We start from the raw sequence: 115343 nt of genomic DNA on the forward strand, positions 1-115343 counted from the left end.
GACTCTTTTATGCAGGGGAACTCATGGCTATTAAACTTATCGCAATCGACATGGATGGCACATTACTGCTGCCCGATCACACCATTTCACCCGGCGTGAAAAACGCCATCGCCGCCGCCCGCGAACAGGGCATCAACGTGGTGCTGACGACCGGCCGACCTTTTGCGGGCGTGGAGAGTTATCTGCGCGAGCTGCACATGGATAAACCCGGCGATTATTGCATCACCTATAACGGCGCGCTGGTGCAAAAGGCGAGTGACGGCAGCACCGTGGCGCAAACGCCGCTCAGTTATGACGATTACCGCTATCTGGAGCAGCTTTCACGTGAAGTGGGCTCGCACTTCCACGCGCTCGATCGCACCACGCTCTATACCGCGAACCGCGACATCAGCCGCTATACCGTGCATGAATCGTTTGTCGCCACCATTCCGCTGGTATTCTGCGAGGCGGAAAAAATGGACCCGAACATGACTTTTCTGAAGGTCATGATGATCGACGAGCCGGAAATCCTCGATAAAGCCATTACGCGCATCCCGCAGGAAGTGAAAGAGAAATACACCGTGCTGAAAAGCGCGCCTTACTTCCTGGAAATCCTCGATAAACGCGTTACCAAAGGCACCGGCGTGAAATCCCTGGCGGAAGTTTTAAACATCCAGCCGGAAGAAGTGATGGCGATTGGCGATCAGGAAAATGATATCGCGATGCTGGAATATGCGGGCGTCGGCGTGGCGATGGAGAACGCCATTGATGCGGCGAAAGAGGCCGCCAATTTTGTGACCCGCTCGAACCTCGAAGATGGCGTCGCGTACGCGATTGAGAAATTCGCCCTGCGCTAAAGGAGATGTTGACGCGCCGCCCGTTACTGGCGGCGCGTCAGAAAGGCGCTTTCGGCTGCAAAGCCACCTTCAGCCTCGCCTCACCTGAAAGAGCGGGGTTGCCCCCGCCCGACAGGTTGCTACTTACCGGATTCGTAAGCCAGAAACGCAGCAAACTCCCTTTGCCCGTCCTTCAGCCTCAGTTCGCACAGCGAATGACGCGTCAGAAATGTGAATATTAACAACGTTATACATATCATTAATACACACCAGAACAGGGTGCTTCGCAGCAGTTTCATGGCCTTCTTCTCTGTCAACGCAAAGCAGAAGTGTCACCTTCGGTGCGAAACAGAGATGTCATGCTTTGGTTCAGAGAATGCGTTTGACCGCCTCGCTATATACTTCCGAGCGTTCTCTTTTCCCAACAGAAATCACGAAAACGACAACTTTCTCGTCTATAACCTGGTATACAAGGCGATAGCCTGAAGACCGGAGCTTAATCTTGTAACAATCAGGCATACCACGGAGCTTGTTTGCTTCAATCCGGGGTGACTCAAGTACTTCAACCAGCTTCTTTTTCAACTGTTCACGTACCGTCGAGCCCAGCTTTCGCCATTCCTTTAGTGCCCGCTCGTCAAAATCCAGAAAATACGCCATCAGAGTTCATCCAGCGTCACACGTACTGGCTTAGGATTACGAAGCCGTTCTTTCACTATCTCCACAAGTTCAGCATCTTCATCACTCAGGAGTGTCTGTTTGAACGGCAAGCGTTCATTGTCAGCGATATACTCGAGCATGAGACGAAGCGCTTCAGAAGGAGTTACACCCATTTTTTCAAGCGCGGCGTAAGAACGCGCTTTAAGTTCATCGTCAATACGCAGGTTAATGCTACCCATGTCTTACACCTCTTGTAATTACAAATGTCATTACAAGTATCGCACTACAACATGCTTAGGGCAAGTCACGAAGGAAGTCAGAAAGTAGTCGTAAGAACGGTGATCACTGTCCGCTTTGTGCCAGGAGCAGCCATTGCTAAGTCCATCCTGTATTGTGCAGGTCAGCTCGTTTTTAAAGAGTCCGGCCATCATCTTACTGGTACAGACACCATATACTTTGTGACGGTCAGGCTACATATGCACAACTCAACTTATTCATCTATTTTTTGCTTTAGCATGTCAGTGTTGCTTTCTCGTCGGCGGGTGAGCGGTGACCTGACCTGTCGATAAAGGAACATAGCACGTTTTATGCAACACCCGCATGCGGCAGAAAATTATTGCCGAACGTTTACCCCTGTCAACAAGCTTTACTTTCTGAGGCGCGCCAGCCCGCGAGGAAAACAATCTGAACATCAAACAATTAATGACACAAGAAATACGATTAAAGATTTTTTTGTGCATGCCGATAGTGCTTTTTTAAAAGGAGAAATCTATGTCTGTCACAATTCAGGGAAATACCTCAACCGTTATTTCAAACAACTCCGCCCCGGAAGGAACATCAGAAATAGCCAAAATCACAAGACAAATTCAGGTGCTGACTGAAAAGCTTGGGAAAATCTCATCGGAAGAGGGGATGACGACACAGCAGAAAAAAGAAATGGCTGCATTGGTACAGAAGCAAATTGAAAGCCTCAGTGCTCAACTGGAGCAGTTGTTAAGGCAGCAGGCAGAGAAAAAGAATAAAGACGCGACAGTTCAGCCTGATAAAAAAGAAGAGAAAAAAGACGATACAAATACCGCTGGCACCATTGATATTTACGTCTAAGTGACAGCCGTATTGTGGCCCTCATCGGGCCACTTTTCGCCATCAGCCTTTTCTTTAAAGACATATTATCTTTGTATCATTTCTGATAGTTAACATTACAAGATATAAGTAATGGACGCACTCCCAATTAGTCTATTTAAATCGCCACGAGTTTCACTGACAACCCATGATCAATTATGAATTGCAACTATTTCTGTAGTCACTTTTGTGGGGACAGTCCACAAAACTGCCAACTTCCGCTTCTTGCTCTTAGCGGACATTAGCATAGGCTATTTACCATAACGCCTCATTACGCGCACCGCCCAGACTGACTCAGCGCGTTTCTGGCATATCCCCGGTAAAACAAGTAACAAACCACCCGAAAATGAACACCAGAAACGCGACTTAAGAATCTACCCTATGAATGGATATGCACTCAACCGAATCGATCTTGGTTTCAATCTTTTTTATCGGGATCAGGCTTCTTTTTAGGTAACTTCGGGGGCTTAACTTGCTGATGACTTTGCGTTCGGCGCGTAAGCCAGGGATGGTCAGCTTTAGGTTTAACATAGTATTTTGAGCGTAAATCAATACGGGCATTATCCACTCGTTCATGGACACTCTTTTCATCATCCAGTGGTATAGGCTCCGGGCCATCAACATACTTTTCCCAGCCCAGCGCTTTCCCGTCATACAGAACGTTAATTTCACCGTCAAAGTTCTCGCATACAGTAACAACCGAATGCCTAAGTCGATATCCCCGGCCCTCACTGCGTACCTGAAACGCACTGCTTTTGTACTGGAAAGTGAGATTTTTAGACAGAACGCGCTTCGCCTGTAGGCTGAAGATATAACCCAGTTCCTCTTCAGAATGGTGCACATCAAGATGAGCATTATCAGTAGTACGAGGCGACGTAGCGAACCGGTTGTTATAGGCTTCAATAAAGGTCGGCAACCATGCATTTGCTGTTTCAATATCACTGATATTCTGAAGCCGCATTTCTTTGACCAGCCTGTCCTGTAGTGTCTGATTGGCGCGCTCTACCCGCCCTTTTGCCTGCGGGCTGTTGGCATGGATTGGCTCGATGCCCAGTGTCTTTATCGCACGAGTGAACTGGGTCAGCTCACCTTCCCGCTCTGGGTTATTTACCCTGAATATACTGTGTCTATCAGAGTAGAGAGCGAGCGGTACGCCATGATCATTAAGGTAACCCCGGAGGGTTTCCATGTAAGCCCGGGTTGTTTCAGCAGGCACAAAACGCAACGCCATCAACGCACTGGTGGCATCATCAATGAAAACGATCAGTGTACATCTGGGGCCTCGATTTTCAAACCAGTCATGAGGTGAGCCATCAATCTGGATCAGTTCACCGTAAGATGGTCGTCGCATGCGGCGTTGATATATACGGGCAATTTTACGACGGCGTTCACGCCATAACCCCTCTTCTATCATCCACTTTCTGAGAGTTTCAACGGATAAAGATAAACCGTGTATCTCGCGCAATTTTTCGCACGCAAACGTAGGTCCAAAATCAGCGTAACGGCCTTTGAGGAGTGAAATTACTGTTGCTCTGAATTCAGTAGAAAAGGAATTATTAGGACGCTTTCCACGTCGGTGGGAAACCAGACCAGAAGGCCCTTCATTTCTATACCGTTGCACCAGACGTTTAACCTGCCGAATAGAAATGCCAATGCGTGCCGCAGCTTGTTCCTGAGTAATATGTCGATTAATTGACTCCTGAATAATCTGAAGTCGGTGGAGTTCCTTATGACTCATCGTAACAGTCTCTTTGATCATGAAAAATCCCCCAGAGAATTGTCTGGGGACATTTTAGAATGGTTCAAAGGGGACATTACAGCTTGGTGTTAACACCTTGCCTTTCGGCGGGTAAGAGGCTACGCTGATGGTGTTGATGCATCAGGGGGCCTCGTTGGTTAATTGAATAAATGACCTTCGGGGCTTTCTTCTTTCTGCCTCACCATCACGGCATTTCTGCCGACAGCATGAGGCAAAAAGCCTCAAGCGCCGCCGCCATTATAAATTGTCCATCCTGAGCGAAACCATCAAAAACCTACGGGCATTTTGCTGAATTTTCACGCCTTTTTCGTAACGCTTTCCCGTAAATCACGTCTTTTACATTCCCATCGAACAACCTGATAAATCCCCTTCTGTTATCTCGCCCGATATATTCTTTTGTCGTTTTTGTGATCTAAATTGTAGTACAACCACAATAGATTGTACTACATTGAACCCATCAGCACGGCCACCCGCGTCACGGTTGTACTTCAAAAATGCGGCGAAAATCGGCGGTCAGGGTAAAGTAAGCGAAGAAACCTCGCGTGAAAGGAACCCATAACATGACTAAAACCGACCGCATCATCGTGACGCTGGGCCGCCAGATCGTTGGCGGGAAATATGTACCGGGCGCGTCACTGCCGGCAGAAGCGGAGCTGTGCGAGGAGTTTGAAACCTCGCGCAACATCATTCGCGAAGTGTATCGCTCGCTGATGGCGAAGCGGCTCATTGAGATGAAGCGCTATCGCGGTGCGTTTGTCGCGCCCCGCAACCAGTGGAACTACCTCGATACCGAGGTGCTCCAGTGGGTGCTGGAGCATGACGATGACCCGCGCCTGATTGCCTCAATGAGCGAAGTGCGCAACCTGGTGGAGCCCGCTATCGCCCGTTGGGCGGCAGAGCGCGCGACCTCAAGCGATCTGGCGCGTATTGAAGCGGCGCTGAACGACATGATTGCCAACAACCAGGATCGCGACGCCTTTAACGAGGCGGACATTCGTTATCACGAAGCGGTACTGGAGGCGGTGCATAACCCGGTGCTGCAACAGCTCAGCGTGGCGATAAGTTCCCTGCAACGCGCCGTGTTTGAGCGCACCTGGATGGGCGATGAGGCCAACATGCCGAAAACGCTCCAGGAGCATAAAGCGCTGTTCGATGCTATCCGGCATCAGGACGGCGAGGCGGCGGAGCAGGCGGCATTAACCATGATCGCCAGCTCGACAAAAAGGCTTAAGGAAATCACATGACATCTCGCTACATCGCTATCGACTGGGGTTCCACCAATCTGCGCGCCTGGCTTTACCAGAGCGAGCAGTGCCTGGAAAGCAGGCAATCGGAGGCGGGCGTCACCCGCCTCAACGGCAGAACCCCCGAAGCGGTGTTAGCGCAGGTAACCGAAGGCTGGCGCGATGACGCCACGCCGGTCGTCATGGCGGGCATGGTCGGCAGCAACGCGGGCTGGAAAATCGCCCCTTATCTGCCGTGCCCGGCCCGTTTTGCTGATATCGGCAGCCAGCTCACGACGGTGGCGGAACGCGTTTTTATTATCCCTGGCCTGTGCGTAAGCCGTGACGATAACCGCAACGTCATGCGCGGCGAAGAAACCCAGTTGCTCGGTGCCCGCGAGCTTGCCCCCGCGCCGCTCTACATCATGCCCGGCACGCACTGCAAATGGGTACAGGCGGACGCGCAGCAGGTCAATGATTTCCGCACGGTGATGACCGGCGAGCTGCACCATCTTTTATTAACCCATTCGTTGATTGGCGCGGGCCTGCCGGAACAGCAGCCGAGCGCCGATGCCTTTAACGCCGGGCTTGAACAGGGCGCGGAAACCGACGCGCCGCTGACCCGCCTGTTTGAAGTTCGCGCCGCCCATGTGCTGGGAAGCCTTGCGCGCGAACACGTCGCTGAATTTCTTTCCGGGTTGCTGATTGGCAACGAAGTGGCAAGCCAGCTTCGCCACTGGCAGCCAGACCGTCATTCCCCTCTCACGCTGGTCGCCAGCCCGCCGCTTGCCAGCCGTTACCAGCGCGCGCTGTCGCTACTGGGATATACGGCGCAGGCGCTTGAAGGCGACCGCGCATTTCAGACAGGCATAAGGAGTCTCGCTCATGCAGTGGCACAATAAACTTCCGCTCATCGCCATCCTGCGCGGCATCACGCCCGACGAGGCGCACGATCACGTCGCCGCGGTTATCGACGCCGGGTTCGAGGCGGTGGAAATCCCGCTCAATTCGCCGGACTGGCGCACCAGTATCGCCGCGATGGTCAACGCGTTTGGCGATCGCGCGCTGATTGGCGCAGGCACGGTATTAAAGCCGGAACAGGTGGATGAGCTGGCAGAGATGGGCAGCAAACTTGTCGTCACGCCCAATATTCAGCCGGAGGTGATCAGGCGCGCGGTGAGCTACGGCATGACCGTCTGCCCTGGCTGCGCCACAGCGACCGAGGCGTTCAACGCTATAGATGCGGGCGCGCAGGCGCTGAAAATTTTCCCGTCCTCTGCCTTCGGCCCCGATTACATCAAAGCATTAAAAGCCGTGCTGCCGCCGGAAATTCCGGTGTTCGCCGTGGGCGGCGTTACGCCGGAAAACCTGGCTGTATGGCTGAACGCGGGCTGCATCGGCGCCGGGCTTGGCAGCGATTTGTATCGCGCCGGGCAGCCGGTTGAGCGCACGGCCGCGCAGGCGAAAGCATTTGTTAAGGCGTATCGGGAGGCAGTGCAATGAAAATAACCAAACTAACCACATACCGTTTACCGCCCCGCTGGATGTTTCTGAAGATTGAAACTGACGAAGGCGTGGTGGGCTGGGGCGAACCGGTGATTGAGGGCCGGGCGCGGACGGTCGAGGCGGCGGTCCATGAGCTGGGCGAATATTTGATTGGTCAGGATCCGGCGCGCATCAACGACCTGTGGCAGGTGATGTATCGCGGCGGGTTTTACCGCGGCGGCCCAATCCTGATGAGCGCCATCGCCGGTATCGACCAGGCGCTGTGGGATATTAAAGGCAAAGTGCTTAACGCGCCGGTCTGGCAGTTAATGGGCGGCCTGGTGCGCGATAAAATTAAAGCGTACAGCTGGGTGGGTGGCGACCGTCCGGCAGAAGTCATCGCCGGTATTAAAACGCTGCGCCAGATTGGTTTTGATACCTTTAAATTAAACGGCTGCGAAGAGTTAGGCATTATTGATGATTCACGTAAAGTCGACGCGGCGGTCAATACCGTGGCGCAGATCCGTGAAGAATTTGGCAGCGATATCGAATTTGGTCTCGATTTCCATGGTCGCGTCAGCGCGCCGATGGCGAAAATATTAATTAAAGAGCTGGAGCCGTATCGCCCGTTATTTATTGAAGAGCCGGTATTAGCCGAGCAGGCGGAATATTATCCGCGCCTCGCCGCGCAGACGCATATTCCGATTGCGGCGGGCGAGCGGATGTTCTCGCGCTTTGAATTTAAGCGCGTGCTGGAAGCAGGCGGCCTGGCCATTCTGCAACCCGATTTGTCGCATGCGGGCGGTATTACCGAGTGCGCGAAAATCGCCGCGATGGCGGAGGCGTATGACGTCGGCCTTGCGCCGCACTGCCCGCTCGGGCCCATCGCGCTGGCGGCCTGTCTGCATGTCGATTTCATCTCGCGCAATGCGGTGTTCCAGGAGCAGAGCATGGGCATCCATTATAACCAGGGCGCTGAGCTGCTTGATTTTGTTAAAAATAAAGACGATTTCAAAATGGAAGGCGGTTACTTCCAGCCGTTGATGAAGCCGGGGCTTGGCGTGGAGATCGATGAAGAGCAGGTAGTGGCGCGCAGTCAGGGTTGTGCAGACTGGCGCAATCCGTTGTGGCGGCATGCCGATGGCTCCGTCGCCGAGTGGTAATGTCCGTCCTGTTTCGCGCTGTAACGGCGTTGGCTGCGTTTCCTCACCGCGGTCATTTACTTCAGTAAGCGCGTAGATTTGTTATGCCGCCTTCCCACAACGCGAATTATTTAGCGCGTTGCGCACAGCGGTTTTTCATGCAACGCGAATTATTCAGGAAAAAGTAATTCCGGTTTTTACGAAAATTATTTCGCGTATTGATTAAATGAAAGTAAGCCCGGCTCGCCGGGCAGTACACCCGAATATAAAAAACACACCCTCTGTATTTTACAGGGCATGGTGAGCGGCCTCGCTATGCCTTAATTCTGGAGACAGAACGTTATGGATATTTCTGTAACTGCTGCAAAACCGGGGCGTCGTCGTTATCTGACGCTGGCGATGATCTTTATTACCGTGGTGATTTGTTATGTCGACCGCGCCAATTTAGCCGTGGCGTCGGCGCATATTCAGGAAGAGTTTGGCATCAGCAAAGCGGAAATGGGCTACGTCTTTTCCGCCTTCGCCTGGCTCTATACGCTCTGCCAGATCCCCGGCGGCTGGTTTCTCGACCGCATGGGCTCGCGCCTGACCTACTTCATCGCCATTTTCGGCTGGTCGGTCGCGACGCTATTCCAGGGCTTCGCCACCGGGCTGCTCTCGCTCATCGGCCTGCGCGCCATCACCGGCGTGTTTGAGGCCCCCGCGTTCCCGACCAACAACCGCATGGTGACCAGCTGGTTCCCGGAGCACGAGCGCGCGTCTGCGGTCGGGTTTTATACCTCCGGCCAGTTCGTCGGGCTCGCGTTTCTCACGCCGCTGCTCATCTGGATCCAGGAGCTTTTAAGCTGGCACTGGGTGTTTATCGTCACCGGTGGGATCGGGATTATCTGGTCGCTCGTCTGGTTTAAGGTTTACCAGCCGCCGCGGCTCACCAAAGGCATCAGCCAGGCGGAGCTGGATTACATCCGCGACGGCGGCGGCCTGGTGGACGGCGACGCGCCCGTTGCGAAAGCCGAGCGCCAGCCGCTCTCCCGCGCCGACTGGAAGCTGGTGTTTCATCGCAAACTGATTGGGGTTTATCTCGGCCAGTTTGCGGTCACCTCCACGCTCTGGTTCTTCCTGACCTGGTTCCCGAACTATCTCACCCAGGAGAAAGGCATCACGGCGCTGAAAGCGGGCTTTATGACGACCGTGCCGTTCCTCGCCGCGTTCTTTGGCGTGCTGCTCTCCGGCTGGCTGGCGGACAAACTGGTGAAAAAAGGGTTTTCACTGGGCGCGGCACGTAAAACGCCGATTATCTGCGGCTTGCTGATTTCCACCTGCATTATGGGCGCGAACTACACCAACGATCCGACATGGATTGTGGTGCTGATGGCGCTCGCGTTCTTCGGTAACGGCTTTGCGTCGATCACCTGGTCGCTGGTCTCGTCGCTGGCCCCGATGCGCCTGATTGGCCTTACCGGCGGCATGTTTAACTTTGTCGGCGGGCTGGGCGGCATCACGGTGCCGCTGGTGATTGGTTATCTGGCGCAGGATTACGGCTTCGGCCCGGCGCTGGTGTACATCTCGGTCGTGGCGCTTATTGGCGCGCTCTCTTACATCCTGCTGGTCGGGGAGGTGAAACGCGTCGGCTAAGGCCGTGATGGAAGGCAGGGATGCCTGCGACGGAATGCGCAGATAACGCGCCGCCGGTCACCGGCGCGCGTTACGTATCAACGTATAACAACCATAAAACTGCCGGGGTTGCCACGGCAGGAAAGAGGGTTCTGCTATGCATACCGATCTGTACTCGACCACCCTGCGGCAGCTCAACGCGAAGATAATTCCGTTTATCATCATCTGCTACTTTGTCGCGAACCTCGATAAAACCAACATTTCCATCGCGGCGCTGCAAATGAACGCCGATCTCGGTCTGAGCGCCAGTATGTATGGCCTCGGCGTCGGGATGTTCTACATCTCCTACATCATTTTTGAAATTCCGAGCAATGTCATCATGACGAAGGTGGGTGCCCGCGTCTGGATAGCGCGCATCATGATCACCTGGGGCATCGTCAGCGCCGGGATGTCGCTGGTGCAGACGCCAACGCAGCTCTACGTCATGCGCTTTTTGCTCGGCATGGCGGAGGCGGGCTTTACGCCGGGCATCATCTATTACATCTCCTGCTGGTTCCCGAAGAGTAACCGCGCGCGGGCGATGTCGTTCTTTTACATGGGCTCGGTGATGGCGTCGATTATCGGCCTGCCGATCTCCGGCTCTATTCTGAATATGCACGGCCTCGCGGATATCGCAGGCTGGCGCTGGTTGTTCGCCATCGAGGGCGTGCCGGCGGTGGTGCTCGGCATCATGGTGCTCTGGCGGCTGCCGCAGACGCCGGATCACGCCCCGTGGCTGTCGGCAGAACAAAAAGGCTGGCTGAAGGCGCAGCTGGCGCGCGACAACGCGGGTGTGGAAGTGGGTAAAAACCACAGCTGGCTGAGCGCGCTGAAAAACAAAACCGTGCTGTTGCTGAGCCTGGTCTGGTTCCTCCAGGCGTTTGGCTCTATCGGCATTACGCTGTTTCTGCCGCTCATTATTAAGAGCATGGCGAGCGATCAGAGCAACATCGTGGTGAGTCTGCTCTCCGCCGTGCCGTTTATCGCCGCCTGCCTGTTTATGTATCTCAACGGCCGCCACTCCGACACCACGCATGAGCGCTCCTGGCATCTCGGCCTGCCGCTGATCCTCTCCGGTGTGTCGCTGGCCATCGCTGTCTGGTCCAGCAACCTGCTGGTGGCCTACGGGCTACTGGTGCTGACGGTCGGTTTTAACTTCGCCCTCACGCCGATTTTCTGGGCGGTCACGACCGAAAAACTGGCGGGTGTGGCCGCTGCCGCCTCTATCGCCTTTATTAATACCGTGGCGAATTTCGTCGGGCTTGGCCTGCCGCCGGTGCTCGGCAAAATCAAAGACGCGACGGACAGCTACCACTACGGGCTGCTGATTGTGGCCGTGGCGCTGATCCTGGGCGGCATTATTGGCGTGCTGGTCTCGCGCCCGGCGCGCCCTGGCGTGGCTGAGCCGTCCGCTTCACTTAAACAGGAGTCCCGATGAAACCGATGGTGCTGAAACACGCGTATCTGCCGGATGCGCTCACGGCGGAACTGCGCGAGCGCTACGATCTGCGTGAGTTTTCGCAGATGTCTGACGCTGACTTCGGGGCGATTGCAGGCGACATCACGGCGCTGGTCACCAACGGCGAAGCGGTGGTCACTGGTGAGTTTATCGCGCGGCTGCCGGCGCTTTCGTTGATTGCGGTTTTCGGCGTCGGTTATGACGGCGTGGACGTGGCGGCGGCGCGCGAGCGCGGCATCGCCGTCACCCATACGCCGGGTGTGCTGACGGATGACGTGGCCGATCTCGCCATCGGTCTGATGCTCGCCACGTCGCGCCGTATCGTCGCCGCGCAGAAGTTTATCGAACAGGGCGGCTGGCAGCAGGGCGGTTTTACGTGGTCGCGGAAAGTCTCCGGCGCGCGGCTCGGTATTTTCGGCATGGGGCGCATCGGGCAGGCCATCGCCCGCCGCGCGCAGGCGTTTGATATGGAGATCCGTTACACCGGCCGCCAGCCGCACAGCGCGCTGCCGTACCGCTTTGTGCCGGGTTTAGCGCAGCTCGCGCGGGAGAGCGATTTCCTGATGCTCTGCGCGCCGGGTGGCGATGCGACGCGCGGCGTGGTCAATGCGGCCGTGCTGGAGGCGCTCGGCCCGCAGGGGATTCTGATTAACGTCGCGCGCGGCAGCGTGGTGGACGAAACGGCGCTGATTGCGGCGCTGGAGAGCGGCAAGATTGCCGGTGCCGGGCTGGATGTTTTCACGGATGAGCCGAACGTGCCCGCGCCGCTACAGCAGCGCGACAACGTCGTCATCACGCCGCATATGGCGAGCGCCACGTGGGAGACGCGGCGCGAAATGTCGCGGCTGGTGCTGGAGAATATCAACGCCTGGTGTGCGGGCGAGCCGCTGATTACGCCGGTTCCCTGATAGGCTTTTTCCACGGAATCTTTTACCCTGAGGCCCTCTTTGGCTTCAGGGTTTTCTCTTGATGAAACAGCTCACCTTCGCCCCGCGTCACCATCAGCTCACCAATATTAACGTCTGGACGCCTGACAGCCAGTGGCTGGCGTTTGATGTGCGCCCGTCCGGCGCGTCGTTTACCGGCAAAACCATTGAGCGCGTCAATGTCGGGACCGGCGAGGTGGAGGTTATCTATCGCGCCCCGGAAGGCGCGCACGTCGGCGTGGTGACGGTGAGCCCGGTGGCGGAGCAGTATGTTTTTATTCACGGCCCGGAGAACCCGGACGACACCTGGCGCTACGATTTTCATCACCGCCGCGGCCTGGTGGTGGAAAACGGCGCGGCAGAGAATCTCGACGCGATGGATATCACGCCGCCGTTCACGCCCGGCGCGCTGCGCGGCGGCAGCCATGTGCATGTGTTCAGCCCGGACGGCGCGTGGCTGAGCTTTACCTATAACGACCACGTCCTGCATGAGCGCGATCCAGCGCTTGATTTGCGTAACGTCGGCGTGGCGCTGCCGTTCGGCCCTGTCACGCCGCCCTGCACGCACCCGCGCGAATACGCAGGCAGCCGCTGGTGCGCGTTGGTGAGCCGCACCACACCTGCGCCGCGCCCCGGCAGCGATGAGATCAACCGTGCGTATGAAGAGGGCTGGGTCGGGCTTGACGGTTTTCAGAAAGCGGACGGCACGCGGCAGCGGCGCGCGCTGGCGTTTATCGGCGATACGCTGACGCAGGCAGGCGTGAAAGCGCCTGAGCTGTTTATCGTGAATTTACCGGAAGAGGAAGCCGCGTGGAAAACGCCTGGCGACGCGCCGCTCGAAGGCACGCCAGACGCCATGCCTGCGCCGCCTGCAGGCGTTATGCAGCGCCGCCTGACGTTCACGCACGATCGCCGCTATCCGGGGCTTGCCACCACGCCGCGCCACTGGGTGCGCAGCAATCCGCAGGGTACGGAAATCGCGTTTTTGATGAACGATGATAACGGCGTGGCGCAGTTGTGGCTCATTGCGCCTGCGGGCGGCGAGCCGCGTCAGGTGACGCGGGGCGCACAGGGCGTGGCGTCGGCGTTTAGCTGGCATCCGTCGGGCGAGGCTATCGGGTTTATGCAGGGCAACCGGATTGTGCTTTGCGATATCAACACGGGCAAGATAACGCCGCTCACGCCACCGCAGACGGCGGCAATTTCCGCCGATGCTGTAGTGATCTCGCCGGATGGAAAACGCATCGCCTGGATGCAGGAGACAGACGGTTTCCGCCAAATCTGGATGACGGAAACCGGAAGATAATCAGGGCGCGGGAGGGATCACGGCGTTAATGGCGAAGGACTTCTTTTCGCTCTCTTCCACCCGCGATTTCACCGATTTATCGGTACGGAAGGCGTCCCACGGGATAAGCAGCGTATCCACAACCGCCGTAAAGGGGAGATCGAGCGCCACCAGCGGCTTCAGCCCCCAGCTGGTGTCGTCATCGGCGAGCATCGTCGCGCTGGCGCGCGTGCCGGGATAATATCCCTGCTCGCCGCCGCCGGTATGCGACATCACGCTGGAACAGCCGCCGAGTAGCAACGCGCTACTACAAAAAATCACTTTCCCGAGAGTATTGTTCATTTTCATTCTTCTGTTATGTCGTCGCATCGCAGGCGTCAGTCATGAGATATAACGCCCCTGAATCAGAATGAATAGCGCGCCTTTGCCGTCCTGTGGCAGCGCTCGCAGTTTAGCATTAGATGCTGTTATCCCCAGTCTACGCAAAGAAATGTAAATCGACAAAAAAAGGCCGATTTCAGCCCTTGAAAAGCGTCGGGCCGCACCCATTTTTGGATCGTGGTCGCAGGGAGGATGCCGAACGGGCCTTCCGCCACAGCCGCCTGTCCTTTGAGGAGGGCGATGTTAAACCTCGCTGATTTCAGGAGTATGTATGCGTAACTTCGATTTATCCCCGCTTTATCGTTCCGCCATCGGTTTTGACCGTCTTTTCAACCTGCTTGAGAACAACCAGAGCCAGAGCAACGGCGGCTACCCTCCGTACAACGTCGAGCTGGTAGACGAAAACCACTACCGTATCGCCATTGCCGTGGCAGGCTTTGCAGAAAGCGAGCTGGAGATCACCGCCCAGGACAACCTGCTGGTGGTGAAAGGCTCTCACGCGCCGGATCAGAAAGAGCGTACCTACCTGTATCAGGGTATCGCCGAGCGCAACTTCGAGCGCAAATTCCAGCTGGCCGAGAATATCTTCGTGCGTGGCGCAAATCTGGTGAACGGCCTGCTCTACATTGAGCTTGAGCGCGTGATCCCGGAAGCCAAAAAACCGCGCCGTATCGAAATCGGTAACTAATTTCGCCGGGTCGCCGTGGCGGCCCACCTTTGATGTTCCGTGCTCGCCGAACGGGAGCACAGCCAGTCAACGCACTGGCGTTTTCACTCGCTTCAAAGAAGGAGAGATACTATGCGTAACTATGATTTATCCCCGTTTTTCCGTCAGTGGATCGGTTTTGACAAACTGGCCAACGCGCTGATGAACACCGCTGAAAGCCAGAGCTTCCCGCCCTATAACATCGAAAAAAGCGACGATAACCACTATCGCATTACCCTTGCGTTAGCCGGTTTCCGTCAGGAAGATCTGGAGATTGAGCTGGAAAATACCGTGCTGCGCGTGAAAGGCACGCCGGTGAAACCGGAAAACGAACCGAAATGGCTCCATCAGGGGCTGGTTATTCAGCCCTTCAGCCTGAGCTTCACGCTGGCTGAACATATGGAAGTCTCCGGCGCGACCTTCACCAACGGGCTGCTGCACATCGATCTGGTGCGCAACATCCCTGAAGCGCTGGCCCCGCAGCGTATCGCCATTGGCCAGCCGCGCGCGCAGGATGACGAGCGCGTCATTGAGGGCGAACGCCCGGCGCTGAGCCACAGCGAAACCGAAAACCAGTAACGGCATAGAATAAAAAGGCCCTCGCAGCGGGGCCTTTTTTTACGCATGCCCGTCCGGTCATCATAATACTGGCGGGCGAACGCGATGCAGGTGGTAATCCACCTGATAGTCGCTGGTATTGCGAAACATCACTGAATAATTAAGGAATTCGCCGCTATCGCTGTAAGAGAGTGACGTAATGCGTAGCAGCGGCGTCTGCTCCTGCACGTTCATCACTGCCGCCAGCTGTTTATCCGCCAGCACCGGCGTCAGGCTTTCATAGTTGCCGCTGATGGTAATGCCGCACTCCTTCTCGATGTAATCGAACTTCGAGCCTTCCAGATGCGCCAGCGACAGGGTGCGAAAGAGCTTCACCGGCATATAGCTGTCTTCCAGCATTAGCGGTTTCCCCTCGACATAACGCACCCGGCGCGAAAAGTAGATGCGCTCGTTTATCTGGATGCGCAACTGGCTGGCGATGGCGGGCGGCGCGGGCATCACTTCAAACTGCAGCACCTTGCTGTGCACTTCTTTCCCTTGCTGACGCAGCACTTCCACCAGCCCGGTCAGGTTCGTGGTTTCGTGATGTACATCTTTACGCGCCACATAGGTGCCGCTGCCGTGGCGGCGCACCACCAGCCCCCGGTCCACCAGTAAATCGACCGCTTTGCGAATCGTCATCCGCGCCACGCCAAACTCCTGCGCCAGCGCTTTCTCGCCAGGCAGTGGGCTGCCGATGTGGTAGTCCGAGGAATTCAGGCGCAGACGCAGCCTTTCGGCAATGGATTTGTAGATCACCCGTAGACCTCTTTACGCCTGTTAACCGGGAGATGGGCCCCGGAGATGTCCAGATTTAACAAGGAAAGTAGACCTGAGTGTGCAAATTAAAACCATGAATGCGATCACGGAACGCAGCGGCGCGCCATGTTCACGCCGCGGTTACTTTTTATGCTCGCTTCAGGCCACCAGAAAACAATTAAGGCCTCAAACCCTACAGGTTGTTACATGAGGATTTAAAAATGCTCAGTCAAATACAACGATTTGGCGGTGCCATGTTTACCCCGGTGTTGTTATTTCCTTTCGCCGGGATGGTCGTCGGCATTGCCATCATGCTGCAAAATCCGCTGTTTGTGGGCGAGGCATTCACCGCGCCCGATAATCTCTTCGCGCAGATCGTTCACATTATTGAAGAGGGCGGCTGGGCGGTGTTTCGCAATATGCCGCTGATTTTCGCCGTCGGCTTACCGATTGGCCTCGCCCGTGAGGCGCAGGGCCGCGCCTGCCTGGCTGTACTGATTAGCTTTCTGACCTGGAACTATTTCATTAACGCGATGGGAATGACCTGGGGTCACTTCTTTGGCGTTAATTTCGCCGCCGACCCGGTCGCAGGCAGCGGCTTGACGCTGATTGCCGGCATTAAAACGCTCGATACCAGCATTATCGGCGCGATTGTTATCTCCGGGATCGTCACGGCCATCCATAACCGCTACTACGAAAAATCGTTACCGGTCTTCCTTGGTATTTTTCAGGGCACCTCGTTTGTGGTGATTATCGCGTTCCTGGTGATGATCCCCTGCGCCTGGCTCACGCTGCTGGGCTGGCCGAAAGTGCAGATGGGCATTGAGTCCTTGCAGGCGTTTTTACGCTCCGCCGGCGCGCTCGGCGTCTGGGTTTATACCTTCCTTGAGCGCATTTTGATCCCGACTGGGCTGCACCATTTTGTCTACGGCCCGTTTATCTTCGGCCCGGCGGCGGTGGAAGGCGGCATTCAGGTGTACTGGGCGCAGCATCTTCAGGAATTCAGCCAGAGCACGGCACCGCTCAAATCGCTGTTCCCGGAAGGTGGCTTTGCGCTGCATGGCAACTCGAAAGTGTTCGGCTCAGTGGGCATCGCGCTGGCTATCTGGTACACCGCCGCGCCGGAAAACCGCGTCAAAGTGGCGGGGCTGTTGATCCCGGCGACGTTAACGGCGGTGCTGGTGGGGATCACCGAGCCGCTGGAGTTCACTTTCCTGTTTATCTCTCCGCTGCTGTTCGCGGTACATGCGGTGCTGGCGGCCACCATGGCGACGCTGATGTATATCTTCGGCGTGGTGGGCAACATGGGCGGCGGCCTGCTTGACCAGTTCCTGCCGCAGAACTGGATACCCATGTTCCACAACCATTCCGGCATGATTTTTACCCAGATTGGCATCGGCTGCGGGTTTACCGCGCTCTACTTCATCGTCTTCAGGACGCTTATCCTGCGCTTTGACCTCAAAACGCCAGGCCGCGCCGAGAGCGACATCAAGCTCTACAGCAAAGCCGATTACCGCGCCGCGCGCGGGCAGACCACGGCGGCCGCGCACTCCGCTGCCGGTCAGGCCGCGGGTTTCCTTCAGGCGCTTGGCGGCGCGGAGAATATCGAAAGCATCAATAACTGCGCCACCCGGTTGCGCATCACGCTCATCGATATGGCGAAAACCCAGAGCGATGACGTCTTTAAAGCCCTTGGCGCCCACGGCGTGGTGCGTCGCGGCAACGGCATTCAGGTGATTGTCGGTCTGCACGTTCCACAGGTGCGCGACCAGCTGGAATCGCTGATGAAAACCCCTTCCAAGAACCCACTATCCCCCATGACGGAGGCTGTATCATGAAAAAATTCTCAGTTGTCATCGCAGGCGGCGGCAGCACCTTTACACCCGGCATTGTTCTGATGCTGCTGGCTAACCGCGACCGCTTTCCGCTGCGCGCGCTGAAGTTCTATGACAACGACGGCGCGCGTCAGGAAATCATCGCCGAAGCGTGCAAAATCCTGCTGAAAGAGCAGGCACCGGAGATTGAGTTTACCTACACCACGGACCCGCAAACGGCTTTTACCGACGTGGATTTTGTGATGGCGCATATTCGCGTTGGCAAATATCCGATGCGCGAAAAAGATGAAAAAATCCCGCTGCGCCACGGCGTGCTCGGCCAGGAAACCTGCGGCCCGGGCGGAATAGCCTACGGGATGCGCTCTATCGGCGGCGTGCTGGAGCTGGTGGATTATATGGAGCAATACTCGCCGAACGCGTGGATGCTGAACTACTCCAACCCGGCGGCGATTGTGGCGGAAGCCACCCGCCGCCTGCGCCCGAACGCCAGAATTCTTAACATCTGTGATATGCCGATTGGCATCGAAGGGCGGATGGCGAAAATCGTCGGCCTGAACAGTCGCAAAGAGATGCGCGTGCGCTACTACGGCCTTAACCACTTTGGCTGGTGGACATCAATTGAAGATCTGGAGGGCAACGATCTGATGCCGCGTCTGCGCGAATACGTGGCGAAGCATGGCTATGTGCCGCCCTCAGAAGACGCGCATACCGAAGCGAGCTGGAACGACACCTTCGCGAAAGCGAAAGACGTGCAGGCGCTGGACCCCGACACCATGCCGAACACCTACCTGAAATACTATCTCTTCCCGGATTACGTCGTGGCGCATTCCAACCCGGCGCACACCCGCGCCAACGAAGTGATGGAGCACCGCGAAAAACAGGTCTTTGACGCCTGCCGCGCCATTATCACCGCGGGCCACTCCTCGGCGGGCGAGCTGGAAATCGACGAACACGCCTCCTATATCGTCGATCTGGCGACCGCTATCGCTTTCAACACCCAGGCGCGGATGCTGCTGATTGTGCCGAACAACGGCGCTATCCATAACTTTGATGCCGATGCGATGGTCGAGATCCCGTGTCTGGTGGGTAAAAACGGGCCGGAGCCGCTGACAGTCGGCGATATTCCGCACTTCCAGAAAGGGCTGATGAGCCAGCAGGTGGCGGTGGAAAAACTGGTGGTGGACGCCTGGGAGCAGCGCTCATACCAGAAACTGTGGCAGGCGATTACGCTGTCGAAAACCGTTCCGAGCGCGTCGGTCGCGAAAGCGATTCTCGACGATCTCATTGAGGCCAACAAAGACTACTGGCCGAAGCTGCACTAACGTTACGCCCCGCCTTTTCGACCGGCATCGTCATGGTGCCGGTCGCACCGCCTGCGCTCCTCTGTGACGCCCGTTTTACGTTATGCTGAGGCGAGCACAGGTAAAACAGGGAGCCGTCATGAAAATTTCCCGTCTCGGCGAGGCGCCGGACTATCGCTTTTCACTAGCCAATGAACGCACGTTTCTGGCGTGGGTGCGCACCGCGCTGGGGTTTCTGGCGGCGGGTGTCGGGCTTGATCAGCTCGCGCCGGATTTCGCCACGCCGGTAGTGCGCGAGGCGGTGTCGCTGCTGCTCTGCTTTTTTGCGGGGGCGCTCGCCATTTACGGCTACCTGCGCTGGCTGCGCAACGAAAAGGCGATGCGCCTGAAAGCGGCGCTGCCCTATACCCGCATGCTGGCGTTTATCAGCGGCGTGCTGGTCGTGGTGGCGCTGGCGGTGATGCTGGTGGTGTTTTATGCCGGGTAACCCGCGCGATCCGGGGCTGCAACCAGAGCGCACGTCGCTTGCGTGGGTGCGCACGCTGCTCGGCTACGGCGCGCTGCTGGCGCTGGCGCTGCGCCACGCGTGGACTCACGCCGGCCTGCTTATCTGGCTGGCGCTGGGGGGCGTTGCGGCCGTGGCCGGGCTGATTTACGTCTATGCCCGTCAGCGTCGTCTGATTACGCTGGTACACGAGGATTTTTCCGCACCCGGCCAGGTGCGGGCGAAACTGGCGATTGCGCTGGCCGTCTGCGCGCTGGCACTGCTCTTTGTGGTGACGCATCTCCATGCGCTGATAGCGTTGCTTGCCGAATAACACATCCGCAGACTACCCGGCCTGCGCGGATCCGTGCTACATATTCCAGATTCCTGTTCCCGATACGGTCGCTATGAAAACGCTGCTCCCTCTCGCTTTTCTGCTGCTCTTTACCTCCGCGCATGCCGCGCCGCCCGCAGGCGCCAGCGAGCCGCTCTCGGCCCAGCGCTACAGCGCGCAGCTTGGCGTCGGCATGGACGTTGACTGGGCGCGCACCGAGCGCGGCATCCGTGAGTTCGATCCGCTGGCGGTACGCGATTTTCAACAGCGCGGCATTCGCCATGTGCGGGTGCGGGTGGCGGGCGACGCCACCGAGGAGCGGCTCATCCATTTGCGCAAAATCGTCGAAGCCTGCGAGCGCTACGACATCATCCCGATTATTTCCTACCAGGCCGATGCGTTTAAGGCGGACCCGAGCGCGCAGAACGCGGCGAAAGTCGCGGCCTGGTGGAGCACGGTGGCGAACTATTTCGGCAGCGAGCATCCGCTACTCGGGTTTGATCTGATTTACGAGCCTGCCGACAAGCTCAATCACAACCCGCAGCAGCTCAACCGGCTGTATGGCGACGTGATCAAAACCATTCACCATATTGATGCGCAACGGATGATTTTCATTGCGCCGCGTTTTCGCGCCGTGCCGGAAGATCTCTCCATACTGAAACTGCCGCCCCAGAGCAGCCACTATGTGCTGGCGCAGTGGCACATTTTCCCGTGGGGACCGCTGCGCGCGAACGGCAAATACCCGTGGACTTCCGGCACGTCGGCGGAAAAAGCGGCGATTCGCGAGCGCATTAACAGCGCCCGCCGCTGGCAGCAGAAAACCGGTCATGTCAGTTGGGTTGGCGGCTGGTCGGCAGCGCAGACGGTGAAAACCACGCCGTCGGCGGCGACGCTCGCCTTCGCCAGTTTTATGGCCTGCGAGCTGAAAAAGGCGGGCATTCCGTATGCGCTCAATGCCGCGAATGAGTTTTACGATGGGGAAGAGGGCGCGTGGCGGCCTGTGCAGGCCGCCCTGCTTGACGCAATGATGAACCCGACCTGCGCTGTGGAGCGCGCGTCGGGGCACGAGCACGTTAAATCGTCTGTTCCGGCATCCGCGCACGGTGCGCCAGCGGCAGCCAGCACGCCAGCATCAGCACACCCATCGCCGTCATCAGCATCCCGAGGCTAAACTGCCCGTTCTGCGGCAGCAGCGCGGATGACCACGCGAGCAGCCCGGAACCGCAGTTCTGCAGCCCACCCACCAGCGCGCCGGCGGTGCCCGCCAGGAACGGAAACGGCTCCATCGCGCCGCTGGTGGCAAGCGGAAACAGCATCCCGGCACCGAAGAAAAAGAGCGCGGCGGGGATAAGCAGCGTCCAGACATTCATGATGCCAAGCCACCCCGGCAGCCACATCAGCACGCCTGCCGCGAGGCAGCTCAGCACCGCCTGCCACATCAGCGTGGTGAAGCGCTTATGCGTGCGTCCCGCAAACCAGGCACCGAAGAACGCCGCCGGAATCGGCAGAATAAACAGCACGCTCACCGCGAGACTACTCAGCCCAAGCCCCGCGCCCATCAGCACGCCGGAGCAGGCTTCAAACACCGCGACGCCCGCGAGGGCGGCAACCAGCATAATCAGATAACAGTTAAAGCTGGCGGTGCCGAACAGCAGTTTATAGCTCGCGAGCAGGCGAGGGCGCTGTGCCTGCACCGGACGGGTTTCCGGCATCCAGCGGAACATACAAAATGTCACCACGAGGGCAAGCGTGAGCAGAAACGCGAAGCAGGCGCGCCAGCCCCACAGCGTGTCCAGCAGGCCGCCGAGCAGCGGGGCCACCAGCGGGCTGACCAGAATCCCCATGTTCAGCAGGCTATTGGCGTGACGCAGCGCCGGGCCTTCATAGAGATCGCGCGGCAGGGTTCGCGCCATCACGCCGCCAACACCGGTGCCCATCCCCTGTAAACAGCCCGCGGCGATCAGCACCGGCAGGCTTTGCGCCTCCAGCGCGACGAGTGTTGCCAGGATAAAAATGGCCAGGCCCACGAGGATCACCGGGCGACGCCCAACGCGGTCGGAAATCGGCCCGTAAATCAGTTGTGACACGCCGTAGGTGAGCAGATACGCCGCCATCACGCTCTGTACTGCGCCTTCACGCACGTTCATCTCAAGCGCGATATCGGCGATAGCCGGGATATAAATCGTCTGCGCCATCTGCCCGACGGCGACAAGCAGAATCAACATCATTAACAAATGACGGTTAGCCAACATTCTCATCATGATTATTCGATATGCACAGGTGAACGAAACAGGATATATCTCTGTATGGATATTAAATGCGAGAGAAATATACCGCATACGTGGGGATTATCCAGTCAACTGTCATGTCGTCATGAAACAGGGCAGGCAGCTTTTACGGACACTCAACGGAAAGATTTATTGCCACGGTGAATGATGCCACGGCGCATGGCCGCGGCTTGCCTCAGGCCACAGAGGGCAGCGTCAACCGGTGGGTAATGTGCGGGTGGTTCATTGGCAGAAATCCTGCCTGTAAATAAAAGCTGAAGGCAGATTCCGGCGCGCGGATATTGAGGTAATCAAACGTGTTATGGGCGTGATGAGCAAGCGTCGCCAGCAGTTGATTGCCGACGCCAACGCGGCGTACCGCATGGCTGACGTAAAGATGGCGCACCCGTCCGGCACGCGGATGATTATCGAACGGGCAGCGATTCAGCCCGCCGACACCGACCAGCGCGTCGCCAAGAAACGCGCCGAGCAGTCGTTCGCCGGGGGCGGAGAACGCATTGCTGCCGTCCATCCAGTGGACGGCGAGCCGGTCCAGCATCGCAAAGCCGAGCGCCTGACTCTCTTCACGCAGCCGGTCAAAATCGATGCCGACCGGAGTGAGTGGCCTGATGGTGATGATTCCTGACATCGTTCCCTCCTGGGGATGTACCGTGTTAAAGAGGGGCGGTTGCCCGCCCCTCTTTGGTGCGGCCTGAACCTGAGTTACCGAAGGAACTTCAGGACAGCATCAAGCAGTTGCAGGACTGCAACAATGAGTTTCAGGATAAGGATAAACAAATCCACTCCGCTCATACGCGTCTCCTCTGGTAAAGGAGCACCAACTGGCGTACCTCTCCGCTGCCTGTTGCCAGTTGTTTTGTTGGCGTAACACAGTGTGCTCTCTCGGGGTTAAGGCACTGACGGCACCACCCGTTTCAGCCAGGACTCTTTATTGCGCCCGTTTAAATGCGGCCCCGTATCGCACGCTGTGACAGCAACATCATTATAGATAAACACTGTATAAATGAACAGTGTTTTCTGGACAAGAAAGGGAGAGCTGGACCATACTGATGAAAAGCCACTGCTGCGCCGCGCGCCAATTGCGGGTGCGCGTATTTGATCGTATAGTTACAGGGTTGACGTAACACAGTGTGCTTTGCGGCTACCACCCGCAACAGTAGCTGAAAAAACCTCGCCTCCGGCGGGGTTTTTTGTTTTCGTACCCGCCCTGCGCGTGATAAGCCAAATCTTTTCCTGACCCTGCCGTAATAATCACGGTGAATAATATTCACATCGGTAGCCAACAGGCAGAGTAAAAAAGCGACATGCACGATATATTTTGCACTGTTTGTAAGGAAAATCTTATGACAAAAAAGTGCAATCAACTGCGTTTATGCTTTCCTGGCAAATAGGCTTTTTATGAACCCTAAATGCGTTAGCACTATTTGCTGTCATCATTATTTAAAAAAATTTTACTTAAGATCTTGCAGTGTCTTTTTTAGCATGAAATTACGCACCCACTAAATATGGTAGCTCACTATATTCACGCCTTCTTAATAATGCCTTTTCAGATTAATCTTAATGGATGCCCGCTCCGCATTATCCTGCCCCTTTACTCCGTTAACGCGTTACGTTTTCTCGTTAGTAGTTCTTTTAAATCAAACGCTTAACATTATAAAGGCAAATAGCTATTGCTGATGGTATTTACTCTTTTCCGGATTATTTCTTGCACCAAAGGGCGGAAAATTCCTAAAAATGCGCTATTGAGTTAATCAGGCAGTCGTTTTCACCGAAATGCCCGCCAGACCTGGTGTTGAATTGTCATGAGGGTTATGTAGAATTTTCCCGCTCTGCCTCAGAAATATGCGTAAAACGTCCGGGTTTACTTCAGTAAAGCCCGTGCGGTAGCTATCTCTGAAGAAAATGAAATTCCTTCACCGAAATGGCATAATCTTCCCTGGCAATGACAAACTTTTAGTCATAGCCTGAATCCAGAAGCCGTTATTTCTTTGTATACAGAATATATTTGCAACGGAAACCATCGATGAATATGCGAATCGTATTAGCCCTGCTGTTTGTGTTAGGCGTAGCTGGTTGTAAAGCGCCGCCTCCTGCCGTTACGGATGACACTATCGTGACCAGTGTGGTTAATGGCGTCACGCTCACCCACCGCCACGCGGTGACTCCGCCAAAAGAGTTCGAGCCTGTTAACGAAGAGTACCGCGCGATGTACCCGGCGTCGGTCATGACCCGCCCGGATTTCGGCGGCAAAGTGGTTCGTCAGCTCGAAACCGGCAAAACCTATAATGTACTGGGCCAGGTTGAAGGCCATTGGCTGGCCATCGCCGATCAGGGTGAAGAGCAACTGATTGGTTATGTTCCGCTGCGCGCGGCAGTGAAAAGTGAGCTTTATGAAACTACCGTTCGTAAAGAGATCCCGAAACTGCGCCGTAAAGCCGCCAAAGCCAACTGCGTGACGGTGGATGGCAACAGCAAAGCCTGTAAAAACACCAAAAGCGGAACCTGGGTTATCGATTAATCCTGCTTCAATGAGCCACACCTCATGAAAAACCGTACCGTTTTACGCCAGGGCTTCCTGGCGTTTTTGATTGCCGCTCTCACCTTACTGAGCGGCTGTTTATCGTCTTCACGCAGCGTTCCTTCCCAGTACAGCCTGCATTTTCAGGCTCACCCGCAAATTAATAATTCCGCCCCGCTAAAAGTCCGGGTGCTGCTTTTGAAATCAGACGCCGACTTTATGTCTGCGGATTTCTTTTCGCTGCAAAACAATGCTCAGACCGTGCTGGGAGCCAACCTGCTCAACAGCGACGAGTTCTTCCTGATGCCGGGCCAGCTGAACAAAACCCTCAGCGGCCAGAGCTCGCTTGACGCGCGCTACATCGGCGTGATGGCGGAATATCAGGCGCTCGACGGCAAAAAATGGCGAATCTCGCTCCCGCTGCCCGCCCCCAGTGACTCCAGCATTTATAAATTCTGGAAATGGTCATCCGACGAACTTGAGGCAAAAGTGTTTCTTGACGTCAATGGGATCCGCGTCATCAACGAATAATCAGCGCCCTTACAGGACACCAGTATGAACAAAGCAGAAAAAGTGGTCTGGACCGAAGGGATGTTCCTGCGTCCGCACCACTTCCAGCGCGCGGAAAGTTTTCTGCAACACCACATCCGCGAATGGGGTTCGTTGCAGCGTCCGTATCTCTGGGGATTTCTCGATCTGGAATTTGACGAGGCGATGCTGCGTCAGGGACGCGTGGCGCTGAGCTACGCCAGCGGCCTGCTGCCGGACGGCACGCCGTTCTCTTTCCGCGACGCCCGCCACGGCCCGGCGCCGCTCGCCATTCCCGACAACCTCACGCACGAGCGCGTGGTGCTGGCGCTGCCCGCCCGCCGCGCCGGACGTGAAGAAGTGATTTTCAGCGAGGCGGCCGATTCGCTCGCCCGCTACGCCACCTTTGAAGAAGAAGTGGAAGACGACAACGCGCTGTCGGTCGGCGCGGCGACGGTACAGTTTGGCCGCCTGCGTCTCAAGCTGATGCTGGAGAGCGAACTGACCGCCGAGTGGACGGCCATTGGCGTCGCGCAGGTGATTGAAAAGCGCAACGACAACCAGGTGCGCCTCGATACCAGCTACATTCCGCCGATGCTTAACGCCATCAACAGCGGGCAACTCTACAGCATGCTCAACGATCTGCATGGTCTGCTCGGTCAGCGCAGCCAGCAAATCAGCCAGCGTCTGCGCCAGCCGGGGCGGTTTAACACCTCGGAGATGGTGGAGTTCATGCTGCTGTCGCTGATTAACCATCATCTCGGCCACGTCACGCATTTAAAAACGCTGCCGCTGCTCCACCCGGAAACCCTGTGGCGTGACTGGCTGGCGTTCGCCTGCGAACTCACCACCTGGACGGCGCAGCGCGCGCCGGAGACGACGCTGCCGGTCTATGACCACGACAACCTGGCGGGCTGCTTTGGCAAACTGACGCTGATGCTGCGCCAGGGTCTGTCGCTGGTAATGGAAGAGAGCGCCATTCAGCTGCCGCTCACCGAGCGTTCGCACGGGCTCAACGTCGCCACCGTGCCGGAAAGCAACATGGTGCGCGAGTTCGGTTTCGTGCTGGCGGTCAAAGCCAACGTGCCGGGCGAGGCGCTGCAAACGCACTTCCCGGCGCAGATGAAAGTCGCGCCGGTCACCAAAATTCGCGATCTGGTGCAGCTGCAGTTGCCGGGTATGGTGCTGCGCGCCATGCCGGTTGCGCCGCCGCAGATCCCGTGGCATGCCGGCTACAGCTATTTCGAACTGGAAAAGGGCGGCGAACTCTGGAAAGAGATGGAGAAATCCGGCGCGTTTGCGCTGCATCTCGCTGGTGAATTCCCGGGCCTTGATATGGAGTTTTGGGCCATTCGCAGTACGAATGAATAACACGACGAGCGCTCACTATGGAACCACAAGCCACCGGCAGCGATGCCATTCTTTCCGGCGCCAGCAGTAATAATCCGCTGGTCGCGGCGGCTAACCCGCTGCTTAACGCGATCCCGCAGATTCGTCATTCTGTATCGCATGAAGATCAGGCCGGGCTGCGCCAGCGCCTAATCGACGAGATCCGCCGCTTTGAAGTGCGCTGCCAGCAGGCGGCGCTGCCTTACGAAGTGATCGTCGGCGCGCGCTACTGCCTGTGTACGGCGCTTGATGAAGCGGCTGCGCTCACGCCGTGGGGCAGCCGTGGCGTCTGGTCCGGCAGCGGCCTGCTCGTGACGTTCCACAATGAAACCTGGGGCGGCGAGAAATTCTTCCAGCTTCTGGCGCGGCTGTCGCAAAACCCGCGCGAGCACATCTTTCTGCTGGAGATGATCAACTACTGCCTGCTGCTCGGCTTTGAAGGGCGCTATCGCGTCATGGATAACGGGCGCACGCAGCTTGAAACCATCAAACAGCGCCTGTGGCAGATGATCCGCAGCGTGCGCGGCAGCTACCCGCCGCCGCTCTCGCCGCACCCGGAAGATCAACCGGTGCTGCGTAAACTCTGGCGTCCGGTGGTGCCGCTGTGGGCCTGCGTGGCGCTGGCCGGTTTCCTGGCGTGCCTGTTCTTTATCATTCTCAACTGGCGGCTTGGCGATAACACCAGCCCGGTGCTGGCGAAGATTTACCAGACGCCGCTGCCGGAAGTCACCGTTCAGCAGCCTGCGCGTGAAGTGGCGCCGGTGCTTAACCTGCGCGGTTTCCTGCGTCCGGAAATTGAAGCGGGCCTGGTGGCGGTGCGCGACGAAGCCGACCGCAGCGTAGTGATTCTGAAAGGCGACGGCCTGTTTGCTTCCGCCTCAACGGTCGTACGTGGCCGTTATGAACCGGTTATCGACCGCGTGGCGCAGGCGATGAACAACGTCAGCGGCAAAATCCTCGTGGTGGGCTACAGCGACAACGTGCCTATCCGCAGCGCGCGTTTCGCCTCGAACTACGAGCTGTCGCTCGCGCGCGCCGAATCGGTACAGAAAATGCTCCAGGCGCACCTCGCCGACCCGAACCGCGTTAAAGCGCAGGGCCGCGGCGAGATGGACCCTATCGCTCCGAACAATACGCCGGAAAACCGCGCCCGCAACCGCCGTGTCGAGATAACGCTGCTGGTGTCGCCGGATAACACACTGGCCGAGCTGAACGGATTGCCGCAAGGAAACTAGGATGCTGAATATTCTCCTTTCAATAGTGACCAACCGCATCTTGTGGGGGTTCATGGGCGTTACCGCGCTGTCGGCGGTCGTCTGGATGATCGGGCCATTGCTGTCCATCGTCGACAGCCGCCCGCTGGAGTCGGAAACCAACCGTATCATCAGCATTGCGCTTATCTACCTGATTTGGGTTCATAGCCACATCGTGCCGCGGCTCTACAACGCCTGGCTGAACCGCAAGCTGATGGACAAACTCAACGAAGGCAAGCCTGCGGAAGAGGGCGGGAGCGACGTTAAGCGCCTCGGCAATGACGATAAAGTGCTGGCGGACCGCTTTGACGAAGCCGCGCAGATCCTTAAAAAAGCGCACTTCAACGCGCCGGGCCAGCGCGGCCAGTGGACGCAGCGCTTCAGCACGCAGTATCTCTATCAGCTTCCGTGGTATGTGATTATCGGCGCGCCGGGTTCCGGTAAGACGACGGCGCTGGTCAACTCCGGCCTGCAATTCCCGCTCGCCGATCGCTTTGGTAAAACGGCGCTGCGCGGCATTGGCGGCACCCGCAACTGCGACTGGTGGTTCACCAACGAAGCGGTGCTGCTCGATACCGCAGGCCGTTACACCACGCAGGAGAGCGAACAGGCGCAGGACGCCGGTGAATGGCTAAGCTTTGTCGATCTGCTGCGTAAATACCGCCGCCGCCAGCCGATTAACGGCGTCATTATCACCATCAGCGTTTCTGATCTGCTGACCCAGTCGCCGGAAGCGACGCAACAGCAGGCCGTCAACCTGCGCCAGCGTCTGGCGGAGCTGCATGAGCAGCTCGGTATCCGCTTCCCGGTTTATGTGCTGGTGACCAAAGCGGACCTGCTGAAAGGCTTTCGTTCTTACTTTGGTCGCTTTGATAAAGCGCAGCGCGAACAGATCTGGGGCTTCACCTTCCCATGGGATCGCTCAAAACAGGCCGATTTTGACCTCCTGGGCGCGTTCACCCAGGAGTTCGCGCTGCTTCAGCAGCGTCTCGACGCCGGCCTGCCGGATACGCTGCTTGCCGAAAGCGACCCGAAAGCGCGCGCCGAGTGTTATCTGTTCCCGCAGGAGTTCGCGGCGCTGCGTCCGCTGCTCGCGGATTACCTCAGCACCGTTTTCGCCCGTTCCAACTTTGAAACCGAATTCTCGCCGCGCGGGATTTATCTCGCGAGCGGCACCCAGGAAGGGCTGCCGTTTGACCGCGTGATGGGCGAACTCAACCGCGCGCTGTCGCTGCCGTCCGGCGGCAAAGAGGGCGACAACTGGGATTCGGTGAGCAAAGAAGCGCCGATCCCCGGCGGTAAAGGGCAAAGCTTCTTTATTAAAAACCTGCTGCAAAACGTGATTTTCCAGGAAGCGGGCATCGCCGGGCAGAACCGCTGGTGGGAGCTGCGCAACCGCGCGGTGCTGTGGTCTGGCTATGCGGCGTTGATAGCGCTCTTAGTGGTGCTGGGCGGTCTGTGGCTCACCAGCTATGGCAACAACAAAGACTATCTGGCGGAAGTGAACGATAAAGTGCCGGGCGTCGAGCGCCAGAGTAAAGCGCTGCAAACCACCGCCGGGCGCGATCTCTTCAGCATGCTGCCGTTCTTTAACAGCCTGGTCGATCTGCCGAAGAGTAAAGAATTTGACCTGAACTCGCCGCCGGTGACGTACCGCATGGGGCTTTATCGCGGCGATGACGTCAACGACGCTTCGCAGGCGCTCTACCAGAAAGCGCTGCAGGAGATGCTGATGCCTGCCGTGGCGCAGCTCATCACCGGCTGGGTGCGTAACGACAACGGCAGCGACGTGGAATACAGCTACGAAGCGCTGAAAGCGTACCAGATGCTCTACCAGCCGAAGCACTACGACGGCAAATTCCTGCACTCCTGGGTAATGCTCAACCTTGAGCGCAACCTGCCGCAGAACGTCACCCAGGCACAGCTTAACCAGCTCGAATGGCATCTGACGCAACTGCTGGAGCCGCAGATCCAGACCTCGCCGTACGCCAAAGATGAGTCGCTGATCAGCCGCCAGCAGGCGATGATCAACCAGAAACCGCTGTCGCTGCGCGTCTATGGCCGCCTCAAGCGGTTGCTGGAGCGCGATGAAAACTTAAAAGCGGTGTCGCTCGCCACGCTGGGCGGCCCGCAGAGCGAGCTGGTGTTTTCGCGTAAAAGCGGCAAGCCGGTGAGCGATGGCGTGCCGGGGCTCTACACCCCGAAAGGCTACTGGGAAAGTTTCAACGGCCAGATTGATACGGTCACCGCCTCGCTGCATGACGACGACACCTGGGTGCTGGGCCTGACCACCGCGCAGGAAGATAAAACGCAGACGGACAACGCGGTGCGCCAGCTCTATATGCGCGACTTTATCAGCCAGTGGGACAGCTACCTGGCGGATATTCAGCTTAACAACAGCGCCGACCTGAACCAGCGCATCAACACGGCCCGCGTGCTTTCCAGCAGCAACTCGCCGCTGCGCCGTCTGGTGATGAACTTAAGCCAGGTGCTGACGCTCTCCCGCGCCGAGCCGCAGGCGGGCGAAGGGGAAGCGAAAGAGCAGGGCAACCGCGCGACCCGCACGCTGGAGGCACTCTTCAGCGACCGCGAAAGCGGGGCGACTACCGCCGCCGCCGCGCCGCAAACGCCGGAACAAGTGGTGACCGATCACTACGCGCCCATCATCGAACTGGCGCAGCCGCTGGAGAAAGGCGGCAAAACCATCGTGTTTGATGACTTTATCAAGCAGATCGATGAGCTCTACCGCTACCTGACCGCCGTACAGGACGCCGCCAACAGCGGTATGCCACCGCCGGGCGGCGAAGCCATCAGCCGTTTACAGGCGAGCGCCGGGCGTCTGCCGGGCGGGCTGCAAAATATGTTCAGCCGCATGGCGGTAGGGGCGAGCAGCGACACCCAGCAGCGTGAACTGGAAAACGTCCGCAAGCGTATCAGCGTGGAAGTCGGCAGCTTCTGCCGCCAGGCGATCGCGGGCCGTTACCCGCTGGTGCGCTCCGCCAGCAGCGAAGTGACGCCGGACGATCTGGCGCGCATGTTCGCGCCGGGCACCGGTCTGATGGACAGCTTCTTTCGCGATAACCTGACGAATAAAGTCGATACCACCCAGCAGCGCTGGCGCTTTACGCCAGGCATCGACGGCAAAACGCTGCCGGGCAGCGAAGGGGTGCTGCGTCCGTTCCAGCAGGCGCAATACATTCGCGACGCGTTCTTCGCCAACGGCGCGACCACGCCGTCTTATCGCGTGACGGTGCGCACCGTGCGGATGGATAACGACATTCTGACGCTGTCGCTCGACGTTGACGGCCAGCTTCTGCGTTACAGCCACGGCCCGCAGGCGGTGCAGCTGATGAGCTGGCCGGGCAGCGGCGGCACCAATCAGGTGCGTATGCAGCTCGGGCTTGCCAACGGCACCACCTCGACGCTGGTGACCAACGGCGCGTGGGCGCTGAACCGCTTTTTCGATCGCGCCCGCATTGCGCCGGGTGCAGGAAGCCTGAGCCGCCAGGCGACGTTTTCGGTTGACGGACACAGCGTGACGCTGGAATTCACGCCGAACAGTATCCGCAACCCATTCCAGCTCCCTGGCTTCGCATGCCCTTAACCGCAAGGAACGGATAATGAGTCATTACCCTGCGATTAGCTGGTACGGGAAACTGCCCAGTGCCGGCGACTTTCTCCAGCGCCGTTTTCCCGATGCCCTGCAACGCCAGTGGTCGCACTGGTTTCAGGTAGGGCTGTTGAACTGGCAGAAAGAGGATGAACAGCGCGAGACGGGCAACCGGCAGTTTGCCAGCGCGCCGGTCTGGAATTTCGTGGTGCCGCCGATGCTCGGCAGTCAGCAGGTGCAGATGGGCTGCCTGATGCCGGGCCGCGACAGCGTAGGGCGTCAGTATCCGCTCGTCGCGACGGTGGCGTTCAGCCCCGCCGAGTGGACGCCGCAGCATCTGGCGATGGCCGAAGAGTGGTATCAGCAGCTTGGCCGCGTCCTGCATCACGCGGTGCGCAACGCTTTTTCCGCCGAGCAGCTCGACCAGGCGGTGCTGGCCATTCCGTCGCCTGCGCTGCCGGCACCGGAGAATCGATCGGAAATTCTGGATGTGATTGGTTATCAGGAGACGCCGGTAACGCTGAGCTGGCGTCAGGCGGCGGAGTGCTTCGACCCGCAGCGCCAGACCAGCTTCTGGTGGACCAACCGCAGCGACGGTTATCCGCTCTACACCCATGTACACAGCGGCAATTTTACCGGACAGCTCTTTTCGCTGTTGTTTGATCCGGCGGGCGGTGCGCGTCCGGGTCGCCACGGGCTCTACCCGCCCATGTTCGAATAAGGCAGTTCGATGGATATTGAAACCCTTCTTACTCCGGTGAGCCCGGAGCAGCCGTGCGGCGACAACCTGGAGTACGACGCCGATTACCAGGCAATGGAACAGGCAAGCCAGGGCAAGGCGGAACAGCAGTTCGGCGACACCATTATTCCGGCAGAGCCGGCGGACTGGACTAAAGTTGAAAAGCTGGCCCTGTCGTTGCTTGAGCGCACCAAAGATCTGCGCGTCATGCTGGCGCTGACCCACGCATGGACCAAACGCCGCGGCCTGCCGGGCTATGCCGACGGGCTGCTGCTGATTCAGGAAGCGCTGACGCGCTACTGGGAGCCGCTTTATCCGCTGCTGGAAGAGTACGGCGAAAAAGATCCGTTCTACCGAATTAACGCGCTGGCGGGGCTTGGTGATAAATCCTCCCTGACCAGCACGCTGCGCACCGCGACGCTGCTGCGCAGCAACGGCGACGAAATTACGCTGCGCGACGCGCAGTCGTTGCTCGACAACAGCAAAAGCGAATGTCCGGGTTATCCGGGCGGCCGCCCGCGGCTGGTGGATGAACTCGCGCGCGGCGGCCTGCCGGGCATCGAGGCGATAGTCCAGATCCACGCGCGACTGGAAGCGATTCGCACCATTCTCGTCAGCCATCTCGGTGAGAGCGGCGTGCCGGAGATGGAGCAGCTCCAGAAGCTGACGAGCATTGTGGCGCTGGCCTGCCAGAGCGGCGAAACCCAGGCGCCGCAGGAGTTACAAGACCCGGACGTGCAGGCGGAGAATGCGCCTGCCGCCACGACGACCAGCGCCCCGGCGCGGGTAGTTGAAACCGACTGGCGCAACGTGCAACTGCAAACGCGCGACGACGCCCAGTTAATGCTTGAGAAAGTGAAGCAATATTTTGCCCGGCACGAGCCGAGCCACCCCGCGCCGCTGATGATTGAGCGCGTGCAGCGACTGATTGAAATGAATTTCATGGATCTTATTCGCGACCTGGCGCCCGACAGTGTGCATCAGGTGGAAAACATTTTCGGACGCCGCGAGTAACGGCGTTCCCCTTTACGGCGGCAGGCATGAGGCCCGCTGCCTGAATTTCACCGCGCATCTTCGATGGAGAACATCATGCCAATGAGTAACAGTGGGCAGAAATTTATCGCCCGTAACCGCGCGCCGCGCGTGCAGATCGAGTACGACGTGGAAATCTACGGTGCGGAACGCAAAATTCAGCTTCCGTTTGTAATGGGCGTGTTTGCCGACCTGGTCGGGAAGCCGGTCGATCCGCAGCCTGCGGTGGACGAACGTAAATTCCTTGAAATTGATATCGACAACTTCGACGAGCGTATGAAAGCGCTCAAGCCGCGCGTGGCGTTCCAGGTGGACAACACCCTGACCGGCGAAGGCAAACTGAACATCGATCTCACTTTCGACAGCATGGACGACTTCCTGCCGGACGCCGTCGCGCGTAAGGTCGAGCCGCTGAACAAGCTGCTGGAAGCCCGTACTCAGCTCTCTAACCTGCTGACCTACATGGACGGTAAAAACGGTGCCGAAGAGCTTATCGCGAAAGTGCTTCAGGACCCGACGCTGCTCAAATCGCTGAGCCAGATGCCGAAAGATGACGATGGCACCAAAGGTAACGAGGAGTAATCGATGAGCAATCCTTCTCAACAGCAAGAGCTGCAGTCGCAGCAGGCGTTCAGCCAGGATGAATTCAGCGCGCTGCTCAGCAAAGAGTTTCGCCCGAAAACCGACCAGGCGCGTTCCGCCGTCGAAAACGCGGTAAAAACCCTGGCCCAGCAGGCGCTGGAAAACACCGTGACCTTCTCGAACGACACCTACCGCACCATTCAGAACCTGATTGCCGGTATCGACGAGAAACTGTCCCAGCAGGTTAACCAGATTATTCACCACGAGGAGTTCCAGAAGCTGGAAAGCGCCTGGCGTGGCCTGAACTATCTGGTCAACAACACGGAAACCGACGAGATGCTGAAAATCCGCTTTATGAGCATCTCCAAGCAGGAACTGGGCCGCACCCTGAAACGCTTTAAGGGCGTGGGCTGGGACCAGAGCCCTATCTTCAAAAAAATCTACGAAGAAGAGTATGGCCAGTTCGGTGGCGAGCCGTTTGGCTGCCTGGTGGGCGACTACTACTTCGACCACAGCCCGCAGGATGTGGAGCTGCTGAGCGAAATGGCGCGCATTGGCGCGGCGGCGCACTGCCCGTTCATCACCGGCACCGCGCCAAGCGTGATGCAGATGGAATCCTGGCAGGAGCTGGCGAACCCGCGCGACCTGACCAAAATCTTCCAGAACACCGAGTACGCTGCCTGGCGCAGCCTGCGCGAATCGGAAGATGCGCGCTATCTGGGCCTCGTCATGCCGCGCTTCCTGTCGCGTCTGCCTTACGGCATCCGCACCAACCCGGTGGACAGCTTCGACTTCGAAGAAGAAACCGACGGCGCGAACCACAGCAACTACAACTGGGCCAACGCGGCCTACGCGATGGCGGCCAACATCAACCGTTCCTTTAAAGAGTACGGCTGGTGCACCTCCATTCGCGGCGTGGAATCGGGCGGCGCGGTAGAAAATCTGCCGTGTCACACCTTCCCGAGCGACGACGGCGGCGTGGATATGAAATGCCCGACCGAAATCGCCATCAGCGACCGTCGCGAAGCGGAACTGGCGAAAAACGGCTTTATGCCGCTGATCCACCGCAAAAACTCCGACTTCGCCGCCTTTATCGGCGCGCAGTCACTGCAAAAACCGGCGGAATACCACGATCCGGACGCCACCGCGAACGCCCGTCTGGCAGCCCGCCTGCCGTACCTGTTCGCCTGCTGCCGTTTCGCGCACTACCTCAAGTGCATCGTTCGCGACAAGATCGGTTCTTTCCGCGAGCGCGACGAAATGGAACGCTGGCTGAACGACTGGGTGATGAACTATGTGGACGGCGACCCGGCGAACTCCTCTCAGGAAACCAAATCCCGTAAGCCGCTGGCGGCAGCCGAGGTGCAGGTTCAGGAGATCGAGGACAACCCGGGCTACTACGCCGCCAAGTTCTTCCTGCGTCCGCACTACCAGCTGGAAGGCCTGACCGTTTCTCTGCGTCTGGTCTCCAAACTGCCGTCGCTGAAGAGCAACGAGGCGTAATCCTGCCTCAGGCCGTAAGGGCACTCCTTACGGCCTGCCACTTTTTCAGACTCACAGGGATACGTGATGAAAATACATCTTGCCCTGGCAAGCGCTCTGCTGGCGCTCTCGGCAATGTCTGCCGCCAGCACCACGGTTTATGAATATCCGCGGGCAGAGGATTTGCCTGAAGACAGCAGGGCGGTATTTCCTCGCGATCCGGCGCTATTAACGTCGCTGGATAGCCGTATCACCGCCGCGCGTTTTTTTAACGCCTGGAGCAACAGGCAGAACGAGCGCGAGCGTATTAAAGCCGATATGTATTTCGTGGGCGTGATGGATGCGACCGAGGGAATATTGTGGTGCCCTGACAGACCGTTAAAACCCGGCTCGTTACGCAGTATTGCCTACGACTATTTTTCAAAATCATCGCCCGAGCGACTTAAAAACGCGCAAGCCAAAACGCTGATTATTGAAGCGTTAAAAGAAATTTATGCCTGTAAGTAAGCGCTCATGAAAAACCGCTTTTTGTTTTTGCCAGAAAAGCACCGGGCTAACAATAAATGGTTTGCGCTTATATGGCGGCCCTGAACTGGATAAAGCGGCGAAAGCGGTATTGTTTGAAAAGCCGGACCACACTTGGAATCAGGATAATCCATAACGATTTCGCGATGTGCGGCGGTTATGAGTCTTCAGGAAAAGCAAATAAGGAAATTCATGAAACATTCTGTTCTTATTCTGGCTTCAGTATTCAGCGCTGCGCTGTTAAGCGCGCCAGTCATGGCCGGCGACTGGGTGATTAATCCCAATGAGCATCAAAAAAATCGTCTTGATCCTAACCGGGGCAATGTGACAGGTGAGCAACTCTTAAACGCCTGGAACGACAGAGCAGATAAAGAGGCCTCGCTACAGGCGCAAATCTATTTGCTCGGTCTGTTTGATTCGACGGAAGGAATGGGCTGGTGCAAAAGTAAAACAACGATGCCATCAACGCTTCGCGAATGGACGTACGGGTACTTTAAAAAGCTACCGCCAGAACGACTTAAAGAGAAAGCCAGCGTCCTGATGCTTGAAGCGCTTAAACATGATTTCCCCTGTCAAAAGGAATCTGACAAATGAGACCGTTATATCAGCAGTTAAAAATGAATCATTACTCATCTACCGATGGAAGCGCAGACTTTGTAGATGCACGTGATGTATACGCTGAGATTGGTTACGATTACGATGACATCATAAAAGTAAATCAAGCGTTCAAAAATACATGCGCGGTCAGAATGAGCCTGGCACTGTTGAAGTGTAATGTACCTTTTGATGGTCGATTCATTATTAAAGCCGGAGCTTATAAAGGCAGAAAAATTGAATCCGGTGCAAAATTACTGGCCGACCAGCTTTACAAATCATCCGCCTTCGGTAAAGCAGAGATTTACACCGATCGTCGAAGCGGGGGACAAGCGTTAAGGAATCGCAGAGGCGTTGTTTTCTTTAATGTTGTTAATGGTTATGGCGGTGGTCATATAGATTTACTGGAACCGGAAGGCAATAACGCCTTTACTTGTCACTCTATGTGCCTGCCCGACTGCAAAGAAATATGGTTTTGGGAGTTAAAGTAATTCCGCCTGAAGCCAAGTAATAATCTTTAAAAAATCATTTAACGCGTAACAACTGCGTTATATCAGCACTAATAAATAACCTATTTTAGCGGCTCGCGTTGGCGGGCTGCTGAGATCGCCTGACGGAATAAACATGCTGTCAGGCTGAGAGGCAGAGGTAAAATATGGATGGTTTTATTCAGCCCCATGCTTTCCTGTTTGCCATATTAAGCGCTTTTTCGAAAGCAATAATCGTCATTAACGAAGAGTAAATATTATGGCTATTGATATGTTCCTGAAAGTAGACGGTGTAACCGGCGAATCTAAAGATTCCAACCACACCGGCTGGACCGACATCACCTCTTTTTCCTGGGGCGCATCCCAGCCGGGTAATATGAGCGTGGGCGGCGGCGGCGGTGCCGGTAAAGTGAATTTCAACGATCTGCACGTTAACGCGCTGATCGACAAATCCACCACCGCTATCCTGAAGCACTGCTCCAGCGGTAAGCACCTGACCAAAGTTGAGCTGTCTGTCTGCAAAGCGGGCGGCCAGCAGGTGGAATACACCCGTATCACCCTGGAAGACGTGCTGGTGACTTCCGTTCAGTACACCGGTGCTGACAACGGCGACACCGTTGGCGTTACTTATGCATTCCAGGCTGCGAAAGTGAAACAGCAGTACTGGGAGCAGACTGCGACCGGCGGCAAAGGCGCAGAAACCAGCGCTGGCTGGAACATCAAAGAAAACAAAGAAGCGTAATCGTAGTGAGCCCGCAAGGGCTCACTTTACCCTTTCAGGGATCAGGGATGGTGAAGCTATTCAGTCTGGCATTTGTCTTTACGGGTCTGTTTGCGTCGCAGGCGTTAGCCCGCACCACCACATACAGCCCGGAAGAGTATCTAAGAAATTACGCCCTGAGCACCTGTGTTGCGCAGGGTTATCAGTCTAAAGAAGTGAAAAATGACGCAGCGGCTGCAGCGAGAGGCTATCTGGAGTTTGGCGATTATTCGCTTGAGGCGCATACGGCGGTCATTGAGCTTGGCAAAACCTTTCTTGCGAAAACGTATGGCAGCCAGTCGGGTGAGCCGATGACGCTCGCGAAGTGCATCGATTTTGTACACAGCCCGGAGCTTGCAGCGCTTATCCAGCGTTATAAAAATCAGCCAGACCGCTAAGCGGGCGGTGAGAAAAATTCATGAAATTAAAAACACGTATCGCCGCTTTTACAGTTTTGACGGTTTCTTTCCACACTGCGCTGGCGCAGCCGCTGGCATCCATCAGCGAATTTACGCAGCCGCAGATTTTTACCGAGTGGGTACAGAACCGTTGCATGGGCCACATTGCCGACAGCGTCGCGCTGAAAGAGGACGCCAACGCCAGCGCCGCCGCCTGGCTGGAGGCGAGCGAATTGCCGGTCGAGGCATTTAATGAAGCGGATACGATCATTACGCAGGCGCTGAAAACGCCTGTGGGCGGCACAGCGAAAAGCGATTACCGGGTGCTGAAATGCTCGCTGATTGCGCATAGCGTAGCTATGCAAAAAGTGTATGTTAATAATTCGAATTAAAATTTTTTTATAAAAACCAAAGCTGAAATTTTTACGGACACAGCCAATAGAAGGTAGGGACAATGAGTACAGGATCCAATGTTGCACCCGGCTACTATGTCGTACAGCAGCCCGGTACTTTAGACTTTCAGGCACGTTTACTGTTTACAAATATTAACAGTGCTGCGGCTCGTTATTTTATGAAAATAAATAACGACACGCCGTGGGTTAAATCCGGACAAATCTTGATAGTTGCTGATCCTGCATCAAATGATCCTGTCGCTTTAAAAGAGCTGGTTACAGCAAAAAGCAAAGTCAACAATGCATTAAATAATCTAAATGCTGATGAAGCCGTATTTTTTCATCAACATTATTCCACTATTGCTGCCGTTACCAATTTCATGGACAAGTCCTTAGGTATCATTGGGGATGCGGGTGAAAAATACTTTAAACAAATTGAAAGTAAGCTAAAAGCCATTGAGTTATCTTATCAAAACCAGTTTCGTAGTCAGGGTACATTAATCAGTCAGCAATTTTTTATAGAACGTCAAAAGCTTTTTGCTGAACTCAACATATTGTTGAATAAACTCTCCAGACTTGTATTAACCCTGAAGCCATATGAAAACCTGAAGCGCGCTCTTGGGCTTTCAAGCAAAGCTATTGTCCATGAATGGAGCACCGCAGGTGTTGGAGCCATTCGAGGCTATTCCACCTATGTGGATAAAGCAGCCAGCGCAGCCCGATACATGAAGGCGGGAGGTTGGCTGGCTATAGGCTTTGCTGGCCTTAATACGACAAATGAAGTTTATAATGCGTGTACGACCGGAAGGGAAAAGGAGTGCGCAAAGGTAGCTGTTAAAGAATACAGCAAATTTGGTGCCAGCGTAGCTGGTGGCATTTATGGTGGACAATATGGTGGTTTACTGGCTGGCGGCATATGTGTTGCGCTGGGTGTAGCTACTGCCGGAGCTGGTGCCCTTGCCTGTACCATCGTTGGCGCCGCGGCTGGAGGTTACATTGGCGGGGAAGCGGCCAGTGGTGGCATGGGTTATCTGATGGATAAGATCCTATGAATTTTGAATCTGTTCTATTATTCCTGATGGTTTTTTTATTAATAGTCCTTGTAATATTTAGCATCGTTAATGCCAGATATTTTAAGAGAAATGAAAATAAATATAACGAACTGCTTACTGAATATCGTCAGCGGGGTCTTGATCTTGACTCTGTTACAAAATTCGCTACGTATTTTGGTTCGTTGGTGATTTATCAGAAAATAATTTGGTTTGTACGGTTATATAAAGGTGTAAAAATGAAGTACACCAACGATCGCTATGTACAACCCGAGGCGTATCAGTTTATACAATCATTACCAGAAGGAAAAATTGCCTGGATTTTAAAGCTGCATCGACTTTATATGATCCAGTTTGCGCTAATGACCCTATGGTTTGCTGTTCTGGCAACCATATGGATTTTCTACAAATAATTCAGATTTTTGCTACCCTTACCCGCACTCAAACCCAGCCATTGTCTCTTTGGAAAATGGCCGCGTTTGAGCGCTAATAACCCCAGGCAGGAATACGCTATGCGATTCACGATTACTACCAACAAGCCCGGCCACCAGCCTCCTCAGAGCAGCTGTGACTTCTACCCGCCGGGCGGCACGATTGGCCGTGGTACGGATAACAATCTGGTACTGCCGGATAACGAAAGAACGATTTCCCGCCTGCAGGCGATTGTCCATATCTCCGCGGACGGCGAGTGCCGCATCACTAACCGCGGCAACGTCACCCGCGTGGTGCTGAACGATATTCCGCTCGAGCGCGGCCGGCAGGTGGAGTTACAGGACGGCGACGTGCTCGGCATTGACGATTACCGCATTCAGGTGAGCGATCTGGCGCTGAACGCGCAGCCGGTTATCGCGATGGCCGCGCCGAAACCGAACGTTGCGCCGCAGCAGCCTCAGGCGCCGCAGCCTGCGAAACCGCAGCAGCCGCCGAAAGCCGACGCGCAGGACAACGCGCCAACGGCGGTGCCGACCGAAATCTGGGACAGCCTGATGCAGGAGTTCTCTATCTCCGACAGCATCAGCCAGGGTCAGAGCCAGAGCGCGCGCCCGAAAACACCGGAAGCGCAGCCGTTTAACCCGTTCAACGCCCCGAAAGAGGCGGATCGCAACCCGGAAGATCCGCTGGCGCACTTCCAGAGCGGCGGCAACGAGCCGCTGTTCGGCAATGAAAGGGTCAACCCGGACAGCCTGTTCAAAGATGACACGCCGTTCGATAAAGACAGCATTTTCAACGATGTGACCCCGACCACGCTGGTGCCGCCGTCTGATAACCGTCAGGCCGCAAAACCGCAGGCACCGCATAAAGAGAATGAAGAAGAGCTCGATCCGCTGGCGCTGTTTGGCGGCGTGGGCTCCACGCCGGTACAGAGCCGCAGCGACGATCCGCTTGGCCTGATGATGGGGGGCGCTGTACCGCTGACGCCGCCGGATGAGCTTAACGCAGGCGCTGCGCCATTAACGCCGCCGCCCACCGCGAAGCAGGACGCCGAGCCGGTTAAACCAGCAATTTCACCCGAAAAACCGCAGCCCGAAAAACCGCAGCCGGAGATGACGACCTCGCCGCTCGCGCCAAACGCGGACGACTCAATCGATCTGGCGTCGCTCGCCGGTTCGCCGCTGTTCCCGGAAGAAGTGCCGGAAGAGCCGGTGACGCGCGTGGAAGTCCAGCCGACACCGCCGGAAGTGCAGGATTACGCCGGTATCACGCTGCCGACGCCGCAGGCGGTGGCGCGCAGCACCGCGCAGACGCCAAAAGGCCGCCTGCGCATCGACCCGGTGCAGTCGCCGACCAGCCAGGGCGGCACGCCTACGGCGTCTAACGGCGACGTGCTGAACGGCGAGCTGCTGGAAGCATTGCTGGAAGGTATGGGTCTTGGCGAGCTGCAACCGACGCCGCAGTTTGACCGCGACAATATGCGCCAGCTCGGCCAGATGCTCAGCATGTTCTCGCAGGGCACCGTGGCGCTGCTCTCCTCGCGCTCGATTCTCAAGCGCGGCGTGAAAGCCGACATGACGATGGTGCTGGACGACGCCAACAACCCGTTCAAGCTGCTGCCGTCGGGCAAAACGGTACTGATGCAAATGTTCGGCACCCGTATGCCGGGCTTTATGCCGCCGAAAAAATCGGTGCGCGACGCGCTTATCGATCTCCAGGCGCACCAGCTTGGGATGATCGCCGGTATCCGCGCCATCATCGCCGCTATGCTGCAATCTTTTAACCCGGAGCAGCTTGAAGAAGAGGCGAAGCGCGACGGCGCTATCTCGCGTCTGGCGCTGCCGGCGAGCCGCAAAGCCGCGCTGTGGGATTACTTTGTGCGTCATTACAGCGATACCGCGGGCGAGATCGAGGACGATTTCCATACTCTGTTTGGCGAAGCCTTCCTGCACGCTTATGACATGGAAGTGAATCAGTACAAAGACTCACAAAGCGGATCGGAAGAAGAATGAATATCAGCACGGCCTCACTCTCCAGACAGGGCGAGCGCGCCAGCAACCAGGATCAGACCGGAGAGACCATCGGGGAACGCTCCGCCTGCTTCGTGGTGTGCGACGGGATCGCCGGCCTGCCGGGTGGCGACGTCGCCGCGGCGCTCGCGCGCAATGCCATTCTTTCGCGCTTTGACGGGGAAAAGCATCTCAACGCGCAATACATCCGCGAGTATGTGAATCAGGCGAACCACGCTATCCGCGCCGAGCAAAAAGCGGTGCAGGATTATCACCGCATGGGCACGACGCTGGTGAGCCTGTTTATTGACCGCGATTATCACCTGGCGTACTGGGCGCACGCGGGCGACAGCCGCCTGTATCTCTTTCGCCGTGGCTGGCTCTATCACGTGACGACCGATCACAGTCTGGTGCAGCAGATGAAAGACGCCGGGCATCAGACCGACGGCGTGAACAGCAACCTGCTCTATTTCGCGCTCGGCATGGGCGATGAAGGGCGCGAGGCGAGCTACAGTGATGTCGTACCGATTGAAGACGGCGACGCGTTTTTGCTCTGCACCGACGGCTTCTGGCATGGCGTAAGCGAAGAGCAGATGAAAAAATCCCTTCATATGGTGAATACCCCAGATGAATGGCTCACTCTGATGAATCAAATACTGTTGAAAAATGGTGAGCAGGGGCATGATAAGCAGGATAATTACAGCGCCGTAGCGGTCTGGGTGGGATCGCCCCAGGATACGACGCTGCTGCATACGCTCTCTGACGCGGCGCAGTTTTTCCCCCTTCGAGATTAAAGGCTAACAAGGACTTTTATGAAACTTTGGCTTCCGGGTCTGGCTCTGCTTGCGGCGTCATCCAGCGTCTGGGCAGATAATTACCGTATCGTTCAGTCAAATACCCTGAAACTGGATGTCTGGGTAGACAACATTAAAGACAACACGCCGCAAAGCTGGTGCGGCCCTGAGCTGCCGCTGCGCATCGTCTCCAGCGGCGACAAAACGCCGAAGGTGCTGGATAACTTTATGCCGCGTCTCGGCTCGCTGCTGGAAAGCCAGTGTAGCAAGCTGAAAACCGTGCGCTGGCAGTTGAACGACGCCCAGGGCAAAGCGCTGGCGAACGGCACCGCTACCAAAAGCGGCGACTGGAACCCGGTGGTGACGCCTGCCGCCGCGCCGGAGCAGACCCCGGCCGACACGACCGCCGCCGCGACGCAGACCACCGTCGATACGCTGCCGCAGGGCCGCCCGGAAGATCTCTCGCCGCCTGCCGACCGCACGCCGTGGCTCGAATTTAACCTTCAGGACGGCTGCCATCTGCGTACCTTCTGGAAAGGTGGCGCAGACGCTAAAGCGCTGTTTATTCCGGCGAAAGACGACGGTATCTGTGAAAAAGGCGGCTGGCTCAATGGCCGCAGCGAAGTGATTCAGAAGGGCGCGACCGGCGATCAGAAAATCGCGGTGACCTTTGTCCACGGCTTCCCGATTGTCGGCATTAACGCGGGCGTTGACGCCGATCGTCTGCTTATCACCAGCGTCAACAACGAGCGCATGGTGGTCAGCGATGGCCGCTCCGCCCAGAGCTGGATGATCCTGCCGTATAACCGCGAGCAGAACGTCTGGCAGGCGCAGGGCACGGTAGCGGTTGAAGTTTCCCGCGAGCAGGCCAGCGACGAAGCGCGTCTGCGCACGCGCTTAGAGGAAGTCCGCAAAGTCTGGTCCAGCTATGTCGCGCCGGGCACGACGCTCAATATTCTGTTGGTCGAAGCGCTGCATCCGCAGCTGCGCGACCCCGCGGCGGGCGCTTACCGCGCGCTGTAATGACCGTTAAACGCCAGGAGCCGTTATGAACACGCTGTATCAACAACTGGCTGGCGCGAGCGTCAGCGACGCGCTGAGCCGTCTTGAGGCCGATATCAAAGCCCAGCCGGGCAACGCCGATCGCCGCGCCGCGTTTGTGCAGTTTCTCTGCCTGAACGCCAACTGGACCCGCGCGCTCACCCAGCTGAAAAGCTGGGCCGCGCTGGCACCGCAGGCGCAGCCGACCGTGACGCTGCTGCAACAGGCCATCGAAGGCGAGCAGCAGCGCGCCGAAGTGCTGGCAGGCCGCGCGCGTCCGCGTATGCCGGGCGAACAGTGGCCGTGGCTGGATCTGCTGCTAAAAGCGCTGACAGAAACCGACCCGGCGCGCGCCAGCGAGCTTCGCAGCGAGGCGCTGGAACAGGCCGAAGCCAATCCGGGCGAACTGACGCTGGCGGTGGGCGACGCGCCTGGCGAGCCGGTGCATTTTGACTGGCTGATGGACGGCGACGCGCGTCTGGGGCCGGTGTGCGAGCTTATCGTTAACGGCAACTACTTCTGGGTGCCGTTCAGCGCTATCGCGTCGATTCGTTTCCAGGCTCCGGCGAGCGTCACCGATCTGGTGTGGCGTCACGCGATGGTGCAACTGGTGGACGGCACCGAACAGGTCTGCCAGATCCCGGCGCGCTACCCGCTGGAAACCGGTGCGGAAGACCGCTTCCTGCTGGCGCGCACCACCGAGTGGCAGCCGCTGGACGCGGAAGGCATTCACTATCTCGGCGCGGGTCAGAAAGTCTGGCTGAGCGGCGAACAGGAGTTCGCGCTACTGACGCTGGATAGCCTCGCTTTCGGGCTGCCGGACGACGCATCGCATGAATAAACCGTATCAGGATGACGACAGCGGCGATCTGCTGCGCCACGGCTATCGTTCGCGCCGCAACGCCACGACGGTCAGCGCGCGCGACAAAATGCAGCCGTCGCTGCTGGACCGTCTGACCGATAACGCGCCGGACAAACGTCAGGAGCCGGCGAACAGCAATCTCGTCTCGCACAGCGCGCTGCGCCGCCAGGTGCTGCGCGATTTGCAGTGGCTGTTCAACACCATTAACAACGAAGCGCAGCAGGATCTGAGCCGGGTGGATCATGTGCGCCGTTCGGTCTTTAACTTCGGCGTGGCGCCGCTCGCGGGCAAGCGAATGTCGGAAATTGAGTGGGGCGACATCCAGCAGCGGCTCACCGAGGCGATTCTGCACTTCGAGCCACGCATTCTGCCGCAGGGGTTGCAGGTGCGCTGCGTCTGCGACACCAAATCGCTCGACCTGCACAACGTATTATCGATTGAGATTAAAGGCCGCCTGTGGTGTGTGCCCTGGCCGCTTGAGTTTCTGTTCCGCACCGATGTGGATCTGGAAAACGGCCATTTTGAGCTTAAAGACGCGGGGTAAACATGGACAGTAAACTGCTCGAATATTACAACCGAGAGCTGGCGTATCTGCGCGAAATGGGCGCGGAGTTCGCCGAACGCTACCCGAAAGTGGCGGGCAGGCTCGGTATGCGCGGGATTGAAGTCGCCGACCCGTACATCGAGCGCCTGATGGAAGGCTTCGCCTTTCTCACCTCCCGCGTACAGCTCAAAATGGACGCCGAGTTTCCGCGCTTCTCCCAGCGCCTGCTGGAGATGCTCGCGCCGAATTATCTGGCGCCCACGCCGTCAATGGCGATAGCCGAACTGCACCCGGACAGCGCCAAAGGGGATCTGAGCAACGGGTTTGTGGTGCCGCGCGGCACGATGATGGACAGCCAGCTTCTGAAAAAGAACGGCGTCACCTGTAGCTACGCCACCGCCCATGACGTGCGCCTGCTGCCGCTGCATATCAGCCAGGTGGAGTTAGGCGGCGTGCCGGCCGATGCGCCGTTAAGCCAGCTCGGTTTAAGCCAGCGCGGCGCGGTCAGCGCCCTGCGCGTGCGCATCGCGTGCGACGGCCCGGTGCTGCTCAACCATCTCGATTTCGACCGCCTCGACTTCTTCCTGAGCGGGCCGGATATCCAGGCGCTGCAACTGCTGGAATTGCTGATGGAGCACCGCGTCGGCATCTTCTGCCAGACTGTCGGCCCGAAACCCTCTCGCGTGGTGCTCGCCGACGACGCGCTGCGTCAGGAAGGCTTTGAGGCTGACCAGGCGCTGCTGCCGGACGATCTGCGCAATTTCGACGGCTACCGCCTGTTGCAGGAATATTTCGCGTTCCCGGCGCGCTTCCAGTTTTTAAGCCTGCGCGGTATCGGCAAGCTGCTGGCGCAGAGCGGGCAGGCGAATGCGTTCGATATCATCATTCTGCTGGATAAAACCGACACGCCGCTGGAGCGCGTGGTGGATAAAAGCCATCTCGCGATGCACTGCACGCCGGTCATCAATTTGTTCCCGAAAATCGCCGAGCGCCAGAAGCTCACCGAGGGCTTAAGCGAATATCACCTGGTAGTGGATAACATCCGCCCGCTCGATTACGAGATTTTCTCGGTCAGTAAAATTTACGCCAGCGAAGATGGCCAGCGCGACGACCAGATCTTCCGCCCGTTCTGGAGCACCTGGAGCCGCGACGGCGGCAACTACGGCGCGTATTTCTCGCTGCGCCGCGAACATCGCGCGCTCTCGGAACACGCGTTGCGCTACGGCACGCGTACCGGCTATGTCGGCTCCGAGGCGTTTGTATCGCTGGTGGACGCAAGCCACGCGCCGTGGCGCGACGAACTGCGCTATATCACCGCTGAAGTGATGTGCACCAGCCGCGATCTGCCGCTGATGCTGGCGCAGGATATGGGCCAGTTTGTGCTGCCGGATTCCATGCCGGTGCGCGCGCTCACCATGCGTAAAGGGCCGACGCCGCCGCGCCCGGCGCTGGCCGAAGGCTTCAGCACCTGGCGGCTTATCAGCCAGCTGCAAATGAACTACTTAAGCCTGATGGACGCCGAAGATGGCGAGGGCGCGGCGGCGCTGCGCCAGCTACTCGGCCTCTATGCGCGCCTGGCGGAAGCGCCGGTAGCGCGCCAGATTGACGGCATTCGCCACTGCGTGCTGGAGCCGGTGCACCGCCGCGTGCCGGAGCCGGGCCCGATTGTGTTCGCCCGCGGCGTCGGAATTTCGATGACCGTTGATGAGCAGGCGTTTTCCGGCTCCAGCCCGTGGCTGCTTGGCAGCGTGCTGGAGCGCGTCTTTGCACGCCTGGTCTCTATGAACAGCTTCACCGAGTTCACGCTCAAGAGCCAGCAGCGCGGCGAAGTGGGCTACTGGGGGCCGCGAATGGGTAAAAGGGCGCTGATATGAGTGAGACGCAGCCACAACCTGCGCCGGTAAAAAGCGCCTCCCGGCTGCCGGAGAATTACTGGCAACAGATGATGGCCGCGCCGTGGCGCTACGATCTGTTCCAGATGCTGCGCCGTCTCGACGCGCAGGGCGGCGAACGCTACCGTTTAGGCCGCGCGCCGCTGCCGCGCTTTGAGCCGCTGCGCATCGGCCAGCAGCCGTCGATGGCCTTTGCGCCGTCAACGCTCGCCGCGGTGAAACCGCGCGACAACACGCCGCTGTACGATGTGTCGATTTTAAGCTTCGGCCTGTTTGGCCCGAACGGCCCGCTGCCGATGCACCTGACCGAATATGCGCGCGAGCGTTTGTATCACCACCAGGACGACAGCCTGAGCGCGTTCGCGGATCTGTTTCATCACCGCCTGACGCTGCTGTTCTACCGCGCCTGGGCCGACGCCCAGCCGACCGCGTCGCTCGACCGCACTGACGGGCCGCGCATTGAAAAATATCTCGCCTCGCTTATCGGCATGGGCCAGCCGGGGCAGATGGAAAAGGGCAGCCTCAGCCACCACGCGCGCTATTCGCTGGTCGGCCATTTGACGCGCAACGGGCGCGACGCCGAAGGGCTTGAAAAAATTCTGCGCCACTATTTCCACGTGCCGGTGACGATTGTGCAGAACATCCCGCAGTGGATGCCGTTAACCGAGCGTGAGCAAGCGCGTCTCGGCGCGGGCCGCCGGATGCCGCGTCTCGGCGAGGCGGCGTTCCTCGGCGTGGCGGTGCGTGACGTGCAGCATAAATTTCGCATTGAGCTTGGTCCGCTGGATGAAGAGACCTACCAGCGTTTTCTGCCCGGCGAGCCGTGGGTCGAGGAGCTGCGCGACTGGGTGCGTCAGTATATGGGCATCGAGTATGAGTGGGAGGTGCGCGTTATCCTGCGCGCCGACGCGGTAAAAGGCGTCACGCCTGGCGGCACGGGCCGCCTCGGCTACAGCGCCTGGCTTGGCAAGCAGCCCACCCCGCAACCGCGCGGCGATCTGGTTTTTCGCGCGGAAAGTTAATCAGCTTCGCCCCGTTTGCTTTGCGCAATGGCGGGGCGAGGGATAACCAATTTATTGTCATGCCCGCCCGCGATTTTCTGAAAAATACCGGGCGTAAATTACATCAAACACCAGACTTCATGCCTGCCCCGTCTTCCGCCGTCTCCTGGCAGGAAACGGCCGGGGAGGGGCATTGTTATCTGACACACACTTCATCATCTTCAAACGGAACCGATCATGTCAGAAATCAGCCGTGCCGTACTGTTCGGCAAACTGGATACGCTGTTGTTTACCTCGCTGGAAAGCGCCACCTCCTTCTGCAAGCTGCGCGGCAACCCGTATGTGGAGCTGGCGCACTGGCTGCATCAGCTGATGCAGCAGCAGGACGGGGATTTACAACATCTGATCCGCCATTTTTCACTGGATGAAGAGGCGCTGAGCCGGGATATCGTGGCGGCGCTGGATCGCCTGCCGCGCGGCGCAAGTTCCGTTTCCGATCTCTCGGAGCATATCGACAGCGCGGTGGAGCGCGCGTGGGTGTACGGCTCGCTGAAATTCGGCGTGACGCGCATTCGCGGCGGGCATCTGCTGATCGGCATTCTGAAAACCTTTAACCTGGCGAACGTGCTGAAAGGCATCTCCAGCCAGTTCAACCGCATCAGCGCCGACCTGCTGGTCGAGCAGTTCGACGCCATCTTCGCGGGCAGCAAAGAGGCCCAGCAGGCGGTCGCCGCCGCGCCGGACGCCGCCGGTAACGCGCCGGTGCAGCAGGGCACGCTCGCGCAGTACGGCCAGGATCTCACCGCGCGTGCGCGTGAAGGCAAAATCGACCCGGTGGTCGGGCGTGATGAAGAGATCCGCCAGATGGTGGATATTCTGATGCGTCGCCGTCAGAACAACCCGCTGCTGACCGGTGAAGCGGGCGTGGGTAAAACCGCGGTCGTGGAAGGCCTGGCGCACCGCATCGCCGCGGGCGATGTCCCGGAGCCGTTGCAAAACGTGCAGCTGTGGCTGCTCGATATCGGCATGTTGCAGGCGGGCGCGGGCATGAAAGGCGAATTTGAAGCGCGTCTGCAGGGGCTTATCAATGAAGTGCAGTCCAGCGCCACGCCGATTGTGCTGTTTATCGATGAGATCCACACGCTTATCGGCGCGGGCGGCCAGCAGGGCACCGGCGATGCCGCCAACCTGCTGAAACCGGCGCTGGCGCGCGGCCAGCTGCGCACCATCGGCGCGACCACCTGGGCGGAATATAAAAAATACATCGAGAAAGACCCGGCCCTGACGCGCCGCTTCCAGACCGTGCAGGTGCATGAGCCGGATGAAGAAAAAGCCGTGCTGATGCTGCGCAGCACCGTCTCGCCGCTGGAAAAACATCACCGCGTGCTGCTGCTGGACGAAGCGGTCAGCGCGGCGGTGAAACTGTCGCACCGCTACATTCCGGCGCGCCAGCTGCCGGATAAAGCCGTCGCGCTGCTGGATACCGCCTGCGCGCGCGTCGCCGTCAGCCAGAGCGCGCCGCCGCCGCAGTTAGAAGATTGCCTGCACCGCATCGCGGCGCTGGAAGTGGAAGCAGAAATCGCCGAGCGCGAAGCGCGCGTGGCGGTGGGCGACGGCGAGCGCGTGGCGCGTCTGAACGCTGAGCGTGAAGCGCTGGAAGCCGAACGCGACGCCCTGACCGCCCGCTGGGAAGAAGAGCGCGCGCTGGTGGATGCGATTATCGCCCTGCGCGCCGAGCTGCATATGGCCGATGAAGAAGCCCAGCCTGCGCTGCGCGAGACGCTGGCGGAGCGCCAGAAGGCGCTGGCCGCCGTTCAGGGCGACGCGCCGCTGCTGTTCGCCGCGGTGGACGCGAACGTCGTCGCGGCGGTGGTCTCCGACTGGACCGGCATCCCGCTGGGCCGCATGGTGAAAAATGAGATAGACGCGGTGCTGAAGCTTGCCGACACGCTAAACCAGCGCGTTATCGGCCAGCGTCATGGGCTTGAGCTTATCGCCAAACGCGTGCGCACCTCCCGCGCGCGCCTTGATGACCCGAACAAGCCGGTGGGCGTCTTTATGCTCTGCGGCCCGTCCGGCGTCGGTAAAACCGAAACCGCGCTGGCGCTCGCCGAGTCGCTGTACGGCGGCGAGCAGAACGTTATCACCATCAACATGAGCGAGTTCCAGGAAGCGCATACGGTTTCCACGCTGAAAGGCGCGCCTCCGGGCTACGTGGGCTACGGCGAAGGCGGCGTGCTGACCGAAGCGGTGCGTCGTCGTCCTTACAGCGTCGTGCTGCTCGATGAGATTGAAAAAGCGCACCCGGACGTGCATGAGATTTTCTTCCAGGTGTTCGATAAAGGCTGGATGGAAGATGGCGAAGGGCGTCATATCGATTTCCGCAACACGATTATCATCCTGACGTCTAACGTCGGCACCGATCTTATCAGCGCCATGTGCGCCGACCCGGACCTGATGCCGGAGCCGGATGCGCTCAGTGCGGCGCTGCGTCAGCCGCTTTTGCAGGTTTTTCCGCCTGCACTGCTGGGCCGATTGTTGGTTGTGCCGTATTATCCGTTAAGCGACGCGATGCTGGCCGAAATTGTGAAATTGCAGCTTAAGCGGATCCAGCGTCGTCTTGAGGAAAATCACGGTATTATTTCCGAATTCGACGACAGCGTAATTACCCAGATTGTGGCGCGTTGCACCGAGGTGGAATCCGGCGGCCGTATGGTCGATGCGATCCTTACCAACACCCTGCTGCCGCAGATGAGCCAGATACTGCTCACCGCCAGCGCGCAGGACGAGAAATATCGCCGTCTGCGCGTGACGTTCGAGCAGGGCGAGTTTCAGTGTCAGTTTGCGGCGTAACGCCATCATCAAGCAGAGAGTTTTCCAAACATGACGGATTACGAAAACAACCGGACTGTACCCAACGCCCTGCCGATTGGTTACCGTTTCAATGAGTTTGAAATTAAGGAAGTGATTGGTGGTGGCGGTTTCGGCATTGTCTATCGCGCCTGGGATCATCAGCTTGAGCGTACCATTGCGATTAAAGAGTTTATGCCGTCGTCGCTGGCGGTGCGTAATGACGACATGCGCCTGGTGTTGCGCAGCGACCGCTTCAGCAAAGCGTTTACCGCGGGCCTGAACAGCTTTATCCAGGAGGCGCGTCTGCTGGCGCGCTTTAACCACCCGAACCTGCTGCACGTGCTGCGCTTCTGGGTGCAAAACGACACCGCCTATATGGGCACCGTGTTCTACAGCGGCACCACGCTGTCGCGCCTGAGCAAACAGCACCCGGAGATGATCAACGAGGCGTGGATCCGCCGCACGCTGCCGATGCTGTTCGGGGCCATCAAAACGATTCATGACGAAGGCTACCTGCACCGCGATATCTCGCTGGATAACATCCAGATCCAGGATAACGGCCTGCCGGTGCTGCTGGATTTCGGCTCCGCGCGCCGCAGTATCGGCAACGTCTCCGATGAGACGGAAACCATGCTGCGTCCGGGCTTTGCGCCGATTGAGCAGTACACCGACGACAACGAAAGCGAGCAGGGCCCGTGGACCGATATCTACGCGCTCGGCGCGGTGCTGCATACGCTGATTATGGGCTCGCCGCCGCCGGTGAGCGTGGTGCGCAGCATCGCTGACAGCTACCGTCCGCTCGCCGAGCTGCGCCCGGAAGGCTATTCGCTGCCGCTGTTACAGGCCATCGACCGTGCGCTGGCGCTGAAAATGGAAGACCGTCCGCAGTCGATTGATGAATTCGCCGCGCTGATTGAAATGCCGGTGGCCGGGCTCGATGACGTCATGAGCGTCAAAAAGCCGGGCACCATGCTGGTGCCGGTGGAAGAAGAAGAGACCACGCCTGCCGCCGAGACCGGCTGGCGCCGCTACAAAATGCCGGGGCTGATTGCCGCAGGCGTGCTGGTGGGCCTGGTTGCCGGCGGACTGCTGTTTGGCGGCAGCGGGGATAACCCTGCGCCGGAAACCGCCAGCAACGACAGCGCGCCGCGTGAACAAGCGCCAGTACAGCAGCCAGTGCAGAACACCACGACCGCGCCGGCGACCACGACCACGCAGGACGCCGCGCCTGCGCAAAACGCGCCGGTACAGGGCGCGCTGGTGGCGCAGATCTACGTGCGCATGGGCGAGGGCGAGCAGCTGGCGCTTAACGGCAAAACGCAGACCGTGACGCCGGCTGAGAACGGCTTCGCCTCGCTGCAACTGCCGACCGGCGATTATGAGCTGATCATCAAAGGTCGCGGCCAGACCCGCAGTCAGACCATCAATGTCTCCCGTCCGGGTACCTGGCTTGTAAACCCGTAAGGATACCGGGAGGCGTTAGCGGCGGCGTATTACCCGCCGCCACCCCACGACGCCTCCCGTCCTGTCTCCGGCTTATACCTTCATAAAATGCCGGCAGGTGAATACCCGCTACAGGACAACACGTATGTACCACATCAAAATTGTCTCTATTTTCAAGGAATTCATCCCCCCTGCGCAGTTTGAGAGGATCATGCGTCCTGACATCGCCGCGCAGTGGATAATGTCTGTGCCGGATAACGCCGTGCGCTCGCTGTTTACGCGTTACGAGCTGTTTCAACCTTCTACCCGCGCGAATCCGTATCAGTCCGGGCGTGACTTACGCAAGCTGATTGCCGATGAATTCTGGCATGGCAACCTGGTGGCGATTGATGAAAGCTCGCGGCCCTGGTCGCCCACCACCGAGCTTTATTACATCAATGAAAAAGGCGAGCTGGAGCCGACCCACGCGCCCCGGTCGCTGATGTTTCCGTTGGGTTACATCATCGTTCGCTACGGCTCGATGGTGCGTGTCTATCGGACGCTTCCGCCGCCGACCGTCAGACCAACCCAGGTGGTGAAATCGAAAGCCGCAGCGGGCCCTGAGCTGGCGACGCCGGGCAAAGATATGAAGCAGACCGCCGCGCAGCTAAAAGCGATGACCAAGGCGGAACGCTGGCAGGCGCGAAAAGATCTCATCAGCAAGGGCAACAACAGCATTTACCCTGATGCGCAGATTGCCGCGAAGCGTCTTGCCGATAACAACATCGCCGTCGAAAAAGCCAAGCTTGCGGAGAATATCTATAAAACCACGAATCCGTTACAGGCGACGCCGGACGTGCCGGAGGGGTGGAAGGACATCAGTAATGATGTCGATGCTCTGAATAAATTTGGTCTGAAGAAAAATATGCTTTACGACAACGAAGAGGCACCTGATTTTCTGGCACGTGTCTATCAACCGGATACTGCCGTATTTGGTAATGACATGAACCCGACGTTAGTTTTCAGGGGGTCGAGAGCACCTGAATTCGTATCAATGTCCGAACCGATAAAAAATATCGCTGACTGGTCTAATAACGGCGCGCAGGGTCTGGGAATGGAATCTGCCTATTACAGGAAGGCAGTCAATCTGGGGAACATACTGGCAAAATCCGGGCAGAATATTGATGTCGCCGGACACTCACTAGGGGGAGGCCTCGCCTCTGCGACCTCCATGGCGAGCGGTAAACCGGGCTGGACCTTCAACGCCGCCGGGCTGCATAGCAGCACCGTGGAAAAATATGGGGGCAGCATTCTGGGTAAAACCGATGATATCCAGGCCTACCGCGTTGAGGGCGAATTGCTGACGAAAGTGCAGGAAGTGAATGTCTGGGAAGACCTTAAGTCGATGGAAGGCCTCCCTGTGCCGACGCTTTTAAAAGAGGGCGTGTCGGCGTTCGCGCCAAATGCCGCAGGCATTCCACACGATTTGCCCGGTGGCACAGGAGGCGCGCTTGATCGCCACGGCATCGGGCAGGCGATTAACTGTATCGAGCAGCAAAAAGATGAGGATATTGCCATCATCGGGAGCCGCCTGTGAACAAACTCTTTTGGGGATGCCTCGCGCTGTGTTTTACCTTCATGATTCAGGGGTGTAAGCAAAATATGGATTTAAATCCGCAGGACTACTTTAGCGGCCAGCAACTGACGCTTGCTAAAGCTATCGAAGACGGCAAGGTTGAAGACGTCGAAAAACTCGCGTCGGAAACCGACCTGAATAAACCCGGCCAGCACGATATGACACTGTTGTTCTGGTCTATCATGAACGCCATCAACGATAAAAAAACGCCAGAACATTTGAAGGTTATTACCGTTCTCGTGAAGGCAGGAGCCGATCCGCTCCAGCCGCGCCCGGAGGGTAAAAGCAGCCCCGCCGAATATGTTTTGAAAGCCGACAGCGGCGACTGGATCAAGGCGATGCTCGACGGCGGCTTATCTCCGGACGCGAAAGATAAAACATTCCATGAGCCCATCATATTTCAGGCGATCAAAGCCAAAAATACTGACACGCTCAAAACCATGCTGGATGCGGGCGCGAATATCAACATCACTGATTCGCTCGGCAATACGCTGTTGATCGACGCGCTGGATTACGGGAAACACGACCATGTTCTGCTGTTGCTTGATCGCGGCGCCGACCCGGAAATCAAAGCCGACAATGGCTGGACGATGGGTAACCAACTGCAACGATTGTTGAATGGTGCTAAGGAAGGCAGCGAACATTATCAATCGCTGAACGAAATAAAAGAGAAGCTCATTGAGCACGGCGGAAAATGGCCGCCCGCCCCGGTTAAATAATTCCTGCACGACCTTACCCGCTGACGCGCCTGCATAATTCCTGATTATGCAGGCGATATCATTTCTGATGCCGCGGGTTTTCTCCCTTTCTGCTTTGCCGCTACGCACGCGATCGCATAAGACATTATGGAATGAAGACTATGCTCAACCGAATCACCGTTCAGCTCCCGGTCGAGGGGCTGCTTTTCTGGAAACTCTCCGGGCGCGAGGCGCTGTCGGAGCCGTTCATGTTCACCCTGACGCTGCTCGGCACCGACGCGCGCGCCGACCGCAGCGCGCTGCTGGGGCAGCCGGTGACGGTGACCATCCCGACCCAGGCGCTGATGACGCCGCGCTACCTCAACGGCAAGGTGACCCGGGTGGCGGTGAGCGCGGTGGAGCTTTCCGGCACCCGTTATGCCGCCTATGAGCTGACGGTGGAGCCGGACCTGTGGCCGATGCAGCGCGACCGTAACCTGCGCATCTTCCAGGGCCAGACGGTGCCGCAGATAGTGAAAACGCTGCTGGGCGAGAGCCGGGTGAACATGGAAGAGCGCCTTTCCGGCAGCTACCGCGTCTGGGAATACTGCGTGCAGTACCAGGAGAGCAGTCTGGACTTTATCAGCCGCCTGCTGGAGCTGGAGGGCATCGCCTACCACTTCCGCCACGAGCAGGACCGCCACACGCTGGTGCTGACGGACGCGCCGGGCCAGTACGAGCCGTTCCCCGGCTACGAGACCATTCCGTATCACGTCACGCCGTCCGGCGGTTCAACCGACGAAGAGGGCATCAGCCAGTGGGCGCTGGAGGACAGCGTGACGCCGGGCATCTACAGCCTCGACGACTACGACTTCCGCAAGCCCAACGCCTGGCTGTTCCAGGCGCGGCAGAACCCGCTGTCGCCGCAGCCGGGGAGCATTGATGTTTACGACTGGCCGGGCCGCTTTGTGGAGCACGGTCACGGGGAGTTCTATGCCCGCATCCGCCAGGAGCGCTGGCAGGTGGAGCACCGCCAGACGCAGGGCACCGCGACGGCGCTCGGCATCGCGCCCGGCCACACCTTTGTGCTGCGCAACGCCCCGTTCTTCGGCGATAACGGCGAGTACCTCACCACCATCGCGCATTACCGCTTCGAGGAGAACCGCTACGCGAGCGGCCCGGACAGCAACACCCTGCATGAAATCCGCTTTGAGGTGATACCGGCGGACGTGCCGTACCGCCCGGCGCAGAAGACGCCGTGGCCGCGCACCTACGGCCCGCAGACGGCGAAGGTGGTCGGCCCGCAGGGCGAGAGCATCTGGACAGATAAATATGGCCGGGTGAAGGTGAAGTTCCACTGGGACCGGCTCGGCAAGGGCGACGACACCAGCTCCAGCTGGGTGCGCGTGTCGAGCGCCTGGGCGGGCCAGGGCTTCGGCGGGGTGCAGATACCGCGCGTGGGCGACGAAGTGGTGGTGGACTTCATCAACGGCGACCCGGACCGCCCGCTGATAACGGGTCGCGTGTACAACGAAGCCAGCATGCCACCGTGGGCGCTGCCTGCCGCGGCCACACAGATGGGCTTTTTAAGCCGCTCGAAGGACGGCTCGCCGGATAATGCCAACGCCCTGCGCTTTGAGGACAAGGCGGGCGAGGAGCAGGTGTGGCTGCATGCTGAAAAGAACATGGATACCGAAATCGAGAACGACGAAACGCATTCGGTAGGCAGCAACCGCACCAAAACCATTGGCGCGAATGAAACCACGACGGTGAAGAAAAACCGCACGGAAACGGTCGTGGAAAATGAAACGATCACGGTGCATCAGAACCGCACAGAGACGGTGGATGGCAATGAAACCATCACTATTCATTCCAACCGTACCGAGACGGTCGATCAGAACGAAGACGTGCGTATCGGGCAAAACCAGAGCGTGACCGTTAACGGTGCCCAGACGCTGCGCGTCGATAAGACCAAAACCGAAACCATCGCGCTCGCCTCCATGCTGAACGTCGGTCTCGCGCAAAACACCAATATTGGCGCGGCATATGTGCTGAACGTCGGCGCAGGCTGGATGACCAACGTCGGCGCGATGCAGATGCATAACGTGGCGCTTAAATATTCGGTGAACTCAGGCAAAGATCTCAGTCTGTCTGCGGGCACGACAGCGGATTTCAGCGCGGAAGACAAAATCACGCTGGTCTGCGGGGAATCGATGATTGTGCTGGAACAGAACGGCACCATTACGCTTAGCGCCAACAAGATCAAGATGGTCGGCGAAAAGGTTATCGACATCGACGGTACGGAAATCAATATCAACTGATATGGAAAACTTCTCTAATCTCAGCGCCTTTCCGGCCATGCTGTTTGATTCGTTCGACCAGAACGATCACGGCTTCAGCACCGTTGTCGCCAGGGTCAGTTACGACCTCGATATCGCCACGGGCGCGCTGACGCTGTGCGACGATCAGGGCGAACTTGTTGAACAGGATCTTCATTACGGCGAGCCGGGCTACAGTAGCGTCCGGTTTGAAAGCGATCTGGCGCCCTATAAACCCTGGATGGATGTCGTCATTAACGCCAGCGCCTGGGCGCCGCAGGATAAACCCGCGGGCAGCTTTACAGTGGGCGTGCAGATTGGCGACACGACCCGTCTGTTACGTATTCACGGGCCACGCGAGTGGTGGAACGTGATGGCAGGCTGGCGGCTGACCGATCCTGAACCCCTCCAGACGCTGGAGCTGCGCTACGAATATGCGGCGGGTGGGATGTATACGTTGCCGGACGATCAGGTGGTCGCAGCCCAGGAAAACACGGTCGGGATGGGCTGGTACCCACGCGAGGTCAGAAAGCACCTGAAAAAAGACCGGCTGCCCGCCCCGCAAATTGAGTGGGTCACCCAGCCGGTGAAAAAGATTGATGAAGCGGGCCTGGCCGCCGGGTTTGGTTTCTATGGCCGCGGCTGGAAGGGACGCATTGAGCACGCCGGTACCTATGACGAAAACTGGAAGCAGAACCGTCATCCTTTTTTGCCGAAGGATTTTCGCTTTGACTACTGGTGCGGCGCGCATCCGCTGTTGCAGTTTCCGCTGCCCGCGCCATTAAGCGCGATACCGGTGACGCTGAAATATCTTATCTCTGCGCGTGACAAAGCCGATCAGGAGATTCGCTTTCAGGTGCCGGTGGAAAGCCTGTTTGTTTTTATCATGACGCAGAAAGGGGCCGGGGTCGCGCAGGACATGACGCTCGACACGCTGGTGGTGGATGTACCCGCGCGTAAAGTGCATTGCAGCTATCGCACGGTAATCTCAGAGCTGATGGAGCCGGTGATGACCGAGCTGCGCTTTGTCGCGCGTGAAGAACGTCACGCGCAGGTCGCGCGTGCGCGGCAGCTGCTGAGCGATCGCGAGTCGGCAGACTTTTTGCCGCTGCCCCCGTCGCTGTTAAACCTGAAGGAAAAAAGAGGCGCGCATGGCTGAGAACTTTGCCGCCCGTAAAAACGGGAAATATAAGCTGGTCTGCCTGGCCCCCGATATGTGCTTTACACCGGGCATCCAGCCGCCGGTGCCTTACCCGGTGACCGCCACGCTGGAGCCCTCAAAAAGCACCGTTGATTCGGTGAATTTTGGCCGTAACCCCGCTTTTGTTTATAACCAGAGCTTTGTGCCAACCACCATTGGCGATGCGGCGGGGCGCAATAAAGGCGTGGTCAGCGGTACGGTGGAGGGCGACTGCTGGTCTCTCGAACACAGCCCGGATACCAACGTCGGCGGGCGTCCGCTCAACCGCGTGCAGGATACGTTTGCCATGAACGGCAAAGCCAACGGCGGCCGTGGCGGAAACTTCACCAAGAAAGAGACCTGGGAGCGGCGTAAGGCGCTTATCGCGAAAGGTAAACAGAGCAGCGACCCAAAAGCGCAGGCGGCGGCACAGCGGCTTGAGCAGAATAACGTGGCGGTGGAGAAGGCACGTCTGGCGGATTACGTGTATGAGCCCCGCGATCCGTCGAAACCGACTCCTGAGATCCCGGCAGGCTGGAAAGATATCTCTAACGACCCGCAGGCGCTCGCCAAATATAACCTTTCGCCGAACGACTTACGTGCTAATGGCGCGCCGCAGTTTCGTGCGCGGATGTATGAGCCAGACGAAGCGGTGTTCGGCAAGGATATGAAACCTTCGGTGGTCTTTCGCGGCACGCAATCGGGGCCGGACTGGGGCGTCAATGCCAAACAGGCGTTTGGTGTCAGCAACCCGTATTATAAAAAAGCGGTTGAAATTGGCGCCTCTCTGAAAAGATCTCCCGCGCCCGTTGACTGTGTCGGCCATTCCCTGGGCGGCGGGCTCGCCTCCGCCTGTTCGCGCGCCAGCAATAAGCCGGGCTGGACGTTCAACGCGGCGGGCCTTAACAGCGGAACGGTTGAGAAATACGGCGGCAAAGTGCTTGAGAAGAGCGTCACCTCAGAGAACATCAACGCCTACCGCGTTAAAGGTGAAGTGTTAACCGGCCTGCAGGAGCCTGGCGTGCTGGGTACCCTCGGCGTGGTTGGGGCGCTTGGCGCGCTGGGCGCAAAGCTCGGCGGGGTGTTTGGCGGGATTATTGGCGCGGGCGTAGGGTTAGTTATTGCCGCGCTACCTGCAGCAGTGGGCATCAAACACGATATGTCGGGCGGCCAGGGCAACCCAGTAAACCGCCATTTTATGAGCCAGGTCATTCCCTGTATCGAAGCAGAAAAAGCAGAGGATGAGGCTATACTAATGGCTTTATAAGGAGATCAGAATGAAGACGTTCCGAAGGCTAATTTGCAGTCTCCTCGCAGGACTGGCACTCTTTTCTGTCGTAATACCTGGTCATGGAAGTACAAATATGAAACAAGCAGCGCCGGAAGTTTATTTTAGCGGTACGCAATTACAGCTTGCTCAGGCTATTGCTGAGCATAATCTTTCCGAAGTAAAAGCATTAGCCAAAAGCACAAACTTAAATAAACCTGGCAGCCAGGAAATGACATTGCTGATGTACGCACTATTAGAGGCGACTAATGGCGATGCGACATCGCTGGAGATTGTGACGGCGCTTGTGAAAGCGGGCGCGGATCCGCTTCAGGATATCCCGGATTTCGGCAGCCCGGCTGCGGTGATGGCAAGCTCCAACAACCCGGCCTATATCAAAGCGCTGATTGAAGGCGGCCTTAGCCCCAACGCCATGACCAACTACCAGCCTTTAATTTTTAATTCAGCTTCAGATAATTCATTTTCCGTCATGAAATATCTACTATCGGCAGGGGCTGATGTTAATAAAACCGACAGTGCCGGGAAAACGGTATTAATGGTGGCATTAGCAGGCATGGAACTGGATCAGGTTGAATATTTACTCAATTATGGTGCCAACCCGAATATTGAAAACCAGAACGGCCTGAATTTTGGGAAGCTACTGGCCGATGCCATCGAGCGTGAAAAAGACAGCAATAAAAGAACGACGGATAAGTTAGAAGAGGTGCGTCAACTCGCTATTCGCAAGGGGTTACACTGGCCACCCGCGGCTGATTAATTTATTTTCTTATTCTATCGCTCCTGTCCGGGGGCGATATTTACTTTTGAGAGGCGTCCGGTTCTGATGGGTATTTAATGCTAAATACCACTGTTTACTATTATGCAAGGTAACGTTATTACCGACACATTTTAAAAAGATATTATTGCGTTTATTGCGCAACACAATAAACCCGAACGCTTTTATTAAGAACACGCAATCCATCGCAGGGAATTTACATGGCGACAGGAAATACTATCGGTAAATTACAATATGCGCCGGCACCGAAAGGCAAGGTCGCGGCTGGCAGCGCTAACCCGCCTAAAAAGAAAAGCTGGTGGGGCGACTGGGGCGATATTGTCCATACCGGGCTGGATGTCTTAGGGGCGGTGCCGGTGCTGGGCGTCGTCGCCGATGGCGCGAACGCGGCGATTTATGCCGCTGAAGGCGACTACGGCAACGCGGCATTATCTGCGGCCTCCGCAGCGGCGAACTTCGTTCCGGGCGGCGGCGCGGCATTTAAAGCCGGTAAAATGGCGGTGAAAGCCGGTAAAGCCATAGAAGCGGCCAGCGCGACGAAAGGGCTGGTAAAAGAAACCGCGAAACTCGCCGAAAAATCCGCGTTTAAAGCCGAAAAAGCGGCAGCCAAAGCCGAAGGCAAAGCCGCCAAAGAAGGCGCGGAAGACGCGGTCAAAGCCAAAAAAGCGGGCAGTGAAAAGGGCGGCAGCGATAAAGGCAAGGCGAAAAAAGAGACCGAGCCGTGCAAAATCCCGAATACCGCCGCGGTCGAGCCGCTGGTCGGCAGCCCGGTTAACGCCATTCTGGGCATTAAAGTGCTGTTCGGTAACGAAGATAACGACTTTTCCTTCCCGGCATCCGTGCCGCTTAACTGGCAACGCTACTATTTTTCCGATGAAATCGGCAACGGCTGGCTCGGGCAAGGATGGTTTTTACCGCTGTCGCTGGAGGTTCGCGCGCAGGATGACATCCTGCTGTTTATCGATGAACAGGGGCGCGAAATCGAGTTCCCGTGGCCAGAGCCGGGCCACCCGCCGAGGCTGCACCGTTATGAACAGCTTTCGCTTTCGCAGCCACAGCCGGGCGAGTTCCGTATTTTTACCGCCGATGAAGCGCGCTGCTGGCATTTCACGCACCAGGCGCAGCCGGATCGCTGGCTGCTCACAGTGATAAGCGACCGGCATGACAACCGCCTGACGCTGCACTACAACGCGCATCATCAGCCTGAGCAGATAACCGACAGCGCCGGACGGCGTTTTATCGTCCATTTTGCCAGGCTTACGCTTGCGGATAACGACACGGTTGAACGTATTGTCGGCGTCAGCGTCTGTCACCCCTCTGACCCGCTCAACGCCGAAAGCCTGTGCCGCTATGACTACTCGTCGCAGGGCGATCTCATCGCCGTCAGGAATGGCCAGGGCGAGGTGCTGCGCGAATTTCGTTACCGCAACCACATCATGGTGGCGCACCGCCGCGCGGGCGAAATGGAGTGTTTCTATCACTACGATAAACACGAGCCCTCCGGGAAAGTGCTGGCGCATCGCGACAGTCTCGGCGGCGAATGGCGGTTTGAGTATGGCGCGGCCAGCACCACGGTAACTGATGCATTAGGGCGCGTGACGCGGTACGAGTATGACGACAACCATGAGCTTCTGGCCTATCAGGACGCCGCTGGCGGCTATACCCGGTTCCGTCGCAACGTTCGCGGGCAAATGACGCAGATGACCGACCCGGCGGGTCGCGTCACGCGCTACCGTTACGACGAGCGCGGCAACTGTACCGCCGTGACTGAGCCGGACGGACAGATGACGCGCATCGACTACCACGAACGCTGGAACCTGCCGGTGCGCGTCACCGATATGCAGGGCGGCACACGCGAATACGCCTATGACGTGGCCGGTAACCTGATTCGTTTTATGGATGAGCTGGGCCGTATCACGGAATATAACCACGACGATCGCGGCAACCTGGTGCGCATTCGCGATGCGGCGGCGGGTATTCAGCGCCTCTCCTGGAACAGCGCCAACTTTCTTATCAGCCATACGGATTGTTCCGGGCGTACCACCACTTTCGGCTATGACAAATATGGCTGGCTGAAAGAGCAGATTGACGCGGCGGGCAACCGCACGCTGATAAACAACCGGCAGGATGGCCTGCCGCTGAGTATTGTTCACCCGGATGGCGCGACGGAGACCTTTGAGTTTGACCGCTGGCAGCGCCTTACCGCCTGGCGCGACGCGCAGGGGCAACTTACACAATGGAAACTGGCGCCGGATGGCCTGCCGCTGGCGCGCATTGATGCACTCGGGCATCAGGTGAAATATGAATATGACCTGGCGCGCCGCCTGATCACGCTGATCAATGAAAACGGCGCGCGTTATGAGATGGAATATGACCTGCGCGACTCGCTCATCCGCGAGACCGGGTTTGACGGCTGCACCACCCGTTACCGCTATGACGCGGGCGGCTTCCCGACGGTGCGCGAGGAAGAAGGCAACGGAGACGGCAGTGTCATCCGCACGCATTACCAGCGTGACGAGGCCGGGAGGCTGCTGGAAAAACTGGTCGCGCGCAGTGGCGAGGACCAGTGGCAGCGCACGCGTTACCGGTATGATTCCCTTGGGCGGTTGATTGCGGGCATCAACCACGGCGGCCGCGTGGAGCTGGAGTGGGACGCCGCCGGCCAGCTGACGCTTGAGCGTAACCTTATTCGCGGCGTCAGCCATGAATTACGTCATCAGTATGATGAGCTCGGCAACCGCACCGTCACCACCCTGCCGGATGGCCGCGAGCTGAAAAACTTCTACTACGGCAGCGGCCACCGTATTCAGGTGAATCTCGGCAACCGGGTTATCAGCGAAAGCGAGCGCGATGTGCTGCACCGGGAAATTCGCCGCACGCAGGGCACCATCAGCAGCGAGTATGTCCATGATGAAATGGGGCGGCTGGTCAGCCAGCGCGCGGGACGTAACGGGAAAATCGCGGTCGCGCGTGATTACGCCTGGCGGAGCGACGGTCAGCTGTTGCAGATGGTGGATAAATATACGGGCGAGCATCGCTACGACTACGATGCGCTGGGCCGCCTGACCCGCGCCCGCGAAGAGCATTTCGCCTTTGACCCGGCCCACAACCTCCTGAGCGACAACGGCGCGGCGCCGCTGCACGATAACCGCCTGCGGGTGTATGAGGACAAACGCTGGGATTACGATAATTTCGGCAACGTCACCGCCAAGCATATTGCCCACCATACCACGCAGCAGTTCCGGTGGAACGCGGAGCATCAGCTCGCGGAATCCGTCACGGTGCGTAACGGCGCAGAGCAGCGCACCACCTATGGTTATGACGCTTTCGGCAGACGCAGCTGGAAGCAGGACGCGTTCGGCGTGACGACGTTTGTGTGGGACGGCAACCGTCTGCTGAGTGAATCGCGTGGCGGGCGCAGCCACCTGTGGATTTACGAAGAGGACAGCTTCGCGCCGCTGGCGCAAATCAGTCTGGGCAAGGGCGACACCGAACATGACGCAGAGGTGTACTGGTATCACAACGATGTGTCGGGGATGCCGCGCGAGCTGACGGGCGCGGGCGGCGAAATTGCCTGGCGGGCCGAATACCGCGCCTGGGGCAACACGCTTCGCGTGGAACACATTGAGACACGCGCCGGTGAGCCGGTGTATCAGCCGTTACGCTACCAGGGGCAGTATTTTGATGCCGAGACGGGTTTGCACTATAACCGCTTCCGCTACTATGATCCGGATGCGGGGCGCTTTATCAGTCAGGACCCGATAGGGCTCGCGGGCGGGATAAACCTTTACCAGTATGCGCCGAACCCGCTGGTGTGGGTGGATCCTCTGGGGTTGGCTTCAAGATCTTGGTTAGCGAAAGCTTTAGCAAATGGTCACGTTATACCTGCAGGTATGACAAACCCTCATGGTCATCATATTGTTTTTAAAGGACAATACCAAGGGACATCACTGGCTCCGCATTTATCAAGATCGAAAGCTATTCTTAAAAGATATGGTATCGATCCTGTAAATGACCCTGCGAATCTTATGATTGCCAATAACGGAGAGGGGGTCCATACCGAAAAAAATGCAAAAAAAGTTGCAGACGCACTAGTCAAAGCTGATAAAGAAATCAAGGAAATAAGTAAATGCAAAAAATTGACAGGCAGCGATAGGACAAATCTTCTTAAGCAGAAGTTACAAGAAATCGGTCATGATGTATTTGGAGGATATAGGTAATGGAAAATTGGCATAGCATGCAATTGGATAAATTAAACAAATTAATCCAAGAGGAGTTTTTAGGGTTATATAAGAAATATAATAAAGAAAATAATATTTATGGGGTCGTTTTGGTATTGGACGATGACGGTTTATCTAGTTACATGGCCATATCCACAAAGGAAAGTCTTGAAAAAATCCATAAGGGAATAGAGTGGGAGGGATATTCTTGGGTTCTCGGATTTTTTGACGATAATGATGATGTCGGTGTACGTTCTTTCACCACTATAATGATGGAGCATTATAATGAAAGCATCCTGCCTTTACTGCCAGAAGGCTATGATTTTGATGAGGAAAGAGAAAGGAACATTAACCTATATATAAGTGCTATGAAAAAGGCAAAAGAACAACTATGTGATACTATCGGCAATGATGTGAATAATATTGTTTTTTATATTACTATTCCTGGTGAGCCGGAAATTGATCATGCCTCTGCCATAGAGATTAATGAACCTTCAGAGAACCTAAACTGGTTTTTAGAAACGTACAAATATTTTTTATAAAATTTTAAAAGGCCTTTAACGGCCTTTTTTTTTAACTAATATAAATCCATTCTCACCTTATACTTATTTATTGTCTATGAAGACAAACGCTGGGATTACGATAATTTCGGCAACGTCACCGCCAAACATATCGCCCGGCATACCACGCAGCGGTTCCGGTGGAACGCGGAGCATCAGCTGGCGGAATCCGTCACGGTGCGTAACGGCGCAGAGCAGCGCACCACCTATGGTTATGACGCTTTCGGCAGACGCAGCTGGAAGCAGGACGCGTTCGGCGTGACGACCTTTGTGTGGGACGGCAACCGCCTGCTGAGTGAATTACGCGGCGGGCGCAGCCACCTGTGGATTTACGAAGACGACAGCTTCGCGCCGCTGGCGCAAATCAGTCTGGGCAAGGGCGACACCGAACACGACGCAGAGGTGTACTGGTATCACAACGATGTGTCGGGGATGCCGCGCGAGCTGACGGGCGCGGGCGGCGAAATTGCCTGGCGGGCCGATACTGCCTGAAGGATATGACTTTGATCCTGAAAGAGGAAGAAATATTAATCTCTATGTAAGTGCCATGAAAAAGGCAAAACAACAGCTATGTGTCTCTCTCGGCAGTAACGTAAATAATATTGTCTTTTATATTACTATCCCCGGCGAACCGGGAATTGATCATGCTTCTGCTTTAGAAATTAATGAGCCTTCAGATAATCTGAGTTGGTTCATTAAGACTTATAAGTATTTTTTATAACACTAGCTTCCTGATATTTATAAAAGACTACATCCCTACCATACCGCGCATTCAAGGACTGATATGATGCCTTTAACGCTCATGCTGCTTCATCCCAAAAAGCTCTTACTTTTTCTGGCTCTCTGTAGCCTGAGTGCGTTCGCTGATGAAAGGTTTTCCGGCCAGTGGGAAGGCGAGAATGCGGCAGGATCTGTGCTAACGCTGGACCTGAAGCAAAACGCGCAGATTATAAACGGCACTTACTGTTACATCACGCAGCGCGGCAACCGTATCGACTGCGCCGCGCCTGGGGAGACGAATTTGCGCGGTATCAGTACGGGCAACCGGGCCGATGTGGCGTTTGATTCTACTTTTGGCGGCGTTAACGGGCAGGCGAGTCTTGAGGTTGAAGGCGACAGGATGACGTGGCGGCTCATCAAGATTCCTGTAAAAGGTGGCTATTATGCGCCGCAAACATTTACCCTGACTCGTAACCGTGATGGTATGCAATCCAGGTAACAGTATTACACTGATAAACCGCTATCTGTTGCCTGTCCGACATTAATAAGATGATTCATAGTGAATACATGAAATTCCAATGTCAGTCCTTAAGGATAATATGATTTTCATTCGCCATACCGGAAAGGTCATTACCGCTGCGTTAATAACGATGTTAATAATTTGCGGCGCTTCAGCCAGTACATCCTCTGCCAGCCTCTGGCAGTTTATTAGTACGATGCGGTCATCCTTAGCGGATATCAACGTCGCCACGCTTAACCATGCGCCTTTAACATTCCAGCTGGATTCTCAGAACGAGTACATCAATTTTTACCGGGCGGAAGATGTCGCGTTTACTGCGTCAGGGAAGCTGACCGACATTGAATTACGGCTGAGTAGAGAGCCGCAGGAGAAAACGCTGCTGTTTATCTCTCACTGGCAGGGGCGGTGCCTGACGCTTAACGACATCAAACAGCATTACCCCGTATTGACGATAACCGACACCCCGCGCGGCCATTCCGGGAATGAAGTAACCAGCTACACCACGCCTGCCGGTGCGTCTGGCGAGGCTGTCACGTTCAGCTTTAGCGAGAAAACGCCTGATTGCCTGAGTAACGTCATTATTAGCCGGGATAAGTAATGCCCGGCGCGGCCTGAGTGATGATGCCGGCACGACGCACCGCGCTCGCCGCTGAGCGCCCACCGCCACACCCGCAACAGCCTCTATCATCCAGAATCACGCAGAAAACCTCTTGCGCGCCGGGGTAAATAATCCGTTATTTACCCTACCCACCATAATTAGTGGTTCCCCTAAGCTAAATATTATCCTTTCATATAAAAAGCCTTTCTCAGCGCGGTAAGTAAAAGAAAATTCTCTTTCTTTCATGAATATTTCAGCGCGTTATTAGTGACGCTCTCCATAAAAATAGTGCGCGAGTCGTCAGAATTTATCCCAACCATCAATCCTTACAGTCAGTGGAATCAGATTAGTCTGTATATTCAGAATAATGGCGGTTTTTCGATGAGTCACTTATTGGTATATTTGCACAGCAAGCGCGTGGCGTTTGTATAGCGTCTTTTTTACCGCTTCGTTACCTGACATTTCCTGATATGGCTTAACCTCGATCGAGGCTATGGCAGCGGTAGCCGTATTATGAAATTTCATGTCGCCTGCAATATGAAATTAACTAAAACTGCAAAGTGTTTCTGGCAGAGTGTCTGCTGCGCGGCCAGAAGCCTGAAAGGTATGCGTCATTTGCTGCTGTGCTGTGATTTACGGGCATAGCCAGGTGGATGTCTCCGGCTCTGGTATGCACCGCATATACACATAGGGATGGAAGTTATGCTCAACCGAATCACCGTTCAGCTCCCGGTCGAGGGGCTGCTTTTCTGGAAACTCTCCGGGCGCGAGGCGCTGTCGGAGCCGTTCATGTTCACCCTGACGCTGCTCGGCACCGATGCGCGCGCCGACCGCAGCGCGCTGCTGGGGCAGCCGGTGACGGTGACCATCCCGACCCAGGCGCTGATGACGCCGCGCTACCTCAACGGCAAGGTGACCCGCGTGGCGGTGAGCGCGGTGGAGCTGTCCGGCACCCGTTATGCGGCCTATGAGCTGACGGTGGAGCCGGACCTGTGGCCGATGCAGCGCGACCGCAACCTGCGTATCTTCCAGGGGCAGACGGTGCCGCAGATAGTGAAAACGCTGCTGGGCGAAAGCCGGGTGAACATGGAAGAGCGCCTTTCCGGCAGCTACCGCGTCTGGGAATACTGCGTGCAGTACCAGGAGAGCAGCCTGGACTTCATCAGCCGTCTGCTGGAGCTGGAGGGCATCGCCTACCACTTCCGCCACGAGCAGGACCGCCACACGCTCATCCTCACCGATGCCCCCGGCCAGTACGAGCCGTTCCCCGGCTACGAGACCATTCCGTACCATGTGACCCCTTCAGGCGGCAGCACAGACGAAGAGGGCATCAGCCAGTGGGCGCTGGAAGACAGCGTGACGCCGGGCATCTACAGCCTCGACGACTACGACTTCCGCAAGCCGAACGCCTGGCTGTTCCAGGCGCGGCAGAACCCGCTGTCGCCGCAGCCGGGGAGTATTGACGTTTACGACTGGCCGGGCCGTTTTGTGGAGCACGGTCACGGCGAGTTCTACGCCCGCATCCGCCAGGAGCGCTGGCAGGTGGAGCACCGCCAGACGCAGGGCACCGCGACGGCGCTCGGCATCGCGCCCGGCCACACCTTTGTGCTGCGCAACGCCCCGTTCTTCGGCGACAACGGCGAGTACCTCACCACCATCGCCCACTACCGCTTCGAGGAGAACCGCTACGCCAGCGGCCCGGACAGTAACACACTGCACGAAATCCGCTTTGAGGTGATACCGGCGGACGTGCCGTACCGCCCGGCGCAGAAGACGCCGTGGCCGCGCACCTACGGCCCGCAGACGGCGAAGGTGGTCGGCCCGCAGGGTGAGAGCATCTGGACGGATAAATATGGCCGCGTGAAGGTGAAGTTCCACTGGGACCGCCTCGGCAAGGGTGACGACACCAGCTCCAGCTGGGTGCGCGTCTCCAGCGCCTGGGCGGGCCAGGGCTTCGGCGGGGTGCAGATACCGCGCGTGGGCGACGAAGTGGTGGTGGACTTCATCAACGGCGACCCGGACCGTCCGCTGATAACGGGCCGCGTGTACAACGAAGCCAGCATGCCGCCGTGGGCGCTGCCGGCGGCGGCCACACAGATGGGCTTTTTAAGCCGCTCGAAGGACGGCTCGCCGGATAACGCCAACGCCCTGCGCTTTGAGGACAAGGCGGGCGAGGAGCAGGTGTGGCTGCAGGCCGAGCGCAACCTTGATACCAAAGTGAAAAAAGATGAAACCCACAGCGTCGGCGGCTCGCGGATACTTTCTGTAAAGCAGGACTACACCGGCAAGGTTGAAGGCAAGCAGGAACACGCCATTCAGATGAGCCGCAATGAGCTGGTCGGGGGGCAGTACGACATCAAGGGCCAGGGCACGGTCACCGTTTCTTCCGCGACTGGTATTCGCCTGGTCACGGGCGATTCGGTGCTGGAAATGAGCGCGAACGGCGAGGTCAATCTCTACTGTACAAAATTCGCGATCAACGCCAGCGGCACAGGGCAAATCAATACCGGCGGCACGCTCGATCTGAACCTTAAGAATGAACCGGACAAAGCGTCAAACGTCGCGCCGACGCCTGGGGATATCCAGAACGAAGTGGCAAAAACATTTAATTCCGACGGAGAGGGACAGGCATGAGCCAGGTGAAATATACGTTATCAGAAGGGACGCTGACGCTGCCGGAAGCAGTTCAGGATCGCAGCATGACGATATTGTCACTGCCGAAAGCGGGTGCCTCCCTGGTGCTGACCCGCGCCTGGGACGTCAAGCCTGGCGAAGAAGAGACTTACCTGAAAAGCCAGGTCGCCAAAATCAAACGTGACATGAAAAAGTTCACGGGTGATGAAGTCACTGATACGCAGGTGGGCGGCAGGCCCGCGCGGGAAGTCGCCATGCGTTTTGAAAACCACGGCGTGACGGTTTATGAACAGCTCGCCACCACCATGCTTGACGATCACCTGCTGGTGATGGCGATGAGCCGCACCGCACCGTTTGATGACGACGCGCTGGCGGTATGGGAATCCATTAAAGCGGGGCTGGAATTTACGCCTGGAGAGGGAGCGTAAGCGTGTCCGAACTGTTAGCTGCCCGTATAGATGATCCGCTCATCCACAGCTCTCTGCTCGCCGATGTCGTCAGTGGCGCGGTGGAGGGGGCTATCTGTCTTGCCGCCATAACGGCGGGTTCGGCGATGATGGGCACGGGGCTGGGTACGGTTGCGGGCGTTGTATTGATTGCGGCCGTATTCACCACGGGTATTGCAGAGGACGCCGGCGATCTGGTGGGGCAAGGCGTCGATGCTGTGCTGGATTTCTTCGGCTGGCTCGGCCCGCCGGATGCGATTATCAAGACAGGCTCTCACAACGTACGCATTATGGAAAAAGCCGCCGCGCGCGCGGCGGGCACGGTTGATCACAACTATCTCAATACGCCCATCCCGCAAGAGAGCTTTGGTGATCAGGCGAAGGCATTTGCGATAGGCACCGCGGTTGCCATTCTCGAAGTGGCGCAGTTTACCCTGCACCCGCTGGATAACCTGGCGGCAGGAGCAAGCGCCATCGCCAGCAGCGGCTGGGACGGAGTAAAAAAATTCGCGGGCAGCGTCTGGGATAACTTCACGCAACCCGTCGTGGCGGGTGCCAGCCCGTACGCTAAGGCGGCGCCGGGCGATATCGTGGTGTGCACCAAAGGCCATACGGTGGCCGGCACCAACTACCTGGCGGAAGGCTCGAAAAAAGTGCTGATCAATGGCCAGCCCGCGAGCCGCAACGGCGATCGCAGCACCTGCGAAGCCAAAGTCAAAGTTAAAGAAAACACGCGCGTGCGCATCGGCGGCGAAAGCATCGTGGTGCGCGATATCCGCAGCGGTAAGAATTTCTGGGCGCGGCTTATTGGCAACACCATCGGCAGCCTTGGCCCGGCGATTATCCGCAACCTCAGCAAAGGGATGCTGAAGACACTCTTCAGCCGCCAGATCATGAAAACCTTTTGCTGCCAGTTTGCCGCCGATCTCGGCATGGGCCTGACGACATTCGGGCTGATTCAGGCAGGCAAAGTGGGCAGCGAGGCGCGCCAGACGCAGCACCCGGTGGATATCGCCAGCGGCGCGAAAATTCTCGCGGGCGGCGAAGACCGCGATTTCACGCTGGAAGACCGCATTCCGCTCATCTGGCAGCGTGTCTACAACAGCCGCAACCTGGCGACCGGTATGCTCGGCACCGGCTGGCTGCTGCCGTTTGAGACCCGCTTCTTCCGCCTTGAGAACAATCAGTTTATCTGGCGCGATATGTCGGGCCGCGAGCTGGGCTTCGGCGAGCTGACCCCCGGCGACGTGGTGGATTATCTCGAAGACGGCGTCACGCTCTATTACACCGTCAGCGGCACGCTGATGCTCCAGATGACGAGCGGCGAGTACCACGTCTACGAACCGGACCCGACGCGTCCGGGCGAGTGGCGGCTGTTCCGTATCTACGATCGTCACGAGAACTGCCAGTACTACAGCTGGGATGAACACGGCAGGCTGGCGCGGATTTCCGGCGACAACGAAGCGCTGGATGTCGAACTGGCGTATGAGAAAACGCATGGCCGTCTCGCCAGCGTGCATCAGGTATGCAACGGCGAGCGCCGCCTGCTGGTGACTTACGGTTATAACGAACACGGCCAGTTGACTGACGTGACCGACGCGGACGGCATCGTCACGCGCCGCTTCGGCTGGGATCGCGCCAGCGACATGATGGGCTGGCACAGCTATTCCACCAACCTGAGCGTGCATTATCAGTGGCAGCCCGCCGCCGATGCGCCCAACTGGCGTGTGTGCGGTTATCAGGTGCTGGATGACCAGGGCAACGTGCTGGAGCGCTGGCGCATCGATGCCGACGAGGCGAAACGCTGCGCCACGGTCAGCTGCGACGCGGGTTTCTCGACGCGCCACTGCTGGGATTACCTCTACCGCATCACGGAATACACCGACCGCCACGGCGGCGTGTGGCGCTACGAGTGGGCGGATTATGCCGAGCTGCTGACCGCGGCCACCACGCCGGACGGCAGCCGCTGGGTATACGGCCACGACGAACACGGCAACCTGACGGAAGTGCGCGACCCGCTCGGCAACAGCACGTTCACCACGTGGCACCCGGTGTTCGCGTTCCCGGTGAAAGAGGTGCTGCCGGACGGCGCCACCTGGCAGTACGAATACAACCCGCGCGGCGATGTGGTCTCGCTCACCGACCCGAAAGGCGGCGTGACGCGCTTTGAGTGGAACGAGCAGGGCGACCTGGTTCAGCAGACCGACGCGCTGAACAACACGCACCGGTTCTGGTGGAACGAGCGCGGGCAGCTGGTACGCGACGAGGACTGCTCCGGCAACCAGAGCCAGCGGCTTTATGACGCGGCGGGGCGACCGCTCAGCGCCAGCGACGCCGAAGGCAACACCGACCGCTGGACGCTGACTGCGGCAGGGCGTCTGCGCACCTGGCGGCGGGCGGACGGCCGCGAGACGCACTACGAATATGACAACGCCGGGCTGCTGTGCGGCCAGGACGATGACGGTCTGCGCGAGCGTAAGGTGACGCGCAACGCGCGCGGCCAGGTGGTGAGCGCCGCCGACCCGGCGGGCCACCTGACGCGCCTGCGTTACGACCGCTTCGGCCACCTGACGACGCTGGTGAACCCGAACCGCGAGAGCTGGCGGTTTGAGTATGACGCCGCAGGCCGCCTGACGGGCCAGCGGGACTACGCGGGCCGCCTGACGGAGTACCGCCACGACGCGCTGGGCCAGGTGACAGAGGTGATTCGCCATCCGCTGCCGGGCAGCGCGGACGCGCCGCTGGTGACTGCGTTTGAATATGACGTGCTGGGCCGCCTGACTGCACGCGAAACCGCAGAGCACCGCACCGAGTACCGCCACAACACGCTGTCGCTGGAAATCCGCCGCGCCACGCGCGCCGAATGGCGGCAGGCGCTGCTTGAAGAGCGCGAGCCTGCGTGGGACGCCGTGCTGGTCTTCACCCGAAACGCCGCGGGCGAGCTGGTGAGCGAGGAGAACCACGGCGGGAAGTTTGAGTATGAGTACGATGCACTCGGCAACCTCAGCAGCACAACATTCCCGGATGGCCGCGAACTCGCCACGCTGCGCTACGGCACCGGTCATCTGCTGGAGATGCAGCTGCGCCACGGCGGGGCAATGCACACGCTGGCGGCGTACGGCCGTGACCGGCTGCACCGGGAAATCTCGCGCAGCCAGGGCGTGCTCTCGCAGGAGACCCGTTACGACGCCGCAGGGCGCGTCACGCAGCGCACGGTGCTGGACGCCCGCCGTGAACTGGTGTTTGAGCGCCGCTACCGCTGGGACCGCACCGACCAGATAGTCCAGCAGATACACACCGACACCACGCCTGCAACACCGGGCGAGAAATACAGCCAGTACCTGTGGGGCTACGATGCCGCCGGTCAGGTCACAAAAGCCGTTGAACCGCAGAAAGAAGAACGCTTCTTCTGGGACCCGGCAGGTAACCGCACTGAGGAGCACCGCAACCCGGTGTGGCACAACCTGCTGCTGCGCCTCGACGGGCTGAAGCTGGACTATGACGGGTTTGGCAGGCTAACGCGCCGTCAGGATAAAAGCGGTGTTATCCAGCAGTTCACGTATGACGATGAGCAGCGGGTGAAGGAAATCCGGTTTGAGGGGAACGCAGAGTTCCGCCGTGTGGAGTACCGCTATGACCCGCTTGGCCGCAGGACGCATAAGGTTCTGTGGCGTTACGGTGAGAAAGCCCCGGAGACCATCCGCTTTGACTGGCAGGGCTTACAGCTCGCCGGTGAACAGAGCGACCGCGAGCCGGACCACTACGTTCAGTACGTCTACACCGAAGGCAGCTACGAACCGCTGGCGCGGGTCGACAGCGTTTTCGATGACTGCGAAATTTACTGGTACCACACCGAACTCAACGGCCTGCCGGAGCGGGTGACCGACGCGGACGGGCAGACGGTCTGGCGCGGGCAGTTCAGCACCTGGGGCGAAACCGAACGCGAACTCAGCGTGCCGCAGTGGCAGGTGCCGCAGAACCTGCGCTTCCAGGGCCAGTACCTCGACCGTGAAAGCGGGCTTCACTACAACCTGTTCCGCTATTACGACCCGGTGGTCGGACGTTACACCCAGATGGACCCGATTGGGTTAGCGGGCGGGATGAACACGTATTCCTACGTGGGTGATCCGCTGACGTGGGTGGATCCGCTGGGGTTAATGAGCTGTGGCTCAGACGCTGTTCTGTTACGACAAAATATGATCCGTGAGGGTATCGAAGAGCCATCTTTCAAAAATAGTGCGCACCATATTGTTATGTCTAATTCAACAGACGCACGGATGGTTGCATTAAGACAGAAAATAGAAGACTTCGATCTTGATATAAATGGATCTTATAATGGCGTATTTTTACCAACGTCATCAAAGGTTAAAGTTGCTTCTGGAACAAGCTTGCCTGCGCATAGCAAAATCCATACAAATACCTATAAGCAAAATGTTTATGAAAGACTTATTAATATTGATAATGCTGAAGAATTTGTTTCGGAATTAGAAAATATTAGCAATATGATTATGAAAAATAAATTTGAATTTTGAGGGCTAGCTAATGATGACTTTCAATGAAATGAAACTAAAATTCGAAAATATAAAAGTTAACTCTAATCAGGCTAATGAGGACTTCTATAATTTGCTTGCAAGCAGAGCGGTTTGTCATAAATATTATGATAGGCCAGTGTTGTCATTATTTCCTTATGAAATTGAATACTATGGCGGAAAACCTGGAAAAGAAATAAAACAGCCATACGATAAAACCAATGGTTATTATAAATGTTTTTTTGACGGAGATGGTCGAATTATAATCTCTGAAGGGGTGAATGGTAAGGGGGTTGTTATCAATAGGCAGTTTTTATTTTACTCGCCTGATATAATAGAAAGCTATTATTTTACTAAGGTTGGAGCATTTAAAGCTGCAAACTATAGTGTTTTGCCGCTAAAGAAAGGGCTACCTGAAAAATTGTTTAATATTGGGCCTAAAGGTCAGAGTATCTGGGATTTTATATATGATGAAGGTGTTTTAAAAAAAATAGAAGTAAATAACGTTACTGATGATGATTATAAAAAAGCCAAGGATGTTCATTTTTTATATGGCGCTTCAGGATTGGTAGAAATCGTTTACGACTATTTAAATGGTGAAAAGCAATCGATATATAAAAACAAATTAAAATCAAAAAAATAGAGCGTTGATTGAATTTAAAAAAGGATCCATGGTCACTTAAGTTCGGATAAAGAGAATATTTAAGAGTTCTCGTCTTCACCCGCAATGCGGCGGGCGAGCTGGTGAGTGAGGAGAACCACGGCGGGAAGTTTGAGTATGAGTACGACGCACTCGGTAATCTCAGCAGCACAACATTCCCGGATGGCCGCGAACTCGCCACGCTGCGCTAAGGCACCGGCCACCTGCTGGAGATGCAGCTGCGCCACGGTGGCGCGACGCACACGCTGGCGGCGTACGGTCGTGACCGGCTGCACCGGGAAATCTCGCGCAGCCAGGGCGTGCTCTCGCAGGAGACCCGTTACGACGCCGCAGGGCGCGTCACGCAACGCACGGTGCTGGACGCGCGTCGCGAACTGGTGTTTGAGCGCCGCTACCGCTGGGACCGCACCGACCAGATAGTCCAGCAGATACACACCGATACCACGCCGGCGACGCCCGGCGAAAAATACAGCCAGTACCTGTGGGGCTACGACGCCGCAGGCCAGGTCACAAAAGCCGTCGAACCGCAGAAGGAAGAACGCTTCTTCTGGGACCCGGCAGGAAACCGCACTGAGGAGCACCGCAACCCGGTGTGGCACAACCTGCTGCTGCGCCTCGACGGGCTGAAGCTGGACTATGACGGGTTCGGGCGGCTGATTCAGCGGCGGGATAAATCCGGCCTTATCCAGCATTTTGCCTATGACGACGAGCAGCGGGTAAAAGAGATTCGGTTTGAGGGGAACAGCGAATTCAGAAAGGTTGAATACCGCTATGACCCGCTGGGCCGCAGGACGCATAAGGTTCTGTGGCGTTATAACGACCCGCAGCCGGAAACCATCCGCTTCGACTGGCAGGGTTTACAGCTCGCCGGTGAACAGAGCGACCGCGAGCCGGACCACTACGTTCAGTACGTCTACACCGAAGGCAGCTACGAGCCGCTGGCGCGCGTCGACAGCATTTTCGACGACTGTGAGATTTACTGGTACCACACCGAACTCAACGGCCTGCCGGAGCGGGTGACCGACGCGGACGGCCAGACCGTCTGGCGCGGACAGTTCAGCACCTGGGGCGAAACGGAGCGCGAACTCAGCGTGCCGCAGTGGCAGGTGCCGCAGAACCTGCGCTTCCAGGGTCAGTACCTCGACCGCGAAAGCGGCCTGCACTACAACCTGTTCCGCTATTACGACCCGGTGGCGGGGCGTTACACCCAGATGGACCCGATTGGGTTAGCGGGCGGGATTAATACGTATTCCTACGTGGGTGATCCGCTTACAGGTATTGATCCTTTGGGATTAATGAACTGTGGGATTAAATATGGCGAACTGGATAGTTTAGGTCGCCCGACAGGGGTGCAAGCGAGATTGAATGCTAGCCATGTGAATACCGGAACGCATGCAAATCCTAATATCCAACCGCCAGGTTTTATCACAGGTGCTGGGTCTAACCGAGCTCGAGGTCATTTACTTGGCCGCCAATTAGGTGGTTCTGGTGACGATGTCCGGAATCTTGTTACTATTCAACAGAGACCAGCTAATACTCCTGTCATGAGTGGTATAGAAGGTCGTATAAGAAAAGCGCTAGAGCAGGGGGAGATCATAGATCTAAACATAACTCCTATCTATCATGGCCCATCCAGAATTCCTGCTGGTATAACGATAAAAGCAGAGGGTTCTGGTGGATTCTTTGAGCATGTGACAGTACTCAATCCTCCAGGAATGTGAATATGATGATTAACAAATTAACTCAATTACTGCCACCTCCAGCGTCCCCCTCAGATTCAGGGAAGGGGAAGACTTGGCCATTAATTGCCGGATCAATAAATTTCCCGCCTGATTATGTTGATTTTATTAACACATATGGCTCTGGACGTATAGCAGACTTTATCGTTATTTTTAATCCTTTCAGCAAAGACGAAAACCTAAGTTTTTTTGATCAATACAATTACATTCTAGAAGATTTAAACTATCTCATTGAGTCTGATAAAGACTATTATAAATATAAACTTTATCCAGAAGATAACGGGTTTATACCTGTTGGAGTGACTGATAATGGTGATTATATATTTTGGGTTGTAACTTCGAAGGGAAATAGTGAGCAATGGGGGACTGCCATAATCCCTGCCAGATCACCAGACGTTGAATATTTCGAATGCAATTTAGTAAGTTTGATAGAGCAAATTCTGGATAAAAGCCTTAAGGCGAGGTCATTACCTGATACCTTTCCATCCCAACCAGTTAGCTTCGAGACGTTATGAGATTTAAATGAATTTGCTTGGCATTAATAAACCACCTTTTAATAAGGTGGTTTATTATTTGAATTTATTATTTAGATACTTCTGGGCTTTTTTAAATAAATTAATAGGGGTGGTGTTTGGAGGGGGTAATAAGGCAACTGTTTTTTAATAAATTTATTGGCGATGTTAAGATGAAAATGGTTTTCAATGAAGTTGAATATAATAATTTGGTTTCAGCTTTAAATGAACTGTCCATTCTTATGAAAAAAGAAAAGACAATAGATAAAGAGTTGGCTTTGTATTTATATTCGATTCCTCAAATGATTCGTTATGCCTATGACAGTTTTGATGAGATAAGCGATAAAAACGATTTAGCAGTGAAGCTAGAAGATGCTTGGATAGAACTGGATGCGCTAGTTATTGAAGTGTTAAGTTAAAAGGTGGTTTAAATAGAATAAAAGCATTCCAGTAAGGAAACATAAGCTTACTGGATTAAATTTTACAGAAAATTTATTGTTATTTCTGCGTTATGGAGTGAGCAGACTACTGCGAGTCGCTATAGGTTTTTAGGATGCATATTATTTTAATTGAGATTCTTTATGCTATAGTGACGAAAATTATTTTATGATGCGTTCCTTGTATGATATTTCCATATGGAAATTGCGAGCAAAGTATGAAAATAAATCAAGCAGCGATCGATAGATTACTAAGAATTAACTGGCTTGAAAATGTCGGAAAAGATTTACACATTCCCGGTACGTTACGTATTGATAATATAATTGACTTTGAGAATAGTTTGCAAAGTGAGGAATGGGAAAATACCTCGTTAGAGGCCAGGAATGATATCACTGGTTTTTTGGCGAAAAAACACTCAAACTCATTTCTTGAATGGAACAAACTCGCTGATATTGCCGCTGACATCATAGAAAATAAAATAATCCCGCAAATTCCTATTGTAGCAGGAAATCGAGAGGTCTTACTTAGCAATATTAAGTGGGATTTATTGAATTATTTGTTAGAGGATGCATGCGGCTCATACTTAAATAAACTATTTTTCTTTGGAAACCTTATAAATATTTATGAAAAAGGGCATATTCCCTGTGGTTGGGACGGTCTGTGGCCCAAGGTAATCTGATAATTTACTAAGGTTCATACTCTTATTTTCGAGCCTATTCACTGGTCCATAATAGATATTTTCTGAGTTTTATTACTTCCAAACTGCCGCAGTATTATGCGGCAGTAATTTTGTGCATACAACCAGCGCGCCCTATATCAATCTGATAGCCTAATGGTAACTACAAGATATTCTTTGATCATCAAATTGATCCGGCAAACAGATATTCAATTGACGCCGTTCAATTTAAAAGAGCTAATGATGTTTTAATAAAATGTATTAATAATGATCCTACATTTAGACGTGATTTGTTAGGTCGCCACCCTGAATTAGGAGATTGGCTGAAAGATGGTAGTAAAAGTAGAAGCCCAGCAGGATTTACATGGCATCATCACGAGGATGTAAATAGACTTGTTTTGGTTGATAGATTAGATCATAAATCTAATCACGCATTGTACCATCCCACAGGGAATGGTGGCAGGGATATTTGGGGAGGTGGTGAACCGGCGCGTCAAGGAAAACTTGGTGGGGCTACAGGAAAAGCTTGTAAATAATAAACATACTTTGAGGAGGCTAAATATGTTGAATAAAGATAGTAAATATAGTTTGTCCGATATTATTTCATACATGAAAATAACGGACTCACGTAACGATGATTTTTGTTTATATGGTGAATTAGACGAGCGCTTAAACGCTAATGGGAGTTATTATATTGCAGATTATCCTGATGTTGATGATAACGATAAGGAAATATATCCTGAAATAGTAACAAACAAAAAACTACACTATTTATATTCAGGCGAGCAGTTTGCAGACGCTATTGCTTCAGTTGTTGAAAAAAAACCATCAGCCACACTTGATGATTTTGTCAAGGCATTGAATTTTTACTCTGAAAACGATAATTTCCTTGATTTTTGATTTTAAATAAAGCCGGGGGGGTAATGTTAAATTTTGCCGGCTTTTTTATTTCATGGATTCTGCTCTAATTATTTCTTGCGGCTTCTTTTATGTTCTTAAGAATCCACTAAAGTTAATTTCTTTGTAATAATGAGGACAGGTTCAATGAAATCTATATATTATTGATATTGTGCATATAAATAGTTTTTTAAAAAACCAGATAAGTTCTCGAAGTTCCCGGATTTTTATTTACCCGCTGCTGTTCAGCTTACTAAACAACGACTTCCTTAATCCCCTTTGCCACACGGCACCACCTGGCAGTATGAATACAACCCGCGCGGCGATGTGGTCTCACTCACCGACCCTGTGGCTGGTCGTTACACCCAGATGGACCCGATTGGGTTAGCGGGCGGAATTAATACCTACAGCTACGTGGGTGATCCGCTGGGGTTAGTTGCATGTTATAAGTCTCCACATGACAATGTCTTTTACAGAACTATGTCAAAAGAAGATTTTGCTGTTTTACAAAAAACAGGACGTATGCCCGGGACCACCGAAACCACAATTTCACCGACTCGTGAGTTTTCAGAAAACTATGAAGGAATACTTGTACAATTTAATTTAAAACCGGGTACTCGAGCGCAGTTAGAAGGTATTGGAATTAGAGATAGCTCTGATCTTGCTGCTCAACTCATCCTAATATGCCGAGGCCATTAAAATCAAAAGGTTGGGTTTTTACTAATGCGCCCTTTAAAGGCGAGGGAGACCAAATTAATATTGGTCCTGGCAGAGAAGGTGGGGCTGCATTAAAAATATTTAACGATGGTATCGATTCTTTTAATATGTTGAGGCAATAATGAATTCAGAGCAAAAGAACTTAGTGCTTTCTGTGGTTAATAATAAACCACTCCGAGCTGGAAAAATAACAGATGAAGAATTTCTAAAGCTTTTTCCATGTACCCAGGGAAATGTTGAGGATTTTGTAAATGACATTTTAAAAAACGCGCATTCTTCCAAGGATCCGAAAGAAGTTGAATATGCGTTATATATTAGCTTTCACTTTGCATTTACAAGTAAGCATGAAGATATCTTGATACATCTTTTGGATGATGATTTTCATTATAAACATGATGATGTTGTGCGGGCTTTAGTTAAAATAAAGGCTAAAAGCGATAATGCAGTAAATGTACTATATAAATGTGCTTTATCTGAATACGATTATTTGGCTGATGACAGAGAGGATGGTAATTATACGTTGGCATGGAATTGTATATACGCTCTAGTGAAAATAGGTTCAAATTACGCTATTGAGAAATTAAAAGCATTGTCAAAAAATCCCATCCCTGAAATAAAGAACAAAGCAGTGCAGGTTGGAAAATCTTACGGTGTTTTAGATTAAAAAATAAATTTTATAAGGACGTTCTTGAGGGAGAAGCGAAATTGTTAAAAGCTTCGACTGGCAGGGTTTACAGCTTGCCGGTGAACAGAGCGACCGTGAGCCTGACCACTACGTTCAGTACGTCTACACCGAGGGCAGCTACGAACCGCTGGCGCGCATCGACAGTGTTTTCGACGACTGCGAAATTTACTGGTACCACACCGAGCTCAACGGTCTGCCGGAGCGGGTGATGGACGCGGACGGCCAGACCGTCTGGCGCGGACAGTTCAGCACCTGGGGCGAAACGGAGCGCGAACTCAGCGTGCCGCAATGGCAGGTGCCACAGAACCTGCGCTTCCAGGGCCAGTACCTCGACCGTGTCAAATTTATTGGGAACAAACAATTTCTCAAGCAGATAAATTTGAACGCATTAATGTGACGTTTGATGGATATATGAGATAGAGAACCCCAATAGGGAAGGTTAAATTCCTGGATGATGACGGCGTAATGGGTACTCATACGCTTCCACACTCAGGAGGCGTAACAGCACTGTCATCACTGGCTCATAAAGGATTGATTACTTTTGCACAAAACGAAGGATGTTGAATTTTATCTTAATACTTTAAGAAGATGGTCTTCCAAAAGATTACCATTTGGCCCATTCGACCTACCATTTTAAGGGTGAACTTATGGAACTTACTGAAAAATATGCAGTGTGGTATTCAACTTGTGCAGGCTATGAGTTAGTTCAAAATTATTTTTACAAAGAAAATGGGACGTCCAAATTTGAAAAAGATTTTGGTTTAAAAAAACGATTTATTGATTATGACCATGCCATTTCAATATGGTATGGGAAAGAGCACGGAGATTTGGGAGATATTGGTCCTGATAATTCGGCTATTGATAATGGCTTTCTTTTTATTACAACTCCTGTTGCGGAGAGGCTTTACGCATTAGGTGTGGAGAAAATTAGTTATATATTTGCTATACCTGATTTTGAATATGATAACGTAAGTAAGAAGAAGAATGTTATGATATTTTTGGATAACATCATTTGTTCTCAGAAATCCTCCTCTTGGTTAGATGATATTTTAAATGATATGTAAAGAGTAAGCGATTTTGAATATAAGATAATTTAATTATATTTATAGGATCCGCATACATAATATAATTGCAGAGCATCAAAAACGATTCAGTGTGTTGGGTATTGATGTGTATTCAACTAGCCTGACAACTTTTAAAGATAAGTCTGCTGCATGACCATTAGGAATTCGTTATATTAAAATATATGAGTGTATATTTGTTGACATGCCTCCTTATAACCCAGTTTATCATCAAAATTAGTAGGTAATTATGAAAGTATCACTAACAATTGCTGTTGACGATAGGAAGCTATCCAAAACTTACAATAAACTCTATCCAGAAATGAAAATTTTGACAACACAGTTGTCTTCATATGAACCTAGACATCCTATAGGTGAAATGATAACAGTTATAGTAACGGACACGGAAAAGGATGGGTACTTTAGAGAGGATAGTCAAGATGGTGCTTTTACCTATTTTTTCGTTATGGAGGCCGTGCATGATGAAGCTTTGTTGAAGACTAAGATTTTTGGCTATCTTGAAAAAGCTATCGAGAAAACAGCGCTTACAATACCTGATCATGAAAAATATAAAATGATATTTTCTCAGTGGAAGAAAGAACACATGTAATGGCGCATCGGTGACCGAAGGAGCTGCCCTGTCTTTTAACTCATCGCAACAAAAGCAGAAACTTTAAATTTTTTAACCATCATCAGATTATGCCTTCAGATGAAAACCTGAGCCAAAATCTGATTAATAAGTATGATGTTGTTAGGGGGAGATCTTTAAATCATAACCAGCACTTTAATGCCAGACTTTTTTAAAATGATTAACAATAAGGTTCATATATGGATAGAGAATAACTTTTCATCGGCAGATGACTATATACGTTATTTTGAATTAGATTATTCTACCGATGGCGATATAGACGATCCCGATTATCAAGTATGCGGATTCTGTAAGGAACTGGGTATCAAATGGTACGATGAGGATTTTATTGGTATTATACCCAGAGAAAATAAATAAGTTTCTATAGATGATTTTCTCGAAGCAGCTGCTGTAGACGAGGGTGAGAAAGAAAACGTTAAATCGAAATGTAATGCATCAGGAATTTAAAAAGCGAATGCTTTAGTATGGTATGCTGATTCCTCATTGGATGTGAAGCCAGATCCATCAGTTAGCTGTAATGGTTTAAAGTACATTGGCCTGTTTGAAGACGATTGATGTAACGATATTAAAAAACGTTTTAAAGTTAATGATGCTTTTAACAAAGCACTAATGTGTAAGTATAGGGTATCTCTTAGCGATAATAAAAAATCAAATATCTTGCGAATTATTTTTTTAAATATGCTTTTCCTAAAGGAGTATTCCCCCATGGTTGAACTGGTCGATCCCGAAAGAAAGATAAGTAACATCGAATGGACAGAATTTGCAAAATGCTTTCCTGCACGCCTGCCGGAATCCTTCAAAGCGCACTATTTAAGAATAAACGGTGGTTACTTAGCCGAAGAGGACGTTGAGGCAGACCGGTGGGGAATGCCGGTAGGTGGTTTTAACCCGATCAAGTATGGGCCGCTTCCCATTGAAACACTCATTAATGACATATTCAGCATTTCGCCTGCCGATAGCGAATATGGCCCGTGGCATGAAAAGGAATTTATTCCGTTCGCTTACGATAATGGCGGGAATCCTTTTTTCCTTTCATTAAAAGCAAGCGATTACGGTCGTATCTATCTCTATGCGCAAGATGGCGATGCCCTCTTTGAGGTTGCAGAGTCATTTGATGATTTTATAAGAGCATTATACCGGCTTTAAATGTGCTTATTTTCAGGATAAAGGCGAGATAGCGTCCGGCGGTTTTTCCTTTTCCGTTGCCTCACAAGCTTTATCAGCCTGATTTTCCCTGACGCTTTTTATCAATTAATGCTTATCTGTTACCGCATCGGTTATATTGCCTGATCATATGCACAGTAAAATCATAAGAAAATAGAGAATTATCGCTGCTATTGCATAACCACAGGGCATATAACTTATTGTCTGTATTGAATAAATTTCACATAAGGCAGGAAATTGTCCTCAGGGCTTTTAATTGCCCGACGAAACGCGTTATCCTCTGCCGGAAATGCGGTTTATCTTAACGCAAATACACCCAGCATAAATGTGCGATTTTTAATATGGCGGTCGCCCGTGCGGCGTCGTGTTTTCTTTTTTTAACAGGTAGCAGAGCGTGTTACGCCCAAAATAGATAAAGACTGAGTTATGAATTTATTCCCCGTTAGTGACAGTAACGAAAGTGAATTAACCTTTGTCGTTTCCCGAGCCTCTGCCAATGCGGATGATAAGGTCCATGCCGTCGCCGCCCGCATCGTCAGAGAAATGGAAACCTCCCTGCCCGAATTCCGTCTGGAATCCACGGAGATGACCGTGATCGACGGCGAACCGGCGGTCGATATGTTTTATCAGTATATGGAAGACAATACGCCAGTGTTTCAGCGCCAGACGGTGATTCTGATAAACGATGCGCAGGAAGGTAAAAAGATGGTGAGTTACATCGGCACCTGCATCGGTGAATTTCTGGATTCACACCACTGGCAGTATCAGGAAATTATGCAGAGCATCAAGTTTCACCGTCAGCGGAAAAGCGCCTGAAGGCAATGGAGAGCGCAGGGAAGGGATAGAAGAGCGCCGCCCGAATGAGCGGCGCAGAGCATTACGCTTTTTTCGCTTCTTCAGCGGCTTTCACGATAACCGCGAACGCGTCCGCTTTCAGAGAGGCACCGCCCACCAGCGCGCCGTCGATGTCCGGCTGGGTGAACAGCTCTGCCGCGTTAGCCGCGTTTACAGAACCGCCGTACTGAATGATAACCTGCTCGGCGATTTTCGCGTCGGCTTTGGCGATGTGGTCACGGATGAATTTGTGAACCGCCTGTGCCTGCGCCGGAGTGGCGGATTTGCCGGTACCGATAGCCCATACCGGTTCGTAAGCAATCACAACGCCTTCAAACGCCGCGGCGCCCTGGGTTTTCAGCACAGCGTCGATCTGACGTGCGCAGACTTCTTCCGTTTTGCCCGCTTCGTTTTCAGCTTCGGTTTCACCGATGCACAGTACCGGCACCAGACCCTGCGCTTTCAGCACGGCGAATTTTTTCGCGATCAGCTCGTCAGATTCCGCGTGGTAAGTACGACGCTCGGAGTGGCCGATAATGATGTATTTAGCGCCGATATCTTTAAGCATTTCAGCGGAAGTTTCACCGGTGAACGCGCCGGAGAGGTTAACGTCGACGTTCTGGGCACCAAGAATGATGTGGCTGCCAGCAGCGGCCTGCTTGGCCAGATCCAGATACATCGCCGGCGGGGCGATCGCTACGTCGCAGCCAGATACGCCAGCCAGCTCTTTACGCAGGTTAGCTACCAGCTCGTTTACCATGTGGCGGCTGCCGTTCAGTTTCCAGTTACCCATCACTAAAGGATGTCGCATTTTCATTCTCCACGCGCTAAGCGAATTAAGGAATATTGCTGCCCGTCAGGCAGCGTGGTCTGTGAAACAGTATAGAGATTCGTACCCGGAAAGGCTTTGCTTTTTGTCATTTATTGCTCCCTTCCAGCGTTTGCGATAGCGCAAGCTTAATCGGTTCAACCGCGAAGGTAAGGCCCTTTTCGCCGCTGTCTGCGACAATATAGCGAATCGCGCCTTCGGCCTGGCTGAAGTAGCGTTTGCCCTTGCCCTCGGTAAGCAAGCGCGTCAGCCGCTGCTGGCTTTGCGCTTTGCTGATTTTCGGCGTGAAACTCCGCAGCAGCGCGGCCATATACTCCAGCGCTTTGGCTTTCGCCGCTTTTTGCTCCGGCCCCTGAATAGGCAGCCAGGTCATCTGAATACTTTTGATTTTCAGCGTGCCGCGCTCCAGCGCCGTGGAGGCATAGAGATTTTCATTAATCTTGCTGGCTGCGCGCACCAGATTGATTTTGTCGCCTTTCACGTCGATGGCGCGAAATTCATTGAGCGGGAGCGTGGGGTTGTCGGCGTTGAAGCGTTCGCGAAACTGGGAAATGGAGAGATCAAAAGTGGGCGAGCCGGGCAGCAGATAGGGCGCGGTCGGCGTCAGCGTATCCGGGTCGGTTTCGGCATCAGCGAAGCACGCCGCCAGCGGCAGCGTCAGAAAAAGAAGATAAAACAGCGGCTTCATGATTCACCTTTCCCGGTTGCGTATCACAGCGATTAAAACCAGATCGGGCTGGCTTGTCAAAACCCGTCCGCACCAGGGTAAACTGTGCGCCACGCACACAGTAAGGTTTTGGCTATGACCCTTCAGCAGTGGTTGTTCTCTTTTAAAGGCCGTATTGGCCGTCGTGATTTCTGGGTATGGATGGCGCTCTGGGTGGCGTCGATGATTATCCTTTTTACCCTCACTGGCAATGATTTGCTCAATACCCAGACCGCCGCGTTTATGCTGGTTTGTCTGCTCTGGCCGACGGCGGCGGTGGTGGTGAAACGCCTGCACGACCGCGGCAAATCCGGCGCGTGGGCGCTGTTGATGATCCTCGCGTGGATGCTGCTCGCCGGTAACTGGGCGGTGCTGGGCGGCGTCTGGCAGTGGGCCGTGGGGCGCTTCATCCCGACGCTTATCATGGTGATGATGGTGCTGGACCTGGGCGCGTTTCTCGGCACCCAGGGCGAAAACAAATACGGCAAAGACACGCTGGATGTGAAGTACCGCTGATTACCAGTAGTGCTCCGCCGTCATATGCCCCGGACGGCGGCGCAGGTGTTTCGCCATCTGACGCGTATCTTTGAGCAACTGCTGCGTATCGCGCACCATCTGCGGGTTCCCGCACAGCATCACATGGCTGGTCGCGGTGTCCATCGGCAGCCCGACCGCCTCTTCCAGCGCGCCGCTCTCAATCAGCGCCGGCACACGCCCGGTCAGCGAGCCGGAGACCGTTTCACGGCTTACCACCGTCTGCACCCGTAGCTTGCCGTCGTAGCGCTGTTGCAGCTCCAGCATCAGCGGTAAGTAGCTCAAATCCTGGGCGTAACGCACCGCATGCACCAGCACGATATTTTTAAAGCGCTCGAGATCTTTGCCTTCCTGTAAAATCGACAGATACGGGCCGATGGCCGTGCCGGTCGCCAGCATCCATAACGTCTCGCACTCGGGAATTTCTTCCAGCACGAAAAAGCCCGCCGCGTCGCTCACCACCATCACTTCATCACCCGGCTGCATCGCGTGCAGCCGCGGGCTAAGTTTGCCCTCCGGCACCGTCACCAGGTAAAACTCCAGATCCGGGTTGCCCGGCGCGTTGACGTAAGAATAGGCGCGCTGCACGCGCTCGCCGTCAATCTCAAGGCCCAGCTTGGTGAATTGTCCGGCGGTGAAAGGCGCGACAGGGGCGTGAACCACGAGACTGAAGAGAGAATCGGTCCAGTGCTGAACCCGAACCACTTTACCTGTAACCCAATCCGCCATGTTTCGCTCCTGTGTTAACTGATGCTTTATCTTCGCCAGCGCCGCGCATCATTTCCAGCCCGCGCGGGCTGGAAAGCTCGTTCCGACAAACGATTAAAGAATGTGTGTCTGGATCTCCGGGTCTTTGCGGTCGAGATAGTGAATCGAGTGAATGCGGCGAATGGTGCGCGATTTGCCGCGGATCAGCAGCGTCTCGGTGGTGGCGATATTGCCCTTGCGGGTGATGCCATCCAGCAGATCGCCTTTGGTGATGCCGGTCGCTGAGAAAATCACGTTATCGTTGTGCGCCATTTCATCCAGTTTCAGCACATTGCCCGCCGTGATGCCCATCGCCTGACAGCGCGCCAGCTCCTGCTCGCCGATGCGGCGGTTGTCCGGCGTGTCGCCTTTCACAACGTGGCGCGCCAGCAGCCGGCCCTGCATATCGCCATCCAGCGCGCGGATCACCGCCGCCGACACCACGCCTTCCGGCGCGCCGCCGATGCCGTAAAGCACGTCCACTTCGCTGTCCGGCATACAGGTGAGAATAGACGCCGCCACGTCGCCGTCGGGAATGGCGAAAACGCGCACGCCGAGCTGCTGCATCTGCGCGATAACCGCATCGTGGCGCGGCTTGGCGAGAATAGTGACGGTGAGTTCACTAAGCGGTTTATCGAGCGCCGCGGCGATGTTCTTCAGGTTCTGCTCAAGCGGCAGGTTGAGATCGATAACGCCTTTCGCGCCAGGACCGACAATTAGCTTTTCCATATACATATCGGGCGCGTTCAGGAAGCTGCCTTTATCGCCTACCGCCAGCACCGCCAGCGCGTTGGCCTGGCCCATCGCCGTCATGCGCGTGCCTTCGATAGGATCAACGGCGATATCAACCGCGTCGCCGTTGCCGGTGCCGACCTTCTCGCCGATATAGAGCATCGGCGCTTCATCGATTTCGCCTTCGCCAATCACAATCTGCCCGTCGATATCGACTTTATTGAGCATAATGCGCATGGCGTTAACGGCCGCGCCGTCAGCGAGGTTTTTATCGCCGCGTCCCAGCCACTTGTACCCGGCCAGCGCCGCCGCTTCGGTGACGCGTGAAAATTCGATGGCAAGTTCTCGTTTCATGACTCTTTTCCGCAAGATTAACTGCGTCGGAGTGTAGCACAGAGCGGGTAACGGCTGTTACGGAGGGCTGACCGGTGGGAGAGGGAACAGAAGCGCTACGCGGCCACCGAAGCTACTTCTGGAAGGCTTTTTTTAAGCTGATCCTTGAGAGCAATTCGGTCAGGGAAAGGACCATGGTGGAGCGCACCACCTGCTGGTAGCGCTGCTGTTGCATCTGGATAAGCTGCGGATCGCTGCTTTCAAGCGCGGGCGGCGCCGGAGGCAGCGCGACGACGCAGTGCAGTTCGCCGAACGGGCCGAGAATTTCGTCGTCGGTAAAGGCGTAGTCATTGCCGTCGTGATTGAGTTCTTCACGCAGCGCCATCAGCAGTTCGCAGTCTTCATATTCGGCGCGGCTTATCACGCCAAGCCCGTAAATCAGCTTCAGGCGCACGGAGAGATCGCCCAGCGGGCCGCTGCCGTCGAGCAACGGCTCAACGGCATATTTGACCGCGTAGTCGTCTTTACGGAACACCTGCAACACCAGAATATTGACCGCCTCGGTGAGCAACTCTACGGCTGCGATCAAAAAACTTCTTACGGTTTTGCCAGCATTCAGACGCTCAAGCACACGGTTTTCAAAGGCCTGGGTTTCTTCCATCATTGCCTGCATATCTGACACATCATCAGCGGGCGCAGACTCAGCCGCGCCCGTTATTCATTACGCTGTTGCGTTATACGCGTTTACCGCCGAAGCCACGACATCGCTGTTGGCGTCCAGACCGGAAATCTGCGCCAGCGCGGCCTGCGGGCCTTTATCGGCGATAAGCTGCGCCAGCTCCTGCGCCTGCGGATCGTCTTCGCTGCGAAAATGCATCGCGGCGGCGATACCCAGCACCAGATTCTGATGCGGTAGGCCATATTCCAGCGTGCCCAGCAGCGGTTTAATCAGACGGTCGCCCGCGCTCAGTTTGCGCAGCGGCTGACGGCCAACGCGCTCCACATCGTCTTTCAGGTACGGGTTTTCAAAACGGCTAAGGATTTTCTCGATATACGCGGCATGTTTCGCGTCATCAAAGCCGTAGCGTTTAATCAGCACCGCGCCGCTCTCTTCCATCGCGCCGCGCACCACCAGACGAATTTTCTCATCCAGAATCGCGTCGCGAATGGTCTGATGACCGGCCTGTTTTCCGAGGTAGGCGGTTATAGCATGCCCGGTGTTCAGGGTGAAGAGCTTGCGTTCAACAAATGCCATCAGATTGTCGGTCAGCTCCATGCCTGCGATGGTCGGCAGCTCGCCTTTGAACTGGGTTTTATCGACAATCCACTCGCTGAAGGTTTCCACGGTGACTTCCAGCGGATCGTGCGCGGCGGATGCCGACGGCGGCACGATACGGTCAACGGCCGAGTCAACAAAACCGATGTGGCTTTCCACCCAGGCTTTGTCACCCTCTTCGAGCGCGTTAAAGACGTGCGTTTTCAGCTGGCTGGTGCCGCGCACCATGTTTTCACAGGCGATGATATTAAGCGGGCGCTCGTTGCCCTGCGCTTTACGCAGCACCAGACCTTTGGCAATCGCCGGAGCGATGCGCTCCAGTACCACCGGGCCAACGGCGGTCGTCACGAGATCGACCGTGGCGATAAGCGTCACGACATCCTCGCTGGTGCTGTTAACCGCATCCACGCCGGAAACGGTATCAATCTGCTCCTGCTCGCCCACCACGCGCACCTGATAGCTGTGGCGCGCGTTTAACGCGTCCAGCACCGTCTGGTTCACGTCGGCGAACGTCAGTCCGACGCCTGCGTCAGCGAGCAGTTTGCCAATAAAGCCACGACCAATATTACCTGCGCCAAAATGTAATGCTTTCATGGGAATACCTTCTTACTTAAAGCGGAACTGTATCGCCCGAGAGGACGGGGGAAAGGGTGCTGCGTGCGACCTCCCTTTCCCTTGCCCTCTCCCTGAGCGGGAGAGTCAGGGTTGCCCTGGTGGAGCACAATTATCTCATTAGCTTCTCAATGAGAAAGAGAGGGACAGTGTCCCTCTCTGCACGGTCTTACGCCACGGTTTTACCGGAAAGCAGCGCCAGGACTTCATCGACGCTGTCGGTGTGCGCCAGGCGCTCAATCACGCTTTCATCATCCAGCGCGTTGGTCAGGCTGGTGATAACCTGAATATGTTCGTTATTGCGCGCCGCGATACCAATCACCAGACGGGCGATATCGTCTTCTTCTTCACCGAAACGCACGCCCTGCGGATACTGGCAGAACACGACGCCAGTTTTCAGCACGCGATCTTTGGCTTCGACGGTGCCGTGCGGAACCGCAATAGACTCGCCGAGATAAGTCGGGGTGAGTTTTTCGCGCTCCAGCATCGCGTCCACATATTCCGGCTGCACGTAACCGCCTTTCACCAGTTGCTCGCCCGCAAAGCGAATCGCCTCTTCTTTATTCGCCGCATGACGGCCAAGAAAGACGTTTTCCGCGCCGAGCTTAAACAGGTGGCTGTCGTTCGCGTCGAAGCTGTCCTGCAGGCTGGTGCGCACTTTCTCTTCGTTCTGCGAATGACGCTGCGCGGCCACCAGACGTTCGGTCAGGCCAGCGTACAGGCCGCTGTCCAGGAAGTTGGTCAGCGAAATGTGCTGCGCGTGCGGCGCCTGGCGCATGGCGCGCTCGGTTAAATCGCGGTGGGTGATAACCAGATCCACATCGCCCGGCAGACTGTTAATCGCGCTGTTGGTCACGGAAATATGGCTCAGGCCCGCGTCCTGCACTTTCTTACGCAGTACACCTGCGCCCATCGCGCTGGAACCCATACCGGCGTCGCAGGCGACAATGATTTTACGCACGTGGCTCAGGTCGTTGCTCAGATCCGCGCTCGCTGCGGTCGCGGCACCTTTAGACTGCGCTTTCATATCCTGCATACGACGGGTCGCAGCATCGATATCGTCTTCTTCTTTCACTTTGCTGGTTTTCAGCAGGATAGCGGCGACCACGAAGGAGACGGCCATCGCGGCGAAAATCGCCACCAGGTTTGCGAAGTACGCGCCTTTCGGCGTCATCGCCAGTACCGCCAGGATAGAGCCCGGAGACGCCGGAGAAACCAGGCCGCCGTTCAGTACGGTCAGGCAGAAGACGCCAGTCATACCGCCCAGGATAACGGCGATAATCAGACGCGGGTTCATCAGCACATACGGGAAGTAGATTTCGTGGATACCGCCCAGGAAGTGGATGATAGCCGCGCCGCCCGCAGACTGTTTGGCGCTGCCGCGGCCAAAGAACATGTACGCCAGCAGGATGCCCATACCCGGACCCGGGTTGGCTTCAATCAGGAAGAAAATAGATTTGCCAAGTTCATGCGACTGCTGAATGCCCAGCGGCGAGAAGATGCCGTGGTTGATGGCGTTGTTGAGGAACAGGATTTTCGCCGGTTCAACGAAAATCGACGCCAGCGGCAGCATGTCGTGAACCACCATAAAGTTCACGCCAGCAGCCAGTACTTTGGAGAGCACTTCGACCGCCGGGCCAATGCCGAGGAACGCCAGAATCGCGAGGATCATACCGATGATGCCCGCGGAGAAGTTGTTCACCAGCATTTCAAAGCCGGATTTGATTTTGCCGTCGACCGAGGCGTCGAATTTCTTGATGCAGAAGCCGCCGAGCGGGCCTGCGATCATCGCGCCCAGGAACATCGGGATGTCCGCGCCGACGATAACGCCCATGGTGGTAATCGCGCCCACCACGCCGCCACGCTCGCCGCCAACCAGCTTACCGCCGGTATAACCGATAAGCAGCGGCAGCAGGTAGCTGATCATCGGGCCGACCAGCTTCGCCAGCGTCTCGTTTGGCCACCATCCTGTGGGAATAAATAACGCGGTGATAATACCCCAGGCGATAAACGCGCCGATGTTAGGCATTACCATATTGCTGAGAAAGCGACCAAAGCTTTGCACTTTGATCTTGATATCGGATGACATAGAACACCCCTTCTTATGTTTACGCGCAGGCTTGCGGCCCGAGGTTTATTGTTAACGTGGCGGCAGAGGTAGCCGGACCCATGCTCTGATGACGCGAAATCTGGCACTGAATCGCGATGGTGTCCAGACAGGCACTTTAAGTGTGATCGCGATCACGCGATGTCGGGGTGATCGGGGTAAAGTTGCGTGATTTGAATCACAAAAAAGACGTGTAAAAAAAAGACAATGCGCAAAATGTCGCCATAAACACCCCTTAAATGTGAATAAAGTCACATTTTCTTTCGGCATGTTTGTTATTGGTTTGTGATGTTAATCACAAAATATTTCCCAGGAAAAATCCGAACAGGCGGCGTACATTTTTCACTCATGCTAACAGGGGGAGTCTGTAAGAAAGTTACAGCCGGGAATTCGCGCAAAAATGGCGTCGGCGAAACGCGTTTTAGCGCGCCGTCGCGCCTCCTTTTAGCGTATCCTGACCCATACTTACCCTTACCCTGGCGATAACGTAAAAGGACCCGACATGAAACTTATCGGTAGTTACACCAGCCCGTTTGTACGCAAAATCTCCGTCATGTTGCTCGAAAAAGGCATCGTGTTTGAGTTCGTGAATGAATCGCCCTATGCCGAACAGAACGGCATGGCGCAGTACAACCCGCTCGGGAAAGTGCCGGCGCTGGTGACCGACGAGGGCGAAACCTGGTTTGATTCGCCCATCATCGCGCAGTATATCGAGCTGCTGGACGCGCAACCGGCGCTGGTGCCGCAAGAACCGCGCGCTGCGCTAAAAGTGCGCCAGCTGGAGGCGCTCGCCGACGGCATTATGGGCGCGGCGCTGGTTTCGGTGCGCGAGCAGGCGCGCCCGCCTGAGCAGCAGTCGGAAAATGAGCTGCTGCGCCAGCGGGAGAAAATCAACCGCGGCCTCGATGCGCTGGAAGGGTATGTGGCTGACGGCACGCTGAAGGCTGAGGAACTGACGCTCGCCACCATCGCCACAGCCTGCGCCATCGGCTATCTCAATTTCCGTCGCGTGGCGCCGGGCTGGTGCGCGCAGCGTCCGCATCTGGTGAAACTGGTGGAAGCGCTCTTTGCCCGCGACAGCTTCGCGCGTACCGAGCCGCCCAGCGCCTGAGCGGGCGTGAACCGCCCTTTATTGCGCTGACCGGGCGCGGGGACTGAACTGCCCCGCGTTTCCTGCTAAATTATCGCCACGTTTTATCCAGGTTTATGCACGCCATGACGACCGATTCCCGTCTGCTTTACAGTCAGCTTCCCGCCACCGACCGCCTGCTGCGCGACAGCGCGTTCCAGCCGTTGCTGGACACCTACGGCCATACCCGCGTGGTCAACACCCTTCGCGCGATGCAGGAGGCGGCGCGGCTCGCCATTCGCGAACGCCAGGCGCTGCCCTCATGGTGCGACGACTGGGCCGCGGCGGCGGCCGGGCGGCTGGCGCGCGGTTCGCAAAGCGCGCTGCGCCCGGTCTTTAACCTTACCGGCACGGTGCTGCACACCAATCTTGGCCGCGCGTTGCAGGCGGAAGAAGCGGTTGAGGCGGTCGCCCGCGCCATGCGCTCGCCCGTGACGCTGGAGTATGACGCCGAAGGCGGCGAGCGCGGTCACCGCGACCGCGCGCTGGCGGAGCTACTCTGTGAGCTTACCGGCGCAGAAGACGCCTGTATCGTTAATAACAACGCGGCGGCGGTGTTGCTGATGCTGGCGGCGCTGGGCGCCGGCAAAGAGGTGATTGTGTCGCGCGGCGAGCTGGTGGAGATTGGCGGCGCGTTTCGTATCCCGGATGTGATGCGCCAGGCGGGCTGTCAGCTGGTGGAAGTGGGCACGACCAACCGCACACACCTGCGCGATTATCTTGACGCTGTCGGCGAGCAGACCGCGCTGCTGATGAAAGTGCACACCAGTAATTACCAGATTGAAGGCTTTACCAAAGCCGTAGATGCCGCCGAACTGGCGCAGGCGTCGACGCTGCCGGTGATTGTCGATCTCGGCAGCGGTTCGCTTATCGATCTCAGCCAGTATGGGCTGCCAAAAGAGCCGATGCCGCAGGAGGCGCTCGCCGCCGGGGCGAGTCTCGTGAGCTTTTCCGGCGATAAACTGCCGGGCGGGCCGCAGGCGGGGATTATCGTCGGGAAAAAAGCGCTTATCGCGGCGCTTCAGAAACACCCGCTCAAGCGCGCGCTGCGCGCCGATAAAATGACGCTGGCGGCGCTCGACGCCACGCTGCGCCTTTATCTGCACCCGGAAAAACTCGCACAACGGCTGCCGACGCTGCGGCTGCTGACGCGCCAGGCGTCTGACATTAACGAACAGGCGCAGCGCCTGCGTCCGGCGCTGGAGACCCGCTACGGCGATGAATTTCAGATAGACGTGATGCCCTGCCTGTCGCAGATTGGCAGCGGTTCGCTGCCGGTCGACCGGCTTCCGGGGGCGGCGCTCACCTTCACCCCGCGCGACGGGCGCGGCAGCCGCCTTGAGGCGCTCGCCGCCCGCTGGCGTCGCCTGCCGGTGCCGGTTATCGGGCGTGTGGGCGACGGGCGGTTATGGCTCGATTTACGCTGCCTTGAAGATGAGGCAGGACTGATGGAGATGTTGTTGCAATGATTATCGCCACCGCCGGGCACGTGGACCACGGCAAAACCACGCTGCTTGAGGCGCTTACCGGCATTAACGCCGACCGTCTGCCGGAAGAGAAAAAGCGCGGCATGACTATCGATCTCGGTTACGCCTACTGGCCGCAGCCGGACGGGCGCGTCATCGGCTTTATCGACGTGCCGGGCCATGAGAAATTCCTCGCTAATATGCTGGCGGGCGTGGGCGGCATCGATCATGCGCTGCTGATGGTGGCGTGCGATGACGGCGTGATGGCCCAGACGCGCGAGCATCTGGCGATTTTGCAGCTGACCGGCCAGCCGACGCTCACCGTGGCGCTCACCAAAGCCGACCGGGTGGATGACGCGCGCCTCGCGCAGGTGAAAGCGCAGGTGATGGCCACGCTGAGCGATTATGGCTGGCATGACGCCACGCTGTTCGTCACGGCGGCCACCGAAGGCGTGGGCGTTGATGCGCTGCGCGACCATCTGCGCCAGTTGCCTGAGCGCACGCACCCTGCCGGGCAGCGCTTTCGCCTGGCGGTCGATCGCGCGTTTACCGTCAAGGGCGCGGGCCTGGTCGTTACCGGCACGGCGCTTTCCGGCGAGGTGAATGTCGGCGATACGCTCTACCTGACCGGCGCGAATACGCCGCTGCGCGTGCGCGGCCTGCATGCGCAGAATCAGCCGACGGAACGCGCATTCGCCGGTCAGCGCATCGCGCTGAATATTAGCGGCGACGCGCAGAAAGCGGATATCCGGCGCGGCGACTGGCTGCTCAGCGACGCACCGCCGCAGGCCGCAGAGCGGGTTATCGTCACGCTCGACCGCCATGCGCCGCTGCAACAGTGGCAGCCGCTGCATATTCACCATGCGGCAAGCCACGTCACCGGGCGCGTTTCGTTACTGGAAGATGATCTGGCGGAGCTGGTATTCGACACGCCGCTGTTCCTGGCCGATAACGACCAGCTGGTGCTGCGCGACATTAGCGCGCGCCAGACGCTCGCAGGCGCGCGCGTCGTCACGCTGGAAACCCCGCGGCGCGGCAAACGCCAGCCGGAGTTCCTCGCGTTTCTCAACGAACTGGCGAGTGCCAGAACCGACGCCGACGCGCTGCGGCTCCATGCCTCGCGCGGCGCGGTCGCGCTGGCGACATTCGGCTGGGCGCGCCAGCTCTCTGCGGCATCGCTCGACGCGCTGGCGGGCAGTGGGGACTATCTCCAGGCGAACGGTTATCTGTTAAGCAGCGCGCTCGCGGCGCGCTGGCAGGAGAAACTGCTCGCCACGCTCGCCCGCTACCATGAAACGCACAGCGAAGAGCCCGGCCCCGGCCGCGAACGGCTGCGTCGCATGGCGCTCCCTTCCGAGCCGGAACCGCTGGTGCTGGCGCTGATCGAGAGGATGTGCCGTGACGGACAACTCGCGAGCCGCGAAGGCTGGCTGCATCTGCCGGGCCATAAGGCCGGTTTCAGTGAGGCTCAGCAGGCGCTGTGGGAGAAAATCCAGGGACTGTTTGGCGACGAGCCCTGGTGGGTGCGCGATCTGGCGCGCGAAGCGGGCGAAGAAGAACAGGCGATGCGCCAGCTATTGCGGCTCGCCGCGCAGCAGGGTTTTATCACGGCGATTGTTAAAGATCGCTACTACCGTCACGATCGCATTGTGGCGTTCGCCGATCTGATCCGCACGCTCGATCGCGAAAAAGGCGCGACCGTCGCCGCCGATTTCCGCGACAGCCTGAACGTGGGCCGTAAACTGGCGATTCAGATTCTGGAATATTTCGACCGCATCGGCTTTACCCGCCGTCGCGGTAATGAACATCTGTTGCGTGACAGCGCGCTGTTTAATTCCGCGCTATAAAAATAACGAAATGGGGGAATGTATATTTATGAAATATATATTCCCCGCCTTTTAATCACTCCATGAATAATTACGAGAAATTCCGCTAACTGTTTTATTTTATGGTGCTTTCTGGCAACCAATTCGTCGTAATTCGCGGCAACTCGCTTTTTTCACTCTGCCATGCGGTGTATTTTCGAAAGCTCATTTCATTCATTAAGGATAATGAGTATGACCGCGTCTGTTTTTTATATTCCCCCCATTAATATGATTGGCATGAATAGTCTCGATGAAGCGCTGAAAATGGCCAGCGAATATGGCTACCGCAACGCGCTGATTGTGACGGACGGTATGTTGTCAGCGCTGGGCATGGCCGGCCAGCTCAAGGAAATGCTGTCGCAGAAAGGCATTAACAGCGTGATTTTCGACGGCACCCACCCGAACCCGACCACGGAAAACGTGGAAGCGGGCTTAAGTATGCTGCGCGCGCACCGCTGCGACTGCGTGATTTCGCTCGGCGGCGGCTCGCCGCACGACTGCGCCAAAGGCATCGCGCTGGTAGCGGCCAACGGCGGCGATATTCGCGATTACGAAGGCGTTGACCGCTCCCGCAAACCGCAACTGCCAATGATCGCCATCAACACCACGGCGGGCACGGCATCTGAGATGACGCGTTTTTGCATCATCACCGATCAAGAGCGCCATGTGAAAATGGCCATTGTCGATAAACACGTGACGCCGGTGATGTCGGTAAACGATCCGGCGCTGATGATGGGAATGCCGAGATCGCTGACCGCCGCGACAGGCATGGACGCGCTGACCCACGCCATCGAAGCGTATGTCTCCACCGCCGCCACGCCGGTCACTGACGCCTGCGCCCTGAAAGCCATTAGCATGATTGCGCAAACGCTGCCGCAGGCGGTGGAAGAGGGGGATGATGTCGCGGCGCGCGAGGCGATGGCCTGGGCGCAGTTCATGGCGGGAATGGCGTTTAATAACGCCTCGCTCGGGTATGTCCACGCGATGGCGCATCAGCTCGGCGGTTTTTACGATCTGCCGCACGGCGTTTGCAATGCCATCCTGCTGCCGCATGTACAGCGCTTCAACAGCAGCGTGGCGGCGCACCGCCTGCGCGACTGCGCGCAGGCGATGGGCGTTAACGTTCGCGCCATGAGCGACGCTGAAGGCGCGAATGCCTGTATCGAGGCGATTTGCGCGCTGGCTCGCCGGGTGCATATTCCTGCTGGTTTACGCGAGCTGAGAGTGCGTGAAAATGACATTGCTCAGCTGGCGGAAAACGCGCTCAAGGATGCCTGCGGATTAACCAATCCGGTGCAGGCAAGCCACGCGGAGATCATGGCGATTTATCGTGCGGCGATGTAACGCTTAAGCCCCGCTGCGGCGGGGCTACTGTTGTTTCGCGAGCCACACCGCGCCCAGGCGTCCGGCCTGGTTACCGAGCTGGCAGGGCTGAATGGGCACCCGCAACGCATCCCAGAAGTTATATTTTTCGAGACTACGCTCAAGCATCGGGTAGAGATCTTTTTGCTGGCTGATGCCGCCGCCAATCAGCACCACCTGCGGATCGTAGAGCGACACCACGCTGTAAACGCCGCGCGCCAGATAACCGACCCAGCGCTCCACCACTTCACGCAGATGCACATCGCCGCCCATACGCTCGAAAATTTCTTTGCCATGCAGCGGGGCATCTGACGGCAGCGACAGCGCCTGGCGGCTCGCCTCCACCAGCCCGCGCGCGGAGGCGATCTGATGCATGTTTTCGCCGTTGTCGCCAACCGGGATCACGCCAAATTCGCCCGCGCGGAAATGTGCGCCGCGCAAAAGTTCGCGGTTCAGTATCAGCCCACCGCCAATGCCGGTGCCAATGGTCATGCAGATAAACGACTCGTAGCGCTGACCGGCACCGCGCCACATCTCGCCAAGCGCCGCGCAGTTCGCATCGTTTTCCACCGTGACCGGCAGCGACGTTAACTCGCCAAATATCTCCAGCAGATTGCAGCCGTCGAGAAACGTCAGCGCGCCCGCCTTCGGCACATGGCCGGTATGCGGGTTGATATAGCCTGGAAAACTGACGCCGATACCGGCTATCTCGTCGCGCTTTTGATAATGCTCAACGGTCTCGCGCCAGGCGTTTTTAAACGCGTCAGGATCGTAGTGCGTGTCATATTCGTCGCTGGAAAGCTCCTCGCCCTCTTCGGTGATCAGGCCGTGTTTGATATGCGTGCCGCCGACGTCAAAACCGATAAACTTACGCATGGTCATTCCTTCTGTGACAAACCGGGTTCCGCTTTTGAGTATGGCGTACCTGCGAAAACGCAACGTAAAGGAAGGTAATCTGCCGCTATTTATGGTGAATACCGCGCATGTCGTGATTGTGGTTAAGTAACGGCGGATGTGAACAGAGGCGGGGGCGTGGATATTTCAGGTTTTGTGCTGGCGATTGCGCCGGTGGCACTCTCTCCCGGTGCCAGCTTTACGCTGGCGATGAACAATGTTATCCACCGGGGGATTATGGGTGTGTTCAGCGTTATCACAGGTACGCTTATCGGCATTTATATTCACGCCTTGCTGGTGGGGCTTGGCGTCACGCAACTGCTGGTGCGCTACCCGGCCGTGATGAAAACCTTACAGCTTACAGGCACGCTCTATTTGCTCTGGCTGGCGCTGCGGCTTGTTGTAAGCGGCATTCAGGCCTGGCGGCGTCCGCAGCACACAACAGGCCGCGGCGCGGGCGTGAAAGAGGCGCTGCTGGCGAATCTTTTTAATATCAAAGCGATTCTGCTCTGGCTGACGGTGGTGCCCGCGTTTGCCGGAACGGCCTTCACGCACTATCTGCTGCTCGCCAGCATCCATGTCGCCATTATGGCGTCCTGGCTGCTGCTGTGCGGCGGCGCGATAGTGCTGACCACGCGCCGCTTTTCGGTGCGCTGGCTGAAGGTCGTCGTCGATACCGGCGGCGGGCTGTTTCTGTTTTTCCTCACGCTCTCCTCTGCGCTGGCGATGCTGAAATAGGCGGGTGAGGCGTTAACGGCATTCGTTTATCCAGACGCGCATTTCGCCTTCGCCGCGGTTGGCCCAGCTAAACCACGGTATAAAGGTCAGCGTTTGCGGCGTGGCCTGCGCCGGAGAGCGGTCATACTGCCAGAGTGGCCGCGATTCGGGCTGTGGGCTCGCCTGTCGCCAGCCCTCGGCCTGAATTAAGACCTGACGGGCGAAAATGCCTTTTCCTTCCCGTTCGTGGAACGTCGATGTAGCGGGCAGTTGCAGGTTATGGAGCTCGCTGCCGTTGTCCGCCTCTTCCAGACAGTAAATCAGCGGCCCGCGCTGAATCGCTACTTTGCCTGCGACATGGCGCACCAGCGGGTTGCCGTAGACGCGGCGCACCGGCATGGGCAGCGTCAGCGTCAGCGTATCGCCTTCGTGCCAGGTGCGCGTCAGCCAGAGATACCCTTTACGAATATCGCCTTCACAGGGGCGACCGTTCAGCATTACGCGCGGCGCGTCGCACCAGTCCGGCAGGCGCAGCGCCAGCGTGTGTTCAACCGGCCGAGGCGAATCGATATGAATGCGCACCTCTTCATGCCACGGGAAATCGCCGCTGATACGTAATCGCAGCGTGCTGTCACCGACCGGCAACTGAACGTTGTTGCCGATGTAGAGGTTGATAAACAGCGCATCTTCGCGCGCGGTGTAGATGTAATGTCCGAGCGAAGTGAGCAGCCGCGCGATATTCGGTGGACAGCAGGCACAGCCAAACCAGCGCTGGCGGACAGGCTTAACGTGATCGTAGATATGATTAAATTTCAGCGTTTTCGGATGCACTTCCAGTGGATTGACGTAAAAGAAGTGTTTGCCATCCAGCGCCATCCCTCCGAGCACAGTGTTATACAACGCACGCTCCATGACGTCGGCATACTGGCTGTCGCCTTCCATCTCCAGCATCCGGCGGGCGAACATGATCAGGCCTATCGAGGCGCAGCTTTCCGCATAGACCGTGTCGTTGGGCAGATCGTAATCAGTGCTGAACGCTTCTCCACTGCTCTGCGAACCGATACCGCCAGTGATATAAAGCTGGCGGCGCGCCATATTTTCCCATAACCGCAGGCAGGCCCGGCGTTTTTCTTCGTCGCCGCTCAGGCGCGCCAGATGCGCGACGCCTGTCATGAGATAGACGAAGCGCACCGCGTGGCCCACGGCGCGCGTCTGCTCTGCCAGCGGCTGGTGCGCCTGGCTGTAGGCTTTATCCTGCACCATCCAGGCCGGCCCATAAGTGTTCCAGTAAGAGGTGCGGCCGCGTTTTTCGTATTCGATATCGTAAAAGTGCGGCTGCGTCCCGCGCTGCTCGACAAAGTAGCGTGCCAGCACCTGGTAGCGCGGCTCCTGCGTGGCTTCATACAGGCGCATCAATGCCAGTTCAATTTCCGGGTGACCGGGATAGCCGTGAAGCTGATTCTCACCGGGACCGAAAACCTGACAGAGGTGATCGGCAAGACGGCACACTACGCCCAGCAGGCGGCGTTTGCCGGTGGCCTGCCAGAACGCGACGCCTGCCTCAATCATATGACCGGCACAATAGAGTTCGTGGCATTCAGCGAGGTTGGTCCAGCGCTCGCCAGGCGCTTTTACGGTGAAATAGGTGTTCAGATAGCCGTCGTCGCATTGCGCCGCCGCAACCAGTTCAATCACCTCGTCGGCGGTTTTTTCAAGCGTGGCGTCCGGCTTCTGGCACAGAGACCAGGCTACGGCCTCCAGCCATTTCGCCACATCGCTGTCCTGAAAGACCATGCCATAGAACTCGCCGTGCTCAAGACCCGCGGCTATCCGAAAGTTGGTAATGGCGTGGCTCGGCTCCGCCTCGGGAAGGCGATCGTTAAGCGCGTCCCACTGATACGGGATTACTACGTCCCGCACCAGTTGCTGATACTGGCCGAGAAACGGATCGGTGATTTTCAGATGATGCAGAGAGATTTCATGCACGTCTGGTTGAGTCATGATGATTTCCTTCAGGAGGGTTGCACGTGGCGCTGGCGCAAATCGCCGGAAATGCGTGCCATCAGCGGATTATTGAGTTTGCACCAGCGAATCGTGATCGCCAGCAGCAGATGAAACAACGCAGGCAGCAGGCTCTCCATGGCCGTCATCCCCTGGAGCGACGCGGCCGTCTGGTTTCCGGCACCGGGTTGATAGGCCACTACAATAAATACCAGGCTGATAATGCCGGCGCTGGACGCCCAGGCGAGCTTGATGAAAAAGAGGTTAAACGCGAAATTCATTCCCGACGAACGCACGCCGGTTTTCCACTCGCCGTAATCGTCAGCAAACGCCATCAGGGAAAAGTGCAGCGGCAGCGTGAAGCCGAGAATAATGCCGTTGCCGAGGATAACGGCAAGCCAAAGGTGCTGATGCGCCGGGCTTGCGGGCAGTAGCCACATCGCGACGGCCAACGCCGCCAGGATAAGATTAGTATGCAAATAGAGCTTAACGGTGTCGACACGGCGCGACAGCGGGCTAACTATCATCGCACCGGCAATGGCGGCGAACGTCACCATGGTAAAAAACAGCGAGGTATAAGCAGTGCTGCCCTGAAGCACATAGGTGATGAAGTACATATACCCGCCGCCGCGAATGTTAAACACGTTAATCAGCAGGAATGACATCACCAGCATCAGTAGAAGCTGATCGTTATTACGCAGCCCGGCAAAATGCTCGCGCAGCGTAAAGTTCCCCATCAGCGCCAGCGAGACGCGTTCGCGCACCCAAAAGAAGCAGCACAGGAACATCACGACCGCCACGGCGCACAGCACGCCAACGCCGAGTTGCCAGCCGCGGGCGGCGTTGCCCTCGCCCAGCGCTTTGACGAGCCATGGCAGCCCCACCGAGACCAGAAACCCTGCCACGCCGCATAACACAAAGCGCCAGGATTGACAGGCCAGCACTTCGTGATGACGCGTGGTCATGGTGTTGATCAACGCGCAATAAGGCACGTTGATGGCGGTATAGCCGACAGACAGCAAAAGATATGTCCCGAATGCCCAGGCGATTTTGACGCCCGTACTGGCTTCCGGCACGGTAAACGTGAGTACGCCAATAACGCCGATGGGCACTGCCACCCACAGCTGCCACGGGCGAAAGCGTCCCCAGCGGCTCTGCGTGCGGTCGGCGATAACGCCCATTACCGGGTCGGAGATGGCGTCGAAAACGCGCAGGGCTATAAACAAAGTGCCCACCAGCGCGGGAGTCAGCCCAAAAACATCGGTGTAAAAGAAGGTCAGAAAATTCATGATCAGGCAGGTAATAATCGTGCCGCCCGCGTCGCCTAATCCGTAGCCTATTTTTTCCCGCAGCGACAGCTTTTCACTCACAGCGGCGACGGAAATATCCGCTGTCGTAACAGAAGTAGCATTCATGATTAACGCCTCGCGTTATCGGATAAGTTATGCCAGAAATAAAACCGCTTATTTGCCGGGGTAAAGTGTCACTGGCCAGTCACGTTATTTATTCTGCATGCGATACGACGGGCAACAAGGCAACGGGAAAGTATAAAAAAGGGACGATTCCGACCTGCTGGCAAAATTGTGAAGCAGATCCCCTCGCGCTTAAAAAAATCCTCGCCCACCGCTTCAGCCGCTAAGATCGGATAAAATGATTCGCGTGGGCATGGTGTTATATGTTTGAAATAAATATTAATTTACCGGTGAAAGTGCAAAACGGCGGGCGCTTTATCTCCCGTGGCGTTGGCCAGCACCCTGCGCGCAGGCTCGACTCATGGGAAATCATTTTTGTTGAAAAAGGGACGCTTACGATCCGCGAAGAAGAGACGATTTTTGAGGTTAACGCGGGAGAAAGCTTACTATTATGGCCAGGAAGAGAACATCAGGGCGTTGGCATATTTCCAGCGGATCTGAAATTTTACTGGCTGCATTTTGAGTATTATCCTCAAGCTCAAAATAAAGCGGGCTGCGATTTATCTTTATTGTCCGTTCCTCAACATTGTCGGGCGCGCGAGCCGCAGCATATTATTTCGCTGTTTCGTCAGTTTCTGAATGAGCAGGAAAATGTCACGCGCACGCTGGCGCTGGAAATTATTTTGTTATTAATACTCCAGCAACTGTGCGCCAGCGCAGGCGATGTGCAACCCACAGAGGGCAGTGGCGCGGCGCTCGCCTGGAAGGCTCAACAGCTTATCCGTACGCAATATCATCTGCCGCTCTCTACCTCAACCCTCGCCGCGAGCCTGCACTGCAACGCGGATTACCTGGGGCGCGTCTATCGCCAGACGTTTCGCCTGACCATCACCGAGGCGGTGCAGCATCAGCGGGTCATCGCCGCGGAAAAACAACTGATTAACGACTCGTTCTCGCTTTGCGAAGTAGCCAAAAACTGTGGTTTTCCAGATGTCGGCTATTTCCGGCGGGTTTTTCGCCGTCATCACGGCCTCACTCCGGCTGCCTGGAAAAAGCGATACTGCAAAGAGCATATCAACTCCGACTAAACATTTATCCCGTTGATGTAATCGAACAAATTATTACGGAAGGAGGATCGCAGAAGGGAAATCTTTTCGTCCGGGACATTGTCTGACGTGTAGCACCACGATAGCGTATAGCCTTTAGGGTACGCCATTGACGTACCTGCATGCGATGTTAATATCATCCAGTGGCGTACGGATATGCTCTTCATTGAAACGGAAATCTTTACCCGGGCCGTGACTGCCCTGCTTAGCGATGACGATTACCAGCGGTTGCAGTGGTTCCTGGCCCTGCGGCCTGATTACGGCGACGTGATACCGGATACCGGCGGGCTTCGTAAGGCGCGCTGGCTGTCAGGCGGCCGGGGAAAACGGGGCGGCGTCAGGATCATCTATTTTTATCGCCCTGCTGCCGATGAAATCCGCCTGCTGCTGATTTATCGCAAGGGGATAAAAGACGATCTCTCGCCTCACGAAAAATCCGTGCTCAGAATGCTGAATGAGAGGTGGTGATGGACAAGGCGCTGTTTGAACAGTTAACCGAAAGCCTGCGGCAGATGAATGATATCAGCGAAGGCCGCCGAGAGCCCTCACGGGTTTTTGTTATCGACGCGCTGAAAATAAAAGCGATCAGAGAGGCATCAGGCCTTTCTCAGACGAAATTCGCCAGCCTGATTTCAGTAAGTGTGGATACGCTGCGTAACTGGGAGCAGGGAAGGCGCTCGCCGACCGGGCCTGCGCGCGCGCTGTTGCGTGCGATTGCGAACGATCCGCAGCATGTTCTCTCTGCGCTGGCGTTGTAATCTGCAAAGAAAATGAGGGGTCGATAACGAGCATGAACTAGCCCGCCCTGAACGAGCGGGCTACAGACAAGGTTTACTCACCCTCTCCCGGGAACAGGAACGGGTTGATGGAGCTTCTGGCGAAGCCTTCCTGCTCCATGCGGGCGTCAAGCACCAGCGAGGCGAGGTCATCTGCCACCGGCTCCACGTTCGGGTCTTTTTCCTGATACAGGATCTTCAGGTAAGTCCCGCAGTCGCCGCAGCTTTCGGCTTTAATGGCCGCCTGCTCGCTCTCCAGCGACCAGTAGTGCAAATCGCGGGTCTGCTCGCAGTTGCTGCATTTAACGCGCACCACGTGCCACTCGGTTTCGCACAGGTTGCAGTGCAGGTAACGCAGCCCCTGGCTTGAGCCGATATGCACCATGCTGGAGACCGGAATGCTGCCGCAGACCGGACAGAACTGGCGCGCTTCGCCATATTCCGCCCGCGCTTTGCCGGGGATCAGGCTCGCCATCTGCGCCCAGTAGAGCGACAGCGCTGCCCAGATAAACGGGGCTTTGTCGCTGCTCACCGCGCTGAAATCGGCGCTGAACAGGGCGCTCGCCATGGTTTCCAGCTCCTGCGCCGAGGCTTTTTCGAGATTTTCGATAACCGCCAGCGCCGGGCCGCTCATCTCCGGCTTCAGCTCGGCAATCAGCGACTGCAACAGCTTCTGCCAGTGGCCATCGCGCGGCAGCACGTGAATATCAAGCGGAGGCTTGCCCTGTTCCGCGGCTGCTTTGATGCGGGCCGTCAAATCCATCTCCAGCGGGTGGTCATAGAGCACCACCTCCTGGGCATGCGCGATAAGCGCGGCAAAACGCAGGTAATCGCCCAGCGGATTATTTTCAGCCAGCTCGCGCAGGCGTGCGGCGCGGCGGTTATAGAGATTTTTCAGTCTGGGGAACAATAACGGCGGAATCACTTCCGCCGTACGTTTATCGCTCTTCTCCAGCTGGTCTTGCGGGATGATGCGAATACTCATTCAGATGATTTTTCCTGTTTCTCGCGCACTTCGCGATACCAGCGCGGGTGGTGTTTCTTCGCCCAGGTTTTGGTAACCCAGCCTTCCACCATGGCGGTAATGGTGCCTTTGACCCACAGGGCCGCGTAAATATGCACCATGATAACCACAATTAAGGCCACCGCGGCAAATGAATGCGCCAGCAGCGCCAGGCGAATCACCGGGATGGGGAACATCGGCGCGAACCACGGACGCCAGATAACCACGCCGCTTGCCAGTAACAGCAGAAGCAGCAGGATGGCCGCCCAGAAGACGCACTTCTGACCGAAATTATAGCGCCCGGTATCGCCCACTTCCTCGTTCATGGCGATTTTGTGGATGTTTTTTGCCCACAGAATATCGTCACGGTTAATGAGGTTGTGGTGCCAGTAACGGAAAAACATCAGCATAAACGAAACGAACATCACCACCCCAACGAAGGGGTGGAGGATGCGCGCCAGCTGCGGCGTGCCAAGAATGTTCATCAGCCAGTTGAAGGAGGGGAAAAAGAACCCCAGCCCGCTCACCGCCGCCAGCACGAAGGCGAAGGCGGTGATCCAATGGTTGATTCGCTCTGGCGCGCTGTAGCGCACGATGGTGTCACGTCTTTTCATTTACGCACCTCATCATCGTCATGGTGCAGATTGTCTTCATCTTCCTCGGCGCGGTTTGGACCGATACCGACGTAGTGGAAGACGCTGGCGGCGAAGGTCGCCGCAAAGCCGATGGCGGCGAGCGGTTTCCAGATGCCTTTCCAGAACTTAACGGCTTCGCTGATTTCCGGGTTCTCCGGCAGGCCGTGGTACAGATTCGGCTTGTCGTTGTGGTGCAGCACGTACATAACGTGCGTACCGCCAACGCCTGCCGGATCGTACAGGCCCGCGTTTTCGTAACCACGGGTTTTCAGCTCCGCCACGCGCTCGCCTGCCAGCTGTTTCATATCCTCTTTGGTACCAAAGTGGATAGCGCCGGTCGGACAGGTCTTCACGCACGCCGGCTCCTGGCCCACGGTTACGCGGTCCACGCACAGGGTGCATTTGTAGACGCGGTTATCTTCCGGGTTCAGGCGCGGGACGTCGAACGGACAGCCCGCGATGCAGTAGCCGCAGCCGATGCACTGTTCAGACTGAAAATCGACGATACCGTTGGCATACTGAATGATAGCGCCTTCCGACGGGCACGCCTTCAGGCAGCCCGGATCGGCGCAGTGCATACAGCCATCCTTGCGGATAAGCCATTCCAGTTTGTCGTTCTGCTCCACTTCCGAGAAGCGCATCACGGTCCAGGACTTGGCGGTCAGATCCGCCGGGTTGTCATACACCCCGACGTTATGACCGACTTCGTCACGCAGATCGTTCCACTCGGAACAGGCCACCTGACAGGCTTTACAGCCGATACAGGTGGTTACGTCGATAAGCTTCGCCACTTCCTGCTGGTGGTCCCGCGCCTGAGGCGCGGGCGTGAAACCGTTAGTCGCGGAACGACGGATAATGTCTTGCGATTGATAAGCCATGAGTCGTCTCCGTTACACCTTTTCCACGTTCACCAGGAACGCCTTAAATTCCGGCGTCTGGGTGTTGGCGTCGCCCACGAACGGCGTCAGCGTGTTGGCGATAAAGCCTTTCTTCGCGACCCCTTCGTAACCCCAGTGGATTGGAATACCGATGGTATCCACCTGTTTGCCGTTCACGTTGAGCGTGCGAATACGCTTGGTCACCACCGCCTTAGCTTTGATATAGCCGCGGTTGGAGGAGACTTTCACGGTATCGCCCTGCGCGATGCCAAGCTTACCGGCGAGTTTCTCGCCGATTTCCACAAACTGTTCCGGCTGCGCGATGGCGTTTAACAGCGCGTGCTTGGTCCAGTAGTGGAAATGCTCGGTCAGACGGTACGTGGTGCCGACATACGGGAACTTATCCGCTTTGCCCATCGCTTCCAGATCGCCTTTGAACACGCGCGCCGCCGGGTTAGACACCACGTTCGGGTGCAGCGGGTTGGTGCCAAGCGGCGTCTCGAACGGCTCGTAGTGTTCCGGGAACGGGCCTTCCGCCATTTTGTCGATGGCGAACAGGCGGCCCATGCCTTCCGGCTGCATGATAAACGGACCGACATCGCTGCCCGGAGGGGCGGTGCTGTAGTCCGGAATATCGGCGCCGACCCACTTGCCGTTGGCGTAAGAGAGAAGCTGACGTTTCGGGTCCCACGGTTTGCCCTGCGGATCCGCGGAGGCGCGGTTATACAGAATGCGGCGGTTCAGCGGCCACGCCCATGCCCAGCCCAGCGTATTGCCAAGGCCTGACGGGTCGGCGTTGTCGCGGCGCGCCATCTGGTTGCCGTCCGGCGTCCAGCTACCCGCGAAGATCCAGCAGCCGCTTGAGGTGGTGCCGTCGTCACGCAGATGCGCGAAGGTGCCCAGCTGATCGCCTTTCTTCGCCAGCACGTTGCCGGTCACCGGATCGATGATATCCGCCAGCGCTTTACCGTTGCTCTCCATGGCCACTTCTTCCGGCGACGGGTTTTCCGGCGTCGAATAGTTCCAGCTCATGTTAAGGACTTGTTCCGGGCATGCGCCGCCCTGCTCGGCGTACATCTTACGCAGGCGCAGGAAGATACCGGCCAGGATTTCGCCGTCATTCAGCGCTTCGCCCGGCGCGTCCTGACCTTTCCAGTGCCACTGCAGCCAGCGGCCGGAGTTCACGATAGATCCGTTCTCTTCGGCAAAGCAGGTGGACGGCAGGCGGAACACCTCGGTCTGAATGCTCGCCGGATCGACATCGTTCTGCTCGCCGTGGTTCTGCCAGAAGGTAGAGGTTTCGGTATTGAGCGGATCGATAGTCACCAGGAACTTCAGTTTTGAGAGTGAAGCGACCACTTTGTTTTTGTTCGGGAACGAGGCGACCGGGTTAAAGCCCTGGCAGATGTAGCCGTTGACTTTGCCCTGATGCATCATCTCGAAATATTGCAGGACGTCGTAGCCTTTATCCCACTTCGGCAGCCAGTCGAAGCCCCAGTTGTTCTCCGCCGTCGCTTTGTCGCCATAGAAGGCTTTCATCAGCGAAACGAAGAATTTCGGGTAGTTGCCCCAGTAGTTCACCTGGCCTTCCAGCAGCGGTTTCGGCGTGTTGGCGGTCAGGTAAGTTTGCAGATCGGCTTGTTTTTCGCTTGGCAGCGACATGTAGCCGGTCAGGCTCTGGCTCAGCAGACCGAGGTCGGTCAGGCCCTGGATGTTGGAGTGTCCGCGAAGCGCATTCACGCCGCCGCCCGCCATACCCATGTTGCCCAGCAGCAGCTGGATCATGGCCATCGTACGGATGTTCTGGGCACCCACGGAGTGCTGCGTCCAGCCGAGCGCATACAGGAACGACGCGGTTTTGTCGTGTACGCTGGTTTCGGCGATGTATTCGCACACCTTCAGGAAATCGGCTTTCGGCGTACCACAGATATTCTCAACGACATCCGGCGTGTAGCGGGAGACGTGCGTTTTCAGCAGGTTCCAGACGCAGCGCGGGTGCGAGAGCGTGGTATCGCGTTTTGCGAAGCCTTTTTCGTCCAGCTCATAGTGCCAGCTGGTTTTGTCATATTTGCGTTTTTCCGCGTCGTAGCCGGTGAACAGGCCGTCATCGAAACCGTAATCTTCACGCACGATCAGGCTGGCGTTAGTGTAGGCCTCGACATATTCGCGGTTGAACTTATTGTTGTTCAGCAGGTACAGCAGTACGCCTGACAGGAAAGCGATGTCAGTACCGGAACGGATAGGCGTATAGAAATCGGCCACCGACGCCGTGCGCGTAAAGCGCGGGTCAATAACGATAAGCTTCGCGCCATTGTGGATCTTGGCTTCCATCGCCCAGCGGAATCCCACCGGATGCGCTTCTGCCGCGTTCCCACCCATCACGACGATGAGGTTGGCGTTCTTCATATCAACCCAGTGGTTGGTCATCGCACCGCGACCAAATGTTGGAGCAAGACTTGCTACCGTTGGTCCGTGTCAGACACGCGCCTGGTTATCCACGGCTAACATGCCGAGGGCGCGGGTAAATTTCTGGGTTAAATAGCCGGTTTCGTTACTTGAAGCGGAGGCGCACAGCATACCGGTGGAGAGCCAGCGGTTAACGGTGGTGCCTTCGGCGTTTTGCGCGATAAAGTTCGCGTCGCGGTCTTCTTTCATCAGCTTCGCGATGCGATTAAACGCCTCGTCCCAGCTGATGCGCTGCCATTTATCGGAGCCAGGCGCGCGGTATTCAGGATATTTCAGACGCGATTCGGAGTGGATGAAATCCACCAGACCTGCGCCTTTCGGGCAAAGCGCCCCGCGGTTGACCGGATGATCCGGGTCCCCTTCGATGTGGAAAATCGAGGATTTCGCGTTTTTCGCGCCGTCGCCGAGGCTATACATCAACAGCCCACAGCCGACGGAGCAGTACGTACAGGTATTACGGGTTTCGCGGGTGCGCAGCAGTTTATATTGCCGTGTTTCCGCCAGCGCGACGCTGGGAGCAAATCCCAGTGCGGCTGCCGTGGTGCCTGCCATACCGCCAGCGCAGATCTTAAAGAACTGCCTTCTGCTGACCTGCATGGATTGCTCCTTGTTCAGACATTGTCACAAAGTAAGTCGTATGGTTTTTCTTTTGCGGATGCCGCCGCAACGGTTCACAATCGTAATTCCCTTCTTAACGAGGAGGGATTAGGGGCAACAGAATACCACAATGTTGCTGAGGCTGTTTCAGACGGTTAATAAAAAGTGAATAAGAACCATCCAGAACTGTTGCAAAACGTGACCGATGTCACGGCCGCTCGTTCCCTTCCGCTCTGGAAAAGAGAGAACCTCACCACCACCGAGCCGGACTGGCTGGCGGAAGAAGTGCCGGTAGCGCTGGTCTACAACGGTATCTCGCACGTCGTGATGATGGCGTCTCCCAAAGATTTGGAAATCTTCGCCCTTGGATTTTCGTTATCGGAAGGAATTGTCGAATCTTCACACGAAATTTACGGCATGGATATTATCCATGGGTGTAATGGTATCGAAATTCAGGTGGAACTTTCCAGTCGTCGCTTTACGGAGTTGAAAGCGCGCCGCCGCAATCTGGCGGGGCGAACTGGCTGCGGCGTCTGCGGTGTGGAACAGCTTAACGATATTGTGCGTCCTCTGGCTCCGCTGCCCTTCACGCAAACTTTCTCGCTCGATAACCTCGACGGCGCGCTGCGTCAGCTCGCCAGCGTCCAGCCTGTCGGCGAGCTCACCGGCTGTACGCACGCCGCCGCCTGGCTGACCCCGCAGGGCGACATTGCGGGCGGGCATGAAGATGTCGGGCGTCACGTGGCGCTCGATAAACTGCTCGGCCGACGCGCGCGTGAAGCGTGGCAGCAGGGCGCGGTGCTGGTGTCGAGTCGCGCCAGCTATGAAATGGTGCAGAAAGCCGCGACCTGCGGCGTTGAAATTCTCTTTGCGGTCTCCGCCGCCACCACACTCGCCGTGGAGGTCGCCGAGCGCTGCAACCTGACGCTGGTGGGCTTTTCACGCCCCGGCCGCGCGACGATTTACACGCATCCCCAGCGCCTGATCGCAGGCGATAAAAACGCGTGATTTTTGTTCAGTTTTTCTGAAAAAGAACGGCAAATCCTTCCGCTTTTGGTTTCCGGTGTGCAGGTCTACTATTACACACATCGAAGGCAATGCGCCTTCTCCCTCACATCAAAACGGAAGGAATTTCACAATGAACACTATCAAATCTTTTGTTGCAGTTATGACGCTTGCTACCGCTTTCGGCGCTTTCGCTGGGCAGTCCATCACCGCGACCGATACCACGCTCTCTGGCGCAGAAGCTAAAATCGCCGCGCAGGCCGAGCAGATGGGCGCGACGTATAAAATCACCGAAGCGTTCACCGGCAATCAGGTCCACATGACTGCTGAACTGAACAAATAAGCCAGAACAAATAAGCCAGAAGTTGTCGAAAGAGCGCCTGCGGGCGCTTTTTTTATGGCATGCCCGCCAGACGCAGCAGCGCGGTAACCACCGCCGCCGCAACAATCACCACGATTAACGGTGCCTTGCGCCAGGCCAGAAAGATCGCGAACGCCACACCCAGCACCCTCGCCATACCCGCAAAGCTTTCACCTTCGTAAAACGTCGCCGCCAGCGCCACGGCAAACAGTAACGTCGTTGCCGCATCGGAGAGCAGCGCCTGCGCGCGCTCACTCAGCGCCAGTTTGTTACCGAGTTTCGCCCCGCCAAAGCGCATCAGATACGTGCCGACAGAGAGCACGGCGATCCCGGCCAGAATCATCATGGTACTCGCCATTATTTCTTCCTCGTGAGTAAGCCTGCCAGCGAGAGCAGCACCGGCAGCCCGACCGGTGCAAACGGCACGGCGGCAAGCGAGAGCGCCGCGCCGCTGCCTGCGCGGATAAGCGTGGTTCTGTTTTTCAGGGCAGGGAGTACCAACGCAAGTAAAATCGCCGGAAAAACGGCGTCAAGACCGATGGTTTCCGGCGCGGGCAGCAACGTGCCCATCGCCACGCCGATCACAACGCCAAGCGGCCAGCACAGCGCCACGCCAAGCCCGCACAGCCAGTACGCCGCTTTACGCGTTTCAGGCGTCTGTTGCGATAACCCGAACACCACGCTTTCATCATTCATGATGTGTGAGCCCAGCAATCTTTTTGCGCCACGGCCCACCAGATCCCGCACCGTGATGCCAAACGGCAGATGGCGCGCGTTAACCAGCAGCCCCGCCGCCGCCGCGGCCAGCGGATTACCGCCGCTCGCGACGATGCCGATAAAAATAAACTCCGACGCGCCTGCCAGTACCGCGATGGACAACAGCAGCGGCACCCACATCGCGAAGCCATAAGCCATCGCGAGCGTGCCATAAGAAATCCCGACCACGCCAACGGCCAGACAGACCAGCACAATAGCCTTTATAATGTCGCCTTTAAGGCAGGCGAACCGGTGCAGAATCATACGTTTTTCACCTATAACGAACGAATGAACATTATAATGAACATGCCGCTGTCTATTTTCAACACGAACGTTCGTTCATTTTAACGAACGAGGGAACCCGACATGACACAGCCCATTACCGTGATTGCTCAAAGCCTGGTGCGCGAACGCACGCGTGCCGGGTTGTCGCTGGCCGAAGTGGCTCGCCGCGCGGGGATCGCCAAATCCACGCTGTCGCAGCTGGAAGCCGGTAACGGTAATCCGAGCCTGGAGACGCTCTGGGCGCTATGCGTGGCGCTCGACATACCTTTTGCCCGCCTGATGGAACCGCAGGCCAACCAAACGCAGGTGATCCGCCGCGGTGAAGGGCCGAAAGTCGTTGCGGAACTCGCCAATTACCAGGCGATTTTACTGGCGACCTGCCCGCCGGGCGCGCGTCGCGATATCTATCTACTGCTGACGCAGCCGGAAGGCGAGCGTCTGTCACAGCCGCACCCGGCGGGCTCGGTGGAACATATCATCGTGACGCAGGGGCGCGCGCTGGTCGGGCTCGCGGAAGCGCCGGAAGAGCTGCACGCCGGGGATTACATCTGTTACCCCGCCGATCGGGCGCACGTTTTTCGCGCGCTGGAGCCGGATACTCAGGCAATTCTGGTGGCGGAACAGAATTAAGCCCTACAGAATCTGTGGACGCCTGCGCCACCCCAGGCGACACTCTTACGCACCCTGCAATCAGGCACTTAACTTATGTCGCTTAAAGCAATCGCCGCACAACTTGGCCTCTCCGTCACCACCGTCAGCCGCGCGCTGAACGGCTACGACGACGTTTCTCAGGAAACCCGCGCGCGGGTGGAGGCCGAAGCGGCGCGACGCGGCTACCGGCCAAACACGTTCGCGCGTCGCCTGAAAATGGGCAAAATCGACGCCGTCGGGCTGGTCTTTCCCGTGCATCCCGTGCCGCTCAATAACAGCGTCTTTATGGAGATGGTGGGTGAGATAAGCCGCGAACTGGCGCAACATGAGGTCGATTTGCTGCTGATTGCCGATGACGATCTCGCAGACAGCCACAGCTATATGCGTCTGGTGCAAAGCCGTCGCGTGGACGCGCTGATTGTGGCGCATACGCTCGATAACGACCCACGTTTGCAGCAGCTTCAGACGGTGAATTTTCCTTTCCTGGCGCTCGGACGCAGCCGGTTGCCGCAACCCTACGCCTGGTTTGATTTCGACAACTACGCCGGTACGCATCAGGCCACCGAGCGGTTAATCCGTCTCGGGCACCGGCGCATCGCGATGCTTGGCGAGCACAACAGCCAGGCGTTTATCACCCAGCGCCGCGAGGGCTGGCGAGACGCGCTGAAAGCGCATCAGCTTGATGACAGCGGCCTGCGGATGCTGCCGCCCACCCGCCGCGCGGGCTATAAAGCGGTGCTGGAACTGATGGCGCTGCCCGCCCCGCCGACGGCCATTGTGACCGACTGCAACTCGCTCGGCGACGGGGCCGCGATGGCGCTGCAAACGCTTAATCGCTTACAGGGCGAAGGGGCGGTTTCGCTGGTGGTCTATGACGGTCTGCCGCCTGACAGCATCGTGGAGATGGATGTGGCGGCGGTCATTCAGTCCACGCGCGAAGGCGTGGGGCGACAAATCGCCGACATGGTGCAGCGTCTTATCGCGGGCGAGCCCGCAGAACAGCTTCAGGTGCTCTGGCAACCCGATTTTCTGGAAGGCAGCACGCTTCATCCCGCTGACTAAACCCTCGGCATTTTCTTAAGCAAAATTCCGTGCAGATCACACATCCGAAACGTTTTGGTTGGCATCCGAAACGTTTCGGATCAACAGTAAAAGCATTCTTTTACCGGAGATGCTTTTATGGAAACCCGCATTCATCGACTCACCAGCCCCACAACCGATGTTGTTATCAAAACGCGCCCGTTCGCTGAAATTCTCTACTGGGGGCCGCACCTTGCGCACTTTTCGGAGCACGATTGCGCGAGCCTCGTACGCCCGGTCGCTAATGGCCGTCTGGATACCGATTCACCCGTCACGTTAATGGCGGAGAACGGCCACGGGCTGTTTGGCGCGCCGGGGCTGGAAGGGCACCGCAATGGGCTGGACGCCTCGCCGGTGTTTACCACGCAGGACGTCAACCAGAACGGGCAGACGCTGGTAATTACCAGTGAAGACGCCACCGCCGGGCTGCGGCTCGTGAGCGAGCTTTCGCTCAGCGACAGCGGCGTGCTAAAGGTGCGCCACGGCCT

Annotated in this window: 108 protein-coding genes and 5 pseudogenes (1 of these 113 only partly in view); 87 read left to right on the forward strand and 26 right to left on the reverse strand. The window is 56.5% G+C overall.

The window, feature by feature from the left end; genetic code table 11:
- Window positions 1-23 precede the first annotated feature (23 nt).
- Window positions 24-836 (forward strand): sugar-phosphatase, encoded by an 813-nt coding sequence (gene yidA / locus G6041_RS16780; protein WP_007797776.1) that lies wholly within the window; start codon window positions 24-26, stop codon window positions 834-836.
- Between the two features lie 119 nt (window positions 837-955).
- Here the strand turns inward: yidA and G6041_RS21480 are convergent, their stop codons facing one another.
- The 4 genes and pseudogenes from G6041_RS21480 to relB all read right to left on the reverse strand — a co-directional run bounded on the left by G6041_RS21480 (window position 956) and on the right by relB (window position 1711).
- Window positions 956-1075, reverse strand: coding sequence for a type I toxin-antitoxin system Hok family toxin (locus G6041_RS21480; protein ID WP_227003027.1), 120 nt, complete (start codon window positions 1073-1075; stop codon window positions 956-958).
- Window positions 1023-1151: pseudogene (locus G6041_RS21620) on the reverse strand (DUF5431 family protein); the annotation flags it as partial. The pseudogene G6041_RS21620 and the gene G6041_RS21480, both read right to left, overlap by 53 nt.
- 33 nt (window positions 1152-1184) lie before the next feature.
- Window positions 1185-1472, reverse strand: a complete 288-nt coding sequence (gene relE, locus G6041_RS16790; protein WP_000323025.1) for a type II toxin-antitoxin system mRNA interferase RelE — start codon at window positions 1470-1472, stop codon at window positions 1185-1187.
- On the reverse strand, window positions 1472-1711 hold the full coding sequence (relB, locus tag G6041_RS16795) for a type II toxin-antitoxin system antitoxin RelB (RefSeq protein ID WP_000534858.1): 240 nt from the start codon (window positions 1709-1711) through the stop codon (window positions 1472-1474). The genes relE and relB overlap by 1 nt, the downstream gene beginning before the upstream one ends.
- Window positions 1712-1735: 24 nt before the next feature.
- Here relB and ydfV point away from each other — a divergent pair, with 24 nt between their 5' ends.
- Complete coding sequence (ydfV, locus tag G6041_RS16800; protein ID WP_001326990.1) at window positions 1736-2041, forward strand: protein YdfV; 306 nt, start codon at window positions 1736-1738, stop codon at window positions 2039-2041.
- Window positions 2042-2243: 202 nt separating this feature from the next.
- Window positions 2244-2576, forward strand: coding sequence for a FlxA-like family protein (locus G6041_RS16805; RefSeq protein WP_085105558.1), 333 nt, complete (start codon window positions 2244-2246; stop codon window positions 2574-2576).
- A 436-nt stretch (window positions 2577-3012) separates the two neighbouring features.
- On the opposite strand, the gene G6041_RS16810 is transcribed toward G6041_RS16805, so the two are convergent.
- Window positions 3013-4353, reverse strand: a complete 1341-nt coding sequence (locus G6041_RS16810) for an IS1202-like element ISEsa1 family transposase (RefSeq protein ID WP_004196353.1) — start codon at window positions 4351-4353, stop codon at window positions 3013-3015.
- A gap of 560 nt (window positions 4354-4913) precedes the next feature.
- Between G6041_RS16810 and dgoR the strand changes: the two genes are divergently transcribed.
- The 8 genes from dgoR (at window position 4914) to G6041_RS16850 (ending at window position 13547) form a co-directional block, all read left to right on the forward strand.
- Window positions 4914-5597 (forward strand): D-galactonate utilization transcriptional regulator DgoR, encoded by a 684-nt coding sequence (dgoR, locus tag G6041_RS16815; protein ID WP_007703761.1) that lies wholly within the window; start codon window positions 4914-4916, stop codon window positions 5595-5597.
- Entirely contained in the window at window positions 5594-6478 is an 885-nt protein-coding gene (locus G6041_RS16820) for a 2-dehydro-3-deoxygalactonokinase (RefSeq protein ID WP_012126178.1), read from the forward strand. The genes dgoR and G6041_RS16820 overlap by 4 nt, the downstream gene beginning before the upstream one ends.
- Window positions 6462-7079: a 2-dehydro-3-deoxy-6-phosphogalactonate aldolase gene (locus G6041_RS16825; RefSeq protein ID WP_012126177.1), complete on the forward strand. Its 618-nt coding sequence runs from the start codon at window positions 6462-6464 to the stop codon at window positions 7077-7079. The genes G6041_RS16820 and G6041_RS16825 overlap by 17 nt, the downstream gene beginning before the upstream one ends.
- Window positions 7076-8224, forward strand: a complete 1149-nt coding sequence (gene dgoD, locus G6041_RS16830) for a galactonate dehydratase (RefSeq protein WP_012126176.1) — start codon at window positions 7076-7078, stop codon at window positions 8222-8224. Before G6041_RS16825 ends, dgoD begins: the two co-directional genes overlap by 4 nt.
- Before the next feature lie 321 nt (window positions 8225-8545).
- Complete coding sequence (locus tag G6041_RS16835) at window positions 8546-9838, forward strand: MFS transporter (protein ID WP_004385990.1); 1293 nt, start codon at window positions 8546-8548, stop codon at window positions 9836-9838.
- A gap of 136 nt (window positions 9839-9974) precedes the next feature.
- Window positions 9975-11294 (forward strand): MFS transporter, encoded by a 1320-nt coding sequence (locus G6041_RS16840; protein WP_012126174.1) that lies wholly within the window; start codon window positions 9975-9977, stop codon window positions 11292-11294.
- Entirely contained in the window at window positions 11291-12223 is a 933-nt protein-coding gene (locus tag G6041_RS16845; protein WP_012126173.1) for a 2-hydroxyacid dehydrogenase, read from the forward strand. Before G6041_RS16840 ends, G6041_RS16845 begins: the two co-directional genes overlap by 4 nt.
- A gap of 61 nt (window positions 12224-12284) precedes the next feature.
- Window positions 12285-13547, forward strand: coding sequence for a DUF3748 domain-containing protein (locus tag G6041_RS16850; protein WP_012126172.1), 1263 nt, complete (start codon window positions 12285-12287; stop codon window positions 13545-13547).
- Here the strand turns inward: G6041_RS16850 and G6041_RS16855 are convergent, their stop codons facing one another.
- Window positions 13548-13874: a YceK/YidQ family lipoprotein gene (locus tag G6041_RS16855; protein ID WP_004385986.1), complete on the reverse strand. Its 327-nt coding sequence runs from the start codon at window positions 13872-13874 to the stop codon at window positions 13548-13550.
- Window positions 13875-14178: 304 nt separating this feature from the next.
- On the opposite strand from G6041_RS16855, the gene ibpA reads away from it, so the two are divergent.
- Together ibpA and ibpB are read left to right on the forward strand one after the other, a co-directional pair.
- A complete protein-coding gene (ibpA, locus tag G6041_RS16860) occupies window positions 14179-14595 on the forward strand; it encodes a small heat shock chaperone IbpA (protein WP_004385985.1) in 417 nt (138 codons plus the stop codon).
- Between the two features lie 111 nt (window positions 14596-14706).
- Window positions 14707-15192, forward strand: coding sequence for a small heat shock chaperone IbpB (gene ibpB / locus G6041_RS16865; protein WP_007765888.1), 486 nt, complete (start codon window positions 14707-14709; stop codon window positions 15190-15192).
- A 60-nt stretch (window positions 15193-15252) separates the two neighbouring features.
- On the opposite strand, the gene G6041_RS16870 is transcribed toward ibpB, so the two are convergent.
- On the reverse strand, window positions 15253-15969 hold the full coding sequence (locus G6041_RS16870) for a GntR family transcriptional regulator (protein ID WP_012126170.1): 717 nt from the start codon (window positions 15967-15969) through the stop codon (window positions 15253-15255).
- Window positions 15970-16190: 221 nt separating this feature from the next.
- Here G6041_RS16870 and G6041_RS16875 point away from each other — a divergent pair, with 221 nt between their 5' ends.
- From G6041_RS16875 to G6041_RS16895, 5 genes are all read left to right on the forward strand, one after another.
- Window positions 16191-17807, forward strand: a complete 1617-nt coding sequence (locus G6041_RS16875; RefSeq protein ID WP_012126169.1) for an alpha-glucoside-specific PTS transporter subunit IIBC — start codon at window positions 16191-16193, stop codon at window positions 17805-17807.
- The gene (locus G6041_RS16880; protein WP_007779762.1) at window positions 17804-19126 is read left to right on the forward strand and encodes a 6-phospho-alpha-glucosidase; all 1323 of its coding nucleotides are present in this window, start codon (window positions 17804-17806) and stop codon (window positions 19124-19126) included. Before G6041_RS16875 ends, G6041_RS16880 begins: the two co-directional genes overlap by 4 nt.
- A gap of 118 nt (window positions 19127-19244) precedes the next feature.
- A complete protein-coding gene (locus tag G6041_RS16885) occupies window positions 19245-19592 on the forward strand; it encodes a YidH family protein (protein ID WP_007703818.1) in 348 nt (115 codons plus the stop codon).
- The gene (locus G6041_RS16890) at window positions 19582-19923 is read left to right on the forward strand and encodes a DUF202 domain-containing protein (RefSeq protein WP_004385978.1); all 342 of its coding nucleotides are present in this window, start codon (window positions 19582-19584) and stop codon (window positions 19921-19923) included. The genes G6041_RS16885 and G6041_RS16890 overlap by 11 nt, the downstream gene beginning before the upstream one ends.
- 73 nt (window positions 19924-19996) lie before the next feature.
- The gene (locus tag G6041_RS16895) at window positions 19997-21094 is read left to right on the forward strand and encodes a cellulase family glycosylhydrolase (RefSeq protein WP_012126166.1); all 1098 of its coding nucleotides are present in this window, start codon (window positions 19997-19999) and stop codon (window positions 21092-21094) included.
- Here the strand turns inward: G6041_RS16895 and emrD are convergent.
- The 3 genes from emrD to tisB form a co-directional block, all read right to left on the reverse strand.
- Window positions 20997-22175: a multidrug efflux MFS transporter EmrD gene (gene emrD / locus G6041_RS16900; RefSeq protein ID WP_032988550.1), complete on the reverse strand. Its 1179-nt coding sequence runs from the start codon at window positions 22173-22175 to the stop codon at window positions 20997-20999. The genes G6041_RS16895 and emrD overlap by 98 nt on opposite strands.
- 211 nt (window positions 22176-22386) lie before the next feature.
- On the reverse strand, window positions 22387-22839 hold the full coding sequence (locus tag G6041_RS16905) for a GNAT family N-acetyltransferase (protein WP_012126164.1): 453 nt from the start codon (window positions 22837-22839) through the stop codon (window positions 22387-22389).
- Between the two features lie 74 nt (window positions 22840-22913).
- Window positions 22914-23003, reverse strand: coding sequence for a type I toxin-antitoxin system toxin TisB (gene tisB / locus G6041_RS21625; RefSeq protein ID WP_032803729.1), 90 nt, complete (start codon window positions 23001-23003; stop codon window positions 22914-22916).
- Between the two features lie 1231 nt (window positions 23004-24234).
- On the opposite strand from tisB, the gene G6041_RS16915 reads away from it, so the two are divergent.
- From G6041_RS16915 to G6041_RS17195, 55 genes and pseudogenes are all read left to right on the forward strand, one after another.
- Entirely contained in the window at window positions 24235-24729 is a 495-nt protein-coding gene (locus tag G6041_RS16915) for a hypothetical protein (RefSeq protein ID WP_004385974.1), read from the forward strand.
- A 24-nt stretch (window positions 24730-24753) separates the two neighbouring features.
- Complete coding sequence (tssJ, locus tag G6041_RS16920; RefSeq protein WP_004385973.1) at window positions 24754-25260, forward strand: type VI secretion system lipoprotein TssJ; 507 nt, start codon at window positions 24754-24756, stop codon at window positions 25258-25260.
- 24 nt (window positions 25261-25284) lie between these two features.
- Window positions 25285-26628, forward strand: coding sequence for a type VI secretion system baseplate subunit TssK (gene tssK / locus G6041_RS16925; protein ID WP_004385972.1), 1344 nt, complete (start codon window positions 25285-25287; stop codon window positions 26626-26628).
- 17 nt (window positions 26629-26645) lie between these two features.
- On the forward strand, window positions 26646-27881 hold the full coding sequence (locus G6041_RS16930) for a DotU family type VI secretion system protein (RefSeq protein WP_004385971.1): 1236 nt from the start codon (window positions 26646-26648) through the stop codon (window positions 27879-27881).
- A 1-nt stretch (window position 27882) separates the two neighbouring features.
- On the forward strand, window positions 27883-31503 hold the full coding sequence (gene tssM / locus G6041_RS16935; RefSeq protein WP_012126163.1) for a type VI secretion system membrane subunit TssM: 3621 nt from the start codon (window positions 27883-27885) through the stop codon (window positions 31501-31503).
- A 16-nt stretch (window positions 31504-31519) separates the two neighbouring features.
- Window positions 31520-32230 carry a type VI secretion system-associated protein TagF gene (tagF, locus tag G6041_RS16940; protein WP_004385967.1) on the forward strand — a complete coding sequence of 237 codons (711 nt, stop codon included), beginning with the start codon at window positions 31520-31522 and terminating at the stop codon, window positions 32228-32230.
- A 9-nt stretch (window positions 32231-32239) separates the two neighbouring features.
- Window positions 32240-33262, forward strand: coding sequence for a type VI secretion system protein TssA (gene tssA, locus G6041_RS16945; protein ID WP_012126162.1), 1023 nt, complete (start codon window positions 32240-32242; stop codon window positions 33260-33262).
- Window positions 33263-33337: 75 nt separating this feature from the next.
- Window positions 33338-33862 (forward strand): type VI secretion system contractile sheath small subunit, encoded by a 525-nt coding sequence (tssB, locus tag G6041_RS16950; RefSeq protein WP_007853510.1) that lies wholly within the window; start codon window positions 33338-33340, stop codon window positions 33860-33862.
- A 3-nt stretch (window positions 33863-33865) separates the two neighbouring features.
- Window positions 33866-35365 carry a type VI secretion system contractile sheath large subunit gene (gene tssC / locus G6041_RS16955; protein ID WP_004385964.1) on the forward strand — a complete coding sequence of 500 codons (1500 nt, stop codon included), beginning with the start codon at window positions 33866-33868 and terminating at the stop codon, window positions 35363-35365.
- Window positions 35366-35431: 66 nt separating this feature from the next.
- Entirely contained in the window at window positions 35432-35851 is a 420-nt protein-coding gene (locus G6041_RS16960) for a Rap1a/Tai family immunity protein (RefSeq protein ID WP_012126160.1), read from the forward strand.
- A gap of 210 nt (window positions 35852-36061) precedes the next feature.
- Window positions 36062-36463 carry a Rap1a/Tai family immunity protein gene (locus tag G6041_RS16965; RefSeq protein WP_041460640.1) on the forward strand — a complete coding sequence of 134 codons (402 nt, stop codon included), beginning with the start codon at window positions 36062-36064 and terminating at the stop codon, window positions 36461-36463.
- On the forward strand, window positions 36460-36954 hold the full coding sequence (locus G6041_RS16970; RefSeq protein WP_012126156.1) for a T6SS effector amidase Tae4 family protein: 495 nt from the start codon (window positions 36460-36462) through the stop codon (window positions 36952-36954). Before G6041_RS16965 ends, G6041_RS16970 begins: the two co-directional genes overlap by 4 nt.
- A gap of 256 nt (window positions 36955-37210) precedes the next feature.
- Window positions 37211-37693 carry an Hcp family type VI secretion system effector gene (locus tag G6041_RS16975; protein ID WP_004386969.1) on the forward strand — a complete coding sequence of 161 codons (483 nt, stop codon included), beginning with the start codon at window positions 37211-37213 and terminating at the stop codon, window positions 37691-37693.
- 47 nt (window positions 37694-37740) lie between these two features.
- Complete coding sequence (locus G6041_RS16980) at window positions 37741-38109, forward strand: T6SS amidase immunity protein Tai4 family protein (RefSeq protein WP_012126155.1); 369 nt, start codon at window positions 37741-37743, stop codon at window positions 38107-38109.
- Window positions 38110-38129: 20 nt separating this feature from the next.
- The gene (locus G6041_RS16985; RefSeq protein WP_012126153.1) at window positions 38130-38501 is read left to right on the forward strand and encodes a T6SS amidase immunity protein Tai4 family protein; all 372 of its coding nucleotides are present in this window, start codon (window positions 38130-38132) and stop codon (window positions 38499-38501) included.
- 62 nt (window positions 38502-38563) lie between these two features.
- On the forward strand, window positions 38564-39553 hold the full coding sequence (locus tag G6041_RS16990; RefSeq protein WP_041460639.1) for a hypothetical protein: 990 nt from the start codon (window positions 38564-38566) through the stop codon (window positions 39551-39553).
- On the forward strand, window positions 39550-39963 hold the full coding sequence (locus tag G6041_RS16995; protein ID WP_054628585.1) for a hypothetical protein: 414 nt from the start codon (window positions 39550-39552) through the stop codon (window positions 39961-39963). The genes G6041_RS16990 and G6041_RS16995 overlap by 4 nt, the downstream gene beginning before the upstream one ends.
- Before the next feature lie 99 nt (window positions 39964-40062).
- Window positions 40063-41994, forward strand: a complete 1932-nt coding sequence (gene tagH, locus G6041_RS17000) for a type VI secretion system-associated FHA domain protein TagH (protein WP_012126151.1) — start codon at window positions 40063-40065, stop codon at window positions 41992-41994.
- The gene (locus G6041_RS17005) at window positions 41991-42785 is read left to right on the forward strand and encodes a PP2C family protein-serine/threonine phosphatase (protein WP_004386964.1); all 795 of its coding nucleotides are present in this window, start codon (window positions 41991-41993) and stop codon (window positions 42783-42785) included. The genes tagH and G6041_RS17005 overlap by 4 nt, the downstream gene beginning before the upstream one ends.
- Before the next feature lie 18 nt (window positions 42786-42803).
- Entirely contained in the window at window positions 42804-43808 is a 1005-nt protein-coding gene (locus G6041_RS17010) for a hypothetical protein (protein WP_084999277.1), read from the forward strand.
- Window positions 43809-43833: 25 nt separating this feature from the next.
- Entirely contained in the window at window positions 43834-44667 is an 834-nt protein-coding gene (locus G6041_RS17015) for a type VI secretion system accessory protein TagJ (protein WP_012126149.1), read from the forward strand.
- Complete coding sequence (gene tssE, locus G6041_RS17020; RefSeq protein WP_004386961.1) at window positions 44660-45232, forward strand: type VI secretion system baseplate subunit TssE; 573 nt, start codon at window positions 44660-44662, stop codon at window positions 45230-45232. Before G6041_RS17015 ends, tssE begins: the two co-directional genes overlap by 8 nt.
- A gap of 2 nt (window positions 45233-45234) precedes the next feature.
- Entirely contained in the window at window positions 45235-47106 is a 1872-nt protein-coding gene (tssF, locus tag G6041_RS17025) for a type VI secretion system baseplate subunit TssF (RefSeq protein ID WP_012126148.1), read from the forward strand.
- Window positions 47103-48146 carry a type VI secretion system baseplate subunit TssG gene (gene tssG / locus G6041_RS17030; RefSeq protein WP_007889019.1) on the forward strand — a complete coding sequence of 348 codons (1044 nt, stop codon included), beginning with the start codon at window positions 47103-47105 and terminating at the stop codon, window positions 48144-48146. The genes tssF and tssG overlap by 4 nt, the downstream gene beginning before the upstream one ends.
- A 216-nt stretch (window positions 48147-48362) precedes the next feature.
- Complete coding sequence (gene tssH, locus G6041_RS17035; protein ID WP_007889015.1) at window positions 48363-50978, forward strand: type VI secretion system ATPase TssH; 2616 nt, start codon at window positions 48363-48365, stop codon at window positions 50976-50978.
- Window positions 50979-51008: 30 nt separating this feature from the next.
- Window positions 51009-52442 carry a serine/threonine protein kinase gene (locus G6041_RS17040; protein ID WP_012126147.1) on the forward strand — a complete coding sequence of 478 codons (1434 nt, stop codon included), beginning with the start codon at window positions 51009-51011 and terminating at the stop codon, window positions 52440-52442.
- Window positions 52443-52566: 124 nt separating this feature from the next.
- On the forward strand, window positions 52567-53997 hold the full coding sequence (locus tag G6041_RS17045) for a hypothetical protein (protein ID WP_007853550.1): 1431 nt from the start codon (window positions 52567-52569) through the stop codon (window positions 53995-53997).
- Window positions 53994-54755 (forward strand): ankyrin repeat domain-containing protein, encoded by a 762-nt coding sequence (locus tag G6041_RS17050; RefSeq protein ID WP_007889010.1) that lies wholly within the window; start codon window positions 53994-53996, stop codon window positions 54753-54755. Before G6041_RS17045 ends, G6041_RS17050 begins: the two co-directional genes overlap by 4 nt.
- Window positions 54756-54895: 140 nt before the next feature.
- On the forward strand, window positions 54896-57034 hold the full coding sequence (locus G6041_RS17055) for a type VI secretion system Vgr family protein (RefSeq protein WP_015387111.1): 2139 nt from the start codon (window positions 54896-54898) through the stop codon (window positions 57032-57034).
- A gap of 1 nt (window position 57035) precedes the next feature.
- Window positions 57036-58190 (forward strand): DUF2169 family type VI secretion system accessory protein, encoded by a 1155-nt coding sequence (locus G6041_RS17060; RefSeq protein WP_012126145.1) that lies wholly within the window; start codon window positions 57036-57038, stop codon window positions 58188-58190.
- Window positions 58183-59478 (forward strand): DUF4150 domain-containing protein, encoded by a 1296-nt coding sequence (locus G6041_RS17065; protein WP_012126144.1) that lies wholly within the window; start codon window positions 58183-58185, stop codon window positions 59476-59478. Before G6041_RS17060 ends, G6041_RS17065 begins: the two co-directional genes overlap by 8 nt.
- Before the next feature lie 97 nt (window positions 59479-59575).
- On the forward strand, window positions 59576-60256 hold the full coding sequence (locus tag G6041_RS17070) for an ankyrin repeat domain-containing protein (RefSeq protein WP_012126143.1): 681 nt from the start codon (window positions 59576-59578) through the stop codon (window positions 60254-60256).
- A gap of 218 nt (window positions 60257-60474) precedes the next feature.
- A complete protein-coding gene (locus tag G6041_RS17075) occupies window positions 60475-64494 on the forward strand; it encodes an RHS repeat-associated core domain-containing protein (protein WP_085406977.1) in 4020 nt (1339 codons plus the stop codon).
- A complete protein-coding gene (locus G6041_RS17080; RefSeq protein ID WP_012126141.1) occupies window positions 64494-65036 on the forward strand; it encodes a DUF4303 domain-containing protein in 543 nt (180 codons plus the stop codon). The genes G6041_RS17075 and G6041_RS17080 overlap by 1 nt, the downstream gene beginning before the upstream one ends.
- Window positions 65037-65108: 72 nt before the next feature.
- Window positions 65109-65537, forward strand: a pseudogene (locus tag G6041_RS17085) (RHS domain-containing protein); the annotation flags it as partial.
- A 301-nt stretch (window positions 65538-65838) separates the two neighbouring features.
- The gene (locus G6041_RS17095) at window positions 65839-66273 is read left to right on the forward strand and encodes a hypothetical protein (protein WP_012126139.1); all 435 of its coding nucleotides are present in this window, start codon (window positions 65839-65841) and stop codon (window positions 66271-66273) included.
- A gap of 100 nt (window positions 66274-66373) precedes the next feature.
- Window positions 66374-66892, forward strand: a complete 519-nt coding sequence (locus tag G6041_RS17100) for a hypothetical protein (RefSeq protein ID WP_041460754.1) — start codon at window positions 66374-66376, stop codon at window positions 66890-66892.
- A gap of 702 nt (window positions 66893-67594) precedes the next feature.
- Window positions 67595-69526, forward strand: a complete 1932-nt coding sequence (locus tag G6041_RS17105; RefSeq protein WP_041460638.1) for a type VI secretion system Vgr family protein — start codon at window positions 67595-67597, stop codon at window positions 69524-69526.
- Window positions 69523-69954, forward strand: a complete 432-nt coding sequence (locus G6041_RS17110) for a DcrB-related protein (protein ID WP_012126135.1) — start codon at window positions 69523-69525, stop codon at window positions 69952-69954. The genes G6041_RS17105 and G6041_RS17110 overlap by 4 nt, the downstream gene beginning before the upstream one ends.
- Window positions 69955-69956: 2 nt before the next feature.
- A complete protein-coding gene (locus G6041_RS17115; RefSeq protein WP_012126134.1) occupies window positions 69957-74504 on the forward strand; it encodes an RHS repeat-associated core domain-containing protein in 4548 nt (1515 codons plus the stop codon).
- A 10-nt stretch (window positions 74505-74514) separates the two neighbouring features.
- Window positions 74515-75144, forward strand: coding sequence for a hypothetical protein (locus G6041_RS17120; protein WP_012126133.1), 630 nt, complete (start codon window positions 74515-74517; stop codon window positions 75142-75144).
- Between the two features lie 65 nt (window positions 75145-75209).
- Window positions 75210-76883 (forward strand): annotated as a pseudogene (locus G6041_RS21490) (RHS repeat-associated core domain-containing protein); the annotation flags it as partial.
- A gap of 2 nt (window positions 76884-76885) precedes the next feature.
- Window positions 76886-77416, forward strand: coding sequence for an SMI1/KNR4 family protein (locus G6041_RS17135; RefSeq protein ID WP_012126129.1), 531 nt, complete (start codon window positions 76886-76888; stop codon window positions 77414-77416).
- A gap of 170 nt (window positions 77417-77586) precedes the next feature.
- The gene (locus tag G6041_RS17140; protein WP_104669037.1) at window positions 77587-77832 is read left to right on the forward strand and encodes a hypothetical protein; all 246 of its coding nucleotides are present in this window, start codon (window positions 77587-77589) and stop codon (window positions 77830-77832) included.
- A 236-nt stretch (window positions 77833-78068) separates the two neighbouring features.
- A complete protein-coding gene (locus G6041_RS17145; protein ID WP_012126126.1) occupies window positions 78069-78530 on the forward strand; it encodes a hypothetical protein in 462 nt (153 codons plus the stop codon).
- A gap of 167 nt (window positions 78531-78697) precedes the next feature.
- A complete protein-coding gene (locus tag G6041_RS17150) occupies window positions 78698-79063 on the forward strand; it encodes an HNH endonuclease (protein ID WP_080515380.1) in 366 nt (121 codons plus the stop codon).
- Window positions 79064-79088: 25 nt separating this feature from the next.
- Window positions 79089-79427, forward strand: coding sequence for a DUF7716 domain-containing protein (locus G6041_RS17155; RefSeq protein WP_041460753.1), 339 nt, complete (start codon window positions 79089-79091; stop codon window positions 79425-79427).
- A 339-nt stretch (window positions 79428-79766) separates the two neighbouring features.
- Window positions 79767-79853 (forward strand): annotated as a pseudogene (locus tag G6041_RS21685) (RHS repeat-associated core domain-containing protein); the annotation flags it as partial.
- Window positions 79854-80262: 409 nt separating this feature from the next.
- Complete coding sequence (locus G6041_RS17165; RefSeq protein WP_012126124.1) at window positions 80263-80805, forward strand: HEAT repeat domain-containing protein; 543 nt, start codon at window positions 80263-80265, stop codon at window positions 80803-80805.
- A gap of 52 nt (window positions 80806-80857) precedes the next feature.
- Window positions 80858-81163, forward strand: a pseudogene (locus G6041_RS21690) (RHS domain-containing protein); the annotation flags it as partial.
- A 310-nt stretch (window positions 81164-81473) separates the two neighbouring features.
- Window positions 81474-81890 carry a hypothetical protein gene (locus G6041_RS17175; RefSeq protein ID WP_012126121.1) on the forward strand — a complete coding sequence of 139 codons (417 nt, stop codon included), beginning with the start codon at window positions 81474-81476 and terminating at the stop codon, window positions 81888-81890.
- A gap of 247 nt (window positions 81891-82137) precedes the next feature.
- Window positions 82138-82497, forward strand: a complete 360-nt coding sequence (locus G6041_RS17180; protein WP_166491673.1) for a hypothetical protein — start codon at window positions 82138-82140, stop codon at window positions 82495-82497.
- 195 nt (window positions 82498-82692) lie between these two features.
- Window positions 82693-82893, forward strand: a complete 201-nt coding sequence (locus G6041_RS21510; protein WP_227003071.1) for an immunity 22 family protein — start codon at window positions 82693-82695, stop codon at window positions 82891-82893.
- A gap of 348 nt (window positions 82894-83241) precedes the next feature.
- Window positions 83242-83682 carry an SMI1/KNR4 family protein gene (locus tag G6041_RS17190; protein WP_041460636.1) on the forward strand — a complete coding sequence of 147 codons (441 nt, stop codon included), beginning with the start codon at window positions 83242-83244 and terminating at the stop codon, window positions 83680-83682.
- A gap of 444 nt (window positions 83683-84126) precedes the next feature.
- Window positions 84127-84516 (forward strand): DcrB-related protein, encoded by a 390-nt coding sequence (locus G6041_RS17195; protein ID WP_007779863.1) that lies wholly within the window; start codon window positions 84127-84129, stop codon window positions 84514-84516.
- A 61-nt stretch (window positions 84517-84577) separates the two neighbouring features.
- Here the strand turns inward: G6041_RS17195 and tpiA are convergent, their stop codons facing one another.
- Both tpiA and G6041_RS17205 read right to left on the reverse strand, forming a co-directional pair.
- Window positions 84578-85345, reverse strand: coding sequence for a triose-phosphate isomerase (gene tpiA, locus G6041_RS17200; protein ID WP_007872501.1), 768 nt, complete (start codon window positions 85343-85345; stop codon window positions 84578-84580).
- Window positions 85346-85451: 106 nt separating this feature from the next.
- Entirely contained in the window at window positions 85452-86051 is a 600-nt protein-coding gene (locus G6041_RS17205) for a YiiQ family protein (protein WP_004386334.1), read from the reverse strand.
- 114 nt (window positions 86052-86165) lie between these two features.
- Here G6041_RS17205 and G6041_RS17210 point away from each other — a divergent pair, with 114 nt between their 5' ends.
- Window positions 86166-86585: a DUF805 domain-containing protein gene (locus tag G6041_RS17210; RefSeq protein WP_004386333.1), complete on the forward strand. Its 420-nt coding sequence runs from the start codon at window positions 86166-86168 to the stop codon at window positions 86583-86585.
- Here G6041_RS17210 and fpr read toward each other — a convergent pair whose 3' ends face one another.
- The 5 genes from fpr to G6041_RS17235 all read right to left on the reverse strand — a co-directional run bounded on the left by fpr (window position 86586) and on the right by G6041_RS17235 (window position 92392).
- Window positions 86586-87332: a ferredoxin--NADP(+) reductase gene (gene fpr, locus G6041_RS17215; RefSeq protein ID WP_012126116.1), complete on the reverse strand. Its 747-nt coding sequence runs from the start codon at window positions 87330-87332 to the stop codon at window positions 86586-86588.
- A gap of 93 nt (window positions 87333-87425) precedes the next feature.
- Window positions 87426-88436 (reverse strand): class II fructose-bisphosphatase, encoded by a 1011-nt coding sequence (gene glpX, locus G6041_RS17220; protein WP_012126115.1) that lies wholly within the window; start codon window positions 88434-88436, stop codon window positions 87426-87428.
- 112 nt (window positions 88437-88548) lie between these two features.
- Window positions 88549-89088, reverse strand: coding sequence for a mannitol operon repressor MtlR (gene mtlR, locus G6041_RS17225; RefSeq protein WP_007779881.1), 540 nt, complete (start codon window positions 89086-89088; stop codon window positions 88549-88551).
- A gap of 48 nt (window positions 89089-89136) precedes the next feature.
- Window positions 89137-90285 (reverse strand): mannitol-1-phosphate 5-dehydrogenase, encoded by a 1149-nt coding sequence (mtlD, locus tag G6041_RS17230; protein WP_012126114.1) that lies wholly within the window; start codon window positions 90283-90285, stop codon window positions 89137-89139.
- 187 nt (window positions 90286-90472) lie between these two features.
- Window positions 90473-92392, reverse strand: a complete 1920-nt coding sequence (locus G6041_RS17235; protein WP_012126113.1) for a PTS mannitol transporter subunit IICBA — start codon at window positions 92390-92392, stop codon at window positions 90473-90475.
- A gap of 520 nt (window positions 92393-92912) precedes the next feature.
- Between G6041_RS17235 and G6041_RS17240 the strand changes: the two genes are divergently transcribed.
- The 4 genes from G6041_RS17240 to yiaY all read left to right on the forward strand — a co-directional run bounded on the left by G6041_RS17240 (window position 92913) and on the right by yiaY (window position 98214).
- Window positions 92913-93521, forward strand: a complete 609-nt coding sequence (locus tag G6041_RS17240) for a glutathione S-transferase (protein ID WP_012126112.1) — start codon at window positions 92913-92915, stop codon at window positions 93519-93521.
- 104 nt (window positions 93522-93625) lie between these two features.
- Window positions 93626-95008: an L-seryl-tRNA(Sec) selenium transferase gene (gene selA, locus G6041_RS17245; protein ID WP_007899168.1), complete on the forward strand. Its 1383-nt coding sequence runs from the start codon at window positions 93626-93628 to the stop codon at window positions 95006-95008.
- Window positions 95005-96852 (forward strand): selenocysteine-specific translation elongation factor, encoded by a 1848-nt coding sequence (selB, locus tag G6041_RS17250; RefSeq protein WP_012126110.1) that lies wholly within the window; start codon window positions 95005-95007, stop codon window positions 96850-96852. The genes selA and selB overlap by 4 nt, the downstream gene beginning before the upstream one ends.
- Before the next feature lie 210 nt (window positions 96853-97062).
- A complete protein-coding gene (yiaY, locus tag G6041_RS17255; protein WP_041460635.1) occupies window positions 97063-98214 on the forward strand; it encodes an L-threonine dehydrogenase in 1152 nt (383 codons plus the stop codon).
- 24 nt (window positions 98215-98238) lie between these two features.
- Here the strand turns inward: yiaY and G6041_RS17260 are convergent, their stop codons facing one another.
- Entirely contained in the window at window positions 98239-99108 is an 870-nt protein-coding gene (locus G6041_RS17260) for an ROK family protein (protein WP_041460634.1), read from the reverse strand.
- 156 nt (window positions 99109-99264) lie between these two features.
- On the opposite strand from G6041_RS17260, the gene G6041_RS17265 reads away from it, so the two are divergent.
- Complete coding sequence (locus tag G6041_RS17265; protein WP_041460633.1) at window positions 99265-99864, forward strand: LysE family translocator; 600 nt, start codon at window positions 99265-99267, stop codon at window positions 99862-99864.
- A 12-nt stretch (window positions 99865-99876) separates the two neighbouring features.
- Here G6041_RS17265 and G6041_RS17270 read toward each other — a convergent pair whose 3' ends face one another.
- Complete coding sequence (locus G6041_RS17270) at window positions 99877-101844, reverse strand: glycoside hydrolase family 127 protein (protein WP_012126106.1); 1968 nt, start codon at window positions 101842-101844, stop codon at window positions 99877-99879.
- Between the two features lie 11 nt (window positions 101845-101855).
- On the reverse strand, window positions 101856-103259 hold the full coding sequence (locus tag G6041_RS17275) for an MFS transporter (RefSeq protein WP_012126105.1): 1404 nt from the start codon (window positions 103257-103259) through the stop codon (window positions 101856-101858).
- Window positions 103260-103519: 260 nt separating this feature from the next.
- Between G6041_RS17275 and G6041_RS17280 the strand changes: the two genes are divergently transcribed.
- The 3 genes from G6041_RS17280 (at window position 103520) to nadS (ending at window position 105120) form a co-directional block, all read left to right on the forward strand.
- Entirely contained in the window at window positions 103520-104344 is an 825-nt protein-coding gene (locus G6041_RS17280) for an AraC family transcriptional regulator (RefSeq protein ID WP_012126104.1), read from the forward strand.
- 174 nt (window positions 104345-104518) lie between these two features.
- Window positions 104519-104830 (forward strand): hypothetical protein, encoded by a 312-nt coding sequence (locus G6041_RS17285; protein ID WP_012126103.1) that lies wholly within the window; start codon window positions 104519-104521, stop codon window positions 104828-104830.
- Complete coding sequence (gene nadS / locus G6041_RS17290) at window positions 104830-105120, forward strand: NadS family protein (RefSeq protein WP_007871962.1); 291 nt, start codon at window positions 104830-104832, stop codon at window positions 105118-105120. Before G6041_RS17285 ends, nadS begins: the two co-directional genes overlap by 1 nt.
- A gap of 73 nt (window positions 105121-105193) precedes the next feature.
- Here nadS and fdhE read toward each other — a convergent pair whose 3' ends face one another.
- The 4 genes from fdhE to fdnG are packed head-to-tail and all read right to left on the reverse strand — an operon-like array spanning window position 105194 to window position 110717.
- Complete coding sequence (fdhE, locus tag G6041_RS17295; protein ID WP_007871963.1) at window positions 105194-106123, reverse strand: formate dehydrogenase accessory protein FdhE; 930 nt, start codon at window positions 106121-106123, stop codon at window positions 105194-105196.
- The gene (fdoI, locus tag G6041_RS17300) at window positions 106120-106755 is read right to left on the reverse strand and encodes a formate dehydrogenase cytochrome b556 subunit (protein ID WP_004385165.1); all 636 of its coding nucleotides are present in this window, start codon (window positions 106753-106755) and stop codon (window positions 106120-106122) included. Before fdoI ends, fdhE begins: the two co-directional genes overlap by 4 nt.
- On the reverse strand, window positions 106752-107654 hold the full coding sequence (fdxH, locus tag G6041_RS17305; RefSeq protein ID WP_004385164.1) for a formate dehydrogenase subunit beta: 903 nt from the start codon (window positions 107652-107654) through the stop codon (window positions 106752-106754). The genes fdoI and fdxH overlap by 4 nt, the downstream gene beginning before the upstream one ends.
- Before the next feature lie 12 nt (window positions 107655-107666).
- Window positions 107667-110717 carry a formate dehydrogenase-N subunit alpha gene (gene fdnG, locus G6041_RS17310; protein ID WP_085959401.1) on the reverse strand — a complete coding sequence of 1017 codons (3051 nt, stop codon included), beginning with the start codon at window positions 110715-110717 and terminating at the stop codon, window positions 107667-107669.
- Window positions 110718-110882: 165 nt separating this feature from the next.
- Here fdnG and fdhD point away from each other — a divergent pair, with 165 nt between their 5' ends.
- Both fdhD and G6041_RS17320 read left to right on the forward strand, forming a co-directional pair.
- A complete protein-coding gene (gene fdhD / locus G6041_RS17315) occupies window positions 110883-111725 on the forward strand; it encodes a formate dehydrogenase accessory sulfurtransferase FdhD (protein ID WP_012126102.1) in 843 nt (280 codons plus the stop codon).
- Window positions 111726-111855: 130 nt separating this feature from the next.
- Window positions 111856-112065, forward strand: a complete 210-nt coding sequence (locus G6041_RS17320) for a YdgH/BhsA/McbA-like domain containing protein (RefSeq protein WP_004385160.1) — start codon at window positions 111856-111858, stop codon at window positions 112063-112065.
- Window positions 112066-112117: 52 nt separating this feature from the next.
- On the opposite strand, the gene G6041_RS17325 is transcribed toward G6041_RS17320, so the two are convergent.
- Both G6041_RS17325 and G6041_RS17330 read right to left on the reverse strand, forming a co-directional pair.
- Window positions 112118-112441 (reverse strand): AzlD domain-containing protein, encoded by a 324-nt coding sequence (locus G6041_RS17325; RefSeq protein ID WP_012126101.1) that lies wholly within the window; start codon window positions 112439-112441, stop codon window positions 112118-112120.
- Window positions 112441-113100: an AzlC family ABC transporter permease gene (locus tag G6041_RS17330; RefSeq protein ID WP_085959427.1), complete on the reverse strand. Its 660-nt coding sequence runs from the start codon at window positions 113098-113100 to the stop codon at window positions 112441-112443. The genes G6041_RS17325 and G6041_RS17330 overlap by 1 nt, the downstream gene beginning before the upstream one ends.
- A gap of 105 nt (window positions 113101-113205) precedes the next feature.
- Here G6041_RS17330 and G6041_RS17335 point away from each other — a divergent pair, with 105 nt between their 5' ends.
- From G6041_RS17335 to G6041_RS17345, 3 genes are all read left to right on the forward strand, one after another.
- On the forward strand, window positions 113206-113754 hold the full coding sequence (locus G6041_RS17335; protein ID WP_004385157.1) for a helix-turn-helix domain-containing protein: 549 nt from the start codon (window positions 113206-113208) through the stop codon (window positions 113752-113754).
- A 75-nt stretch (window positions 113755-113829) separates the two neighbouring features.
- The gene (locus G6041_RS17340; RefSeq protein WP_007899204.1) at window positions 113830-114837 is read left to right on the forward strand and encodes a LacI family DNA-binding transcriptional regulator; all 1008 of its coding nucleotides are present in this window, start codon (window positions 113830-113832) and stop codon (window positions 114835-114837) included.
- Window positions 114838-114954: 117 nt separating this feature from the next.
- Window positions 114955-115343 carry the 5' portion of an alpha-galactosidase gene (locus tag G6041_RS17345; RefSeq protein WP_012126100.1) on the forward strand. Its footprint extends 1735 nt past the window's final position, so only the first 389 of its 2124 coding nucleotides appear in the window; its start codon is at window positions 114955-114957; the stop codon falls past the right edge of the window.

It is taken from the genome of Cronobacter sp. HA18003, assembly GCF_011605905.1.
Classification (GTDB): domain Bacteria; phylum Pseudomonadota; class Gammaproteobacteria; order Enterobacterales; family Enterobacteriaceae; genus Cronobacter; species Cronobacter sakazakii.

Bases quoted from the DNA above. Each gene is read 5' to 3' on its own strand.
- G6041_RS17235 (WP_012126113.1), bottom strand. From the start codon at position 92,392: ATGTCATCCGATATCAAGATCAAAGTGCAAAGCTTTGGTCGCTTTCTC.
- tssJ (WP_004385973.1), top strand. From the start codon at position 24,754: ATGAAAAACCGTACCGTTTTACGCCAGGGCTTCCTGGCGTTTTTGATT.
- G6041_RS17155 (WP_041460753.1), top strand. From the start codon at position 79,089: ATGTTGAATAAAGATAGTAAATATAGTTTGTCCGATATTATTTCATAC.
- G6041_RS16990 (WP_041460639.1), top strand. From the start codon at position 38,564: ATGAGTACAGGATCCAATGTTGCACCCGGCTACTATGTCGTACAGCAG.
- G6041_RS21480 (WP_227003027.1), bottom strand. From the start codon at position 1,075: ATGATATGTATAACGTTGTTAATATTCACATTTCTGACGCGTCATTCG.
- fdhE (WP_007871963.1), bottom strand. From the start codon at position 106,123: ATGAGTATTCGCATCATCCCGCAAGACCAGCTGGAGAAGAGCGATAAA.
- relE (WP_000323025.1), bottom strand. From the start codon at position 1,472: ATGGCGTATTTTCTGGATTTTGACGAGCGGGCACTAAAGGAATGGCGA.
- G6041_RS16875 (WP_012126169.1), top strand. From the start codon at position 16,191: ATGCTCAGTCAAATACAACGATTTGGCGGTGCCATGTTTACCCCGGTG.
- G6041_RS16840 (WP_012126174.1), top strand. From the start codon at position 9,975: ATGCATACCGATCTGTACTCGACCACCCTGCGGCAGCTCAACGCGAAG.
- ibpA (WP_004385985.1), top strand. From the start codon at position 14,179: ATGCGTAACTTCGATTTATCCCCGCTTTATCGTTCCGCCATCGGTTTT.
- G6041_RS17100 (WP_041460754.1), top strand. From the start codon at position 66,374: ATGATTTTCATTCGCCATACCGGAAAGGTCATTACCGCTGCGTTAATA.
- tisB (WP_032803729.1), bottom strand. From the start codon at position 23,003: ATGAGCGGAGTGGATTTGTTTATCCTTATCCTGAAACTCATTGTTGCA.
- G6041_RS17195 (WP_007779863.1), top strand. From the start codon at position 84,127: ATGAATTTATTCCCCGTTAGTGACAGTAACGAAAGTGAATTAACCTTT.
- G6041_RS16820 (WP_012126178.1), top strand. From the start codon at position 5,594: ATGACATCTCGCTACATCGCTATCGACTGGGGTTCCACCAATCTGCGC.
- G6041_RS17070 (WP_012126143.1), top strand. From the start codon at position 59,576: ATGAAACAAGCAGCGCCGGAAGTTTATTTTAGCGGTACGCAATTACAG.
- G6041_RS16985 (WP_012126153.1), top strand. From the start codon at position 38,130: ATGAAATTAAAAACACGTATCGCCGCTTTTACAGTTTTGACGGTTTCT.
- G6041_RS16880 (WP_007779762.1), top strand. From the start codon at position 17,804: ATGAAAAAATTCTCAGTTGTCATCGCAGGCGGCGGCAGCACCTTTACA.
- G6041_RS21510 (WP_227003071.1), top strand. From the start codon at position 82,693: ATGATTAACAATAAGGTTCATATATGGATAGAGAATAACTTTTCATCG.
- tssE (WP_004386961.1), top strand. From the start codon at position 44,660: ATGAATAAACCGTATCAGGATGACGACAGCGGCGATCTGCTGCGCCAC.
- G6041_RS17105 (WP_041460638.1), top strand. From the start codon at position 67,595: ATGCTCAACCGAATCACCGTTCAGCTCCCGGTCGAGGGGCTGCTTTTC.
- G6041_RS17140 (WP_104669037.1), top strand. From the start codon at position 77,587: ATGAAAATGGTTTTCAATGAAGTTGAATATAATAATTTGGTTTCAGCT.
- G6041_RS17110 (WP_012126135.1), top strand. From the start codon at position 69,523: ATGAGCCAGGTGAAATATACGTTATCAGAAGGGACGCTGACGCTGCCG.
- G6041_RS16885 (WP_007703818.1), top strand. From the start codon at position 19,245: ATGAAAATTTCCCGTCTCGGCGAGGCGCCGGACTATCGCTTTTCACTA.
- emrD (WP_032988550.1), bottom strand. From the start codon at position 22,175: ATGTTGGCTAACCGTCATTTGTTAATGATGTTGATTCTGCTTGTCGCC.
- mtlD (WP_012126114.1), bottom strand. From the start codon at position 90,285: ATGAAAGCATTACATTTTGGCGCAGGTAATATTGGTCGTGGCTTTATT.
- G6041_RS16995 (WP_054628585.1), top strand. From the start codon at position 39,550: ATGAATTTTGAATCTGTTCTATTATTCCTGATGGTTTTTTTATTAATA.
- tssM (WP_012126163.1), top strand. From the start codon at position 27,883: ATGCTGAATATTCTCCTTTCAATAGTGACCAACCGCATCTTGTGGGGG.
- G6041_RS17175 (WP_012126121.1), top strand. From the start codon at position 81,474: ATGGAACTTACTGAAAAATATGCAGTGTGGTATTCAACTTGTGCAGGC.
- tssC (WP_004385964.1), top strand. From the start codon at position 33,866: ATGAGCAATCCTTCTCAACAGCAAGAGCTGCAGTCGCAGCAGGCGTTC.
- G6041_RS16825 (WP_012126177.1), top strand. From the start codon at position 6,462: ATGCAGTGGCACAATAAACTTCCGCTCATCGCCATCCTGCGCGGCATC.
- G6041_RS16835 (WP_004385990.1), top strand. From the start codon at position 8,546: ATGGATATTTCTGTAACTGCTGCAAAACCGGGGCGTCGTCGTTATCTG.
- G6041_RS17095 (WP_012126139.1), top strand. From the start codon at position 65,839: ATGATGCCTTTAACGCTCATGCTGCTTCATCCCAAAAAGCTCTTACTT.
- yiaY (WP_041460635.1), top strand. From the start codon at position 97,063: ATGACCGCGTCTGTTTTTTATATTCCCCCCATTAATATGATTGGCATG.
- G6041_RS17270 (WP_012126106.1), bottom strand. From the start codon at position 101,844: ATGACTCAACCAGACGTGCATGAAATCTCTCTGCATCATCTGAAAATC.
- G6041_RS16845 (WP_012126173.1), top strand. From the start codon at position 11,291: ATGAAACCGATGGTGCTGAAACACGCGTATCTGCCGGATGCGCTCACG.
- G6041_RS17120 (WP_012126133.1), top strand. From the start codon at position 74,515: ATGATGACTTTCAATGAAATGAAACTAAAATTCGAAAATATAAAAGTT.
- fdoI (WP_004385165.1), bottom strand. From the start codon at position 106,755: ATGAAAAGACGTGACACCATCGTGCGCTACAGCGCGCCAGAGCGAATC.
- G6041_RS16805 (WP_085105558.1), top strand. From the start codon at position 2,244: ATGTCTGTCACAATTCAGGGAAATACCTCAACCGTTATTTCAAACAAC.
- tssH (WP_007889015.1), top strand. From the start codon at position 48,363: ATGTCAGAAATCAGCCGTGCCGTACTGTTCGGCAAACTGGATACGCTG.
- G6041_RS17015 (WP_012126149.1), top strand. From the start codon at position 43,834: ATGAACACGCTGTATCAACAACTGGCTGGCGCGAGCGTCAGCGACGCG.
- G6041_RS17210 (WP_004386333.1), top strand. From the start codon at position 86,166: ATGACCCTTCAGCAGTGGTTGTTCTCTTTTAAAGGCCGTATTGGCCGT.
- G6041_RS17240 (WP_012126112.1), top strand. From the start codon at position 92,913: ATGAAACTTATCGGTAGTTACACCAGCCCGTTTGTACGCAAAATCTCC.
- G6041_RS16930 (WP_004385971.1), top strand. From the start codon at position 26,646: ATGGAACCACAAGCCACCGGCAGCGATGCCATTCTTTCCGGCGCCAGC.
- ydfV (WP_001326990.1), top strand. From the start codon at position 1,736: ATGTCATTACAAGTATCGCACTACAACATGCTTAGGGCAAGTCACGAA.
- G6041_RS17325 (WP_012126101.1), bottom strand. From the start codon at position 112,441: ATGGCGAGTACCATGATGATTCTGGCCGGGATCGCCGTGCTCTCTGTC.
- G6041_RS17260 (WP_041460634.1), bottom strand. From the start codon at position 99,108: ATGCGTAAGTTTATCGGTTTTGACGTCGGCGGCACGCATATCAAACAC.
- G6041_RS17010 (WP_084999277.1), top strand. From the start codon at position 42,804: ATGAAACTTTGGCTTCCGGGTCTGGCTCTGCTTGCGGCGTCATCCAGC.
- tagF (WP_004385967.1), top strand. From the start codon at position 31,520: ATGAGTCATTACCCTGCGATTAGCTGGTACGGGAAACTGCCCAGTGCC.
- tssG (WP_007889019.1), top strand. From the start codon at position 47,103: ATGAGTGAGACGCAGCCACAACCTGCGCCGGTAAAAAGCGCCTCCCGG.
- G6041_RS16905 (WP_012126164.1), bottom strand. From the start codon at position 22,839: ATGTCAGGAATCATCACCATCAGGCCACTCACTCCGGTCGGCATCGAT.
- G6041_RS17190 (WP_041460636.1), top strand. From the start codon at position 83,242: ATGGTTGAACTGGTCGATCCCGAAAGAAAGATAAGTAACATCGAATGG.
- G6041_RS17055 (WP_015387111.1), top strand. From the start codon at position 54,896: ATGCTCAACCGAATCACCGTTCAGCTCCCGGTCGAGGGGCTGCTTTTC.
- ibpB (WP_007765888.1), top strand. From the start codon at position 14,707: ATGCGTAACTATGATTTATCCCCGTTTTTCCGTCAGTGGATCGGTTTT.
- G6041_RS16895 (WP_012126166.1), top strand. From the start codon at position 19,997: ATGAAAACGCTGCTCCCTCTCGCTTTTCTGCTGCTCTTTACCTCCGCG.
- dgoD (WP_012126176.1), top strand. From the start codon at position 7,076: ATGAAAATAACCAAACTAACCACATACCGTTTACCGCCCCGCTGGATG.
- G6041_RS17275 (WP_012126105.1), bottom strand. From the start codon at position 103,259: ATGAATGCTACTTCTGTTACGACAGCGGATATTTCCGTCGCCGCTGTG.
- relB (WP_000534858.1), bottom strand. From the start codon at position 1,711: ATGGGTAGCATTAACCTGCGTATTGACGATGAACTTAAAGCGCGTTCT.
- G6041_RS17065 (WP_012126144.1), top strand. From the start codon at position 58,183: ATGGCTGAGAACTTTGCCGCCCGTAAAAACGGGAAATATAAGCTGGTC.
- nadS (WP_007871962.1), top strand. From the start codon at position 104,830: ATGGACAAGGCGCTGTTTGAACAGTTAACCGAAAGCCTGCGGCAGATG.
- G6041_RS17280 (WP_012126104.1), top strand. From the start codon at position 103,520: ATGTTTGAAATAAATATTAATTTACCGGTGAAAGTGCAAAACGGCGGG.
- tssF (WP_012126148.1), top strand. From the start codon at position 45,235: ATGGACAGTAAACTGCTCGAATATTACAACCGAGAGCTGGCGTATCTG.
- selB (WP_012126110.1), top strand. From the start codon at position 95,005: ATGATTATCGCCACCGCCGGGCACGTGGACCACGGCAAAACCACGCTG.
- G6041_RS16960 (WP_012126160.1), top strand. From the start codon at position 35,432: ATGAAAATACATCTTGCCCTGGCAAGCGCTCTGCTGGCGCTCTCGGCA.
- G6041_RS16915 (WP_004385974.1), top strand. From the start codon at position 24,235: ATGAATATGCGAATCGTATTAGCCCTGCTGTTTGTGTTAGGCGTAGCT.
- fpr (WP_012126116.1), bottom strand. From the start codon at position 87,332: ATGGCGGATTGGGTTACAGGTAAAGTGGTTCGGGTTCAGCACTGGACC.
- G6041_RS17165 (WP_012126124.1), top strand. From the start codon at position 80,263: ATGAATTCAGAGCAAAAGAACTTAGTGCTTTCTGTGGTTAATAATAAA.
- G6041_RS17335 (WP_004385157.1), top strand. From the start codon at position 113,206: ATGACACAGCCCATTACCGTGATTGCTCAAAGCCTGGTGCGCGAACGC.
- G6041_RS16850 (WP_012126172.1), top strand. From the start codon at position 12,285: ATGAAACAGCTCACCTTCGCCCCGCGTCACCATCAGCTCACCAATATT.
- G6041_RS17075 (WP_085406977.1), top strand. From the start codon at position 60,475: ATGGCGACAGGAAATACTATCGGTAAATTACAATATGCGCCGGCACCG.
- fdxH (WP_004385164.1), bottom strand. From the start codon at position 107,654: ATGGCTTATCAATCGCAAGACATTATCCGTCGTTCCGCGACTAACGGT.
- tpiA (WP_007872501.1), bottom strand. From the start codon at position 85,345: ATGCGACATCCTTTAGTGATGGGTAACTGGAAACTGAACGGCAGCCGC.
- G6041_RS17060 (WP_012126145.1), top strand. From the start codon at position 57,036: ATGGAAAACTTCTCTAATCTCAGCGCCTTTCCGGCCATGCTGTTTGAT.
- G6041_RS17180 (WP_166491673.1), top strand. From the start codon at position 82,138: ATGAAAGTATCACTAACAATTGCTGTTGACGATAGGAAGCTATCCAAA.
- tssK (WP_004385972.1), top strand. From the start codon at position 25,285: ATGAACAAAGCAGAAAAAGTGGTCTGGACCGAAGGGATGTTCCTGCGT.
- G6041_RS17040 (WP_012126147.1), top strand. From the start codon at position 51,009: ATGACGGATTACGAAAACAACCGGACTGTACCCAACGCCCTGCCGATT.
- G6041_RS17285 (WP_012126103.1), top strand. From the start codon at position 104,519: ATGCTCTTCATTGAAACGGAAATCTTTACCCGGGCCGTGACTGCCCTG.
- mtlR (WP_007779881.1), bottom strand. From the start codon at position 89,088: ATGCAGGCAATGATGGAAGAAACCCAGGCCTTTGAAAACCGTGTGCTT.
- G6041_RS17080 (WP_012126141.1), top strand. From the start codon at position 64,494: ATGGAAAATTGGCATAGCATGCAATTGGATAAATTAAACAAATTAATC.
- G6041_RS17320 (WP_004385160.1), top strand. From the start codon at position 111,856: ATGAACACTATCAAATCTTTTGTTGCAGTTATGACGCTTGCTACCGCT.
- G6041_RS16980 (WP_012126155.1), top strand. From the start codon at position 37,741: ATGGTGAAGCTATTCAGTCTGGCATTTGTCTTTACGGGTCTGTTTGCG.
- G6041_RS16855 (WP_004385986.1), bottom strand. From the start codon at position 13,874: ATGAAAATGAACAATACTCTCGGGAAAGTGATTTTTTGTAGTAGCGCG.
- G6041_RS16975 (WP_004386969.1), top strand. From the start codon at position 37,211: ATGGCTATTGATATGTTCCTGAAAGTAGACGGTGTAACCGGCGAATCT.
- G6041_RS16970 (WP_012126156.1), top strand. From the start codon at position 36,460: ATGAGACCGTTATATCAGCAGTTAAAAATGAATCATTACTCATCTACC.
- yidA (WP_007797776.1), top strand. From the start codon at position 24: ATGGCTATTAAACTTATCGCAATCGACATGGATGGCACATTACTGCTG.
- G6041_RS17340 (WP_007899204.1), top strand. From the start codon at position 113,830: ATGTCGCTTAAAGCAATCGCCGCACAACTTGGCCTCTCCGTCACCACC.
- G6041_RS17135 (WP_012126129.1), top strand. From the start codon at position 76,886: ATGATGATTAACAAATTAACTCAATTACTGCCACCTCCAGCGTCCCCC.
- G6041_RS16965 (WP_041460640.1), top strand. From the start codon at position 36,062: ATGAAACATTCTGTTCTTATTCTGGCTTCAGTATTCAGCGCTGCGCTG.
- G6041_RS17145 (WP_012126126.1), top strand. From the start codon at position 78,069: ATGAAAATAAATCAAGCAGCGATCGATAGATTACTAAGAATTAACTGG.
- tssB (WP_007853510.1), top strand. From the start codon at position 33,338: ATGCCAATGAGTAACAGTGGGCAGAAATTTATCGCCCGTAACCGCGCG.
- G6041_RS17005 (WP_004386964.1), top strand. From the start codon at position 41,991: ATGAATATCAGCACGGCCTCACTCTCCAGACAGGGCGAGCGCGCCAGC.
- G6041_RS16890 (WP_004385978.1), top strand. From the start codon at position 19,582: ATGCCGGGTAACCCGCGCGATCCGGGGCTGCAACCAGAGCGCACGTCG.
- G6041_RS17205 (WP_004386334.1), bottom strand. From the start codon at position 86,051: ATGAAGCCGCTGTTTTATCTTCTTTTTCTGACGCTGCCGCTGGCGGCG.
- tssA (WP_012126162.1), top strand. From the start codon at position 32,240: ATGGATATTGAAACCCTTCTTACTCCGGTGAGCCCGGAGCAGCCGTGC.
- selA (WP_007899168.1), top strand. From the start codon at position 93,626: ATGACGACCGATTCCCGTCTGCTTTACAGTCAGCTTCCCGCCACCGAC.
- dgoR (WP_007703761.1), top strand. From the start codon at position 4,914: ATGACTAAAACCGACCGCATCATCGTGACGCTGGGCCGCCAGATCGTT.
- G6041_RS17045 (WP_007853550.1), top strand. From the start codon at position 52,567: ATGTACCACATCAAAATTGTCTCTATTTTCAAGGAATTCATCCCCCCT.
- G6041_RS16810 (WP_004196353.1), bottom strand. From the start codon at position 4,353: ATGATCAAAGAGACTGTTACGATGAGTCATAAGGAACTCCACCGACTT.
- tagH (WP_012126151.1), top strand. From the start codon at position 40,063: ATGCGATTCACGATTACTACCAACAAGCCCGGCCACCAGCCTCCTCAG.
- glpX (WP_012126115.1), bottom strand. From the start codon at position 88,436: ATGAAACGAGAACTTGCCATCGAATTTTCACGCGTCACCGAAGCGGCG.